Annotated in this window: 71 protein-coding genes, 1 tRNA gene and 3 pseudogenes; 44 read left to right on the top strand and 31 right to left on the bottom strand. The window is 74.0% G+C overall.

All coding sequences use genetic code 11. The features are described from left to right. Positions 1 to 868 (bottom strand): Wzz/FepE/Etk N-terminal domain-containing protein (locus ACYVGT_RS16210; RefSeq protein WP_460859054.1); only part of this gene is annotated, 868 nt, incomplete at its 3' end. Between the two features lie 341 nt (positions 869 to 1,209). Beyond that, entirely contained in the window at positions 1,210 to 4,815 is a 3,606-nt protein-coding gene (mfd, locus tag ACYVGT_RS16205) for a transcription-repair coupling factor (RefSeq protein ID WP_460859052.1), read from the bottom strand. A gap of 503 nt (positions 4,816 to 5,318) precedes the next feature. On the opposite strand from mfd, the gene cysC reads away from it, so the two are divergent. Together cysC and mazG are read left to right on the top strand one after the other, a co-directional pair. Further along, positions 5,319 to 6,929: an adenylyl-sulfate kinase gene (gene cysC, locus ACYVGT_RS16200; RefSeq protein ID WP_460859049.1), complete on the top strand. Its 1,611-nt coding sequence runs from the start codon at positions 5,319 to 5,321 to the stop codon at positions 6,927 to 6,929. 65 nt (positions 6,930 to 6,994) lie between these two features. Continuing rightward, complete coding sequence (gene mazG, locus ACYVGT_RS16195) at positions 6,995 to 7,753, top strand: nucleoside triphosphate pyrophosphohydrolase (protein WP_460859047.1); 759 nt, start codon at positions 6,995 to 6,997, stop codon at positions 7,751 to 7,753. Between the two features lie 221 nt (positions 7,754 to 7,974). Here mazG and ACYVGT_RS16190 read toward each other — a convergent pair. The 3 genes and pseudogenes from ACYVGT_RS16190 to ACYVGT_RS16180 form a co-directional block, all read right to left on the bottom strand. Next, positions 7,975 to 8,181, bottom strand: a pseudogene (locus ACYVGT_RS16190) (IS982 family transposase); the annotation flags it as partial. A gap of 175 nt (positions 8,182 to 8,356) precedes the next feature. Beyond that, entirely contained in the window at positions 8,357 to 9,967 is a 1,611-nt protein-coding gene (locus ACYVGT_RS16185; RefSeq protein WP_460859045.1) for an FtsW/RodA/SpoVE family cell cycle protein, read from the bottom strand. A 273-nt stretch (positions 9,968 to 10,240) separates the two neighbouring features. Further along, positions 10,241 to 10,999, bottom strand: coding sequence for a FadR/GntR family transcriptional regulator (locus ACYVGT_RS16180; RefSeq protein ID WP_460859043.1), 759 nt, complete (start codon positions 10,997 to 10,999; stop codon positions 10,241 to 10,243). Between the two features lie 208 nt (positions 11,000 to 11,207). Between ACYVGT_RS16180 and ACYVGT_RS16175 the strand changes: the two genes are divergently transcribed. Both ACYVGT_RS16175 and nhaC read left to right on the top strand, forming a co-directional pair. Then, on the top strand, positions 11,208 to 12,428 hold the full coding sequence (locus ACYVGT_RS16175; RefSeq protein WP_460859039.1) for a trans-sulfuration enzyme family protein: 1,221 nt from the start codon (positions 11,208 to 11,210) through the stop codon (positions 12,426 to 12,428). Between the two features lie 29 nt (positions 12,429 to 12,457). Then, positions 12,458 to 13,909: a Na+/H+ antiporter NhaC gene (gene nhaC / locus ACYVGT_RS16170; RefSeq protein WP_460859038.1), complete on the top strand. Its 1,452-nt coding sequence runs from the start codon at positions 12,458 to 12,460 to the stop codon at positions 13,907 to 13,909. Between the two features lie 17 nt (positions 13,910 to 13,926). Here the strand turns inward: nhaC and ACYVGT_RS16165 are convergent, their stop codons facing one another. Continuing rightward, positions 13,927 to 15,234, bottom strand: a complete 1,308-nt coding sequence (locus tag ACYVGT_RS16165) for an FAD-dependent monooxygenase (protein ID WP_460859034.1) — start codon at positions 15,232 to 15,234, stop codon at positions 13,927 to 13,929. Positions 15,235 to 15,523: 289 nt separating this feature from the next. Between ACYVGT_RS16165 and ACYVGT_RS16160 the strand changes: the two genes are divergently transcribed. The 5 genes from ACYVGT_RS16160 to ACYVGT_RS16140 all read left to right on the top strand — a co-directional run bounded on the left by ACYVGT_RS16160 (position 15,524) and on the right by ACYVGT_RS16140 (position 19,950). Continuing rightward, complete coding sequence (locus ACYVGT_RS16160; RefSeq protein WP_460859032.1) at positions 15,524 to 16,069, top strand: TetR/AcrR family transcriptional regulator; 546 nt, start codon at positions 15,524 to 15,526, stop codon at positions 16,067 to 16,069. 149 nt (positions 16,070 to 16,218) lie between these two features. Further along, positions 16,219 to 17,502 (top strand): phosphopyruvate hydratase, encoded by a 1,284-nt coding sequence (eno, locus tag ACYVGT_RS16155; RefSeq protein ID WP_460859030.1) that lies wholly within the window; start codon positions 16,219 to 16,221, stop codon positions 17,500 to 17,502. Between the two features lie 2 nt (positions 17,503 to 17,504). Next, the gene (locus ACYVGT_RS16150) at positions 17,505 to 18,308 is read left to right on the top strand and encodes an FtsB family cell division protein (RefSeq protein WP_460859028.1); all 804 of its coding nucleotides are present in this window, start codon (positions 17,505 to 17,507) and stop codon (positions 18,306 to 18,308) included. A 155-nt stretch (positions 18,309 to 18,463) separates the two neighbouring features. After that, a complete protein-coding gene (locus tag ACYVGT_RS16145; RefSeq protein WP_460859060.1) occupies positions 18,464 to 18,952 on the top strand; it encodes a DUF501 domain-containing protein in 489 nt (162 codons plus the stop codon). Next, entirely contained in the window at positions 18,949 to 19,950 is a 1,002-nt protein-coding gene (locus tag ACYVGT_RS16140; protein ID WP_460859026.1) for a Ppx/GppA phosphatase family protein, read from the top strand. Before ACYVGT_RS16145 ends, ACYVGT_RS16140 begins: the two co-directional genes overlap by 4 nt. Before the next feature lie 8 nt (positions 19,951 to 19,958). On the opposite strand, the gene ACYVGT_RS16135 is transcribed toward ACYVGT_RS16140, so the two are convergent. Both ACYVGT_RS16135 and ACYVGT_RS16130 read right to left on the bottom strand, forming a co-directional pair. Beyond that, entirely contained in the window at positions 19,959 to 20,228 is a 270-nt protein-coding gene (locus ACYVGT_RS16135; RefSeq protein ID WP_460859024.1) for a type II toxin-antitoxin system RelE family toxin, read from the bottom strand. Next, entirely contained in the window at positions 20,225 to 20,497 is a 273-nt protein-coding gene (locus ACYVGT_RS16130) for a type II toxin-antitoxin system Phd/YefM family antitoxin (protein WP_460859021.1), read from the bottom strand. The genes ACYVGT_RS16135 and ACYVGT_RS16130 overlap by 4 nt, the downstream gene beginning before the upstream one ends. Before the next feature lie 364 nt (positions 20,498 to 20,861). Here ACYVGT_RS16130 and ACYVGT_RS16125 point away from each other — a divergent pair, with 364 nt between their 5' ends. After that, positions 20,862 to 22,247, top strand: coding sequence for an NAD(P)/FAD-dependent oxidoreductase (locus tag ACYVGT_RS16125; RefSeq protein WP_460859019.1), 1,386 nt, complete (start codon positions 20,862 to 20,864; stop codon positions 22,245 to 22,247). A 245-nt stretch (positions 22,248 to 22,492) separates the two neighbouring features. On the opposite strand, the gene ACYVGT_RS16120 is transcribed toward ACYVGT_RS16125, so the two are convergent. Further along, entirely contained in the window at positions 22,493 to 23,494 is a 1,002-nt protein-coding gene (locus ACYVGT_RS16120; protein WP_460859016.1) for an SDR family NAD(P)-dependent oxidoreductase, read from the bottom strand. Between the two features lie 129 nt (positions 23,495 to 23,623). Between ACYVGT_RS16120 and ACYVGT_RS16115 the strand changes: the two genes are divergently transcribed. Next, positions 23,624 to 24,337 (top strand): TetR/AcrR family transcriptional regulator, encoded by a 714-nt coding sequence (locus ACYVGT_RS16115; protein WP_460859014.1) that lies wholly within the window; start codon positions 23,624 to 23,626, stop codon positions 24,335 to 24,337. A gap of 21 nt (positions 24,338 to 24,358) precedes the next feature. Here ACYVGT_RS16115 and ACYVGT_RS16110 read toward each other — a convergent pair whose 3' ends face one another. Next, positions 24,359 to 24,985, bottom strand: coding sequence for a DUF998 domain-containing protein (locus ACYVGT_RS16110; protein WP_460859012.1), 627 nt, complete (start codon positions 24,983 to 24,985; stop codon positions 24,359 to 24,361). Positions 24,986 to 25,119: 134 nt separating this feature from the next. On the opposite strand from ACYVGT_RS16110, the gene ACYVGT_RS16105 reads away from it, so the two are divergent. Together ACYVGT_RS16105 and ACYVGT_RS16100 are read left to right on the top strand one after the other, a co-directional pair. Continuing rightward, positions 25,120 to 25,193: transfer RNA gene (locus ACYVGT_RS16105), tRNA-Leu, on the top strand. 736 nt (positions 25,194 to 25,929) lie between these two features. Further along, positions 25,930 to 27,288 (top strand): amino acid permease, encoded by a 1,359-nt coding sequence (locus tag ACYVGT_RS16100; RefSeq protein ID WP_460859011.1) that lies wholly within the window; start codon positions 25,930 to 25,932, stop codon positions 27,286 to 27,288. 105 nt (positions 27,289 to 27,393) lie between these two features. On the opposite strand, the gene ACYVGT_RS16095 is transcribed toward ACYVGT_RS16100, so the two are convergent. After that, on the bottom strand, positions 27,394 to 28,254 hold the full coding sequence (locus ACYVGT_RS16095) for an LLM class F420-dependent oxidoreductase (protein WP_460859008.1): 861 nt from the start codon (positions 28,252 to 28,254) through the stop codon (positions 27,394 to 27,396). A gap of 409 nt (positions 28,255 to 28,663) precedes the next feature. Next, positions 28,664 to 30,373, bottom strand: a complete 1,710-nt coding sequence (locus ACYVGT_RS16090; RefSeq protein ID WP_460859006.1) for a PucR family transcriptional regulator — start codon at positions 30,371 to 30,373, stop codon at positions 28,664 to 28,666. Between the two features lie 137 nt (positions 30,374 to 30,510). On the opposite strand from ACYVGT_RS16090, the gene pruA reads away from it, so the two are divergent. Further along, on the top strand, positions 30,511 to 32,139 hold the full coding sequence (gene pruA, locus ACYVGT_RS16085) for an L-glutamate gamma-semialdehyde dehydrogenase (RefSeq protein ID WP_460859058.1): 1,629 nt from the start codon (positions 30,511 to 30,513) through the stop codon (positions 32,137 to 32,139). Positions 32,140 to 32,239: 100 nt separating this feature from the next. Beyond that, positions 32,240 to 33,166 carry a proline dehydrogenase family protein gene (locus ACYVGT_RS16080; RefSeq protein ID WP_460859004.1) on the top strand — a complete coding sequence of 309 codons (927 nt, stop codon included), beginning with the start codon at positions 32,240 to 32,242 and terminating at the stop codon, positions 33,164 to 33,166. A gap of 239 nt (positions 33,167 to 33,405) precedes the next feature. Here ACYVGT_RS16080 and ACYVGT_RS16075 read toward each other — a convergent pair whose 3' ends face one another. Next, a complete protein-coding gene (locus ACYVGT_RS16075) occupies positions 33,406 to 34,374 on the bottom strand; it encodes a TauD/TfdA dioxygenase family protein (protein ID WP_460859002.1) in 969 nt (322 codons plus the stop codon). Between the two features lie 838 nt (positions 34,375 to 35,212). Here ACYVGT_RS16075 and ACYVGT_RS16070 point away from each other — a divergent pair. Next, on the top strand, positions 35,213 to 36,136 hold the full coding sequence (locus ACYVGT_RS16070) for a Bax inhibitor-1/YccA family protein (protein ID WP_460859000.1): 924 nt from the start codon (positions 35,213 to 35,215) through the stop codon (positions 36,134 to 36,136). Positions 36,137 to 36,251: 115 nt separating this feature from the next. On the opposite strand, the gene ACYVGT_RS16065 is transcribed toward ACYVGT_RS16070, so the two are convergent. From ACYVGT_RS16065 to ACYVGT_RS16055, 3 genes are all read right to left on the bottom strand, one after another. Beyond that, positions 36,252 to 36,494, bottom strand: a complete 243-nt coding sequence (locus ACYVGT_RS16065) for a DUF4287 domain-containing protein (protein WP_460858998.1) — start codon at positions 36,492 to 36,494, stop codon at positions 36,252 to 36,254. Positions 36,495 to 36,779: 285 nt separating this feature from the next. After that, positions 36,780 to 38,003: an acetyl-CoA C-acetyltransferase gene (locus ACYVGT_RS16060; protein WP_460858996.1), complete on the bottom strand. Its 1,224-nt coding sequence runs from the start codon at positions 38,001 to 38,003 to the stop codon at positions 36,780 to 36,782. 67 nt (positions 38,004 to 38,070) lie between these two features. Beyond that, positions 38,071 to 39,207, bottom strand: coding sequence for an SGNH/GDSL hydrolase family protein (locus ACYVGT_RS16055; RefSeq protein ID WP_460858994.1), 1,137 nt, complete (start codon positions 39,205 to 39,207; stop codon positions 38,071 to 38,073). 223 nt (positions 39,208 to 39,430) lie between these two features. Between ACYVGT_RS16055 and ACYVGT_RS16050 the strand changes: the two genes are divergently transcribed. From ACYVGT_RS16050 to ACYVGT_RS16040, 3 genes are all read left to right on the top strand, one after another. Further along, positions 39,431 to 40,798, top strand: a complete 1,368-nt coding sequence (locus ACYVGT_RS16050; protein WP_460858991.1) for a cystathionine beta-synthase — start codon at positions 39,431 to 39,433, stop codon at positions 40,796 to 40,798. Between the two features lie 709 nt (positions 40,799 to 41,507). After that, complete coding sequence (locus tag ACYVGT_RS16045) at positions 41,508 to 42,206, top strand: acyltransferase (RefSeq protein WP_460858988.1); 699 nt, start codon at positions 41,508 to 41,510, stop codon at positions 42,204 to 42,206. 112 nt (positions 42,207 to 42,318) lie between these two features. Further along, positions 42,319 to 43,482, top strand: a complete 1,164-nt coding sequence (locus ACYVGT_RS16040; protein WP_460858986.1) for a cystathionine gamma-synthase — start codon at positions 42,319 to 42,321, stop codon at positions 43,480 to 43,482. 244 nt (positions 43,483 to 43,726) lie between these two features. Here ACYVGT_RS16040 and ACYVGT_RS16035 read toward each other — a convergent pair whose 3' ends face one another. Further along, positions 43,727 to 44,017: a hypothetical protein gene (locus ACYVGT_RS16035; protein WP_460858984.1), complete on the bottom strand. Its 291-nt coding sequence runs from the start codon at positions 44,015 to 44,017 to the stop codon at positions 43,727 to 43,729. Between the two features lie 430 nt (positions 44,018 to 44,447). Here ACYVGT_RS16035 and ACYVGT_RS16030 point away from each other — a divergent pair, with 430 nt between their 5' ends. After that, positions 44,448 to 45,242, top strand: a complete 795-nt coding sequence (locus tag ACYVGT_RS16030) for a GntR family transcriptional regulator (protein ID WP_460858981.1) — start codon at positions 44,448 to 44,450, stop codon at positions 45,240 to 45,242. Between the two features lie 36 nt (positions 45,243 to 45,278). Here the strand turns inward: ACYVGT_RS16030 and ACYVGT_RS16025 are convergent, their stop codons facing one another. Beyond that, positions 45,279 to 45,521 carry a hypothetical protein gene (locus ACYVGT_RS16025; protein WP_460858979.1) on the bottom strand — a complete coding sequence of 81 codons (243 nt, stop codon included), beginning with the start codon at positions 45,519 to 45,521 and terminating at the stop codon, positions 45,279 to 45,281. A gap of 167 nt (positions 45,522 to 45,688) precedes the next feature. Here ACYVGT_RS16025 and ACYVGT_RS16020 point away from each other — a divergent pair, with 167 nt between their 5' ends. Then, on the top strand, positions 45,689 to 46,429 hold the full coding sequence (locus tag ACYVGT_RS16020; protein ID WP_460858977.1) for a GntR family transcriptional regulator: 741 nt from the start codon (positions 45,689 to 45,691) through the stop codon (positions 46,427 to 46,429). A gap of 473 nt (positions 46,430 to 46,902) precedes the next feature. On the opposite strand, the gene ACYVGT_RS16015 is transcribed toward ACYVGT_RS16020, so the two are convergent. Next, positions 46,903 to 48,606, bottom strand: coding sequence for a vWA domain-containing protein (locus ACYVGT_RS16015; protein WP_460858975.1), 1,704 nt, complete (start codon positions 48,604 to 48,606; stop codon positions 46,903 to 46,905). Positions 48,607 to 50,335: 1,729 nt separating this feature from the next. Next, a complete protein-coding gene (locus ACYVGT_RS16010) occupies positions 50,336 to 51,808 on the bottom strand; it encodes an AAA family ATPase (RefSeq protein ID WP_460858972.1) in 1,473 nt (490 codons plus the stop codon). 280 nt (positions 51,809 to 52,088) lie between these two features. On the opposite strand from ACYVGT_RS16010, the gene ACYVGT_RS16005 reads away from it, so the two are divergent. Together ACYVGT_RS16005 and ACYVGT_RS16000 are read left to right on the top strand one after the other, a co-directional pair. After that, on the top strand, positions 52,089 to 53,252 hold the full coding sequence (locus tag ACYVGT_RS16005; RefSeq protein ID WP_460858970.1) for an FIST signal transduction protein: 1,164 nt from the start codon (positions 52,089 to 52,091) through the stop codon (positions 53,250 to 53,252). Positions 53,253 to 53,637: 385 nt separating this feature from the next. After that, on the top strand, positions 53,638 to 54,894 hold the full coding sequence (locus ACYVGT_RS16000) for a hypothetical protein (protein WP_460858968.1): 1,257 nt from the start codon (positions 53,638 to 53,640) through the stop codon (positions 54,892 to 54,894). Positions 54,895 to 55,021: 127 nt separating this feature from the next. Here ACYVGT_RS16000 and greA read toward each other — a convergent pair whose 3' ends face one another. After that, positions 55,022 to 55,519, bottom strand: coding sequence for a transcription elongation factor GreA (gene greA / locus ACYVGT_RS15995; protein ID WP_460858966.1), 498 nt, complete (start codon positions 55,517 to 55,519; stop codon positions 55,022 to 55,024). 494 nt (positions 55,520 to 56,013) lie between these two features. After that, positions 56,014 to 56,463 (bottom strand): DUF4307 domain-containing protein, encoded by a 450-nt coding sequence (locus ACYVGT_RS15990; RefSeq protein ID WP_460858964.1) that lies wholly within the window; start codon positions 56,461 to 56,463, stop codon positions 56,014 to 56,016. 188 nt (positions 56,464 to 56,651) lie between these two features. Here ACYVGT_RS15990 and mca point away from each other — a divergent pair, with 188 nt between their 5' ends. The 4 genes and pseudogenes from mca (at position 56,652) to ACYVGT_RS15970 (ending at position 60,081) form a co-directional block, all read left to right on the top strand. Then, a complete protein-coding gene (gene mca / locus ACYVGT_RS15985) occupies positions 56,652 to 57,530 on the top strand; it encodes a mycothiol conjugate amidase Mca (protein ID WP_460858962.1) in 879 nt (292 codons plus the stop codon). 5 nt (positions 57,531 to 57,535) lie between these two features. Then, the gene (locus tag ACYVGT_RS15980) at positions 57,536 to 57,751 is read left to right on the top strand and encodes a hypothetical protein (RefSeq protein ID WP_460858960.1); all 216 of its coding nucleotides are present in this window, start codon (positions 57,536 to 57,538) and stop codon (positions 57,749 to 57,751) included. A gap of 174 nt (positions 57,752 to 57,925) precedes the next feature. Next, on the top strand, positions 57,926 to 58,948 hold the full coding sequence (locus ACYVGT_RS15975) for a helix-turn-helix domain-containing protein (protein WP_460858958.1): 1,023 nt from the start codon (positions 57,926 to 57,928) through the stop codon (positions 58,946 to 58,948). Positions 58,949 to 59,083: 135 nt separating this feature from the next. Then, positions 59,084 to 60,081: pseudogene (locus ACYVGT_RS15970) on the top strand (alpha/beta hydrolase). Between the two features lie 127 nt (positions 60,082 to 60,208). On the opposite strand, the gene ACYVGT_RS15965 reads toward ACYVGT_RS15970, so the two are convergent. After that, positions 60,209 to 61,000, bottom strand: coding sequence for an SDR family NAD(P)-dependent oxidoreductase (locus tag ACYVGT_RS15965; RefSeq protein ID WP_460858956.1), 792 nt, complete (start codon positions 60,998 to 61,000; stop codon positions 60,209 to 60,211). Positions 61,001 to 61,172: 172 nt separating this feature from the next. On the opposite strand from ACYVGT_RS15965, the gene ACYVGT_RS15960 reads away from it, so the two are divergent. The 6 genes from ACYVGT_RS15960 to ACYVGT_RS15935 all read left to right on the top strand — a co-directional run bounded on the left by ACYVGT_RS15960 (position 61,173) and on the right by ACYVGT_RS15935 (position 68,124). Beyond that, a complete protein-coding gene (locus tag ACYVGT_RS15960) occupies positions 61,173 to 62,033 on the top strand; it encodes a helix-turn-helix transcriptional regulator (RefSeq protein WP_460858953.1) in 861 nt (286 codons plus the stop codon). Positions 62,034 to 62,317: 284 nt separating this feature from the next. Next, positions 62,318 to 62,890, top strand: a complete 573-nt coding sequence (locus ACYVGT_RS15955) for a (2Fe-2S)-binding protein (protein ID WP_460858951.1) — start codon at positions 62,318 to 62,320, stop codon at positions 62,888 to 62,890. Beyond that, complete coding sequence (locus ACYVGT_RS15950) at positions 62,887 to 63,906, top strand: FAD binding domain-containing protein (protein WP_460858948.1); 1,020 nt, start codon at positions 62,887 to 62,889, stop codon at positions 63,904 to 63,906. Before ACYVGT_RS15955 ends, ACYVGT_RS15950 begins: the two co-directional genes overlap by 4 nt. After that, positions 63,903 to 66,029, top strand: coding sequence for a xanthine dehydrogenase family protein molybdopterin-binding subunit (locus ACYVGT_RS15945; RefSeq protein WP_460858946.1), 2,127 nt, complete (start codon positions 63,903 to 63,905; stop codon positions 66,027 to 66,029). The genes ACYVGT_RS15950 and ACYVGT_RS15945 overlap by 4 nt, the downstream gene beginning before the upstream one ends. Before the next feature lie 239 nt (positions 66,030 to 66,268). Next, positions 66,269 to 67,390 carry a ferric reductase-like transmembrane domain-containing protein gene (locus ACYVGT_RS15940; RefSeq protein WP_460858943.1) on the top strand — a complete coding sequence of 374 codons (1,122 nt, stop codon included), beginning with the start codon at positions 66,269 to 66,271 and terminating at the stop codon, positions 67,388 to 67,390. A 161-nt stretch (positions 67,391 to 67,551) separates the two neighbouring features. Continuing rightward, positions 67,552 to 68,124 (top strand): dihydrofolate reductase family protein, encoded by a 573-nt coding sequence (locus ACYVGT_RS15935; protein WP_460858941.1) that lies wholly within the window; start codon positions 67,552 to 67,554, stop codon positions 68,122 to 68,124. A 29-nt stretch (positions 68,125 to 68,153) separates the two neighbouring features. Here the strand turns inward: ACYVGT_RS15935 and ACYVGT_RS15930 are convergent, their stop codons facing one another. The 3 genes from ACYVGT_RS15930 to ACYVGT_RS15920 all read right to left on the bottom strand — a co-directional run bounded on the left by ACYVGT_RS15930 (position 68,154) and on the right by ACYVGT_RS15920 (position 69,480). Further along, the gene (locus tag ACYVGT_RS15930) at positions 68,154 to 68,561 is read right to left on the bottom strand and encodes a PIN domain-containing protein (RefSeq protein WP_460858940.1); all 408 of its coding nucleotides are present in this window, start codon (positions 68,559 to 68,561) and stop codon (positions 68,154 to 68,156) included. Beyond that, complete coding sequence (locus ACYVGT_RS15925; RefSeq protein ID WP_460858938.1) at positions 68,561 to 68,782, bottom strand: type II toxin-antitoxin system VapB family antitoxin; 222 nt, start codon at positions 68,780 to 68,782, stop codon at positions 68,561 to 68,563. Before ACYVGT_RS15925 ends, ACYVGT_RS15930 begins: the two co-directional genes overlap by 1 nt. Positions 68,783 to 68,892: 110 nt before the next feature. Beyond that, on the bottom strand, positions 68,893 to 69,480 hold the full coding sequence (locus tag ACYVGT_RS15920; protein ID WP_460858936.1) for a TetR/AcrR family transcriptional regulator: 588 nt from the start codon (positions 69,478 to 69,480) through the stop codon (positions 68,893 to 68,895). A 121-nt stretch (positions 69,481 to 69,601) separates the two neighbouring features. Between ACYVGT_RS15920 and ACYVGT_RS15915 the strand changes: the two genes are divergently transcribed. After that, entirely contained in the window at positions 69,602 to 71,200 is a 1,599-nt protein-coding gene (locus ACYVGT_RS15915; protein ID WP_460858934.1) for an FAD-dependent oxidoreductase, read from the top strand. A gap of 24 nt (positions 71,201 to 71,224) precedes the next feature. Here ACYVGT_RS15915 and ACYVGT_RS15910 read toward each other — a convergent pair whose 3' ends face one another. Continuing rightward, positions 71,225 to 71,791 carry a Uma2 family endonuclease gene (locus ACYVGT_RS15910; RefSeq protein WP_460858932.1) on the bottom strand — a complete coding sequence of 189 codons (567 nt, stop codon included), beginning with the start codon at positions 71,789 to 71,791 and terminating at the stop codon, positions 71,225 to 71,227. 240 nt (positions 71,792 to 72,031) lie between these two features. On the opposite strand from ACYVGT_RS15910, the gene sigJ reads away from it, so the two are divergent. From sigJ to ACYVGT_RS15890, 4 genes are all read left to right on the top strand, one after another. After that, a complete protein-coding gene (sigJ, locus tag ACYVGT_RS15905; RefSeq protein WP_460858928.1) occupies positions 72,032 to 72,907 on the top strand; it encodes an RNA polymerase sigma factor SigJ in 876 nt (291 codons plus the stop codon). A gap of 137 nt (positions 72,908 to 73,044) precedes the next feature. Continuing rightward, positions 73,045 to 73,491 carry a carboxymuconolactone decarboxylase family protein gene (locus tag ACYVGT_RS15900; RefSeq protein WP_460858927.1) on the top strand — a complete coding sequence of 149 codons (447 nt, stop codon included), beginning with the start codon at positions 73,045 to 73,047 and terminating at the stop codon, positions 73,489 to 73,491. A 236-nt stretch (positions 73,492 to 73,727) separates the two neighbouring features. Continuing rightward, positions 73,728 to 75,827 carry a thioredoxin domain-containing protein gene (locus ACYVGT_RS15895; protein WP_460858924.1) on the top strand — a complete coding sequence of 700 codons (2,100 nt, stop codon included), beginning with the start codon at positions 73,728 to 73,730 and terminating at the stop codon, positions 75,825 to 75,827. Positions 75,828 to 76,057: 230 nt separating this feature from the next. Further along, entirely contained in the window at positions 76,058 to 76,726 is a 669-nt protein-coding gene (locus ACYVGT_RS15890; RefSeq protein WP_460858921.1) for a hypothetical protein, read from the top strand. A gap of 87 nt (positions 76,727 to 76,813) precedes the next feature. On the opposite strand, the gene ACYVGT_RS15885 is transcribed toward ACYVGT_RS15890, so the two are convergent. After that, positions 76,814 to 78,211: a serine/threonine-protein kinase gene (locus tag ACYVGT_RS15885; RefSeq protein WP_460858919.1), complete on the bottom strand. Its 1,398-nt coding sequence runs from the start codon at positions 78,209 to 78,211 to the stop codon at positions 76,814 to 76,816. A 205-nt stretch (positions 78,212 to 78,416) separates the two neighbouring features. Here ACYVGT_RS15885 and ACYVGT_RS15880 point away from each other — a divergent pair, with 205 nt between their 5' ends. From ACYVGT_RS15880 to ACYVGT_RS15855, 6 genes are all read left to right on the top strand, one after another. Next, the gene (locus tag ACYVGT_RS15880) at positions 78,417 to 79,010 is read left to right on the top strand and encodes an RNA polymerase sigma factor (RefSeq protein ID WP_460858917.1); all 594 of its coding nucleotides are present in this window, start codon (positions 78,417 to 78,419) and stop codon (positions 79,008 to 79,010) included. A 155-nt stretch (positions 79,011 to 79,165) separates the two neighbouring features. Beyond that, positions 79,166 to 79,921 (top strand): isoprenyl transferase, encoded by a 756-nt coding sequence (locus ACYVGT_RS15875; RefSeq protein WP_460858915.1) that lies wholly within the window; start codon positions 79,166 to 79,168, stop codon positions 79,919 to 79,921. A gap of 600 nt (positions 79,922 to 80,521) precedes the next feature. Continuing rightward, on the top strand, positions 80,522 to 81,955 hold the full coding sequence (locus ACYVGT_RS15870) for a PhoH family protein (protein WP_460859056.1): 1,434 nt from the start codon (positions 80,522 to 80,524) through the stop codon (positions 81,953 to 81,955). A 463-nt stretch (positions 81,956 to 82,418) separates the two neighbouring features. Next, the gene (locus ACYVGT_RS15865; protein ID WP_460858912.1) at positions 82,419 to 84,002 is read left to right on the top strand and encodes an alkaline phosphatase D family protein; all 1,584 of its coding nucleotides are present in this window, start codon (positions 82,419 to 82,421) and stop codon (positions 84,000 to 84,002) included. A gap of 395 nt (positions 84,003 to 84,397) precedes the next feature. Further along, on the top strand, positions 84,398 to 85,003 hold the full coding sequence (locus ACYVGT_RS15860; RefSeq protein WP_460858910.1) for a transglycosylase family protein: 606 nt from the start codon (positions 84,398 to 84,400) through the stop codon (positions 85,001 to 85,003). Positions 85,004 to 86,231: 1,228 nt separating this feature from the next. Continuing rightward, on the top strand, positions 86,232 to 86,882 hold the full coding sequence (locus ACYVGT_RS15855; RefSeq protein ID WP_460858908.1) for an aggregation-promoting factor C-terminal-like domain-containing protein: 651 nt from the start codon (positions 86,232 to 86,234) through the stop codon (positions 86,880 to 86,882). A 108-nt stretch (positions 86,883 to 86,990) separates the two neighbouring features. On the opposite strand, the gene ACYVGT_RS15850 is transcribed toward ACYVGT_RS15855, so the two are convergent. From ACYVGT_RS15850 to ACYVGT_RS15840, 3 genes and pseudogenes are all read right to left on the bottom strand, one after another. After that, positions 86,991 to 88,880 (bottom strand): serine/threonine-protein kinase, encoded by a 1,890-nt coding sequence (locus ACYVGT_RS15850; RefSeq protein WP_460858907.1) that lies wholly within the window; start codon positions 88,878 to 88,880, stop codon positions 86,991 to 86,993. Between the two features lie 206 nt (positions 88,881 to 89,086). Next, complete coding sequence (locus ACYVGT_RS15845) at positions 89,087 to 91,078, bottom strand: protein kinase domain-containing protein (RefSeq protein ID WP_460858905.1); 1,992 nt, start codon at positions 91,076 to 91,078, stop codon at positions 89,087 to 89,089. 563 nt (positions 91,079 to 91,641) lie between these two features. Next, positions 91,642 to 92,586: pseudogene (locus ACYVGT_RS15840) on the bottom strand (serine/threonine-protein kinase); the annotation flags it as partial.

The following is a 92,586-nucleotide window of genomic DNA, read 5'->3' as shown; positions in this document are numbered from 1 at the left end:
CGAGCAGCACCGGCAGCGGGGTGGCGCGGCGTAGGTCGCGCACGGTGCGCAGGGTGCGGTCGCGCCGGTCGGCGGCGAGCGCCGCGGCGGCGCCGGCGGCCAGTCCGAGCAGGCCGCCGGCGGCCGGCCACAGCAGCCCGCGCGGCGATTCCGGTGCCTCCGGGGCGACTGCCGGGGTGATCACGCGGCCCGGATCGAGCGCGTCCCGGGCTGCGCTGAGCGGTGTCATCGCCGCGGTGAGCTCGGTGATCTCGTTCTGCAGGGCCTCCGCGCGGCCGGCGCCGCGCGTCGGGGAGGCGGTTCCGGGTGCCTCGGCGCCGCTGCGGGTGAGTCCGGCGAGTTCGCCCTCGCGGTCGTCGAGCTGGCCGCGCAGCGCGTCGAGGCGGTCGTCGATCCGGGTGCGTGCCCGGTCGGCCCGGTCGGCGAGGTAGGCGTCGGCGAACGCGGCCGCGCCGCGGCGGGCCGCCTGCGGGCTGCCCGCGGTGTAGGCGATGTCGAGGACGCTGCTGCTGGGCGGTGCCTCGACTGCGACGCGCTCGCGCAGCGCGGCCGGAGCCTCGGCGGTGCCGAGCAGGTCGGCGGCTTCGGCCGCGACCTCGGTGGAGCGCACGATCTGCGCCTCGGTCGCGACGTCGACTCCGCCGCTGGCGGAGCCGGGCGGGGCACCGGCGGTGGCGGCGTCGCCGGCCGGCTCGACCTGCACGGATGCCTGTGCGGTGTAGGCGGCCGGTACCGCGGCCAGCGCGATCCCCGCGGCGAGCAGGCCGGCGGCGAGCCCGCCGAGCACGAGGACCCGGTGCCGGCGCAGCGCGGCGGCGCAGTCCCGGAGTCCGGGGTGGCGCGGCTCCGGGCTTTCGACGGTCTCCATGCGCGGGTCGGTCCTCCCTGCTGCGCGCCGGGCGCACGGCGGCACGCTGGCGACTGATCGTGTCTTTACTGACACCAAGAGTAGTCGTTCAGTGCCGTTGGGGTGCCGACCTTGACGGGTGATTCCTGACGGTCCGAAAGCCGGTCGGCGGCCGCGGCCGCCGACCCGCATGCCGCGGCGCAGCCGTCCCCGCCGCGGTGCCGGCTGATCGGAGGGGCGGGCAGGGCTTCCGCCCGCGGGCAAAGGCGGGGGTCCGGATCGATCGGCGCCGCCGGCGGAGTGGGCCGCCCCGGGCGCAGCCGCGCCCCGGCAGCCCACCGGGCTGCCGGGACGCGCCGGCGCTACTGCGCGCTGGACCCGCTCGGCTGGGCGGGTTTGGGCTGGAGCACGGACTCCACCAGCTCGGTGCACCAGGCCAGCAGTGCGAGGTCGCGGAGCGGCTTGCCGCCCAGTCCGCCCGACTTGGGGACCGGCACCAGCAGCGTTCCGGACGCCTCCTTGAAGACCGCCTTGGGGTGCAGTCGGCGGAGCCGCAGCATCTGCGACTCGCGCAGCTCGACCGGTGTGAAGCGGATCTGCGCGCCCTGCAGCACCACGTCGGTCAGGCCGGCCGATTTGGCCAGCACCCGGAACCGCGCGACCTGCAGCAGGTTGTCCACCGGCTCCGGGACGGGGCCGTACCGGTCGACGAGCTCCTCGCGGGCCGCGGCGATGTCCTGCTCGCCGGCGACGCCCGCGATCCGCCGGTACGCCTGCAGCCGGAGCCGCTCGCCCGGCACGTAGTCGTGCGGGATGTGCGCGTCGATCGGAAGCTCGACCCGCGTCTCGGCCTCCTCGGCGGCGGTGCCGTCGCCCTTGAGCTCGCGCACCGCCTCGCCGACCATCCGCACGTACAGGTCGAAGCCGACGCCCGCGATGCTCCCGGACTGCTCCGCGCCGAGGATGTTGCCCGCGCCGCGGATCTCCAGGTCCTTCATCGCGACGTACATGCCGGCGCCGGTCTCGGTGTGCTGCGCCACCGTGGACAGCCGCTCGTAGGCGGTCTCGCTCAGCGGCCGCTCCGGCGGGTACAGGAAGTAGGCGTAGGCCCGCTCCCGGCCGCGGCCCACGCGCCCCCGCAGCTGGTGCAGCTGGGACAGGCCGTAGGTGTCGGCGCGGTCGACGATGAGGGTGTTGGCGTTGGGCACGTCCAGGCCGGACTCGACGATGGTGGTGGACACCAGGACGTCGTAGTTCTTCTCCCAGAAGTCGACCATGACCCGCTCGAGCTGCTGCTCGTTCATCTGGCCGTGCGCGTAGGCGACCCGCGCTTCGGGCACCAGCTCGCTCAGCGACGCCGCGACCTTCTCGATCGACGCCACCCGGTTGTGCACGAAGAAGACCTGCCCCTCGCGCATCAGCTCGCGCCGGATGGCCGCCGCGATCTGCTTGTCCTCGTAGGGGCCCACGAAGGTGAGTACCGGGTGCCGCTCCTCCGGCGGGGTGAGGATGGTCGTCATCTCGCGGATGCCGGTCAGCCCCATCTCCAGGGTGCGCGGGATCGGCGTCGCCGACATCGCCAGCACGTCGACCTGCGTGCGCAGCCGCTTCAGCGCCTCCTTGTGCTCGACGCCGAACCGCTGCTCCTCGTCGATGATGATGAGCCCGAGGTCCTTGAACCGCGTTTCGTCGGAGAGCAGCCGGTGGGTGCCGATCACCACGTCGATCTCGCCGCTGCGCAGCCCCGCGCGCGTGGTCTCGACCTCCGCCTCGGACTGGAACCGGGACAGCGGCTTCACCGTGACCGGGAACGACGCGTAGCGCTCGGAGAAGGTGGACAGGTGCTGCTGCACCAGCAGGGTGGTGGGCACCAGCAGCGCCACCTGCTTGCCGTCCTGCACCGCCTTGAACGCCGCCCGGACCGCCACCTCGGTCTTGCCGTAGCCGACGTCGCCGCAGATCAGCCGGTCCATCGGTACCGACTTCTCCATGTCGGCCTTGACCTCTTCGATGGCCGCCAGCTGGTCCGGCGTCTCCGCATACGGGAAGGCGTCCTCCAGCTCGCGCTGCCACGGCGTGTCCGGGCCGAAGGCGTGGCCCGGCGACGCCTGCCGCGCCGAGTAGAGCCGGATCAGGTCTCCGGCGATCTCCCGCACGACCTTGCGCGCCCGGCTCTTGGTCTTGGACCAGTCCGAGCCGCCCATCTTGGACAGCGTGGGCGCTTCGCCGCCGACGTACCGGGTGACTTCGTCCAGCTGGTCGGTGGGCACGAACAGCCGGTCGCCCGGCTGGCCCCGCTTGGAGGCCGCGTACTCGATGACCAGGTAGTCCCGGGTGGCGCCCTGGATGGTGCGGCTCACCATCTCGATGTAGCGGCCCACACCGTGCTGCTCGTGCACGACGTGGTCGCCCGCCTTGAGCTGCAGCGGGTCGACGGCGCCGCGCCGCCGGCTGGGCATCTTGCGCATGTCCCGCGTCGACGCGCGCTGCCCGACCAGGTCGGTCTCGGTGAGCACCGCGGTCCGCACGCCGCTCCACACGAACCCCTGGTGCAGCAGGCCGGTGGTGACGGTGGCGACCGACGGGGCGGGTGCTTCAGTGAGATCGGGGGAGAGCCGGGCGCCGAGCCCGGCGCCGCGCAGCATCGCGTCCAGCCGCTCGGCGGATCCGTGCCCCTGGGTGACCAGGACGACGCGCCAGCCGTCGTGCAGCCACCGCTTCACATCGGCCAGGGCGCGCTCGGTGTCGCCCCGGTAGGCGTCGGCCTCGGACGCGCCGAGCGTGCGGGGCGCGCCGCCGGAGTACCCGGCGTCTTCGGTGCCGGGGTCGCCGGCTTCGAACGGGGCGATCGTCCACCAGGGCAGGCCCCGCTCGGCGGCCTTCGCGCGCACCTCGCTGATCGAGGAGTAGGACGCGCCGCCGAGGTCGACCGGCGCGGCGCCGCCGGCGGCCGCGTTGATCCACGACGCGTCCAGGAACTCCTTGCTGGTCGCCTCCAGCTCCAGCGCGCGGGCGCGGACCCGCTCGGGGTCGCAGGCGAGGATGTGGGCGCCGGAGGGGAGGTAGTCGAAGAACGGCTGCATCCGCTCGGCGAGGACCGGCGCGAACGCCTCCATGCCCTCCACCGCGATGCCTTCGGCGATCTTGCCGAGGACTTCGGCGAGGGACGGGTGCTCGGCGGCGAGCTCCGCGGCGCGCTCCCGCACTGCCGGGGTGAGCAGCAGTTCCCGGCACGGCGGCGCGAACAGGCCGGACGCGGCGTCGGTGGCGCCGGACTCGGGCAGCGACCGCTGGTCGGCCACCTGGAAGTAGCGGATCTCCTCGACCGTGTCGCCCCAGAACTCCAGCCGCAGCGGGTGCTCCTCGGTGGGCGGGAAGACGTCGAGGATGCCGCCGCGCACGGCGACGTCGCCGCGCTTCTCCACCAGGTCGACCCGGGCGTAGCCGGCGTCGGTGAGGCCCTGGACGACGTCGTCCAGAGCGACCTCGTCGCCAGGGCGCACCCGTACCGGGGTGAGGTCGCCGAGGCCGCCGACGAGCGGCTGCAGGACGCTGCGCACCGGGGCGACGACGGCCTTGAGCGGCGCGGCCAGCGGGTCGGCGGGGTCGGGGTGGGCGAGCCGGCGCAGCACTGCGAGCCGCTGGCCGACCGTGTCGGAGCGCGGCGAGAGCCGCTCGTGCGGCAGGGTCTCCCAGGCGGGGAACAGCGCCACCGAGTCCGGCGGGAGCAGCGACTCCAGCGACTCGGCCAGGTCGGCCGCCTCGCGCTCGGTCGCCGTGATGCAGAGCACGGTGCGGCCGGCGCCGACCGGTGCCTCGGCGGCGATGGCGCCCGCGATGAGCGGCCGCACCGCTGCGGGCGCGACCAGGTCGAGCTGCGGATCGCTGCTGTGCTGCCGGGCGGTCTCGACGGTCTGCCGGAGTGCCGGGTCGTCGACGACCGCGGGGAGAAGTCCGAAGAGGCTCATATCACCATTCAGGGCGTGAGACGTGGTGGAGTCCGCGCGGCGCGACGCGGCGCCCTGCGGGGTCCGTCGGAGACCGGCCCGTGGAGCGGGCGGTTGCGGTGGCCGGTGCGGAGTCGGTGGAGTGCGCCGGGGAGCCTGCTCCGGGCGCGCCGCGGGGACTGCGGCCGTGCGGGCGTCCGGGCGGGGTGCGGACACACGTCTGCCGCGCACCGGTCCGGACCTGGCGGCTCCCCTGCCGGTCCAGACTACTGCGGCGCAGTGCCGCCGGCATCCCGACCGGGCAGCTCGGACGCCCCCGCGGGGACGCGCTCCCGGCGCTGCCGCCGTCTCGCTGCCTTCAATCTCGCTCGTTTGCGTCTGACGTGCGTTCCAACACCTGGAGCAGCCCGGGTGTTCCCGCCGCCGGCCGCGCACGGGCCCCGCCCTCAGTCCGCCCGCCGCGGCCGCAGCGCCGCCCTCTACGCTGGTCCGCGGCGGGCGCGGCCCGGCCGCGGCGCGCACGGATGCGCGCCGGCCGGGCGGGAGGCTCCGCCGGGACCGAGCGAGCGGAGGTCGGATTGCACACGGGGCCGGACGACGAGAGGGGCGTGCCCGCATTCGCCCCTGACCCGGTGAGCCTGGGCCATCTGGAGCTGATCCTCAGCGGGGGGTACCCGATGGCGGGGTTCATGGGCGAGCGGGAGGCGCACGCCGTGGCCGAGTCCGGCCGCCGCCTCGACGGAACACCCTGGCCGGTGCCGGTCACCCTCCCGGTACCCGCGGAGCACGCCGGGGCCGACCGGCTGCTGCTGACCGACCCCGAGGGCGCGCCGCTCGCCGAGCTGGCCGTCGCCGAGCGGTGGACCGTTTCCGAAGGCGCCGCCGCACCGGACGGCCGCCCGCCCGGGCCGAGACTGGCCGGCGAAGTGGTGATCGCCGGGCTGCCGGCCTACGGCGCGCTGCGGTCGCTGCGGCTGGCGCCCGCCCAGATGCGGGCCCGCCGCGAGGCCGAGGGCGGGTCCGGCCCGCTGCTGGCGGTGGCCGTCCGCGGCCCGCTGCACCACCGCGCGCTGGCCCGGGTCCGCGCCGCGGCCGACGCAGTGGGCCGGCACGGCCCGGCCGAGGTCCTCGTCCTGTTCGACCTGCCCCTGGAGCGCGAAGGGGCTGCGACCGCCGTCCTCGCGGCCGAACCGCTGCTTCCGCCGCGCACCTGGTTCGCCGGCGTCCCGCTGCCGCCGGGCAGGGACGGAGACCTCCTCGCGCCCTACGTGGCCCGCTCCTACGGCGCCACCCACCTTCTCGCCGACGGCCCGCTGCCCGCGGAGCCGGGTGCGGAGCCGGAACCCGGGCAGGGCACGGCCCGGTGGACCGCCCGCGGCGGCTGGGAGGTCGTCGACCCGGGGGAGTGGCGCTACGACGCGGCGCACGGCAGCTGGCGCCCCGCGGCGGCCGTCGACCCGGCCGCTGCGGTGGACGAGCCCTCGCCGGCCGAGGTGGAGTCCATGCTGGCGCGCGGCCGCTCGCTGCCGGCCTGGTTCACGCCGTCCCGGGTCGCGGCCGAACTGGCCCGCATCCGCCCGGCCCGTACCGACCGCGGCCTCACCGTGCTGTTCACCGGGCTGTCCGGATCGGGCAAGTCGACGGTGGCGCGCGGCGTCGCCGACGGCGTGCGCCGCGCCGGGCGCACGGTCACCCTCCTGGACGGCGACGTGGTGCGGCGGATGCTCTCGGCCGGCCTCACGTTCTCCCGCGAGGACCGGGACCTCAACGTGCGGCGCATCGGCTACGTCGCCAGTGAGATCACCCGGCACGGCGGGGTGGCGGTGTGCGCGCCGATCGCGCCGTATGCGGCCACCCGCGCCGAGGTGCGGACCATGGTGGAGGAGCACGGCGACCTGTACCTGGTCCACGTGGCGACCCCGCTGGCCGAGTGCGAGGCGCGCGACCGCAAGGGGCTGTACGCGAAGGCGCGGGCCGGGGAGATCCCGGCGTTCACCGGCATCTCCGACCCCTACGAGGAGCCCGGCGACGCCGACCTGGTGATCGACACGACGGGTACCGCGCCCGAGGATTCGGTGGCCGAAGTGCTGTCGGCGCTGCGCGCGGGCGGGTGGCTGGCCGGGGGCGCGGACTGAGCGGCCCGGGCGCCCGCGTTCCGGGTGCGCGGCGGCACGGACGAAGCGATACGGAAGGGGTGCCCATGGGCACGGAATCGGCGGACACCGGCGGCGGTGCGGCGGCGCAGGGCGGGCAGCGGCCCGCCGGCGGCGTGCAGCGGCTCACTGACGTGATGGACGCCCTGCGGCGCACCTGCCCGTGGGACGCCGAGCAGACGCACGAGTCCCTCGCCAAGTACCTGGTCGAAGAGGCGTACGAGGCGGTCGAGGCTATCGAGCAGGGCGATCCGGAGGCGCTGCGCGAGGAGCTCGGCGACGTCCTGCTCCAGGTCGCCTTCCACGCCCGGGTCTCCCAGGAGCGTCCGGACGGCGGCTTCACCGTCGATGACGTGGCGGACGCGATCACCGCGAAGATGGTCCGCCGCCACCCGCACGTCTTCGCCGGCACCGAGGTCTCCGGTGCCGATGATGTGCGCGGCAACTGGGAGGCGATCAAGGCGGCGGAGCGCGCCGGCCAGGACGGCGGTCCGTCCTCGGTGCTGGACGGGGTGCCGTTCGCGCAGCCGGCCGTGCTGCTCGCCTATGAGCTGCAGAAGCGCGCCGCACGCAACGGCGTGCCCGAGGAGCTCATCGCGGCCGCCGGGGCCGACGGCGGGGACGGCGCCGGCCTGTTCGCCGCGGTCAGCGCGGAGCGCCGGAGCGGCGGCGACCCGGAGATGGACCTCCGCGCCGCCGCCCGCCGCTTCGACACCCGCCTCCGCGCCGCTGAAGCCCGCGCCCGCGAGGCGGGGCGCGACCCCCGCTCCCTGTCCGCCGATGAGTGGTCCGCCTACTGGGGCTGACCCGCGGAAGCGCTCCGCGCCGTTCAGCGGTGCGGGCCTCGGGAAGCCCCCGCTGCGCCGGTGCCGGCGGTGCACCCGCCGCCCGGCCGGCGAGGGGGTCGGGGCGGGCCAGCTCGCCCTCCTCGCCTCCCCGGCCGGGGAGAACGCCGCGAGGGCGAGCCGGGGCGGCAACAGCAGGAGGGCGGTCCGCCGACCTCGCCCCAGAAAGCGTGTCCTGGCCAGTGCTCGTCAGTGCTCAGCGACGGCTTCACCGGGGCACCCACCAACCGGTTGTGCCGGATCGCCGCGTTCAGGGCGAGGATGCGCTGACCCACCCTGGCCAACAGCCCCTCTGCGGTGCGGGCGCCATGGCGCTCCAGGCCGAGCTGGTTCTCCAAGATCCCGATGATCGCCTCCACCCGCTGGCGCAGCCGTCTCGGGAACGTGCGGGCCGGCGCTAGGGCGTGTGTGGTGGGTGGCGTTCACCGCGATCGGTGCCGGCGGTGCACCCGCCGCACGGCCGACGAGGGAGTCGGGGCGGGGTTTTCCGGCCGAGAAGAGGAGAACGCCGCGAGGGACGTGCCAGGGCGCCGGGCAGCAGGGCAGGTGTCCACCGAACCCGCCTTAGGGCTCCCGGCCGGGGGCGCCCTCCGGGGCGGCTGCTTCCGGGCCCCCGCCGGCATCGGCGTCCGGCAGGTCCGGCCCCTCGCCCGGGGCGGGTGCGCTGCCGGCCGGGCGGCCGGCAGCGGCGGCCGCGTCCTCCCGCTGCTCTCCGCCGGGCCCCGCCGCGCCCCGCGCCTCCGCGGGCGGGCCGCCGGCGCGCCGCAGGCCGGGCAGGCCCGCGATGAGCTCGGTGGACTGGCCCGCGGCGGTGTCCGCCGGCGCGTCGGACGCGCGGTAGCGGGCGTCGGAGATGCGCAGCCACAGGCCGACGACGAGCCAGCTCGCCACCAGTGACGACCCGCCGGCGGCGAGGAACGGCGTCGTCATGCCGGTCAGCGGGATCAGCCGGGTGGTGCCGCCCAGCACGGTGAAGACCTGGAACGCGAAGAGGAACGCGAAACCGCTGGCCAGCAGGGTGAGGAACACGTCGCGGGCCTCCAGCGCGATCCGGAACCCCCGCTCCACCAGGAGGAGGAGCAGCATCAGCACCGCCGACAGCCCGGTGAAGCCGTACACCTCGCCGATCGTCACCAGGATCAGGTCGCTGTCGGAGGCGAAGATGCCGGCCGAGCGGGCGCCGGCGAAGCCCGTCCCGGTCAGCCCGCCGTCGGCCAGCGCGAACAGCCCCTGCACGAGCTGCCGGCTCCCGCCCGCCTCTGCGGTGTACAGGGCCGGGTCGAACGGGTCCAGCCAGATCGCCACCCGCTGCTGCACGTGCCAGAACATCGCCCACGCCGCCGTCGCCGCCACCGCGAACAGCAGCAGCCCGATGCCGACCCACGACTTGCGCGCGGTCGCCGTGTACAGCATCGCCAGGAACACCGCGAAGAGCAGCAGGGACGTCCCGAGGTCCTTGGTGGAGACCAGCACCAGGATGGCGAACCCCCACGCGACCGCCATCGGGCCGAGCACCCGCATCCGCGGCATGCTGAAGACCTTCACGCCGCGCACCCGCACCGGGGGGCCCGCCACCGACAGGATGTCGCGCTTCAGCCCCAGGTAGCCGGCGAGGAAGACGATCAGCGGCAGCTTCGCGAACTCCGACGGCTGCACCGTGTAGGAGCCGACCGACAGCCAGCGGCGCGCCCCGTACAGCTCCAGGCCGATGCCGGGCAGTACCGGCAGGAGCAGCAGGACCAGCCCGCCCGCCGCCAGCAGGTACGGGTAGCGCTGCAGCCGGCGCGGATGGCGCACGGCGAGCACGGCCGCGGTGCAGCCGGCCGCGGCTGCGCCGGTCCACAGCAGCTGCCGCCACGCCTCCGCATGCCCGGCGCTGCCGCCGAGCCCGTAGATGGCGGCCAGCCCGACTCCGTTGAGCAGCAGCGCCAGCGGCAGCAGGACCGGATCGGCGTGCGGCGCGGCGAAGCGCACGGTGAGGTGGAGTACCGCCGCGCAGGCCGCGAGGGCGGCCGCGAACGCGCCGAGTTCCGGCGGCAGGGCCCCGTCCAGCTGCAGCCCGGCCAGAGCGATCCCGCCCACGGAGGCGGCCCAGGCCGCGAAGAGCAGCCACGCCTCGAACGTGCGGGCGCGCTTGCGGCGCCGCTGGCGTGCCTCGCCGTCGTCTCTCCCCATCCCGCCCGCCGTCCACCGGGTCCCCCGACCCTAGACGCCGCACCTGCGCGCCGCCCTTTCCACCCGGGGCGTGTCGCCCGGAGCCCCGGCGGCAGGCGGTCAGGCGGCATCGGGTCCCGCGGCCGCCGGCTCGCGGGGATACGGGTGCTGTGCCCGCGGTGCTGGATCCGGCTCGCCGGCGGGGGCGGCCAGCGCAGGCGCTCTCCCGCCGATCGGGGCGCTGCGCGGCCGTATCGCCTGCCGCGCCGGTGCTCCGCAGCTCGAACCGGCCCGTCAGGGAGCCGGGTCGGGCCGGGTGCGGATCTCCTGCAGGGTGACCTGGAGGTGGTCCTCCATGGCGGCGACGGCGCGGGCGGGATCGCCGGAGGAGACCGCGCCGAGGAGCTCCTCGTGCTCATCGGCGGAGGAGGCCGGGTCGGCGGCGTGGGCGAGGAACCGCCGGTGGCTCTGCTCGCGGCTGCCAGCCAGCGACTGCTCCAGCGCTTCCAGCATCCGCACCAGGCTGAGGTTTCCCGACGCGGCCGCGACCGCCAGGTGGAAATCGCGGTCGGTCGCCAGCCGGTTCGCCATGTCCAGCGGCGCGGCGCGCATCCGGCCGATGGTGGCACGGGCCCGCTCCAGCGCGCCGCGGGCCTCTTCCGCCTCGCCGGTGCCCAGCCGCTGCGCCGCGAGCCGCGCGCCGTGCACCTCCAGGGCCTTGCGGATCTCGGTGAACTCCATCAGCGCCCGCCGGTCGCGCAGCACCGAGACCGCGATGAAGTCCTGCACCGGAAGCGCGTTCGGCGAGGCGATGACCGCCGGGCGCCCCTGGCGGCGGTGCACGAGCCCCTTGGCTTCGAGCGTCTTCAGCGCCTCGCGGACCACCACGCGGCTCACGCCGAAGCGCTCTGCCAGCTCCTTCTCCGACGGCAGGCGCTGGCCGGGTGCCGCGCCGGGGCCGACGCAGAGCTCCTCGACGAACTCGGCGACCTGGGAGGCGAGGGAGTGCGGCCGGGCGCGGCGCGTGCCGTCCGCTGCTTCGCTCGCGGTCATCGCCCCTCGCCTCGCTGCTGTGCGCGCGGACTGCGCCGCGCGGCCGTGCCGGTTCCGCCGCTCCCGCAGGTCCTGCACGGCGGCGGCACCACCCTATCGACGCCGCAGGACGGCGCACCGCCCCATTGACCACTTAGCAGCTTGTCCTACAAGATGTCCGACACGTTCGGGCGGTGCGGAGCGTCCGCGCCGGGGTGGAAGGAGCGCGGTGGGCACGGAGGACACGGCCGAGGGCGGGCCCGGGCAGCAGAACGTGCCGGAATGGGGCGTGAGCAGCGAAGACCGGGAGATCTGCGCCGCCGCGTGGACCGGCCCCGGTGCGGAGGCGGGCGCCGTCGCCCCGCCCGTCTTCCAGACGAGCCTGTTCACCAAGCCCGATTTCGCGACGTTCGCGCGCGAGCAGGCCGCCGAGCACGAGAACTTCGTCTACAGCCGCGGCACCAACCCGACGGTGGCGTTCCTCGAAGAGCGGCTGGCCCTGCTGGAGGGCGGCGAGGCCGCGAAGTGCTTCGGCTCCGGCATGGGCGCGATCAGCGCCGTCCTCCTGGGGCTGCTGCGCAGCGGCGACCACGTCCTGTTCGCCAACGACGTCTACGGGCCGACACTCCAGCTGGCCGAGCGCCTCCGCGACTTCGGCATCGAGCACTCGGTGGTGCGCGACCCCTCCGCCGGGATCGGGCCGCACCTGCGCGACAACACCGCGCTGGTCTACCTGGAGAGCCCCGGAACGCTGCGGATGCGCCTGCTCGACCTGCCCGCGGCCACCGCCCTCGCCCGCGAGCGCGGCATCCCGACGGTGGTGGACAACACCTGGGCCACCCCGCTGCTGCAGAAGCCCCTCGCGCTCGGCGCCGACATCGCCGTGCACTCCTGCACCAAGTACATCGGCGGCCACAGCGACGCGGTCGGCGGTGCGGTGATCGGCCCGCGAGACACCCTCGAGCAGATCTTCCGCCGGGGCTACCTGCTGCTCGGCTCGGTCATGTCGGCCATGGAGGCGGCGCTGTTCCTGCGCGGCCTGCGCACCCTGCCGTCGCGGATGGAGGAGCACTGGCGCAACGCCCGGCAGGTCCTCGACTACCTCGCCGCCCACCCCCGGGTGGCGGCGGTCCACCACCCCTACACCGCGCACGGCGCCGCCGACCCGCTGGTGCGGCAGCAGTTCCGCGGCTTCTCCGGGCTGCTCTCCTTCGAACTGGACGGTGCCGGCTTCGACGAGGTGGCCCGCTTCATCGACGGCCTGCGGCTGTTCCGCACCGGGGTGAGCTGGGGCGGCTACGAGAGCCTCGCGACCGCTCCGGTGCGGCCGGGGAGCGAGGCGGCGATGCGCGCCGCCGGGCTGGCGCCCGGCCTGGTCCGCCTCTCCGTGGGCCTCGAAGGCGCCGACCTGCAGCTGGCCGACCTGGACCGCGCGTTCAGCCGGTTCTGACGCACGACCCCCCACCAGAAAGGCTCCCGATGGCGACCCCCCGACCGGAGTCCCCGCCCGCACAACCGCGCCCCGCAGTGGCGCTCCTCCCGGTGGCCGCCGCCCTCCTCCTGCTCGGCGGCGGCATCGGCGTGGCGCAGTTCCCCGCCGAACTCATGGTGATCACCGCGGGCGCCGTCTTCGCGCTGTTCGCCTGGTGGTACGGCGCGCCCCTGTCCGACGTCGTCGCCGCGATGGGCGCCAAGATCGAGCGCGCCCTGCCGGCGATCCTCATCCTGCTCAGCATCGGCCTGCTCATCGGCACCTGGATGGTGTCCGGGACGATCCCGCTGATGATCCACTACGGGCTGTCGCTGATCGACCCGGGCGCGATGTACGTGCTGTCCTTCGTGGTCACCGCTGTCGTGGCGACCTTCACCGGCACCTCGTGGGGCGCCGGCGGCACGGTCGGGGTGGCGCTCATCGGCGTCGCCCAGACGATGGACCTCTCGCTCGCGATCACGGCGGGCGCGGTCGTCTCCGGCGCCTACTTCGGCGACAAGCTCAGCCCGCTGTCCGACACCACCAACATGGCCGCGCTCGCCGCGGGAGCCGACCTGTACGAGCACATCAAGCACCTGCTCTACACGGCCGTGCCCTCCTCGCTGCTGGCAGCCGCGGTGTTCATCGCGGCCGGCACCACGATCGACGCGGACGGCGCATCGGCGGGCGCGGTCACCGCCACCCTGGCCGAGCTGGACAGCGCCTTCTACCTGGGGCCGGTGCTGCTGCTGCCGGCCGCGGTGGTCCTGATCGGCTCGGTCCTGCGGTTCCCGCCGCTGCTGGTGCTCTCCGCCTCGTCGGTGACGGCGCTCGCCATCGCCGCGCTGGCCCAGGACTTCCCGGTGGCCGACCTGCTCGCCTCGGCCGTCTCCGGCTTCACCACGTCGATGCTGTCCGGGCCGCCCGTCTCGGACACCCTCGCCGAACTGCTGGAGCGCGGCGGGCTGCACTCCATGTACGAGCCCACGTTCTTCGTCTTCTGCGCCTTCTTCCTCGCCGCGGCCATGGAGAAGTCGGGTGCGCTGCACGTGCTGCTGAACGGGGCCATCGAGCGGCTGCGCAGCACCGGCGGCCTCGTCGCCGCCACGCTGCTGTCGGGGTTCGCCATCATCAACGCGACCTCCAACGCCCTGGTCACCTTCTTCCTGGTGCGCGACCTCTACGGCGGCGCCTACGCCAGGCGCGGGCTGCACCAGGTCAACCTGTCGCGCAGCATGGAGGACTCGGTGACCATCACCGAGGTCCTGATGCCGTGGACGGTCTCCGGCGTCTTCTTCGCCACCACGCTGGGCGTCGCCAACTTCGACTTCCTGCCCTGGGCGGTGTTCTGCTGGAGCGGCTTCGCCTTCTCGCTCCTCATCGCGGTCCTCGCGCCGCTCACCCGCGGCTTCGGCGTCCGGTCCGCGGTGCCGGAGAAGAGCGAAGCCACCGCGGCCTGACCCGCCCCGGGGGCCGCTCACTTCCGGGCGGCCTCCAGGGGGCGGTGGTCGGGCAGCGCGACGGCGTTGGCGGCGCGGGCGATGCGGTGGTCGAGGCGGACCAGGAGCCCGTGCAGCCCGAGCCGCCGGGCCGGGCCGAGCATCACGCGCAGGCCGGCGTTGCGGGCGGCCAGGGCGGTCCGGCTGGCGGGCAGCAGGAAGCCCAGTCCGGTGTCGGCCACCGCCTGGTTGCGGTGGACGAACGTGCGCATGGCCCGCTCATAGGCGGGGAAGGCGGCGCGGTGGTCGCCGCCGGCCGCCGCCAGTTCGGCGGCGAGCACGTAGGCGCCCACCAGCGCGAGGCTGGAGCCCTGGCCGGAAGCGGGCGACGGGCAGTACCCGGCGTCGCCGAGCAGCACCACGCGCCCCTTCGACCAGGTGTCCATGTGGATGCGGCTGATCGTGTCGAAGTAGAAGTCCGGGGCGCCGGCCGCCGCAGCGGCGAGTTCCTCGGTGCGCCAGCCGGCCCCCGCGAAGGCCTCGGCCAGCAGCGCCTGCTGGCCCGCGGTGTCGCGGTAGTGGATCCGGGGCTCCTGCGGCGCACGGGCCCCCAGTACGGCGATGGGCGGGGTGTCGGCGTCGATCCCGTAGAGGGCGGCGACGATTCCGGGCCGGTTGTACAGCAGCGCGCGGTGGTCGAACCGGGTGCCGTCGTGCAGGGTGAAGAAGGAGATGACGGCGCCGGCGTAGCGGCGGAACCGCTCCTCGGGGCCGAAGGCGGCTGCGCGGACGGCGGAGTGCAGGCCGTCGGCGCCCACCACGAGGTCGAAGTCGCGGTCCGGCGCGCCGTCGAAGGAGACCCGGACCCGGTCGCCGCGGTCGTCCACGCCGCGCACCGCGGCGCCGAAGAGGTACTCCACCCCGTCCTGTGCCGCGTCGTAGAGGATCCGGCTGAGATCGGTGCGCAGCAGCTCCACTTCGTCGCCGCCGCCGGAGGCGAAGACCTCGGAGCCGGCCGAGATCCGGGCGCGGCCCTGCGCGTCGACGATCTCCAGGGAGTCCAGGTCGACGTCTGCCGCGCGGGCGGCCTCCAGGACGCCGGTGCGGGCGGCCACCTCGACGGCGGCGCCGCGCAGGTCGACGGCGTAGCCGCCGGTGCGCAGCTCCGGCGTGCGCTCGGCGACGGTCGGCGCGAAGCCGTACCGGGCCAGCCAGTGCGCCAGGGCGGGGCCGGCGACGCTGCATCCGGCGATGAGCACGGTGCGGGCGCGGCCCCGGCGGGAGCGGCCGGGGGCCGGCGCGGTGGGGGAGGTCTGCGGCGGGTCGGGCTTCCGGGTTGCGGACATGGCGTGTTCCCCGTATCCGGGCGCGCACTGGCGCGGGGCCCGCGCCGTCGGAAGGGCGCCCGGTCCCGACGGTAATCGACTTACCTGCCGCACGGCAAGTAACTAACCGTGCGGCAAGTAGATAGGGTTCTCTCACCGCAGTGTCCTGCGGTCGGCGCCGGACAGCGGCGCTGACCGGCGCTGACCGGCGCTGACCGGCACCAAGCGGCCGCGGGCAGCAGTGGGCCCCGCGCAGCAGCTTCCGCACACGCGAGTCCCGGTGTGCGGGGGACGACAGAGAGGGGCAGCCGTGCCAAGGCGCCAGACCGACACCCGGGCGGAGATCCGCGCGACCGCGCTCGGCCTCTTCGCGCAGCACGGTTTCGCGGGGACGAGCCTCCGCCAGATCGCGGAGCAGCTGGGCATCACCAAAGCCGCGCTCTACTACCACTTCCCGTCCAAGGATGCCCTGCTCGCCGAGATCATCGACCCGATGATCGCGGCGGGCGAGTCCTACCTCGCCGAGGCCGAGGCGGCCGCCGCGCAGGGCCGCCCCGACCGGGCCGCGGTCATCGGCGGCTACTACGACTTCATCCGGAACCACCGCAGGGTGATGGAGCTGCTCCTCCACGACCTCGGGTCGGTGGCGCGGGTGGGGACCATCGTCGACGCCGTGCTCAGCTGGCGGGAGCGGCTGTCCGCGGTCCTCTTCGGGCCGGAGCCGGCCGCCGCGCAGCGGGCCATGGCGGTCGTCGCCTTCGGCGGGGTGATGGACGCCGCCGCCTTCGACCGGGACGGGGACCCCGCCTTCAAGGAGGCGGTTGTGGGCGCCGCGCTGCGTGCCCTCAGCGGGTAGCAGTGGTCAGCCTGCGAGGATGAGGCGTGCGGAGCCGGGTGGGGGCGCGCGGGGAGGGCCGGGATCGCTAGGCTCGGAGCCGTCGTGCGCCGGCGGGGCGGACCCGGGTGCGCGGCGCCGGCAAGCTACAGGCGTAAGGAGAAGCTACGGTGTCGTCGATCGAGGCAGTACAGGCACGGGAGATCCTCGACTCCCGCGGCAACCCGACGGTCGAGGTCGAGGTCCTGCTCGACGACGGGACGACGGCGCGCGCCGCGGTCCCCAGCGGCGCGTCCACCGGCAAGTTCGAGGCGGTGGAGCTGCGCGACGGCGGCGACCGCTACGGCGGCAAGGGCGTGGAGAAGGCCGTTGCCGCCGTCGACGACGAGATCGCCGACGAGCTGCTCGGCTTCGCCCCCGAGGAGCAGCGCCTCATCGACCGGGCGCTGATCGACCTGGACGGTACCGCCAACAAGTCGCGGATCGGTGCCAACGCCATCCTCGGCTGCTCGCTGGCGGTCGCCCAGGCAGCGGCGGAGACCTCCGGCCTGCCCCTCTTCCGGTACCTGGGCGGCCCCAACGCCCACCTGCTGCCGGTGCCGATGATGAACATCCTCAACGGCGGTGCGCACGCCGACACCAACGTCGACGTGCAGGAGTTCATGATCGCGCCGATCGGCGCGCCGAGCTTCCGCGAGGCGGTCCGCTGGGGCGCCGAGGTCTACCACGCGCTCAAGGGCGTGCTCAAGCAGCACGGGCTGGGCACCGGCGTCGGCGACGAGGGCGGCTTCGCGCCGAACCTGGAGAGCAACCGCGCCGCGCTCGACCTCATCGTCGAGGCGATCCGCGCCGCCGGCTACACCCCGGGCACCGACATCGCGCTGGCGCTGGACGTCGCCGCGAGCGAGTTCTACTCCGAGGGCGCCTACACCTTCGAGGGCGCCTCCCGCACTGCGGCGCAGATGGCCGACTACTACGCCGAGCTCGTCGACGCCTACCCGCTGGTCTCCATCGAAGACCCGCTCGACGAGGAGGACTGGGACGGCTGGAAGGCCCTCACCGAGCAGCTCGGCGCCAAGGTGCAGCTCGTCGGCGACGACCTCTTCGTCACCAACCCCGAGCGGCTCCAGCGCGGTATCGAGGAGGGCGCCGGCAACTCGCTGCTGGTGAAGGTCAACCAGATCGGCAGCCTCACCGAGACCCTCGACGCGGTCTCCCTCGCGCAGCGCAGCCGGTTCACCGCGATGATCTCGCACCGCTCCGGCGAGACCGAGGACACCGTCATCGCCGACCTGGCGGTCGCCGTCAACGCCGGCCAGATCAAGACCGGTGCGCCGGCCCGCAGCGAGCGGGTGGCCAAGTACAACCAGCTGCTCCGCATCGAGGAGGAGCTCGACGACGCGGCGGTCTACGCCGGCGCCGGCGCGTTCCCCCGCTTCCGGGCGCAGGGCTAGCAGTGCCGGAGGAGCCGGACGAGCGCTCCCGCCCCCGCCGGACCCGGTCGCCGCGCGGCGGGGCCGGCGGGGCGCGCTCCGCTGCCGGCGGGTCCGCCCGCGGTGCCGCCCCCGGCGGCCCGCGGGCCGGCCGCTCCGCCGCCGGCGGTGCGAAGTCCGCCGGCGGCACGTCCGCCGACAGCGCTGCGGGCGCCCGGAAGGGCTCCGGGGCGAAGGCTCCGGGAACCAAGCAGCAGCCCGGCGGCTCCGCCGGTGCGAAGTCCGCCGGTGCCAAGAAGGCGGCGAAGGGCGCGAAGACCGGGCCCGCGGCGGCGCGCAGTACCGGCACCGGGCCCAAGGCCAAGCAGGGCGGCAGCGGTGCCGCCGCGGCCGCTGCCGGTGCGGGCCGGGTGCTGAAGCCCGCGCTGACCAGTCGTGCCGCCATCCTGGCGCTGGTCGTGTGCGCCATCGCGCTGAGCCTCGCCTACCCGCTGCGCGAGTACATCGCCCAGCGCTCCGAGATCGCCCGGCTCCAGGACGAGCTGGCCCAGCGACAGGACTCGGTCGACACGCTCACCGAGCGGCGCGAGGAGCTGGGTGATGCCGACTACATCGAGCGCGAGGCGCGCACCCGGCTGCACTACCAGTATCCCGGCGAGCGGGCCTACGTCGTGGTCGACGGCGACGAGGAGCAGCACGCCGAGGAGGCCGCCGACGCCCCCGAGGACCCCTGGTACACGCTGCTCTGGAAGTCGGTCCAGGCGGCCGACGATCCGGACGCCGCCGGCCGCGGCGGCGCCGGCGGGCAGGACGCGCCGGAGCGGTAGTGCGCTGCGGCTACGCTGAGACCGCAATGGACAGCGCACACCTCTCCGACGACCCGCACCCGGCCGGCCCCGCCCCCGGCACCGCTGCCGCCCGCCGGGAGGCCCCGGCGGCGCCTCCGGCCGATCATCCGGTCTCCGCGGCCGACGCCGCCGCGATGGAGGCCCAGCTCGGCCGCGCACCGCGCGGCCTGCGCGCGGTGGCGCACCGCTGCCCGTGCGGCCTGCCCGACGTGGTGCGCACGGCGCCGCGGCTCGAAGACGGCACGCCGTTCCCCACGCTGTACTACCTGACCTGCCCGCGCGCCGCGTCGGCGATCGGCACCCTCGAAGCCGGCGGCGCCATGCGCGCCATGCAGGACCGGCTCGCCGGCGACCCCGAGCTGAAGGCCGCCTACACCCGGGCCCACGAGTCCTACCGCGCCGAGCGCGACGCCCAGGCCGCCGCCGACGGCCAGCCGCCGCTGCCGGACGGCATGCAGACCGCCGGCGGCATGCCGGAGCGCGTCAAGTGCCTGCACGCCCTGGTCGCGCACGAACTCGCCGAGCCGGGCAGCAACCCGTTCGGCGCCGAAGCCCTGGAAGAGCTGCCCCGATGGTGGGCGAAGGGGCCGTGCGTCTGCACGGACTCTGAGGAGGCGAAGTGAGTACGGTTGCGGCCATCGACTGCGGGACCAATTCCGTCCGCCTGCTGATCACCACGCTGGTGGAGGAGACCGGCGCGGACGGCAGCGAGGCGAGCCTGGTCGACCTGGAGCGGCGGATGGAGATCGTCCGCCTGGGCCAGGGCGTGGACCGCACGGGTTCCTTCGCCCCGGAAGCTTTGGAGCGGACCTTCACCGCGCTGCGCGGCTACGCCGAGCTGATGCACGAGCACGGTGTGCCGTTCGACGCCGAGCACGTCCGGATGGCGGCCACCAGTGCCACCCGGGACGCCGCCAACCGGCAGGAGTTCATCGACGGCGTGCGCGAGATCCTCGGCGTCGAGCCGGAGGTCGTCACCGGCGAGGAGGAGGCCGAGCTCTCCTTCATCGGCGCCACCGCCGAGCTGGAGGCCGACCCGGAGGCGGGCCGCCGCCCGTTCCTGGTGGTCGACATCGGCGGCGGCTCCACCGAGTTCGTGCTCGGCTACACCGGCGCCGATGCGGCGGAGGCGGCCGACAGCGCCGTGCGGGCCGCGGTCTCGGTGGACATCGGCTGCGTGCGGATGACCGAGCGGCATCTGGCCGACGACCCGCCCTCGGCCGAGCAGATCGCGGCCGCCGAGCGCGACATCGACGCCGCCCTGGACGCCGCGGAGGCCCAGGTGCCGCTGCGCGAGGCCGGCACGGTGGTCTGCGTCGCCGGCACGGCCACCACGGTCGCCGGCATGTCCCTCGGGCTGCCTGCCTACGACTCCGAAGCGATCCACCTGACCCGCGTCGGCGCGGACCGGGCCGACCGGATCGCCCGGGACCTGCTGGCCATGCCGCACGCCGAGCGCGCGGAGATCGGCGTCATGCACCCCGGGCGGGTGGACGTGATCGGCGCCGGCGCCCTGGTGCTGGACCGGGTGCTGGCCCGGACCGGTGCGGACGCCTTCATCGCCGGCGAGCACGACATCCTCGACGGCCTCGCCTGGAGCCTCATCCTCGGTGCGGAGTGAGGAGGGCTTCAGAGCTTGCGGTAGACCTCGCGCCGGTTGCCGACCGTGACGACGAGGATGATGAGTTCGTCGTTGTGGACCTGGTAGGCGACCCGGTAGCTGCCGACCCGGAGCCGGAACAGCCCCGATTGCCCGGCGAGTTTCTTGACGTCGGCGGTTGACTGGTAGGGGTCGTCTCCCAAGGCTGTGAGAGCGGCGAGGATGCGCATCGCCGTCGGCCTGTCGATGGCGCGGAGCTGGCGCTGCGCTGCCGGTGTGAACCGGAAGGCGTATTTCACGCTGCGCCATCAGAGCGCTCGGAGAAGAGATCGGCCAGCAGCTCAGCCATGCTCACGGTCGGCCCGCCCTCCCGGAGGACCGCCTCCGCCTCTCGGGCGAGCAGTACATCGGCCGCCTCTTCGAGGGCGTCGAAGTCTCCGATCGGGACCACCGCGGCGACCGGGTTGCCGTTGCGGGTGATGACCGTAGGAGTTCCTTCCTCGGCTTGGTTGATGTGGTCCGCGAGGTGGGCGCGGGCTTCGCGCACCGAGACGCTGTTCTCAGACATGACGCAAGTGTACGCGAATATGTGTACACGGAAGCGGTGGAGCGTCATTCCGTTGGCGGGCCCGTGAGACGCATCACCCGGGCGCGGGCATGTGAAAGCCTTAACATCCGGCCTGACCTGGTCTGATGTGCCGCGGCAAGGTTTTATGATGGTCTAAACCTCTCCTGGTCGTCCCTTTTGTGTCGGAGAGGGCTTGTGAAAGAATGCACAAGCGTCGGGCCGGTTGGCGAGCCGATCCGGCGCAAGCGGAGATGCCATCTTTTCGTCGGACGCGACAGAAGAGAGACATGCACGTCAACGGTGACTTACCGATCTCACCTGCCCCGGCAGGGGCCGGGGAACGGGATTTGAGGGCGGATTTGCGATGACCACGGAGCACAGGAACTACCGGCTGGTGCACGGCGGCGGCGATGAGGCGGAGATCCCGCACGTACTCGTCGTCGGCGGCGGCTACCTCGGTATGTACACGGCGCGGCGTCTGGAGCAGAAGCTTGGGGCGGGCGAAGCCCGGATCACGGTCGTCGACCCCAACTCCTATATGACCTACCAGCCCTTCCTGCCGGAGGCGGCGGCGGGCAGCATCGCTCCGCGCAACGTTGTCGTGCCGCTGCGCCAGGTCCTCAACCGCACCCGGGTGCTCACCGGGCGCGTGGTGCGGATCGACCACGCCGGCCGCACGGTGAGCTTCGAGCCTGAGGTGGGCGAGGCGCGCGAGATCGCCTATGACTACCTGGTGATGGCTGCCGGCGCGGTCTCCCGCACGCTGCCCATCCCCGGCCTGGCCGAGTGGGGCATCGGCATCAAGACGGTCGAAGAGGCCGCCTTCCTGCGCAACCACGTCCTCGAGCAGCTCAACATCGCCGACTCCACGGACGACCCCGAGGTGCGCGCCAAGGCGCTCAACTTCGTCTTCGTCGGCGGCGGCTTCGCCGGTGCGGAGGCCATCGCGGAGCTGGAGGACATGGTCCGCGACGCCACCCGCATCTACCCGTCGATCAGCATCGACGACCTGCGCTTCTACCTCATCGAGGCGGCCGACAAGATCCTGCCGGAGGTCGGCCCGGAGGTCGGCGGGAAGGCGCTGAACCAGCTCCGCCGCCGCGGTATCGACGTGCGGCTGAAGACCTTCCTGGAGTCCGCCGAGGACCAGGTCATCCGGCTCAGCGACGGCGCGGAGTTCGCGGCCGGCACGCTGGTGTGGACCGCGGGTGTGAAGCCGAACCCGGTGGTTTCGGCGAGCGACCTGCCGCTGGGCCCCAAGGGCCACGTCGACACCAGCGAGTACCTGACCGTGAACGGTGTGGAGAACGCCTTCGCCGGCGGCGACAACGCCCAGGTGCCGGACGGCAAGGGCGGCTTCTACCCGCCCAACGCCCAGAACGCCGTCCGCCAGGCCCCGGTGCTGGCCGACAACGTCATCGCCACTGTGCGCGGCAGCAAGCTGACCGCCTACCGCCACGACAACCTCGGCGCGGTGGCCGGCCTCGGCCTGCACAAGGGTGCCGCCCAGCTGTTCGGCAAGATCAAGCTGACCGGCCGGATGGCGTGGTACGCCCACCGCGCCTACCACCTGATGGCGGTGCCGACCTTCAACCGCAAGTTCCGGGTGCTGACCGACTGGACCCTCGGCCTCTTCCTCCGCCGCGACTACGCCGGCCTTCCCGACATGGACGAGCCGCGCCAGGCGTTCGCCGACGCCGCGGAGCCCCAGCCGGTGGAGAACGGCCGCCTGCTGCGCCGCGTGAGCTGACCCAGCGGCCCTCCGCAGCGGCCGGCTGCCCCTCGGGGCGGCCGGCCGCTGCCGTGTCCGGGGGCAGGCTGAGGGCCGGGAGGGAGCGCCGCCGGGGCTGCCGGCCCGCCGGCACAGGCGGAGGTCCGCGGCCCGCCCGGCGCGACGGGCGCCGGGCTGCTGCCGGACGGGGTTCCGGTGGGACGCCCGTGCCGAGCCGGTCCCGCGTCCCTACCGCTTCACCCCGGTCGAGCGCCGCTGGACCGCTACACCAGGGCCGCCGCCGCAGCGCGCAGTGACGCCGGGTCGTCCAGCATCCGCAGGAGGGCGGCCCGCGCCGTCTCCGGGGCGTCGAGCAGGTCCAGCGCACCGAGCAGGGTCTGCACCGGGTCGGTGAAGGCATCCGCGCTGCCGGCCAGCGCCGCGGCGACCGAATCCGGTGTCCACGGGCGGTGGCTGGAGACCTCCCGGGCCGGGGTCCACCCGCGGCCGATCTGCACCGTGCGGTCCCAGACGCGGAAGAGCTGCCCGGTGACGGCGCAGTCGGCGCTGCACAGGTGGGCCGCCAGTGGCGAGGACTTGTCCGGCGCGTACGGGTCGCGGCCCTCCTCCGCGCCCGGGGCGGGCGCTGCCACCCCGGGGATGTTCCGGGTCAGCCGCGTGCGGTGCGCGGACGGGGCGACCGCGTTGACCCGCACGCCGTAGGCGCGCAGTTCGAGTGCGGCCACCGTGGTGAGCGCGGCGACGCCGGCCTTGGCCGCGGCGTAGTTGGCCTGGGTGGGCAGCGGGTTGAACGTGCCGCCGCCCGAGGACGTGGTGACGGCTCGGCGGTCACTGCGGTAGGGCTGAGTGCTCCAGTACCGCGCCGCAGCGCGCAGCACCGTGAACGTCCCGGTGAGGTGCACCGCCAGGACCGCGGCGAAGTCGTCGTCGCCCATGTCGACCAGCGGCGCGTTGCGGAGGATGCCCGCGTTGGCCACCACCGCGTCCAGGCCGCCGAACGCCTCCACGGCCGTTGCGGTCATCCGCTCGGCGCCGTCCGGATCGGTGACGCTGTCGGTACTGGCCACCGCGCGCCCGCCCGCTGCGCGGATGGCCTGTGCGACGGACTCGGCCACCGCGGAGTCCCCGCCGCTGCCGTCGGCCGCGGCGCCGGTGTCGTTGACGACGACCGCGGCGCCCACGCGGGCGAAGTACAGCGCATGCTCGCGTCCGATGCCGCTGCCCGCGCCGGTGATGACGGCGACGCGCCCGTCCAGGCTTCCCATGCCGGTCTCCTCTCGAAACGGGCGCTGTCGCGCGCCCTCCCGCACAGGGAAGCGCAGCGCGGACAAAAATGCAATGGGTGCATTTTTGCGCCAGGTGTCGATCTGCAGTGGATGCGGTAATCTCCCGGCATGCCAGAGCAGAAGGAGCCGGAGCGGCGCGACGCCCCTGCGGAGACGGAGGACGGCCGGGGCGGACGCCGGTCCGAACAGGGGTGGCGGGAGCGGAAGAAGGCCTTGACCCGGAGCGCGCTCGTTGCGGCCGGCCTGCGCCTGTTCGCCGAGCAGGGGTACGCGGAGACGAGCATCGCGCGCATCGCGGCCGAGGCGCAGATCGCGCCGCGCACGTTCTTCTCCTACTTCGCCGGCAAGGAGGAGCTCGTCTTCGCCGACACCTCCGACCGGATGGCCGCGGCCCTCCGCGCGGTCGAGCGGCGCGGTCCCGGCGACACGCCGGCGGACGCCCTCGCGCGCATCGCGCCGGCCACCTTCGGCGGTGCCGGGGCCGAAGGCGTGCCGGACATCGAGCTCCTCGGGTTCACCCCGCTGCGCATGCGCCTGCTGGCGGAGAACCCGGCACTGCGCGCCGCGGCCCTCGACCGCGTCTGGGCGACCGGGCAAGGGCTGGCCGAAGCGCTCGCGCGGAGCTTCCCTGAGCTCGGCGAGGACGCCGCAGCGGCGCTGGTCGGATCGGCCGCGGGTGCGTTCATGGGTGCCGCAGCAGCGGTCCTGCGCCGCGGCGGCCCGCCGGAGGAGGTGCGCCGCACGGCGGAGGCCGCCCTCGCCTACGCGATCACCGCGGCCCGTACGGTCCCGCCGCCGGGCCCCGTGCACGGAGTCGGCTGAGGCGCGCCTGCGGGCCCGCCCTCAGGCGCGCACGTGCAGGAAGAGCGCGGCCAGCCAGGCGCAGGCGGTGCAGAGGAAGGCGCGCTGGATCAGGCCGGTCCTGGGGGAGTCGGCCTCCCACGCGGTCGCGAACCTCGCGGCGAGGACCGCCAGCACCGCAGCGGTGGCGGCCGAGAAGATCCGCCACGGCAGCGGGCCGACCGCGAAGGCGGCGAGGGCGGCGGCGATCGGCAGGCCGCCGAACACGACGGTGCCCGCACTGTCGTGCAGCCGGTGCCGCGGAGTCACCTCGTTCGGAGTGCCCTCCGGCGCCCCCGGCGGGTAGCCGCGCATCGGATCCATCGGGAACAGGCCCGAGGCGATCAGCGCCAGCCCGATCGCCGCGACCGCCACCGGCAGCAGCGTGCTGCCGCCGCCCGACAGCAGCAGCCCGGCTGCTCCGGCCGCGGTCAGCACGCCGAACACCAGGAAGTTGGCGGTCTGCAGCGGCCCGCGGGGGCCCAGCGCCAGTGCGCTCACCGGGTGCCGGCGCGGTTCGTAGCCGCGGCGGGTGGCGCCGTCGACGGTGAAGACCAGAACGAACAGCACCGCGCCTGCCGCGCCTGCGGCCAGCGCCGCGCCGGTCGGCGAGGGATCGGAGGGGGTCATGGAGAGGTCCGCTCGGCTGGGGGAGGAGGGGCGGAGAGCGGGCGGGGGGACGGTGCGGCGTGCCGCGGACCCGGCGGCGTGCCGTATATCGCGGCGGATCCTGCCGATTCGCCCGTCGCCGCTATGATGGTCGCGCCCTCGTAGCCCAATGGTAGAGGCAGGCCCCCTAAAAGGGTCACGAGTGTCGGTTCGAGTCCGACCGGGGGCACGTAGCGCGGTCCTGTCCGCCAGGGCCGCCCGCTGTCCTTCTCCGGATCATCTCCCGGCCCCGGCGCGCGCACCGTCCCGGCCGCCTGTGCGAGCCCGCACCGCATCGCCGGTTCCGGGCCCGCTGCCCGGGGCCATCCCGGCAGGTGCGGGTGTCGGTGCCCGGCAGCGCGATACCGCCCCGATCGCCGGCGGGGCCCCGAAGGCCCACGCCGGCGCTGCGCGGAGCGATGCGGTCTCCGTTCCGATGACCCCCGTGCCGCCGGAGCCGCGAGGGGACCGGCGGGTGGTCCGTCCAGCGCGGCCGTCCTTCGCGGAGGGGCGCCCACCGGACCGTCCGTGACGGCGCCGTGACCGCACCGATTCCGAAACTGTGCCGGATCCCGCGGCTGATCGCGGGGCCCGCCTCGTTCGCACGGCCGAACCGGGCTCTGTGTTGGTGCAGGCCAAAGCCGCAATTCGAGTGATCCACGCCATACTTTTCATCCGATCGGCCAAAGCCGCCGTTGCAGCGTCGTCGCTCCGGACATCCACCGCCGAAGCCGCCGGGCGTACCGTCCACCCCTGTTACGCCCGACGAGACGGGGGTCGAGCGGGCTCTTACTGCTTCGAGAAGAACTGGATGCGACGATGGCAACCACAGGTAAGGCAGGCCCGGCCACGGGCGTGTTCCGCCGCAAACCGATCGACACGATCGAGGAGACGGACAGCGGGGGCCTGAAGCGGACCCTGGGCATGTGGCAGCTGACGGCGATCGGCGTCGGCGCGATCATCGGGCCGGCATCTTCTCCCTCGCCGGCGAAGTCGCCCACGGCATGGCGGGCCCGGGCGTGCTCTTCTCCTTCCTCATCGCCGGTATCGCCAGCGCGGCCGCGGCGTTCTCCTACGCCGAGTTCGCCGGCCTCATCCCGCGGGCCGGATCGGCCTACACCTACGGCTACGTCGTGCTCGGCGAGATCGTCGGCTGGTTCATCGGCTGGGACCTGCTGCTGGAGTACGTGGCGATCGTCGCGGTGGTCGCGATCGGGATCTCCGGCTACTTCAACTTCTTCCTCGGCGCGGTCGGCCTGGAGATGCCCCTGTGGATGATGGGGGCGCCCGGGACGGAGCCGGCCGGAGTTCCGGACGGCTCCTACAAGGTCAACCTGTTCGCGATGGTGCTCTGCCTGCTCATCGCCTACCTGCTCACCCGCGGCGTGAAGAGCGCCGTGCGCTTCGAGACCTTCTTCGTGGCCCTCAAGGTCGCCATCGTCCTGGTCATCATCTTCGTCGGCGTGTTCTTCATCGACACCGCCAACTACGATCCGTTCCTGCCCTACGGCACGACCGGCGTGCTCTCCGGGGCGGCGATCGTCTTCTTCGCGGTGTTCGGCTACGACGCGATGAGCACTGCGGCCGAGGAGTCCAAGGACGCCGAGCGGCACATGCCGAAGGCGATCATCCTGTCCCTGGTCATCTCGATGGTGCTGTACGCGCTGGCCTGCCTCGTGCTCACCGGCATGCAGAACTACGCCGACATCGACCCGACCGCGGGCTTCGCCGCCGCGTTCGAGGCCAACGGCCTGGGCTGGCTGGCCAACCTGATCGCGATCGGCGCGGTCGTGTCGATCCTGACGGTGATGTTCACCTTCCTCCTCGGGGCCACCCGCGTCTGGTTCGCGATGAGCCGCGACGGGCTGCTGCCGAAGTGGTTCGCCAAGACCAACCCGAAGACCAACGTCCCGACCCGCGTCACCTGGATCGCCGGGGTGGTCTCCGCCGTCATGGCGGGCCTGCTCCCGATCGGGCAGGCCGCCGAACTCACCAACATCGGCATCCTGTCCGCGTTCGTGGTGGTCTGCATCGCGGTCATCGTGCTGCGCTACCGCCGCCCGGACCTGCCCCGCTCCTTCAAGACCCCGGGCATGCCGGTGGTGCCGATCCTCGGCGTCGTCTTCTCGCTGTGGCTCATCAGCCAGCTCGCCGCCGACACCTTCCTCCGGTTCGTCGGATGGCTGGTCATCGGCCTGATCATCTACGCCCTCTACTCCTACCGGAAGTCCAACCTCAACCAGGCGCCGGCCGGCGAGGCGGAGCCCGCCGCTCCGCAGGAGTAGCCGCGCGGCAGTACCCGTGCGGCGCGGCGGCCGGAGCGGCGCCGTGTGGGGCACGCAGCAGCGGGGGCCGGGGCGCTTGCGCCCCGGCCCCTTTGCGCGGCGCGGTCAGGTGCGGACGCGGAGCCCCAGCGCGGGGGCGAGTTCGCGCAGGGCGGGGAGGATGCCCTCCGGGTCGGGGAGGGCTTGGACGGCGACGTGGTCGGCGCCGGCGTGGGCGTGTGCGCGGAGCCGCATCGCCGCGTCCTCGGCCGTGCCCTGGGCGACCAGGGCGTCGATGGCCGAGTCCGCACCGTCGCCGGACAGCTCGTCGTCGGTGAAGCCGAGCCTGAGCAGGTTGGCACGGTAGTTCTGGATTCCCAGGTAGAAGCCCATGCCGGCGCGGGCGGTGGCCCGCGTCTCCTCCGGTTCGGCGCCGAGCACCACCTTCTGCTCGGGCGCCAGCAGCGGTCCGGGCCCCAGCTCGGCCCGCGCGAGGCGGGTGTGCTCCGGCGTGGCGAGGTAGGGGTGGGCACCTGCTGCGCGCTCCGCCGACAGCCGCAGCACCCGCGGGCCGAGTGCGGCGAGCACCCGCCGGTCGGCGGGCACACCGTTCTCGTCGAGGGCGTCGAGGTAGTCCTCCAGCGCCCGGAACGGCGTGACGGCTGCCGCTCCGTCGGTCTCCCGGTGGCCGGCGCCGATCCCCAGCAGGAACCGGCCCGGATAGCGCTCCTCCAGCCGCGCGTACGACGCCGCGACCTCGTGCGGCGGTGCCGCCCAGATGTTGACGATCCCGGTGGCCACACCGATCTGCTCGGTCGCGGCGAGTACCTCCTCGGCCGCCCCGAGATCGGCGGCGGGCGAGCCGCCCACCCAGATCGCGCCGTAGCCGAGGCGCTCGATCTCCGCCGCATCAGGACCGGTCAGCGCCCCGTTCCGGGCCCACACCCCGTACCCGCCGAGCTCGACCGGTGTCGCTACCGCACTCATCTCTGCCCCTTCGCCCGCCGCTCCGGCCGCGGCGCCGGCTCCTAGTGTTTTTCCGGTTCCCGGTTTCCCCTTCCCCACTGCGGCGGCGCCACGCGGGTGCCCGCCAAGGCAGCCGCAGGCGAACGGGGACCGCGCAGGAGCCATCGCCCGGAGGCACAGCCAGCCAAAAGCAACCGCAGGCAGGAGGGGGTTGCGGGGGGTGCGGGGGGTCGCAACCCCGCCCGGGGACGCAGGCGGGGGGTCGTCACCCCGCCCGGATCCACTGTCCGCCGAGAGCAACGGCAGGCAGGAGCGGGTTGCGGGGGGCGCGGGGGGTCGTCACCCCGCCCGGAGGCAGGGCGCGGGGGGTCGTCACCCCGCCCGGAGGCAGGGCGCGGGGGGTCGTCACCCCGCCCGGAGGCAGGAACCGCTACGCCGAGCCCTCCATCAACAGCTGCAGGTGTGTGAAGAGCCGCTGGTCGGGCTGGGAAAGGTCGAGGCCGCTCACTGCCTCGGCGCGCCGCACCCGGTAGCGCAGGGTGTTGGGGTGGATGTGCAGGCGCTCGGCTGCGGTGCGCACTTCGCCGAACGCCTCCAGGTAGGCGAGCAGGGACGGCACCAGTTCGGCGCCGCCCCGCGCGTCGTGCCGCACCAGCTCCGCCACCCGCGGGTCGCGCAGCGACGGCGTCCGCCGCAGATGCGCCAGCGTCTCGCCGACCAGCACTCGGGAGCGGACGTCGGCGATGGTGGCGACGTCGAGCTCGACGTCGCGGCCGAGCGCGTCCAGCACCCGGTCGGCCTCGCTGCGCGAGCGGGTGATGTCCGCGGACGCGGCCACCGGCGAACCCACCGCACCGTGCACCGCCACCCCGAGGAGGGTGCGCGCGGCCTCCACCGCCTTGCGGGACAGCGCCAGTACCGCGGCCTCCGCGGAGCCGGACCGGTCGGCAGCGTGCGGCTGCCCGGGCAGGTCGGGAAGCAGCACGTACACCCGGGTGCCGAGCGCGGTGACCAGTGCGCTGCGCCGGTAGGCCGCAGTGTGCACCGCCACCAGGTCGATCATCCGCCGCCGCATCAGCTCCAGGCCGGAGCGGTTCGGCTCGTCGCTGCGGCCCGGCGCGAGCGCGAACGCCGCCACCAGCGCCGGCCGGTCCGGGCCGACCGCGACGGCGTCGCCGAGCGCCGCCGGCTCGATCCGGCCTTCCAGGAGCCCGGCGAGAAGGTCCTCGCGCAGCCGCTGGCCGGCGGTGGCCGCGGTGCGCTGGCGCAGCAGGTGCAGGGCGGTCAGCCGTGCGGCACCGAGCATGGCCTCTTCGGCGCCGTCCGCGAACGGCCCGGTGCCCTCCTGTACCCAGATGGCCCCGAGAGGCTGGTCGCCGGCCCGGATCCCCACCGCGATCCGGCGCCGGATCCCCAGCTCGGGGTGCTCGTCGATGTGCACCACCTCGTCGCCGGAGCGCAGCCGCGCGAACACGCCCCACTCGCGCAGCAGCGCCAGGTAGGCGGGCGGGCCCTGCCGCCCCAGCACGGAGAGCCGGCGCAGCTCGTCGACTTCGTCGCCGCTGGAGTAGGCGAGCACCCGGCTCGCCGAGTCCTCGATCGAGACCAGGCCGCCGGTGAGCGCGGCGATGGTCTGCGCCAGCGAGAACAGGTCGCCGGCTGCGTCGCCGAGATCGGCACCGCCGGCGAAGCGGGCGTCGTCGACCACGCTGCGGCACAGCGCCTGCAGCTGGTCCCAGCGCACTGCGGGCCGCACGCCGAGCAGGGCGATGCCGGCCTCGCTGGCCGCGGCGCGCAGCGCCGCCGTGTCCGGTCCGGACGCTGCACCGGCCTTCACCGCCACGGCCGCCGCGCCCTGGTGCGCAGCGGTGCGCACCAGGCGGCGGGCCTCGCCGCCGCGGGCGCCGATGAGGAGCGCCAGGTCGCCGGGGTCGGCGCCCACGTCGTCCTCGGGGTCGACCAGGGCGATGTTGTCCACCCGGACATCAAGTCCGGCGGGGGCCGCGAGCACCTCCATCAGTGGATCGCCCACCGCGAGCAGGATCTGCTGCAGGGGAACGCCAGCTCGCAGAGTGGATTCCGGTGCTGCTCCGGGAAGCGGGCCGGCGTCGTCGGAAGGGTCGGATGGAGATTCGGTCATTGTCGCGCCACGTCCAGGTATGTCGGATCGGACAAGTATGCCCGAAGAAGAGTGGCCTGCTCAACAACGCTCTGAGACGTCTGTTTCATTAGCGTTTGACCGATAAGCCCCGTCGACAGGAAGAGGTGCCAGTGTCTCTGGACGCCGTGACGAACGTACCCGTGCCGGCCAACGAGCCCGTGCTGACCTATGCGCCGGGCAGTCCTGAACGCGCCGAGCTCCAGGCGGAGCTGGACCGCCGCAACGGCGCCGACCCCGTCGACCTGCCCATGGTCATCGGCGGCGAGCGGCGGATGGGCGGGGGCGAGCGGATCGACGTCGTCCAGCCGCACCGCCACGCGGCCGTCCTCGGCACCCTCGCCAACGCCACCGGCGACGACGCGGCCGCCGCCGTGGCCGCCGCGAAGGCCGCAGCTCCGGCGTGGAGCGCGATGCCCTTCGACGAGCGCGCCGCCATCATCCTCCGCGCCGCCGACCTGCTGGCCGGCCCGTGGCGCGCCGCCGTCAACGCCGCCACCATGCTCGGCCAGTCGAAGACCGCGATCCAGGCCGAGATCGACGCGGCCTGCGAGCTCATCGACTTCTGGCGGTTCAACGTCGCCTTCGCCCGCCAGCTGCAGGAGACGCAGCCCTACAGCCCGGCCGGCACCTGGAACCGCCTGGAGCAGCGGCCGCTCGAAGGCTTCGTCTACGCGGTGACCCCGTTCAACTTCACCGCGATCGCCGGCAACCTGCCGACCGCGCCCGCGCTGATGGGGAACACGGTGGTGTGGAAGCCGTCGCCCACCCAGCAGTACGCCGCCGACCTCACCATGCGCCTGCTGGAGGCCGCCGGGATGCCGCCCGGCGTGATCAACATGGTCACCGGCGACGGCCTCGCGGTGTCCGACGTCGTCATGGAGGACCGGGACCTGGCCGGCGTCCACTTCACCGGTTCCACCCGCACCTTCCAGCACCTGTGGAAGCGCGTCGGCGACAACATCGGCAGCTACCGCTCCTACCCGCGGGTGGTCGGCGAGACCGGCGGCAAGGACTTCATCGTCGCCCACTCCTCGGCAGACCCGGCGGTGGTGCGCACCGCGATCGTGCGCGGCGCCTTCGAATTCCAGGGGCAGAAGTGCTCCGCGGCCTCGCGCGCGTTCATCGCCCGCTCCGTCTGGGAGCAGCTCCGCGACGACCTGGTCGCCGAGGTCGAGGCGCTGCCGATGGGCGACCCGACCGACTTCGGCAACTTCCTCGGCGCGGTCATCGACCGCCGCTCCTTCGACCGGCTCTCCGCGGCGCTGGACCGGGCCAAGAACGACCCGACGCTGACCGTGCTCGCCGGCGGCACCGCCGACGACTCCGTCGGCTACTTCGTGCGGCCCACCGTGATCGAGGGCACCGACCCCGCCAACGAGGTCTTCAGCACCGAGTACTTCGGCCCGATCATCGCCGTCCACGTCTATGAGGACAGCGAGTACGAGCGCATCCTCGACGTGGTCGACTCGGGCTCGGACTACGCGCTGACCGGCGCGGTGATCGCCGACGACCGCGCCGCCGTGCAGCAGGCGCTGGAGAAGCTGCGCTTCGCCGCCGGCAACTTCTACGTCAACGACAAGCCCACCGGCTCCGTCGTCGGCCAGCAGCCGTTCGGCGGCGGCCGCTCCTCGGGCACCAACGACAAGGCTGGCTCCGCCCAGAACCTGGCGCGCTGGTCCAGCCCGCGGTCCATCAAGGAGAACTTCGTCCCGCCGACCGAGTCCTCCCACCCCCACCAGGGGTAAGTCCCTACCAGAGACGCGGCGGCCCGGACCGGGCCGCCGCGCCCACCGCAGCGACGGGCCCCTCGCCGGGCCGGCCGCCGGACCCACTGCGAGGTCGCCCATGCTTCGTACGCCCATGCTGGCCGCGGCGCGCTCGGCGCGCGTCCGCCGCCTCGTCGAGCGCACCCCCATGACCCGGGCGCTCGTCGACCGCTTCGTCGCCGGCGCCGACCTCGGCGCCGCGCTGCCGCGGATCGCCGAGCTCGCCCGGGACCGCTACGTCACCCTCGACCACCTCGGCGAGGACACCACCGACGCCTCCCAGGCTGCGGCCACGGTGGAGGCCTACACCCGGCTGCTCACCGAGCTCGACCGCGCGGGCCTGGCCGATCGCGCCGAGGTGTCGGTGAAGCTCTCGGCCGTGGGCCAGTTCCTGCCCGCCGACGGCGAGAAGATCGCGCTGGAGAACGCCCGCGAGATCTGCTCCGTCGCCGCCGCGGCCGGCACCACGGTCACCCTCGACATGGAGGACCACACCACGATCGACTCCACCCTGGGGATCCTGCGCGAGCTGCGCACCGACTTCCCCTGGGTGGGCGCGGTCCTCCAGGCCTACCTGTTCCGCACCGAGCAGGACTGCCGCGACCTCGCGGGCGAGGGCTCCCGCGTGCGGCTGTGCAAGGGCGCCTACGACGAGCCCGCCTCGGTCGCCTTCCAGGACAAGGCCGACGTCGACCGCTCCTACGTGCGGTGCCTGCGCATCCTCATGGAGGGCGACGGCTATCCGATGGTCGCCTCGCACGATCCCCGGATGATCGCGATCGCGCAGAAGCTGGCCGCGGACACCGGCCGCGCGGACGACCAGTGGGAGCACCAGATGCTCTACGGCATCCGCGACGAGGAGCAGCGCCGGCTCGCCGCCGAGGGCCGGCGGATGCGCGTCTACGTGCCGTACGGCACCGAGTGGTACGGCTACTACATGCGCCGGCTCGCGGAGCGTCCGGCGAACATGCTGTTCTTCGCCCGCTCGCTGGTCACCCGGTCATAGCCGGAGCCTCCGGAGCCCCGACGCGGCGGGCCCGCCGCGTCGGCCGACGAGCGGTGGGTGCGGGGGTCGTCCCCGCCCCGGAGGCTGGGCCCGAGGGCTGCGGCAGATGAGTGCGGGTTGCGGGGGTGCGGGGGTCGTCCCCCGCCCCGGAGGCTGAGCCCGGACGGACCGTCCACCGGTCCGGGCCCGGCGAGGAAGGGCCCCTCCCCGCGGGGAGGGGCCCTTCCCTTTAGTACGGGTTAGTACGGGCGGTCGCCGACGATGGCGACGCGCTCGGCGACGCGGCGGTGCGGGAAGTAGTCGTTCACCGCGTAGTGCTGTGTGGCGCGGTTGTCCCAGAAGGCGATCGAGTCCTTCTCCCAGTGGAAGCGGACCTGGTACTCGGGCACGTGCGCCTGCTGGAAGAGGTACCGGAGCAGGGCGTCGCTCTCCTCCTTGGCCATCCCGAGGATCCGGGTGGTGAAGGAGACGTTGACGAACAGGGTCTTGCGGCCCGTCTCCGGGTGGGTGCGGACGACCGGGTGGTGCACCGGCGGGAACCGGTCCTGCCACTCGCGCAGCTTCTCCTCGCCGAGGAAGCGCGCGAAGCCGGGGATGACGTCGTGCTCGGCGACCGCGCCGTCGATCGCAGCCTTCACGTCGTCGGGCAGGTTGTCGTAGGCCGCCGCCATGTCCGCCCACATGGTGTCGCCGCCCTGCGGCGGCACCTCCACCAGGCGCAGGACCGCGCCGAGCGCCGGTTCGGCGCGCCAGGTGACGTCGGTGTGCCACACGTTCTCGTAGCTCGGCGGCATGTCGCCCTTGGCGAAGCGGGCGATGTGGGCGTCCTCGCCCTGCTCGATGAAGGGGTTGGTCTCCAGCGGGCCCCACATGCGGGCGATCTCCTGCTGGCGCTGCGAGGTGATCGGCTGGTCGCGGAAGAACACGACCTTGAACTCCAGCAGCGCGCGGTGGATCTCGTCGCGCAGCTCAGGGGAGATCTCCGCGCGCAGGTCGACGCCGTGGATCTCGGCGCCGATCAGCGGACCCAGCGGGCGCACCTCGAACAGGCGGTACGGCGCCGGCTCGGCGGCGCTGCCGGTGCGGCTCAGCTGGCGCGGGCCTTCGACGACGGCGCTGTCGACGCAGGCGGCTTCGCGCAGCGGTGCCGTTTCCGCGGCGGGCTCTGCAGGGGCTGCCGCTGCGGGGGCATCGGTGGTGGCGGTCATTTTCCAACCTTTCCCGTTGGTTATACCGACAATGCGGATGGTCGAATCAGGGGGGCGCCGGTCCAGCACGGCGCCCGGCCGTAGGAGGGCGGAGAACGAGGTCGGAGCGGACGGGCGCCGGGGAACGCAGCGCGAGTCCCGGAGAATGCCCCCGGGGCGTGTGTGGTGAGTGGCGTTGGTCGCGAGCGGTGTCGGCGGTGCACCCGTCGCACGGCCGGCGAAGGAGTCAGGGCGGGGTTTTTCCTCCTCGATTGAGGAGAACGCGGCGAGGGGCGTGCCAGGGCGCCGCGCAGCAGGGCAGTGGTCCACCCAACACGCCCTAGGCGGAGATCGGTCTCAGGACTGGATCAGAGTGCTGGCGGCAGCGCGGATCAGGTTCCGCCGCAGAGCCCGGCCGCATGCGGTCGCGGCTCCGGAGCGGCGTCGGCGGCGCTAGCGCAGACAGGCGGCGGGCGCGGGGAAGGGGGGCGAGCCCAGACGGCCGCGTCGCAGGATGATCCCCGCGGAACCGCGCCGCGCCCCATAGCCGAGTTCGCTCCGGCGCAGGGCCGGCAGAGGGCGAAGTCGAGGGCTCATGGCGCTGAGCATGCGGGTCGCCCCGGCCGCCTGTCAACCCCGCACTGCCCGACGCACGGCCCCCGGAGCACGGTGAGCGCAGGTCGGCGGAGGAGGGAACCGCGCGGCGGCGCAGCGGGTCCAACAGCAGCTGATCCGGTCTTCTCCCCGGGTCCGCCGCAGGGCCCGTGCGGCCCTACCCCGTACTGCGGGAACCCCGGAGAAGGGCCGTGCGTTACTTTGAGAGCAGAAGTCCCACGGCCCTGGAAAGGCTTGCAAAGACATGAGGATGCGGAGCTCCAATCCCGTCCTGAAGCGGGCGATGCAGCCCACTCAGGGCGGCTACGGGCAGCCCCAGTACGGCGCCTACCAGCAGCCGTACGGACAGCAGGGCTACGCCCAGCCCGGCTACCCCCAGCCCGGCTACGGCCAGCAGCCCGGCTACGCCCAGGGCTACGGCCAGCAGCCCGGCGCGCCCACCGGCCGCGCCGTCACCATGGACGACGTCGTCCTGCGCACCGGGATGACGATCGGCACCGTCGCGATCGTCGCCATCGCCCTGTACTTCCTCGGGATGTCCGGAGCCCAGGCCACCGGCGAGCTTCCCGGCTTCGTCATCGGCGCCACGCTGATCGGCGCCATCGGCGGCCTGATCCTCGGCTTGATCGCCGGGTTCAAGGGCTCCACCAACCCGGTGCTGATCCTCTCCTACGCGGCGCTCGAGGGCCTGCTCGTCGGCGGCTTCAGCCTCATCCTCGAGTTCCAGCTGATGGCCTCCACCGGCGCTGCCGCCGGATCGCTCGTCGTGCCCGCCGTGTTCGGCACGATCTTCGTGGCCGGCGCCATGCTGGCCCTGTACAAGTTCAAGGTCATCCGGGTCACCAACACCTTCATGAAGGTGGTCGGTGCCGCCACGCTGGGCCTGCTCGCCCTGCTGCTGGTGAACCTCGTGCTGTCCTTCTTCATCCCCGGCGGCCTCGGCCTGCGCGCCGCGAGCCCGCTCGGCCTGATCATCAGCATCGTGGCGATCGTGCTCGCCGCCGCCGTGCTCGCGATCGACTTCAAGCAGACCGAGGACGCGGTCCAGATGGGCCTGCCGGAGAAGTACTCCTGGCAGCTCGCCTTCGGCCTCACCGCCACCCTGGTCTGGCTCTACATCGAGATCCTGCGCCTCATCTGGATCCTCAAGACGATGTTCGCCGAATAGCGGCGCCAGTCCGCCGGCGCTGCGCCGGCGGGCCGTTCGGCCGTGCGCAGTGAGAAGGGCGCCGCACCCCTGCCGGGTGCGGCGCCCTTCTGCTGCGCCGGGACGCGGACCTCCGTCAGCGCTGCCGGGGGACGGGGGTGCGGCTGCGGCGCCGCCGAAGGTACTCCTGCACGATGGCCTGCGCGTAGCCGTCGCTGATCCGGTATTCGTCGGCCAGCCACGCGCTGCGCTCGGAGCAGCGGCTGAGCCCGGGCCCCTTGTCGAGGGCATCGAACCACTCGGGGAGTTCTCGGCCGGTCACGGAAGGGATGCGGTCGAGGAGTCGTGCGTGCATCTCCGGCGAGTGGGTCAGCGTCATGGGCGAACCTCCGAACGTGAGCGGCACTTACCTGCGACACTGCAACAGGATTACGGTTCGGACAAGACCTGGTGACCTGGTTTTCCGAAGCGATCGCCCGACTTTTGCAGCGCCGCCGGCCGGGCCGGCCCGGCCGGCGGCGCTGCACAGCCCTCGTCTGTCCCACTCGCCCCCGAACCCCTATCGCCGAAGGCAACGGCAGATAAGAGGGGGTTGCGGGGGTGTGGGGGTCGTCTCCCGCTCCGGAGGCGGCGCGGGGGGCCGTCCCCCACACCGGAGGCGCTGTCAGCTGAGGCGCTCGAAGACGGCCGCCATGCCCTGGCCGCCGCCCACGCACATCGTCTCCAGGCCGAACGTCTTGTCGTGGAACTGGAGCCCGTTGAGGAGCGTGCCGGTGATGCGGGCACCGGTCATCCCGAACGGGTGGCCCACGGCGATCGCGCCGCCGTTCACGTTGAGCTGGGAGTCGATGTCGATGCCCAGGTCGTCGGCAGAGGGCAGCACCTGCGCCGCGAACGCCTCGTTGATCTCGACCAGGTCGATGTCGGAGATCGTCATGTTGGCGCGCGCCAGCGCCTGCCGGGACGCCTCGACCGGGCCGAGCCCCATGATCTCCGGGGACAGGCCGGTGACGCCGGTGGACACGATGCGCGCGAGCGGCGTGATGCCGAGCTGCTCGGCCTTGGCGTCGCTCATGATGACGACCGCCGCGGCGCCGTCGTTGAGCGGGCAGCAGTTGCCGGCGGTCACCGTGCCGTCGGGGCGGAAGACCGGCTTGAGCTGTGAGACCTTCTCGTAGGAGGTGCCCGGCCGCGGGCCGTCGTCGGTGCTGGCCACGGTGCCGTCGGGCAGCGTCACCGGGGTGATCTCGCGCTCCCAGAACCCGTTGTTGATCGCCTTCTCGGCCAGGTTCTGCGAGCGGACGCCGAACTCGTCCTGGCGCTGCCGGGACAGGCCGCGCATCTGCACGACGTTCTCTGCGGTCTGGCCCATGGAGATGTAGACGTCGGGGACCTCGCCGCCGGCGCGCGGGTCGGTCCACTCCGGCGCACCCCCTTCGGCGCGCTTCGCGGTGCGCTCCTCGGCGCTGGCGAACAGCGGGTTCTTCGTGTCCGGCAGCGAATCGCTGTTGCCCTTGGTGAAGCGGCTGACCATCTCCACGCCGGCGGAGACGAACACGTCGCCCTCGCCGGCCTTGATGGCGTGGTAGGCCATCCGGGTGGTCTGGAGGCTGGAGGAGCAGTAGCGCGTGATGGTGGCGCCGGGAACGGTGTCCAGACCGAGCTGGACGGCGATCACCCGGGCCAGGTTGTTGCCCTGCTCGCCGCCGGGCAGACCGCAGCCCAGGAGCAGGTCGTCGATGCTGGACGGGTCGAGCTGCGGCACCTTGGCCAGTGCGGCGGAGATGATCTGCGCGGAGAGGTCGTCGGCCCGCAGGTCCTTCAGCGAGCCCTTGAATGCGCGCCCGATGGGCGAGCGCGCGGTCGCGACGATGACGGCTTCTGGCATGCTCGCGGCCCTTCTGGTGGGTGCCCGGCCGGCGCCCGGCACGGCGGTACACGGAGTTACCCGCACGTTAACCTGTCGGCTCGGAGTGTCCGGACTCCGGGGTGTGCCCGGCCGCGCGTGCCGCCGCGCCGGCTCCCCCTCCGCCGCCTGCGGCCGCGCCGGCCGCGGGCACGGCCGGCCCGCCGGCCACCGCGCCGGCCGGTGCCTCTTCAGCACCGGGTGCCCCGGTGTCCCCCTCCGCCGCGGGCACCGGCTCGGGGCGGCGCCGGAGCAGCGTGGCCCACCGGCCGCGGATCCCCTGCTCGCGGCCGGCCACCTCGGCTCCGCTGACCTCGGTGCCCGGCGTGTCGGCCGCCTCGGCGGCGGCCCGGTGCACCGGCAGCACCTCCTCGGGCTCGCGCACCTCCTCCAGCTCCGGCAGCAGCCCGAGCGCGACGCAGGCGGAGGGCAGCACCACCGACGCCGCGTGCGCGTAGCCCCGCGCCGACGGGTGGAACCGGTCCGGCCCGAACATCTCGTCCGGGTGGGAGCGGAACTCGTCGGCGAGCAGGTCGGTCAGCGACACGGTGCGCCCGCCCTCTTCCACCGCGGCCACCGTCTGCGCAGCGGCCAGCTGGCGCGACGCCCGCCGCACGATGAACCGCAGCGGCTGCCCGATCGGCTGGATGCTGCCGAGGTCGGGGCAGGTGGCCACGACGACCTCGGTGCCGTTCGCGCGCAGCCGCCGCACCGCGCGGCGCAGCGCTGCCACCGACTCGGCCGGCCGCAGCCGGTGGATGATGTCGTTGGCCCCGATGAAGATTACGGCCAGGTCGAGGCGCGCGCCGCCGAGCCGGTCGATCTGGCCGTCCAGCGCGGCCGAGGTGGCGCCGACGACGGCGGTGTTGCGCAGCCGCACCGGCCGCTCGGCCACTGCGGCGATGCCCGCCGCCAGCCGCACCCCCGGTGTCAGCCGCGCCTCGGTGAGCGCGAAGCCTGCCGCGGTCGAGTCGCCCAGCATCGCCATCGAGATCCGCGGGCCCGTCCCGGACCCCACGATGCGCGGCGCGCGCGGCCGCCGCCACTCGGTGAACCCGATCGCCTGGTAGGCCAGTTTCGCCTGCAGATAGAGCAGCCCGACCGTGCCGGCCCCGAGCACGGTGAGCCCGCCCCCGCCGACTGCGGTGGCGGCCGCGATCCTCCGCGCCTTTGCAGCTCGCAGCATGTCCCGCCTCCTGCCCCGAACATCCGCGGCGGGCGCGTGCCAGCAGTGGCCGGCAGCGCGCCGCGCCTGTGGAGAGGGTGCCCCGTCCGCACTCCCGCTACGCCCCGCGGCCGGTCGCGGCCGCCCGCGCTGGCACGCCGCGCCCGGTAGGGTCGCTCCGACGGGGACGGCGCCCTCGACCAGGGTGTTCTCCCGGAACCAGGCGTTGGAAAGGGAATCCCTCATGCGGGTGCACGGGTCGCTGATCGAGCTGGTGGGCAACACCCCGCTACTGCGGCTGAACACGGTGACCGAAGGCTTGGCCCCCACGGTGCTCGCGAAGGTCGAGTACTTCAACCCCGGCGGTTCGGTGAAGGACCGGATCGCCCTGCGCATGGTCGAGGCCGCCGAGAAGGAGGGCCTGATCGGTCCGGGCGGCACCATCGTCGAGCCCACCTCCGGCAACACCGGGGTCGGCCTGGCGATCGTGGCGGCGCAGCGCGGCTACCGCTGCGTCTTCGTCTGCCCGGACAAGGTGGGCGCCGACAAGCTCTCGGTGCTGCGCGCCTACGGCGCCGAAGTGGTGGTCTGCCCGACCACGGTGGCGCCCGACCACCCGGACTCCTACTACTCGGTGTCCGACCGGCTCGCCGCGTCGATCCCCGGAGCGTGGAAGCCGAACCAGTACGTCAACCAGAACAACCCGGAGTCGCACTACCACTCCACCGGCCCCGAGATCTGGGAGCAGACCGACGGCCGGATCACCCATTTCGTGGCCGGAATCGGCACCGGCGGCACCATCACCGGCACCGGCCGCTACCTGAAAGAGGCCTCCGGCGGTGCGGTCAAGGTGATCGGCGCCGACCCGGAGGGCTCCGTCTACTCCGGCGGCTCCGGGCGGCCCTACCTGGTCGAGGGCGTCGGCGAGGACATCTGGCCGGAGACCTACGACCCGTCGGTCTGCGACGAGGTCGTGGCCGTCAGCGACAAGGACTCCTTCCTGATGACGCGCCGCCTGGCCAAGGAGGAGACGCTGCTCGTCGGCGGTTCCTGCGGGCTCGCCGTGGAGGCCGCGCTGCGCGTCGCCGCGACGGCGGGTCCGGACGACGTCATCGTCGTGCTGCTGCCCGACGGCGGCCGCGGCTACCTGGGCAAGATCTTCAACGACGAGTGGATGGCCGACTACGGCTTCCTCCGCCCGGACTCGGAGGAGCCCACTGCGGCCGACGTCCTCGCCGCCAAGACCGGGGTTCTGCCGGAGTTCGTCCACATCCACCCGCACGAGACGGTCGGCACCGCCGTGGAGATCCTCCGCGAGTACGGCGTCAGCCAGCTGCCGGTGATGAAGGAGGAGCCGCCGGTCATGGCCGCCGAGGTGGTCGGCTCGATCGCCGAGCGCGACGTCCTCGACGCGCTGTTCAGCTCGCGCGCGAGCCTCCAGGACGCCGTGTCCGAGCACATGAGCGCCCCGCTGCCGGTGGTCGGCGGCGGCGAGCCGGTCAGCGAGTGCGTCCGCCTGCTCCAGGGCGCCGGCGCCGTCGTCGTCCTGCGCGACGGCAAGCCCGCGGGCGTCCTCACCCGCCAGGACGTCCTCGCCCACCTGTCCGCCTGACGCCCGGGCTGCCCCTCCCGCACGGGGGACGGGCAGCCCGCCGGCGGTGCCCCGCAGCCGCCGTCTGCGCGAGGGCTCCCGCTGCCCGGGGCGGTGCGCCCGGCGCGGTCCGCGACCGCTGCCGGCCGAGGCAGCGGCGCTGCGGATGCGCACGCGGCCGGCCGGGTGCCCTCCGCCGCCCGCGGAAGCATCCGGCCGACCGGATGCTCGCGCTGCCGCAGGCCGGGATGCCCGTTTCCCGCTGCCGACGGGGCAGGGGGCCGCCGTCCCGTTCCGGCGATCCCGTGGCTGGGACGCGCTGCCGTGCTGCCCGCGGATCCGCACTCGCGATGCGCGTTCCCCGGGGAACGGCGGAGGCCCGGGAGGTTAGGGCACGCCCTTCGGCAGTGTCCGGTCTCGGCCAAGAGCGGGAGCTGCCGGGAATCCCTCGGCCGGGGCGTACTGCCGTGCTGCCCGCTGAACACCGCGAGGCGGTGCGCGCGGCCGGCTGCGGCCGGTGCCGTCCGCCCGCCTGCGGAGCACCGGCCCGCCCTCCGGCGGAGAACGGGCTCCGTGCGCCCCCGCCCGTTCCGCGCTGCCTGCCTCGCCTGCGCAGCCCCTGATCCTGCGGCCGCGCACCGAGCGCCGTTCGGCCGGACCGGGGGCGGCGCAAGGGCCGGTCGGGCGGGCTATTACAGTTCACCCCGGGATACTGAACGGTAGGTGCAAGGTGCGAGGGTTGCTCTCCTGGGTGGCGCGCAGCGCGTGGTCGTGGGCGCGCAGCAACGCCGAGATCCGCACCGGCACGCGCGCCGCGCGGCGGTTCGCCGCCTACGGCCCGGGCACGTCGATCGCCTTCCCCACCGCCACCGTCTTCGGCGAGCCGTGGATCGAGATCGGCTCGCACACCCTCATCGGCGCCGACATCACCCTGTCCGCCGGCATGCTCCCCGGGCTCGAACTCGGCCCTGCCACGGTGCTGCGGATCGGCGACGGCTGCATGATCGGCCGCGGCACCCACGTCGTCGCGCACACCCGCATCGACATCGGCGACGAGGTCTACACCGGGCCCTACGTCTACATCACCGACCAGAGCCACGTGTACGCCGATCCGGACATCTCCGTCGGCCGCCAGTGGCCCGTGGACCACCCCGTCGTTATCGGCTCCGGCAGCTGGATCGGCGCCAACGCCGTCGTGCTCCCGGGGGCCCGGCTCGGCCGCAACTCCGTCGTCGCGGCCGGGGCGGTGGTGCGCGCCGGCGACTACCCCGACCACAGCGTCATCGCCGGGACGCCCGGCCGCGTGGTGCGCCGCTACGACCCCGCAGCGGGCTGGATCCCGCCGCTGCCGGAGGCCGGCGAGGGCGGTCCGCGCCCCACCCGCACCGCCGTCGGGTGGCCGCACCTCGTGCCGCCGCCGGAGGGCTGACCCGCGCAGGCCGCAGCGGTCGCGGCAGCCTCGGGAGCGCGGCGCCGGCGATGCCCCGGCCGGTCCGGAACGGCGCGCCGCGGGCGTGCCGCACGCGCACTACTGTGGCCCCATGACGTTCGACGGGTTTGAGACGCTGGCGATTCACGCCGGGCAGGAGGCCGACGCCGAAACCGGCGCGGTGGTGGTGCCGATCTATCAGACGAGCACGTATGCCCAGGACGGGGTCGGCGGGCTGCGCGGCGGCTTCGAGTACTCGCGTACCGCCAACCCCACGCGCACTGCGCTGGAGGAGTGCCTGGCGGCGCTGGAATCCGGCGCGCGCGGGCTCGCGTTCGCCTCCGGTATGGCCGCCGAGGACACCCTGGTGCGGACCATCGCCCGCCCCGGCGACCACGTCATCATCCCCGGCGACGCCTACGGCGGCACGTTCCGCCTCTTCTCCACGGTCCTGACCCGCTGGGGCATCGAGTGGGACGCCGTCGACCAGACCGATCCCGGCGCCGTGCGCCGCGCCCTGCGCCCGAGCACCGTCGCGGTGTGGACGGAGACGCCCACCAACCCGCTGCTCAACATCACCGACATCGAGGCCGTCGCCGAGGTCGCCCACGACGGCGGTGCGCTGCTGGTCGTCGACAACACCTTCGCCTCGCCCTACCTGCAGCGGCCGCTGGAGCTCGGCGCCGACGTCGTCGTGCACTCCACCACCAAGTACGTCGGCGGCCACTCCGACGTGGTCGGCGGGGCCCTGGTCGTGGCCGACCCCGAACTGGGCGAGCGGCTGGCCTTCCACCAGAACACGATGGGTGCGGTCGCCGGCCCCTTCGACTCCTGGCTCACGCTGCGCGGGATCAAGACGCTGGGTGTACGCATGGACCGGCACTGCTCCAACGCCGAACGGATCGCCGGCGAGCTGAGCCGGCACCCGGCCGTGTCCTCGGTCCTCTACCCGGGGCTGGACGACCACCCGGGCCACAAGACCGCCGAGCGGCAGATGCAGGCGTTCGGCGGCATGGTGTCGTTCCGGCTCCGCGGCGGCGAGCAGGCGGCGCTGGCCGTGTGCGACCAGACGCGCCTGTTCACGCTGGGCGAGTCGCTCGGCGGCGTCGAGTCCCTCATCGAGCACCCCGCCCGCATGACCCACGCCTCCACCGCCGGCTCGGCGCTGGAGGTGCCCGGTGACCTCGTGCGCCTCTCGGTGGGCATCGAGTCCGCGGACGACCTCGTCGGCGACCTCCTCGGCGCACTGGAGACGGCGAATTCGACGGAGTCCTGAGCAGATCCGGGCGCCGAAGCCGCGAGCGCGCACGGCCGCGCCGGTCCAGCGGACCGGCGCGGCCGCTGCCGTCGGAGACCGGTCCGGCCGCCCGAGCGCGCCGGCGGCCCGCCTCCTGAGGGCAGGGGAGGCGGGCCGCGTGCGGCCGGGCAGCGCGTGCCCGGCGGGTCCGTCCGGAACCGGTGCCGCGCGCAGCCGGCGTAGGGGTGTGCGGTGGGCAGCTGTTCCGCGGGCCACATACGCCCTAGCGCGCCGCGGTCAGCCGGTCGCGGCTTTCGCTGCCATCGCCGGGCACAGCGCGCAGCCGCGCTCCGGAGGAGCCCGACTCCCCGGTGCCCGGGCGCTCGGGGAACCGGAGGCCGGAGAGGGTGCGGCCGGCGTTGGAGAAGGAGCCGGTCCCGCCGCCGTGGCGCAGTGCGCCGTAGTGCCCGCTGTCGCTGCGCCTGATGCCGATCGATGCGGCGAGGAGCAGGCCGAGGAGCGTGCTGAAGACGACCACCAGGACGAGAACCACGATCCCGCCAACGATGTCCATGAGTGCCTCCTTAGCGTCCGGGGCGCCGTGCGGCGGGTGCCGCGGGACAGGGGTCGGGCCCCGGTACAGGAACGCCTCCATGAGCCGGAGCTTCCGCGCCGGTGCGGCGCCGGCTTCCGTTAATGATCGGCTTCATAGGATTCATTCCTATGATTCTTACGATGGCGCAGTGGGGTCGGTGCGTCAAGCCCCACTCGGAGGGGCACTCTGAGAAGGCGACAGTTGGTGCTATTGGTGATAAATCGCCCGGAGGGGATGGAAGCTCGCAGTCAAGCCCAGTCGAGTCGAGCCAAGCCGAGTCGAGCTGAGTCAAGCCGAGTCGAGCCGAGCCAAGCCCGCGGCGCCGGGCCGGGGGCAACATCGCGCAGGAGCGTGGTAAAAATGATTAGCACGAATTCTGCGCACCAGAGAGAGTGGAACGAGCAGAACGATGGATCCACGGCACCTCGAGATTGCCCACGATCTGATGGACGACATCGACGAGGGGCGCTATGCGCCTGGGGTCCGCCTTCCCACTGAAGACCACTTGATGGAGTACTACTCCACCTCGCGCAACACCGTGCGCCGCGCCCTCCAGGAACTCAGCAGCCGCGGCCGCATCGACATCAAGCAGGGCAGCGGCAGTACGGTGCGCGAATACCGGCCGGTCGCCCGGTTGCTCGCCGACCCGTCCGGGACCGACCCTGCGGAGGCGCTGGCCGATGAGCTGTCCGGGCGCCAAGGAGCGCAGCCCGCGCCGCAGCGCAGTCTGCTGGTGGAGGAGGCGGGGCCGGCGGTCGCCCGCGCACTCGACCTCGGTGAAGGCGAGCGCAGCGTGGTCGTGCGCGTCTGGGACGGGAGTATCGGCGGGCGGCTCTGGGAGCGGAGCCAGGTCTATCTTCCGCTGTCGCTCACTGCGGACTCGCCGCACCGGGGCGAACTCGTCGACCCCGGGCACGCCGAGCGCGACACGAAGGAGATCCTCGCTGCCGTCGGATTCCCGGAGACGTCCGCGGCGCAGGTGGTGGGTGCGCGCATGCCGTCGCTGAAGGAGTCGGGCTTGTTCGCGCTCGGCCCGGGGGTGCCGCTCCTCGTCCACGAGAAGGTGTCCTTCTCCGGCGAGCGGCCGGTGGCGTTCACGTCGACGCTGATGCCGGCCGACCGGTACCAGCTGCTCTCGCTCGGCGGCGAAGTCGGCCCGGGGGTGCTCGGAGCGGCTCTCGGCATCAACATCCACGAACGCTGACCTGCGCCCTGGGCGGCGGCGCGGGCCGGGGGGACCTCAGAGGGTTTCAAGGGTGCGCGCGGTCTTCGCGGCGGTCGCGAGCGCGGGGTCGGCGTCGCGGAATCCGAGGCCGCAGACGCGCTGGCCGGACAGTGCCAGGCGGCCGGTGTCGGAGTCGTCGCGCAGGGAGCGGTAGCCGCCGCGGCGGTCGCTGCGGCGGATGCCGATCGACACGGCGAGCAGGAAGCCGAAGGCGAGTCCGGCGAGGACGAGCGCGGCGGTGAGAACGAAGATCAGCATCGGGTCTCCTTCCGGGCGGACCGCCCTGTGGGGCGGATTGGTGTGCTGCGCCGGGGTGCTGGCGATCCCGGGAATCGGTCCACTCGGGTAATCTGGTAGAGCCAGTGGACCGGTGCCGGTTGGTGGACTTGTTGGTATGAGTCACATACCCCGATGAGGAAGCGAATATGCGCGAAGAGAGCCGCTATCGCCAGATTGCCCGTACTCTGCGGGCCGAGATCGAGGGCGGCGAGCTGGACCCGGGGGAGCGCGTCGCATCCGAGAAGGAGCTGGAAGAGCGGTTCGAGGCCTCCCGGAACACGGTGCGCCTCGCCCTGGGCATGCTGCGCAACCAGGGGCTTGTCGCCAGCCACCCGGGCAAGGGCCACTTCGTGCAGGAGATCCTGCCGATCACCTACTACGCCAACCGCGAGCGCGGCCGCTCGGGCAGCGGAATCGAGTTCGACGCGTTCGCGCTGAGCGCCAAGGTGTCGGAGCTGCTGATCGCCGCAGCCACGGCCGAGATCGGCAGCCGCTTGCGCATCAGCGAGGGCGAGCGGGTCGTGGTGCGCCGGACCTACGGCTACGTGGAGGAGCGCTGCACGATGCGGCGCACCTCCTACTACCCGATGGACATCGCCCAGGGCACCCAGCTGATGCACCCGGCCGACCTGCCCGATGGCGCCGTCGCGGCCCTCACCGCCCTGGGCCACCGCCAGGTGGGCCACGTCGACGAACTGGCCACCCGCATGCCTTCCCCGGAAGAAGCCGACGACCTCCGGCTCGGCCAGGGCGTCCCCGTCCTCGAGCTCTACCGGACCGCTTTCTCCGCCGACCGCCCCATCGCCGTCGAGTGGGTCGTCTTCGCCGGGAACAGCACCCGCTTCCAGTACGAGATCGGCGACGTCACCGCCTACCGCCGCGACTAGGTCGGGCCCGCCTTGCCTGCTCGCCTCCTCGGTTGGAGGCGCCGCGAGGGGATGTGCCGGGGCGGTGCGCGGCAGGGCAGCGGCCCACCGGGCGCCCTCACTGCGGGAAGCCGCAGCGGGCGGCGCCGTCGCAGACCACGGGACGGACGTACCGCTCAGTCGGCGACCGAGCGGCTCCGCCGGCCCCTGGTGCCTTCCGCCGCCGCTTCAGGCCGGTGTGCGGCAGCGGCGGGCCCAGTGCCGCCGCCGCTGCCCTGCCGCTTCTGCGGCACTCTGGCCGCCCCCGGCCACCCGGTCGGGCTGGGGCCGCCAGGCTTCTCAGCGGCTCTGCCGCCCCCGTGGAGGGGAGTGAGGGGCCAGCGCTGCACCGGGGTGGAACAGCGCCCGCTCCGCGGCAGGTTCCGGCCTCGGGACCGGGGCGCGCCTGAATCCGGCAGCTGATCCGGGCCGGGGCCGCAGCGGGCGAGCGGCGGTCAGAGCGCTCCCGGGAAAGCGGCGCGGAGGACCCCGTGCGGAGTGAGTCCGCCGGAATGGACCGTGCCTCCGCGGGAGACGAAGGCGTCTGCCAGAGGTCCGGGAGGGGCCGGGGACACCAGGATCAGCCGGGCGCGGCGGGCCGCGAGCGAGTCGAGGGCGGACGCCGTCGCTGCGGCCGTCTCCGGAACCGGCGGCCAGGCGAAGATGCCGGAGCCGTCGGGTCCCGGATGGGCGGTCGGTTCCCCGTCAGTCACCGCGACGACCGCCGGCGCCAACCCGGGGTGCCGCGCGAAATGGCGCGCGGCCAGCTGGAACGCGTGTGCCGCGTTGCTGCCCTGCACGCGCCGCGGCGGCGCGAGGAGGTCGGCGGCCGACTGGACGCGCGCCTCCCGGTCGAAGCCGATCACGGCGACGGAGTCCCGCCGTCCGCGGGCGCCGGCCAGCGCGTAGAGCGCGAGCGCGGCCTCGCGTGCGGGCGCGAGGAGCCCGCTCTGCACCATCGAGTGGGACTGGTCGACGAGCAGGCAGACCGCTGCGGCACGCTCGCCCTCGGCGTCTGTGCCGCGCAGGTCGGCGGGCAGGATCTGCAGCGGAGCCGGCCCCGGAGCGCAGCCGTGCGGCAGGGTCTCCGATACCGACATGCGCGCCGCGTTCGCCGCCCGGTCGCGCAGCAGGGCCGCGCGCACCGTGGCGGCCGCGTCGATCGGTACACCGGGGTGCCACGGTGCGTCTCCTCCCGCCGGGTCGCCGGCCCCGGAGGCCCGCGGTGACCGGTGTCCGCCGGGCGGGCCAGCCTCGGGTGCGAGTGACCGCAGCACATCGTTGCCGATCCGCTGAGCCGCGGCCGCGGTAAGCCGCGGGGCGCGCGGCGGCCCGGTGACCAGGCCACTGGACCGCAGTGCGCCGTCGACGTCGTCCTCGGGCAGTGCGCCTCCGCCGGGCGCTGCCGTGCCCGAACCGCCCTGGGCTCCGAGTCCGGGACCGGAGCCGTGCCCGCCGCCCTGCGCCCAGGCGGCGTCGGGCCGGTGCAGCTGCACGGCGCGGGCCAGGCGCTGCAGGGCGGGCGCGAGCCCGGGATGGGCGGCGCGCAGCAGGTCGTCCCACGCGTCCGGATCCGCGCTGCCGCCATTGCCGGGGGGAGGGGGTGTTTGAACGCCGGCGGCCATGCGCTCGGCGAGTACGTCCGCGAGGTCGCGGGCGCTCGGCCGGTCGCCGAGGCCGGGCAGCGGGCCGGCCGCCGCGCGGATCGCGTCCGGATCGACGTCTTCGCCGCGCGCGGCAGCTTCGAGGAGCGCGGCCAGGGTTGCGGCGCGCCGCGCCGCGGTCTCCGCCCCGGCCGCCGCGACAAGCTGGTCGACGGCGGCCCGTGCCTGCTCCGACCGCCAGGGATAGGGCTCGGCAAGCAGCTCGCGGATCGCTGCCGCGGGGTCGTCGGGCAGAGACGCGAGCTGGCTCTCGCGCAGCCGCGCGTCGTCGGAGGGGTCGTCGGCGAGGGCGCTCCGTTCGGCCTTCAGCGCCGCGTCGAGCACGGCACGCACGGCGCGCTCCCGTGCTGCGCGCCGCCGCTGCGCCAGGGCGCCGGCGACACTGCCGCCGGCGAACACCGTCCGCCCGACCGCGGCCAACTCGCGCGCGAGGTCCACTGGCGGCGCCAGCGGATCGCCCCCCACCGCCCCCGCCGCGTAGCGAAATCGCTCCATCGCGCGATGGTCCCGCGCCCCAGTCGCGGAGTCCAGCCCCGCAGAGGCCGGCCGGTGGACGGCCGCTGCGGGGGACACGTGGAAGGTGGCGATGGCGGGGCCCGCCAACCAGCACACGGGCGGCTTCGCCGGCAGGCTTGGCCTCCTGTGCCGCTGCTTCGGAGCGGTGTGCGGACAGGGACCTGCTGGTCGCCGGGGAGGGTCCACGGCATCAAGACAAGGACGGCCTCGCCGACGGATTCCTCGCTCTGTTCCGCCGCATCGGACACGGCGTGCAACCAGAGTGCTGCTGGCCCCGGGGCTGGGGCGGATCAGGCCAAAGGCTCCCGCACCCCTGCAGTCGGCTATCTGATGGTCATTGCGTCGGACAAGCGGAGAAGCGGCGGCGACGGCAAGGGGGGCGGGGCCGCGGGTTGGCGGCCGGGCGTCGCGTGGTCAGGGGGCGGGTGTGAGTGCAGGGGCGGGGGAGGTTGCCTGGCTCCCGCGCCTCTGCAGTCGGCTGGCGGATGATCATTGCGTCGGACAAGCGGAGAAGCGGCAGCGACGGCGAGGATGGGCGGGGGCGTGGGCTGGCCGGCCGGGGGCGGGCTGGTCGCGTGGCGGGCACAGGGGGCAAATGCCATGAAAACGGACACAGCAACGGGGTCCCTGCAAACCCGCACCTAGCACGAGGGGTCCTCCCCCTGCAGGCCCCGCACGCAAAGCCCGATATCGCGCCACGCTGACCTGCGCAAACGCGAAGTCACGCAGCGTCGCGGTGCCTAATTCCCGCGCACCCACCTTTTTCGCGGCCCGATCGGCGAAAAGGCGCGAGTCGCGGCGTCGGATTGGCCGCTTTGGGCGGTTTGAGGCAGGAGTGACCTCTCGGCCCGCGGAAAATGAACGCGCCGCGCTCCTGCGCGTAAGCCCCCTAAACCGGACGCCCATGCCCCCTCGGTGGCCGGCGCCAGGTTTGCCCCATATGTCGCCACGCAGAGTGAAAATGGCCCGGCGAATGGGCAGCGGAACGGCCACACCTCCCGGGTTTTCCGCGCATCTGGCCTTGAAAAGGTGGGAGTCGTGGCCCCGGTGAGGTGTTACCAGCGGTTCGCGAACCGCCCGCCCGCGCCGGGTCCGACTGCCGCCGACCCTGCAACCCCTGCAGCCCCGCTATTCACACCAGTCACACCCGTCCCCCTGTGCGCCGACCAGCGCCGCGGCCGAGCCCTCGAGCCAGCCCGCGCCCGGCGGCCGACCCGGACTTCCGGCCCCGCTGCCGTTGCTGCTGCATTTCCCGTTGCGACGCACTGACCAACCGCCGTCCGGCCGCCGACCCGAGGCCCCCTCCGGCCCTCGCCGTCGCTGCCGCTTTTCCGCTGGTCCGACGCAATGAACATCAGATCGCCGGCTGCAGGGGCGCGGGAGCCTACGGTCTCAACCGGCCCAGCCCTGTGATCACCAGCACCACTGGCCGCGCATGGATTCCAAAGCGGTGGGACAGAGCGGAAAGACCGCCGGCAAAGCCGACAGCAGGGATGCGGGAGCCTTCGGTCTGCTCTGCCCCGGCCCCGCGAACAGCGGAAACCCTGGTCGCACACCCTCCCCGCAGCGGCGGGGAGGGTGTGGGAGACCGCCGGCGCAACCGTCCGCGCCGCAGTGCCGTGAGCCCCGCCCCGCGGCCATCCGGCACCCGACCACCCCGCGTCCAGCAAGGCCGGCAGGGACGGGCGAGAACGTGCGGCAGCCGGCCTCAGGTCTGGTAGGCCGCCGTGTCCTCGGCGCCGGGCACGGGCGACTTGGAGAGGCGGCGGGTGAGGTAGAGGCCCTCCAGTGCGAGAGCGGCCGCCGCGGCGGCCGCGCCGTCGGAACCGGCGCTCTGGGCTGCACCGAGGGGCGGGGCTCCGGCATCGGCAGCGAGCGGGAGAGCAGGGAGCGGTCCCAGGACGTCGGCCGCAGTGGCGTCGGCGCCGGCCAGCGCCGTACCGCCGGCGGCGAAGTGGCGGACCAGCGGATCCAGGTCGGCCGTGTCGAGGCGGGCGCGGAAGGTCTCGGCCACCGCTCGGCGCAGCAGGTGCTCCAGGTGCTCGGCCGCGCGGTCCTCCTCGCCGTGCGCGAACTCCACCTTGCCGGCCAGCGCGTGCACGGCGCCGGCCAGGTCGCAGACGCGCGCCGTGGGCGCCTTCTCGCCCGCCAGCGCCGCCCTCCGCTCCGCCGACGCCGCAGCGGTCCGCACCGCGCCGATCCCGAACCGGGCCGAAACCCCCGAGCGGGCGTCCACCGCGTCGGCGCCGCGCACCAGGCGGGTGAAGCGGGCGGCCGCCTCCACCACGTGTGCCGGAACGCACGCCTCGCCGAGGTCACCCGCCTCCTGTCTGATCAGGGCGATCTCGTCGTCCAGATCCACCGGGTAGTGCGTGCGCAGCTCCGCGCCGAACCGGTCCTTCAGCGGCGTGACGATCCGCCCGCGATCGGTGTAGTCCACCGGGTTGGCCGTGGCGACTACGAGCAGGTCCAGCGGCATCCGCAGCGCATGCCCGCGCACCTGCAGCTCCCGCTCCTCCAGTACGCCGAACAGCGCCACCTGGGTGCGCGCCGGCAGGTCGGGGAGCTCGTTCAGAGCGGCGACACCCCGGTTCGCGCGGGCCAGCAGCCCGTAGTGCACCGACTCCGGGTCGCCCAGCGAGCGCCCCTCGGCCAACCGGGCCGGATCGATGTCGCCGATGAGGTCGCCGACCGACGTGTCCGGTGTCGCGGTCTTCTCCCGGTACCGCTCGCCGCGGTGCAGCCAGTCCACCGGAAGCGCGTCGCCCTGCTCCGCGGCGGCACGCCGGCAGGCCGGGCAGACCGGGGCATACGGGTGGTCGTTCAGCGGGCAGCCCCGGACCACCGGCGTCCACGCGTCGAGCAGTCCGCCGACCGCGCGCAGCAGCCGGCTCTTCCCCTGCCCCCGCTCGCCCAGCAGCACCACGTCCTGGCGGGCCAGCAGCGCGCGCTCCAGCCGCGGCAGCACCGTCGCGTCGAACCCCACCATGCCCGGGAACCGCGCCGCCCCCGAACGCATCCGGGCGAGAAGCGCGGCTCGGACCTCGTCCTTGACCCCGGCGCGGACGTGGCCGGATGCGCGCAGGTCGGCCAGCGTGCGCGGCAGCGCCTCGGGAGGCTCCGCCGCCGCGGCCGCTGCGGACGATGCTGTCGCTGGCACTGCAGGGGGTTCGGCATGCACGCCGCAGAGTCTAGGGGCGCGGCGGTGCCGCGGTCCGCGGTTCGGCGGTACCGTCCGCTGGCGGCCGCGGGGCGCGTAACCGCGCCGATCGGGGGAACGGCGGGAGCGGGCTGCCGGTGCAGTGCGACCGCGGCAGCTCCCGCTGCCCCGCGCCGGTCCACCGGTGCGGCCAGGCGGAAATAGCGCGGCCGGCGCACCGGTTGCACGTCAGGGACTGGGATCATGAAGGCAGGCGCCGCGTGCCGCAGCGCGGGCCGTTCAGCAATGTGGGGAGCGATCAGTGGCCAGGTTCGGCGATGCACTGGCATCCGGCGCTGACCTCGTAAGCGCGGCCGAGCGTGCTGCGCGGCACGCGATGGATGCTCTCGACGGCCCCGCCGACCTGGTCTTCTTCTCGGTGTGCGGGCTCGACGCGGACGAGGCGGAGCTCGCCGGCCACCGGGTGATGGACATGGCGACCGGGTCGGTCAGCATCGGCTGCACGTCCGCCGGCGTCATCGGCGGCGGCCGCGGAGTCGAAGGCCGCGGTGCGGTCAGCGTGTGGGCGGCCCGGCTGCCCGACGTCACCCTCACCCCCTTCCAGCTGGACATCGTCCCCGAGGGCGACCACCTCGCCGTGATCGGAATGCACGAGCCCGGCCCCGGCGACCAGGCCGCGCTGCTCCTCGCCGACCCCTACCGGTTCCCGGCGCAGTCCTTCGTGGAGCGCTCGACCGACGCCCTCGGCGGCCTGCCGGTCGTCGGCGGTCTCGCCGACGGCATGGGCGGCGAGGACTCGGTGCGGCTGTTCTTCGAGGGCGAGGTGGTCGAGGCCGGCGCGATCGGCCTGATGCTCGGCGGCGAGGGAATCGTCGGCACCGTCGTCAGCCAGGGCTGCCGCCCGATCGGGCCGTCGATGGCGATCACCGGCGCCGACGGCAACGTGGTGACCGGCTTGGCCGGCGCGCCCGCCTACGAGCGACTGGAGACCCTGGTCAACTCCCTGTCGCCGGAGGACCAGGAGCTTGCGGCCAACGGCGGCCTGCACATCGGCATCGCGATGGACGAATATGCCGACCGGCACGAGCGCGGCGACTTCCTCGTGCGCTCGGTGGTCGCCGCCGATCCGGACGGCGGCAGCATCAGCATCGGCGACTCGGTCCAGGTCGGCCAGACCGTCCGGTTCCAGGTGCGCGACCGCGACACCGCGGAGACCGACCTGAGCGAGCGGCTCGGCGTGTTCGGCGAAGACACCGGGGGCCGGTCCGGAGGCGTACTCCTGTTCTCCTGCAACGGCCGCGGGGCAGCCATGTTCGACTCCGCCGACCACGACGTGCGGGCCGTGCGCCGCACCCTCGGCGTGGAGGCCGTCACCGGCTTCTTCGCGGCGGGCGAGGTCGGCCCCGTCGCCGGACGCAACCACGTGCACAGCTTCACCGCCTGCCTCCTCGCGTTCGCATCCTGACCGCTCTGGCAGCGGGCGGCGGGCGCCCACCCTCGGCGCTTCGGCTGGGCCACACGCCCCGGCGGCGGTCCAGCCTGCCCGCGTGGCGCACCCTGCCCGTGCAGTGACCACCGCATGACGCACCCCCAGGCCCGGCATAGGCCGCAAACCACTGCGTAACGCCCCGAAGTGCCCGCTACGCCGCCGATCCGCACGACCGGATCATCGCGCCCGCGGCGCGGCGTGCTTGTCACCGCTTGTGACCGATTGCTTACTGTTATTGGCGCTCTGTGAGAGGCGTCCGCATCCGCGCGTTCCCCGGAGGGGGCACGGGCGGACGCGGCGGCCGGAACCGGCGCAGCGGCGCTGACGGCCGCGGCAGGGCGGGACGAGGGAAAGGGCGACCATGCAGCGCACCTGGCTGCGCACCGGCGCGATCGCCGCCGCGGGCGTATTCGCACTCGCCACGGCGGCTCCCGCAGCGGCGACGCACCCCGCCGCCCAGGGCTGGATCGAGCAGGACCCGGCGCAGGCCGACACCACCGGCGCGGTGGCCGGCGGCGGCGGACTGCGCGCCCTCCCCGGCACCGAGCCCACCGCGTCCCTGCACGAGGCCGGCGGCACCCCCGCCGCGCAGGCGGTCTTCCCGCCCCGCGACCTGGGCCGGCCCGCCGACGCCGTCGAGGTGGAGGTCGGTGTGGAGGGATCCGGTGACGTTCTCGTGGAGGCGCGCGGCGCCCCCGCCGGCGGGGCATGGGGGGAGTGGCGCGCGGCCGGCGCCGGTGACGGCCGGGTCCGCGTCGAACTGGCGCAGACCGCCGAGCGCGTGCAGCTGCGCGTCGGCCTCGGCTCGGACACCGCCGAGGACGGCGCGGTCCTCACCAGCGCTCGGCTGCGTCCGGTTGGCGAGCCCTCGCCCGGCGGCCGCACCGGCCCCGAGCGGCCCTACTCGGCGCGGCTCTTCGCGACCCGCATCGGCCTGGTGGGCGCCGGCACCGCCAACGGCCACACCGTCCGCCCCGACGACCACTTCGTGGCGCTGCCCTCCCGCCGCGGCCTTGCCGAGAAGGACGGCGGCGAGTACTCCGTCCGCGTCTGCACCGAGGGCGAGGACCGCCGCTGCGCCTACGCGCCCGTCTGGGACGTCGGCCCCTGGAACATCAGGGACGACCACTGGAACGCCGACCGCGAAGAGTGGGGCGATCTCCCGCAGGGCACCCCGCAGGCGCAGGCCGCCTTCAACGGCGGGCACAACGGCGGCCGGGACGGATTCGGCCGCACCGTGGCCAACCCGGCCGGCATCGACCTGGCCGACGGCACCTTCAACGACGCCCTCGCCCTGGAGACCAACGCCTGGGTCCGGGTCGACTACCTGTGGACCGGCAGGCCCGATCCGCGTGCCCGGGTCACCACCGCCACCGCGGCCGACCCGGTGCGCGTGCGCTCCGGACCCGGCATCGAGTACCCCGAGACCGGGCTGGCCGCCCACGCCGCCGAAGTCCCGGTTGCCTGCTCCGCGGCGGGCGATGCGGTCTCCGGCCCCGGCGGCAGCTCCGACCGCTGGTACCGCATCGGGAACGGCGACTACATACCCGCCGCCTTCACCGGTGCGGGCGGCGAGGCGGAAGCCGCCCCCGACTGCGACGCGCCCCCGCTGCCCTGATGCCGCCCCGGCGCCCCCGGACGTCCAGGGGCCCGGCAGCGGGGCGGCAGCGCCGCGGGCAAGAACCCCTGTAACGCGGAAGGGGCGGCTGGTCGCCGCCCCCTTCCGCGTGTGTGCGGTGTGAGGGCTAGGCCCCGTACGGGACTGCGTCGATGATCTCTACCGAGAGGCTCTTGCCGTTCGGGAGTGTGTAGCTCACCGTGTCCCCGATCTTCTTCCCGTTGATCGCGCTCCCTAGCGGCGACTTGGGGGAGTAGACGTCGATGGGCGCGCCACTCTCCTCCCGGGAGGCGAGGAGGAAGGTGACCTCCTCGTCGTCGCCTTCGAACTTGATGGTGACGGTCATGCCGGGGCCGACCTCACCCTCCTTGCGCGGCGCCTTGCCGACGCGGGCGTTGCGCAGGATGTTCTGGAGCTGGAGGATGCGGGCCTCGTTCTTGCCCTGCTCCTCCTTTGCCGCGTGGTAACCGCCGTTCTCCTTGAGGTCGCCCTCCTCGCGGGCGGCTTCGATGCGGTCCGCGATCTCGATGCGACCAGGCCCCGAAAGCTGTTCCAGCTCCGCCTTGAGCCGGTCATACGCCTCCTGCGTCAGCCAGGTGACGTTGTCATCGCGGGTCTCGGTCACGGGAACTCCCTAGTGCGTCTGACCGCTGCGGCCATCCGTTCGGCCGCAGCTGAACTTACGAGATTATCACCGCGTGTTCTGCGCGGAAGGGCTGTGCGGACGGCCTTCCCGGCCCTCCGCGGCTGGTCGGAAGGCGGTGCAGCGGGGGTGGCAGACGCCTCGGGGGCGCGGCCGCGGCGGTGACGGTCTCGGTGCTGTCTCAGCGGACGGTGTACCCGCTTCCGCTGCTCCGCTCACCGGACCGGGCGCTGTCGGCCGCCGCCGCGCTGGTCCCCGTGTTGCAGCGGAGCCGATTCGGCGGCGCTGCCGGACCGCATGGCCCGATCGCGGGTGGACGGCGCCCGCCCGGGGTAGGCAGCGGAGCCCGCAGGCCGCCGCTCTGCCCTCCCGCGCAGCCGGAGCGGCAGGGGGGCGGGCTGCGGTTCAGCCGGGCCGGCCGTGCGGCGGGCGCCCGGGCGCCCGCGGGGAATCGGGTCGGCAGGTCGGCGGGGCCGCTACTGGCCGGAGAGCTCCTGGCAGGACGCGACCTCCACCATGACGGCCGCGCGGACCGTCTCGATCGTCGCCGTCACGCTGCGGGTGCCCGGTTCCAGCTCCACCTCGGTCTGGCCGACCTCGACGTGCTGCTCGTCGTAGGCGCGGACCAGGCAGCTCACCTGAGTGTCCGAGCTCACCTCGAAGGTGATGGAGGCTTCGGACTCAGAGGTGATGTCCCAGGCGATGGTCTGCTGCGCGACGCCGCCGGTCTCGCCGTAGCTCACCAGCGCGGTGCCCCAGCCGAACGTGAAGACGGCGGCCGCGAGCAGGGCCAGGAAGAAGAAGACCGGCTTGCTGCCGTGCCGGCGCCACAGCGGCTGCCGCGCCCCGGCCGCGGCAGTGTCGGCGGCCGCTCCGCTGCGGCGCGCAGCGCCGTCGGAGCTGAGGTCAGCGGGGCTCTCGGGCATGCGGGAATCTCCGAACGTGGGGTCGTCGTTGTCTAAGATAGCCCCGCCCGATGGGGCTTCCGTTCCACCCCCGCTCCAGCGCACCCCCGTGTCGGGGCAAGGGCGGGTGCAGGTGCCCGGCAGAGTCCCGGGCAGAGTCTTTCCTCCAGGTCCTCCGACCGACCCGAGTCCACCGAGGGGTAACTGCAGTGTCCGAGCGTCTGCGGCTCATGGCCGTCCATGCCCACCCCGACGACGAGTCCAGCAAGGGTGCGGCCACCATGGTCCACTACGTCTCCCAAGGCGCCGACGTGCTGGTCGTCACGCTGACCGGAGGTGAGCGGGGCTCCATCCTCAACCCGGCCATGGACCGGCCGGAGATCACCGCCGACATCGCCGGCGTCCGCCGCCGCGAGATGGACGAGGCGCGCCGCATCCTCGGCGTCCGCCAGGAGTTCAGCGGCTTCATCGACTCCGGCCTGCCCGAGGGCGACCCGCTGCCGCCGCTGCCCGAGGGCTGCTTCGCACTCCAGCCGCTGGAGGTGGCGAGCGAGCCCCTGGTCCGCTCCATCCGCAGGTTCCGCCCGCATGTCGTCCTCACCTACGACGACAACGGCGGCTACCCGCACCCCGACCACATCATGACCAACCGCGTCTCGGTCGAGGCGTTCGACGCGGCCGGCGACCCCGACCGCTACCCCGACGCGGGCGAGCCCTGGCAGCCCCTCAAGCTCTACTACCACGTCTCCTTCACCCGCGAGCGCTTCGAGGCCATCTCCGCCCTGCTCAAGGAGCGCGGCCTGGAAGACCCCTACGAGGAGTGGCTCAAGCGCGCCGAGGGCCGCGACTGGCCCGTGTGGGACATCACCACCCGCATCGACTGCGGTGAGCACTTCGAGACGCGTGATCTCGCCCTCAAGGCCCACGCCACCCAGGTCGACCCGAACGGCTTCTGGTTCGCCGTTCCCCTGGAGGCGCAGCGCGCGGCGTGGCCGACCGAGGACTACCACCTCGCCCGCTCCCTGGTCGACACCGAACTCCCCGAGACGGACCTGTTCGCAGGCGTCGAAGCAGCGGTGAGAGCATGAGTGGCATGGAATCCGCAGCCGCCCTGGCCCAAGTCCAGATCAACTCCGACACCGTCACACCCGGTGTCCTGGGCTTCATCGTCATCGCCGCCATCGCCGCGGTCCTCTACTTCCTGATGAAGAGCATGCGCACCAAGCTCGCCACCGTCCGCGCAACCGACTACGGCGACGGCCCCCAGACCGCCCCGGCCACGGCCGACCCGGACGGCGCCGCCAAGTAACCCCACCGCCCGGCCGCTCCCCCTCGCGGGCAGCGGCCGGGCGGAGCGCTGTCCGCGGTACGCAGAAGAGCTGGGACCAGGACGCGCAGCAGGGCAGTTGTCCACCCAACACGCCCTAGGCACCGCCCAGCCGGCGTGGTACTCCCAGAGGTGCAGCGGACCTGGGAGGCTGGCGTGCGCGAATTGATCGTCAAGCTGGGCGTGGTCGACGGCGAAGCGGCGGGGGCGCTGCGGGTCATCGACATGTTCGACCGCCTCGTCGAGGAGCGGGCCACTGCGGCGGCGGTCGTCCGCGCGGCGGCGCAGCTCGCCGGGGCGGCCGCGGGGCTGCACGATGCGGGGCGCGGCATCACCTGCCGCTTCGACACCGAGGGGCGCCAGATCCCCGGGGCTGCCTCCGCGGTGGGGCCGCGCGCTGACGTCAGGGGGCAGCCGGGTTCCTTCGTCTGGCTGGAGCGGAGCGCTCAGCGCGGGCCGCTGGACGCGCTCATCCTGGAGCGGGCCGCCCGCGCGGTACAAGCGCTCACCCGGAGTCCTGCGCACCGCTCGGCCGATGAAGCACTGCGCATCGCCTGCGACCCCAGTGCCTCCGCCGAGGAGCGGCGCGACGCCGCCGCCCGGCTCGGGCTGTCCGGTCCGGTGACCGTGGTGGTCAGCGATGCGCCCACGCTGCCGGCTCCGCACGTCACGCGACTCGGGCCGCACTGCGTGGCCGTGCTGCGCGGCCCCGTGGATCTCCCCGGCGATGTGCGGCTCGGCTCGGCCGCCGCGGAGGACGCGGAAGGCCTCCCACGCGCTCTCGAACAAGCCCGGACCGCGCTGAGCCTCGCTGACCGCGTCGGCGGTGCCGGACCGTCCCAGGTGGACGATGCCGTTCTCGGCGCGCTCGCCGCCGTCGCCGAGCAGGTACCCCCGCACGCGGCAATGGACGTCGGGGACGTGCGGCGGCTCGATGCGGCGATGTCCAAGAGGCCGTGGGCGATCGACACGCTCCAGGCGGTCCTCGACCGACCCAGCCTGCGGCAGGCAGCGGCCTGCCTGCACATCCACCATTCGACCCTGCAGGAACGCCTGGCGTGGCTGGCCGCCCAGCTCGGCTTCGGCCTCGCCCGGCCCGGTGGGCGCCAGCGCGCGTCTGCCGCGGTCCTCCTCTGGCGCATCGGGCAGAGCGGAGCCGGGACGGCCGGAGCCTCCTGACCCGCGCCGGCGGTGCTGCCCTGCACACCGCCCCCGCCACATGGCGGGCGGCGGGCGCGAAAGCCCTCCCGATTGCGGGTGGCCTCCGCGCTGCCGCTCACGCAGGGTGGGGGGAACCTGTTCAAGGAGGGGCATATGCCGGACACCGACGCCGAACCGGTCTTCACCGACACCCCGATCCGCCCCCCGTTCGACGCCGAGCTCGTTCCGGTGCTGGAGGCGGCGCTGAAGAACTATGCGCGCTTCACACCGGAGAGCCTGCACATCATCCGGCAGTCGCCGAAGGCATTCGGGATGGCCGAACCCGACCTGACCGCGGGCGGCTCCGTCACCCTGGAGGAGCGGCAGGTGCCCGGGCCGGCCGGCGAGCCGGACGTCACCGTACTGATCCTGCGGCCGCGGAACGCCGCCGCACCGCTGCCCGGGATCTACCACACCCACGGCGGCGGCATGGTGATCGGCGACCGCACCACGGGAGTGGACAAGGTTCTGCCCTACGTGGCCGAAGGCAAGGCGGTCGCGGTGTCGGTCGAGTACCGCCTTGCACCCGAACACCCCGACCCGGCGCCCGTCGAGGACTGCTACGCCGGCCTGGTGTGGACCGCCGGCAACGCCTCCGAACTGGGTATCGATCCGGACCGCCTGATTATCGCCGGCGGGAGCGCCGGCGGCGGCCTGGCCGCAGGCACGGCGCTGCTCGCCCGGGACCGGGGGTGCCGGCCCTGAGCCACCAGGTCCTGATGTGCCCGATGCTCGACGACCGCCTGCAGACCCACAGCAGCCGCATGCTCGACAACGAGGGCACCTGGGACCGCAACGACAACCTCTTCGGCTGGACCGCGCTGCTGGGTGACCGCCGCGGCGGCCCGGACGTCTCGCCGTACGCCGCACCGGCGCGTGCCGACGACCTCGCGGGGCTGCCCCGGACCTACATCGACTGCGGCGCGACGGAGTCGTTCCGCGACGAGGCCACCCTCTACGCCACGCGGCTGTCGCAGGCCGGCGTTCCCGTCGATTTCCATCTGTGGGGCGGCGGCTTCCACGGCTTCGAGTCGGCGGGCGCCCATGCGCCGGTCGCGCGTGCGTCGATCGCGGTGCGGGACGAGTTCTTCCGGCGCGCGATCGAGCCGTGACCCGCGCCGCCCCGCGGGGGCCGGCGGCCCGGCTTGCCGGCGGTTCCACGCGGGACCGGTGATGTGCACGGTGCGGGCCCCCGCCGGCTCACCCGGCGGGGCGCCCGCACCGTTCCGGGAAGGCCGGTCAGAGGCGGAAGCCGCCGCTGGCTTCGATGCGCTGGCCGGTGATCCAGCCGGTGCCGCCGGCCACCAGGGCGGCCACGGCGGGGCCGATGTCGTCGGCGTCCGCCATCCGGCCCAGTGCGGTCATGCCCGCCATCGAGGCCTGGATGTCGGCGCTGTCGCGGATGTAGCCGCCCGCGAAGTCGGTGGGCACCGGCCCCGGCGCCACGGTGTTCACCGTGATGCCGCGCGGCCCCAGCTCGGCCGCCCAGTAGCGGGTGAGCACCTCCACTGCGCCCTTCATCGCCGCGTAGGCCGCGTTGGGCGGCGTGACGAAGCGCGCCAGCCCCGAGGAGAGGTTGACGATGCGCCCGCCGTCGGCCAGCAGCGGAGCGGCCCCCTCGGGCGCGGTGGCCAGCGCCTGGGTCAGCAGGTAGACGCCTTTGACGTGTACCGCGTAGAGCCGGTCGAGCTGGTCGCCGGCGGTACCGCCCAGCGGGGTGCGCTCGGCGAACCCGGCGTTGTTCACCAGCACGTCGAAGGAGGTCCGGCCGCAGCGCTCCGACAGCGCGGTCCGGAGCCGCTCGGTGAACTCGGGGAAGCCGCCGGTGGCGGTGGTGTCCAGGTGCAGGGCGGCGGCAGAGCGTCCGCGCTCCTCGACCGCCCGGACCACTTCTGCGGCCTCGTCTGGGTGGGTGCGGTAGGTGATGGCGATGTCGGTGCCGGCGTCGGCCAATGACTCCGCGATCGACCGGCCCAGTCCGCGGTTGCCGCCGGTGATGAGCGCGGTGCGCGCGGGTTCGGTGCTGTGCATGGTCCCTCCAAGGACGGGCGGGCCGGTCCCGGACCGGGCGCGGTGTGCAGGTCAGGGGGCAGGTGCGCCCCTCTGCCAGATCCCGACGCTAAGCCCGCCTCCCGCTGCCGGAGCAGAGGCAGCGGACCCTGGGGATGCCGCCCCCTGGGTAGCGCCGCGCCGAAGGGGAAGCATGGGCGGCATGGACCTCGCCGAACTCGGAGCCTTCCTGCGCACCCGCCGCGACCGCATCCGCCCCGCCGACGTCGGCCTGCCCGCGGGCCCGCGCCGCCGGGTCGCGGGGCTGCGGCGCGACGAGGTGGCCCAGCTCGCCGGGGCCTCGGTGGAGTACTACACCGAGGTCGAGCAGGGCGCGGGCTCCCAGCCCTCGGAGCAGATGTTGGCGGCATTTGCGCGGGCGCTGCGGCTCACCGGCGACGAGCGCAGCCACCTGTACCGGCTGGCCGGGCGCGCGGTTCCGCCGCCGGGCACCGCCGCCGACCACGTGCACCCCGGCATGCTCGACCTCCTGGAGCGCCTCGACTGCACCCCGGCGATGGTCATCACCGACCTGCACGCCGTCCTGGTGCAGAACGAGCTCGCCCGCGCCCTGGTGGGCGAGTCGGCGGGGCACTCCGGCCGGCGGGCCAGCCTGGTCTACCGGTGGTTCACCGAGCCGTCGGCGCGGCGCATGTACCCCGAGGACGAACACGCCCACCACTCCGCAGTGATGGTCGCCGACCTGCGCGCCGCCCAGGCGCGCCGGGGCGGCCGGGATTCCGAGGTCGCCGGGCTCGTCCGCGCACTGCAGGCGGCGTCAGCCGAGTTCGCCGAGCTCTGGGCGCTCGGCGATGTCGCCGTGCGGCGCTGGGACCGCAAGCGGATCGTGCACGCGTCGCTGGGCGTTATCGAGACCGACTGCCTTTCCCTGCTGAGCGAGGACGGCTTCCAGCGGCTGCTCTGGTTCACCCCCGCACCGGGCACCGACGCCGCGGAGCAGTTCGTGCTGCTCGGCGTGGTCGGCACCCAGGACCTCGGGACCCTGAGCCCCTGACCGCGCTCCCGCGGCGGACGCCGCCCTGAACAGGCCGGACCGGTGTCCGGGCGGCGGCAGCGTGTAATGGGCGGTTCGCGGGGGAATGGCCCTGGCGCCCCCCTCGGCGTATTGTCCGCCGGACCGGACGCCGTGCGCCGGACCGGATCCCGGGCCGGCCGCGCAGAGTGCCTCCCGCAGCGAGCCGAAAGCACCACCGACCACCCTGTCCCGCCGGTGCCCCGCCGCACGCACCGGCTCCGTGTCAAGGAACCGCGCACCACAATCCGCGAAAGAGGCCGCATTTGCACACCGGATCCTCCTCCCCGGAATCCAGAGAGGCCACACTGCACGTCAACGGCGAGAAGCACACGCTTCCCGTCGACAACCGCACCACCCTGCTCGACGCACTGCGGGAGCGCCTCGACCTGACCGGCACCAAGAAGGGCTGCGACCAGGGCCAGTGCGGCGCCTGTACCGTCCTGGTCGACGGCCGGCGGACGCTGGCCTGCCTCCAGTTCGCCGTGGCCGCAGAGGGCCGCGAGGTCACCACGGTGGAAGGGCTCGCCTCGGACGGCGGGCTCCACCCCGTCCAGCAGGCGTTCCTCGACCTCGACGGCTTCCAGTGCGGGTACTGCACGCCCGGGCAGATCTGCTCGGCCGTCGCCGTGCTGGAGGAGCACGCCGAGGGCTGGCCCAGCGCCGCAACCGCCGACGTGCGCCCCGAGGCAGGCCCCCCGCCGCTGGACGCCGCGGAGATCCGCGAGCGCATGAGCGGCAACCTGTGCCGCTGCGGCGCCTACGTGTCCATCGTCGACGCCGTCGCCCGTGCCGCCGGGCAGTCCGCCACCGCCGAGTCCGAGGAGACCGTGGCATGAAGGAGTTCTCCTACGAGCGGGCCGGAGACGTGGACCGCGCTGTCGCGCTGCTCGACGCCGACCCGGCCGCCCGCTACCTCGGCGGCGGCACCAACCTCGTCGACCTGATGAAGGCCGGGGTCGAGCGTCCCGACCGCCTCGTCGACGTCCGCGGACTGCCGCTCGACCGCATCGAGGCCACCCCCGCGGGCGGGCTCTCGATCGGTGCCACGGTCACCAACAGCGACCTGGCCGCCCACCCCGAGGTCCGCCGCCGCTACCCGGCGCTCGCCCAAGCGGTGCTGGCCGGCGCCTCCGGGCAGCTCCGGAACATGGCCACGGTCGGCGGCAACCTGCTGCAGCGCGTCCGCTGCGGCTACTTCACCGACACCAGCAGCCCCTGCAACAAGCGGGAGCCCGGCAGCGGCTGCCCCGCAATCGAGGGGGAGCACCACAATCACGCCATCCTCGGTGCCAGCGACCACTGCGTCGCGGTCCACCCCTCGGACATGGGCGTGGCGCTGGCCGCCTTCGACGCGACCGTCACCTACGCCACCGCCGACGGGCCCGGCTCGATCGCCTACGCCGACCTCTACCCGCCGGTGGGGGACACCCCGCACGTCGAGACCGCCCTGCCGGACGGGGCGCTGATCACCGGCGTCACGCTGCCTCCGGCTCCGGTGGCCGCGTACTCCCGCTACCGCAAGGTGCGCGAGCGCGCCTCCTACGCCTTCGCGATCGGCTCCATCGCCGGCGCGCTGGAGGTGCGCGGCGGCACCGTCGCCGACGTGCGGATCGCCTACGGCGCAGTGGCGTCGCGCCCGTGGCGCGCCCGCGCCGCCGAGGAGGCCCTGCGGGGTGCGCCCGTCGGCGCCGAGGCGTTCGCCGCGGCCGCCGACGCCGAACTCGCGGCCGCCCGCCCGCTGCCGCACAACGCCTGGAAGACCACGCTGATGCGCAACCTCACGGTGGCCCTGCTGTCCGAACTCGCAGAGGCCCCCGCTGACGCCGGCACGACCGGAGGGGACACCGAATGACCACGACCTCCCCGATTCAGCCCGACCGGACCCGCGCGGACGCGGTCGGCACCGCCCACACCCGGCTGGAGGGCTACGACAAGGTCACCGGCGCGGCCCGCTACTCCGCCGAGATCCCGTTCGACGAGCTCGCGCACGGCTGGCTCGCCGTGTCCGACATCGCGCGCGGCCGCATCACCGGCATCGGCACGGAGGCCGTGCTGGCCATGCCCGGGGTGATCGACGTCCTGCACCACGGAAACGCCCGGCGGCTGGAGACCGGCTACACCACCATGCTGGGCGCGCCCGACCCGACCACCGCCGTCTTCCAGAACGACCGCGTGCCGCACCGGGGCTGGCCGGTGGCGCTGGTCGTGGCCGAGACCTCCGAACAGGCGCGGGAGGCGGCCGAGGCGCTGTCGGTCACCTACGAGCGGGAGCCGCACGACACCGTGTTCGCCCGCGCAGGCTCCGAGGCCGGTCCCGAGGCCGCCGGGGGCGGTTCGGCCGAAGGCAAGGGCGATCCCGGGGCCGAACGGGCGGCGTCGGCCGTCCTCGTCGACGAGCGCTACTCCACGCCGGAGGAGCACCACCATCCGATGGAGCCGCACGCCGCGACCGCGCGGTGGGACGGCGACCGCCTGGAGATGGTCGATTCCAACCAGGGGACCCTGATGGTCGCCGGTGAGCTGGCCAACCTGTTCGCGCTGGACCCCTCGGCCGTCCGGGTGCGCTCCGAGCACGTGGGCGGCGGCTTCGGCAGCAAGCTGTGCCGCGCCCACCAGGTGGCGGCGGCGATGGCCGCCTCTCGGATCGGGCGGCCCGTCCGCGTGGTCCAGACCCGCAGCCAGACGTTCAGCCTCGGCGGGCACCGCGCGCCGACCTCCCAGCAGGTCCGGCTCGGGGCCGATGCCGACGGGCGCCTGCGCCTGCTGGAGCACTACTCGGTGAACCCGACGGCGACCGGCTACACCTGGGTGGAGCCGGCGGCGGCGCCGGCGCAGACGATGTACGACGCGCCGGCGCACCGCACCGGCCACGGCACCGTCGCGCGCGACATCCCCAGCCCCACGGCGATGCGCGCCCCGGGCGAGGCGCCCGGGTCGTTCGGCCTGGAGTGCGCGATGGATGAACTGGCCGAGCGCACCGGGATCGACCCGATCGAGCTGCGGCTGCGCAACGAGCCGGAGACCGCCCCCGGGTCCGGCAAGCCCTTCGCCACCCGCAACCTGCCCGCGTGCCTGCGCGAGGGGGCGCGCCGCTTCGGCTGGGCCGAGCGCGACCCCCGGCCCGGACTGCGCCGCGAGGGCGGCCTGCTGTTGGGAACCGGGGTGGCGGCGGCGTCGTTCCACGCGGGGGCGCTGCCCTCCACAGCTGCGGCCACCGCCGAGGCCGACGGGACGTTCACGGTGCGGGTCAACGCCGCCGACATCGGTACCGGCGCCCGGACCGCGATCGCGCTCGTCGCGGCCGACGCGCTCGGGGCCGCCCCCGAGCAGGTGCGCGTACGGCTCGGCGACAGCGAGCTCGGGCCGGCCGGGCTCGCCGGCGGCTCGATGGGCACCCGCACCTGGGCGTGGTCGGTGGGCGTTGCGGCGCGCGAGCTGCGCCAGCACCTCGACCTGGGGGGCGACATCCCGCCGGAGGGCATCACCGTGCGCAGCGACACCACCGAGGCGCTGGGCCGGCTGTCCGACACCGAGCGCCACTCCTTCGGCGCCCAGTTCGCCGAGGTGGCCGTCGACCCGGCCACCGGTGAGGTCCGGGTGCGGCGCATGCTCGGCATGTTCGCCGCCGGGACGATCGTCAACCCGCTCACCGCCCGCAACCAGCTTGCCGGCGGCCTCGTCTGGGGCATCTCGATGGCCCTGCACGAGGAGTCGGTGCGCGATCACGCCTCCGGCGGCTACTACAGCCCCGACCTCGCCGGCTACCACGTGGCGGCCAACGCCGACGTGCCCCGCCTGGAGGTCGATTGGGTCGAGGACATCGACCCCGATGACCCGGTCGGGATCAAGGGCATCGGGGAGGTCGGCATCGTCGGAGCCGCGGCCGCGATCGCCAACGCGGTCTGGCACGCCACCGGTGTCCGCCAGCGCCACCTGCCGATCCGCCCGGACCGCATCCTGGCGGGCGGAGCCTGACCGGACGCCTCCGGCGTCCCGAAAACGGAGGCCGATAGCGCGGCGCGCACCGGAGCCACCGGTGCGCGCCGCGCGCTGCGTTGGGGAACCTCTGCTTGTGGAGTGCACTGCGCAACAACGCGGAGGCACACTGTGCGCGGCGGGGCGGCCTGGCTACGCTTCGGGGCGATCCGGAGGCGGCCGTACCCCCCTGAACCCGCGGCCGCGCCCCTGCACCGCTCCGGAGCGGAGGAGGCCCCATGACCCCGACGCCCCCGCAGGACCCGGCCCGGTCCAGGCCGCACGCGCCGCGTCTCGACCGCCGCACGCTCCGCGGCGACCTGCGCCGCCTGGCCGCCGACACCACTGCCGGGCTCCTCGTCACCGGGGTGTTCTTCGCCCTGCTCTACCGCAATGTGGCGTCGGGGGCGTCGCCGACGCTGGAGGTCATGCCGCACCTCGCGGACGCGCCGGGGTACTGGCTCTACTGGCTGTGCCAGGCGTTCGGCTGGTCGGCGCTGCTCTGGTCCTGGGTCAGCGTGCTGCTGGGGCTGGCCCGGGCCATGCGTCCGCTGCGGGTGGTGCCGGTCTCGCACGCCCGCCTGGAGGTCTGGCACCGGGTCACCGGCATCACCGCCATCGCCCTGATGTTCGGGCACATCGCCGCCTTCTTCGCGGAGCTGGTCCGCGCGAACGAGGACGGGCTCGCGCCCGCGGCGAACGCCGCCAGTGCCGCGGTGGACACCTTCGTCCCGGGCGGCTATGCCACCGGCACCGGCCAGACCGCAATCCTGCTCGGTCTGATCGCGTTCTACCTCGCGATCCCGCTGGGGCTCTCCTTCTACCTGCGCTCCTGGACCGGCACGCGCCTGTGGCGCGTCCTGCACCGGTTCGTCATCGCGGTGTATGTGCTGAGCGTCTGGCACACCCTGCTCTACGGGACGAACGTCTGGTTCGAGGGATGGTTCCGCACCGCGGTCTGGGCGACCCAGCTGCCGGTGGCGCTGCTGCTCCTGGCCCGGCTGCTGGCGCCGCTGCGCACCGCGGAGCACCTCGCGCGCACGGACCTTGGCCGGGGAGCCCGGCCGAGCGCGCTGTTCCGCGGGTCGGGCCGCCTGCTGGCCGCTCTGGGGGTGCTGGCCCTGCTGTTCGTCACGGTGTCGGGGCTGGACGGGGGCCGGGCCCGGGGCGCGGACGCCGGCGAGCTGCTGGTGACCGAGCCGATGATCTGGGGCGGGCTGGCCGTGCTGCTGACCGTGATGGCAGCAGTGGCCCTCGCCGTGCGCACCGAACGGGAGGAGCGGTCCGGCGCCGCACCGGAGCCCGGCACCGGCGCGGGCGCCGCGGGAGACCCGCCTCCGCGCGGCAGTCGGAGGCGGTGAGGCAGGCCGTGCGGGCCGCCGGGCGCTCGCGGACGGCGCTGAGGCGGGCCGCCGCTGTCGGCGCGGCGTGGCAGTCTGCACTCGATCGATGAGTCCTGCGCTGCCGCCCGGTCAGATACGCGAGGCGGCCGCGCCGGCGGCCTGACGAGAGAGGAGAAGCCATGCGCACACTGATCAGCACGGCGTTCGTGTCCGTGGACGGGGTTATGGAGGCGCCGGGCGGAGAGCCCGGCTACCGGAACTCCGGGTGGACGGTGAAGGGCTTCGACGTCCTGCCCGAGGTGTACGAGATCAAGGACCGCGAGCAGCGCGAAGCCGGTGCCATGCTGCTCGGCCGCACCAGCTACGAGGCGTTCAGCCCGGTGTGGCCGTCAATGGAGGAGTTCGCCCGGTATCGGGAGCTGCCCAAGTACGTGGTCTCCACCCGCCTCGGCGAGGACGACCTGGTCGACGGCTGGGGCCCCACGACGCTGCTGCGCTCGCTCGACGGTGTCGCCGCGCTCAAGCAGACCGACGGCGGCCCGATCATCGTGCACGGCAGCGCCGCACTCAACCGCGGTCTCGCCGACGCCGGCCTCATCGACCGCTACCACCTGCTGGTCTTCCCGCTCCTCCTCGGCGCCGGCAAGCGCCTGTTCAGTGACACCGACAAGGACGCCCAGCGCCTCGCCCTCGTCGAGCACGAGACCTATGCGAACGGCATCCAGAAGAACGTCTTCGACGTGGTCCGCTGACCGGACATTCCGCGAGTGCTGGCCATGCTTCACGCGGTGTCATGGATGTTCTGCTCGCTGAGGTCAGCGGCGTGGCGGGCGACGGTGCGGTAGTCGGCATCGTCGTGGAGCACCGTAAGGCCATGGTGGGCCGCGGTGGCGGCGATGATCAGGTCGACGGCCGAGGCGCTGCGGTGCTCGCCGGCGAGAGCCATTCGGTACTGGACAGCGCTGACCCAGCGGCCAGCGCTCTTGGGTACTGACACGTCGGGGTAGAGATCGTGGAACATCTCCGAGACCTCGTTGAACTCCCGGCTGCTCCGGGCGCTGTAGAGGAATTCCGTGCGCTGCGGGTAGCAGGAGGAGATGGCGCCGACTTCGAGCGCGTCATACCAGGCCGCCTGCAGCTTGGGCTCGCGAAGCAGCCGCACCAGGCCAGAGGTGTCGAGGAGATACATCACCGCTCGTGCTTCTCTGCTTGGTGAAGGCGCTCGGCGTCATCGAGGGCGCCCCAATCCTGTGCACGCTCGAAGTGCCGGCCAATGCGTGCCGCTCGCTCCTGCTGCTCAGCGTAGAAGCGGAGGGCGATGTTGACCGCTTCGCGCTTCGTTCTGGCCCGGGACAGAGCCATGGCGCGCTGCAGGGCATCGTCGTCGAGGTTGATCTGGGTAACCGACATGAGCGCCCCCCAAAGACAATCATCATGTACAAACGATCATACATGACCAACATTCTTGTCCTCGGCGTCGTCCACGGACACCGCGCCCATCTGCCGCAATCCGCGGCCGCTCACCCCCGGCCGCGCGGCAGACCGTGCTCGAGGAGGTCGAAGACCGTGTCCAGGGCGGCGCGAGGCGCGGGCTCATCGGCGACGAGCTGCGGGATTTCGAGGACGTAGCGAGCCGCGGCGCGGGCGGTGACGCCGCTCGGGTCGCCGCCGATCTCGGCGGCGATGGCCGCGGCGAGCGGGGCCTCGCACCGGATCCACAGCGTGCGGGTGTAATCGCGCAGCGCGGGGGTCGCCATGATCAGTTCGGTGGTCCGGCGGTGCTCGGGGCCGGCGTCGGCGGCGAACGGCCCGCGGCCGGCGAAGAAGGCGCGCAGGGCGGCCATCACCGTCTGGCCCTTTGGCCGGTCGTGCACGGCGGCGAGGAGGCTCTCCCTGCGCTCGGTGCCGTCGTCGAAGATCAGCGCCTGCTTGCCGTCGGGGACGTGCTTGAACACCGTTGGCGTGGAGATGTCGACGGCTTCGGCGACATCTCTGACCGTCACCTGGTCGTAGCCGTGCTCCAGGAACAGCTGCAGCGCGGCCTGGGCCAGGGCGCGGCGGGTTGCGGCGTTCTTGCGCTCGCGGCGCCCGGGGGTGGCGGTGCTCATGGCGGCATCCTAGCAGAGGATGCTTACTGGTTAAAATAGTTAACTCGATTGCTTTTTTGTCTCGGTTGTGTTTTTGTGGAGTGCGGGAGGTTCCCGCAGCACACCAGGGAGGGTGATCGGAATGACGGACAAGCAGCCGGGGGCCGATGAATCGGCGCCGGTACTGGTCGTCGGAGGCAGTCTCGTCGGCCTGTCGGCCGCGGTGTTCCTGGCGTGGCAGGGGACACCGGTGGTCGTGGTCGACAAGCACCACGGCAGCTCGCCGCACCCGCGGGCCATCGGGTTCACCACGCGCACTATGGAGCACTTCCGCCAGGTCGGGGTCGAGGTTCCCCCGTCGCAGCAGGGGATGAAGCCCCCGCGGCGCGCCCGGGTGGAGAGCTTGGCCGGACGCTGGCTCGAGGAGTACCCCTGGTCGCCCGGCAGCCGGGGCTCCTACGGCGCCGACGCATCGCCGGTCAATGCCGTCGCCATCACCCAGGATCGGCTCGAACCCCTCCTGCGCGACCGCGCTCAGGAACTCGGCGCCCAACTGCGGCTGGGGACTGAACTGGTCGGTTTCAGGCAGGATGCCGGCGGTGTGACCGCCGCCCTGCGGCGCCGCGACGACGGCCGCGAGTACCGGCTGCGGGCCGACTACCTGGTGGCTGCGGACGGCGCGGAGAGCCCGGTGCGCGAGGAGCTGGGCATCGGCCGCCACGGGCAGGGCCGGCTGTCCGTCCAGCGCAGCATCCTGTTCAGAGCCCCCCTCGACGAGTACCTGCAGCACGGCGTGGTGCAATTCGAGATCGAGCAGCCGGACTTCACCGCCTTCCTGACCACCTATTCCGACGGCCGGTGGGTGCTGATGCTCTCCGACGACGTCGACCTCGACGAGGCCGGGCAGATCCGCGCGGTCCAGCAGGCGGTCGGGCGGAGCGATATCCCGATCGACCTGATCGCCACCGGGCGCTGGGAGCTGGCCGGCTTGATCGCCGACCGCTTCTCCTCGGGCCGGGTCCTCCTCGCCGGCGATGCCGCCCACCAGCTCCCGCCGAACCGCGGCGGCTTCGGCGCGAACACGGGTATCGACGACGTCCACAACCTCGCCTGGAAGCTCGACGCGGTCATCGCCGGGCGCAGTGCGCCGGAGCTGCTGGAGACCTACGACGCGGAGCGGCGCCCGATCGCCGACCTGCGCCACGACCAGCTGTTCGCCCGCGCCGACTTCAAGGCGTACCTGGCGGCGCCCAAGTCGGACGTGCCGGTCCTCGATGACGCCGCCATCGAGCTCGGGCAGCTCTACCGCTCATCGTCGGTCCTCGGCGCAGACGCGTCCCTGCCGCCCGCCCAATTGCCCGAGCAGTGGGGTGGCCAGCCCGGTACCCGCGCGCCCCACCTCTGGGTCGCCGTCGAGGGGGCGGAGTGCTCAACGCTGGATCTGTTCGGTCCGGGGTGGACACTCCTCTCCGAGGACGACCGCTGGCGCGACGCGGCCACCGCTGCCGGACGGCTTGCCCCGATCAGCTTCGTCCGTATCGGCGGTGACGCCGCACCGACCGACCCGGGCGCATTCCCAACCGCCTACGGCATCAAGCCCGACGGCGCCGTGCTCGTCCGCCCCGACGGCTACATCGCCTGGCGCACCGCCTCAGCCCCGGCCGATCCCGCCGCCGCCCTGGCCACCGCACTCGAATCCGCCGCCAAGCCGGCCCACTCCACCGAACGCAGCGGTGAGTGACCACGCCGGCGACGGCGGGATTCCTCAAACCGCCCCGAGGTCGACCGTGACGGCGAACGGCGCCGCGGCCTTCACCGCTCCGGTGAAGACCTCCCCGTCGCGGTAGCTGCGGCTGGCCGGATCGAGGACATAGGTGTAGACGATCGGCAGGCCGGTGGCAGCCTGCTCCACGCGCCAATAGAAGGGGATACCGGCCTTCGCGTATTGGTCGACCTTGACCACGCGGTCGGTGGTCTCGGACCCCGGCGACACCACCTCGGCAACGAGCAGCACATGCTCTGGCCGCGTGGGGGCGTGGTCGATGGTGTCCGCCCGGTAGACAATGACGTCGGGGCGCCGGTTGGTGAGCGGCACATCCTGCAGGCGGACGTCGAAATCCGTGTCGGCATTCCACTCCGGGCCTGCCGCGGCCTCCAGGGCATTGGCCAGGATTCGAGCCAGCCGGTTGTGCCGCTTGGACGCGCTCGGGCTCACGACAACCATTCCGTCCACAACCTCGATACCGGCGCACTGATCCGCAGACCATGAGTCGTACTGCTCGGCGCTGATCTGCGTGTGCATCCACTCGGGGGTGGCCATTCCTGCGCTCATGGCGTTCCTCCTTCGAGGATGTCCGTCAGCTCCGGCACTGGGCTACCTCCGGCGCTTCCGGCCAGCCTATTGTGCTGCACTGCCGACGATGGCTGCGAAACAATCGGCGTTTTCGCCCGCGCAGCTTCCACTCCGCCCCGCCGGGGGAGCGGTCTGCGCGGTGTCGCGCGGGGCCTGCGTGCTCAGCTGCGGCAGAGTGGGGCGCGGTGGACCGGGGCGCGTGGTCAGAAAGCTGGTGCGGTGGCCGTGGAGGGAATGCCGGGCGCGGAGTGGGAGGGGCACCGCGCAGCCGTCTTCGGCGTTGCTTACCGGCTGCTGGGCAGCGTGGCGGACGCCGAGGACGTGGTCCAGGACGTGTGGCTGCGCACCACCGGCGGCCGGATGGACGGGGTGCAGGATCCGCGGGCATGGCTGGTGACGGTCGCCGCGCGGCGGGCCTACGACATTCTGCGGTCGGCGCGGGTGCGCCGCGAGGACTACGTCGGTCCCTGGTTGCCGGAGCCGTTGATGACCGGCCCGGATGCCGCACAACAGGTGCTCGTGGACGAGTCGGTCGGCTCGGCCATGCTGCTGGTGATGGAGGAACTGAGCCCGCCGGAGCGCGTCGCCTTCGTGCTGCGGGATGTGTTCGGCCTCCCAGCGGCCCGCATCGCCGAGGTGCTGGACCGGACCCCGGCTGCCGCCCGCCAGCTCGCCTCCCGTGCCCGCCGCAGGGTCGCCGAGGCCGGCGGTACGGACAGAGCGGGCCCCGCGGCGTCGCGCACCGAGTGCGAGCGGGTGGTGCGCACCTTCCGCGCCGCCTATGAAACCGGTGACCTGGAAGGGCTGGTCCGGCTTCTCGATCCGGACGCGGTCTATGTCACCGATGGCGGCGGCGAGGTGTTCGCGGCCCGCAAGCCGATCGTCGGGGGCCGGCGCGTGGCAGAAGTGCTGCTCCGCATGGCCGGACCGCAGCGGGCGAGCCGGGTGGAGCTGGTCGAGGTCGGTGGCGAAGCAGCGCTGCTGACGCGCCGCGCGGACGGTTCGGTCCACTCCGTCGACACCGTGCGCGTGCGCAACGGGCGGATCGCCGCGTATAGGCGCCAGCTGGCTCCTTCCAAACTCGCGCACCTGTGAGGCCCTGCAGAGATCGGCAGAGAATCCGGCCGGCCGCCCGTCACATTCGTAGGGGGTGTGCCGTCTCCCTGGCGAGAACGCGGCGTCGTGCGGACATGCACTGCGCCCAGCAGCAGGCAACCGGCCGAGGAGAAGCGATGGCACGCATGGATCTGGGCGCTGCGGCTCCCGAGCCCTACAAGTTCCTTCGACAGGCGCAGGCGGCGATCGACAAGGGGCCCTTGGACACGGCAGTGCGCGAGCTGGTGAAGCTCCGGATCTCGCAGCTCAACGGCTGCGTGTTCTGCGTGGACCAGCACACCAGGGAGGCGCGTCGGCTGGGTGAGCGCCAGGACCGGCTGGACCAGCTGCCGGTGTGGGAGGAGTCCGAGCTGTTCACCGAACGGGAGCGGACCGCGCTCGCCTACGCGGAGGCGGTCACCCGCGATGTCCGCGTGGACGAGGACCTGTGGAAGCGGGTGGGCAAGCACTTTCCCGACGAGTCCGAGCGCGGACACCTCGTCCTCCAGGGCTCCGTGATCAACGGCCTTAACCGGCTGGCAGTCCCCCTGGAGATGAAGCCCGCCCGCCGCACGCACGCGTGAGGGGCCGTTAGGGCCTGTTCGTCAGCGCGCAGCGGGGCTCACCGGTGGGCCGCCGGCGAAACTCCGCTGCGCGTGCCGGCCGCTCCCGGCAGCGGTGCGCGGTCGCTGGCCGGCGGGGGCCGCTGCACCACTCTGCTGCAGCACGATGCATCGCTCGGAGAGTGCTCCCGGCCGGAGGGGCGCGGCCCGGCCCGGCCGGGCTTGGGGGCTGCGGGAGACTCTGCGACGATGCCCCTATGAACCGCCTGGCTCGCTCCCAGTCGCCCTATCTCCTGCAGCACGCTGACAACCCGGTCGAGTGGTGGCCGTGGGGGGAGGCGGCGTTTGCGGAAGCGCGGCGGCGGGATGTGCCCGTCCTGCTGAGCGTCGGATACGCGGCGTGCCACTGGTGCCATGTGATGGCGCACGAGTCGTTCGAGGACCCGGCGACCGCGGAGCGGATGAACGCGTCGTTCGTCAACGTCAAGGTCGACCGCGAGGAGCGGCCCGATGTCGACGCCGTCTACATGGAGGCGCTGCAGGCCATGACGGGCCAGGGCGGTTGGCCGATGACGGCGTTCCTCACGCCCGACGGCGCCCCCTTCTACTGCGGGACCTACTTCCCGACGGTCCAGTTCCACCGGGTGCTGGAGGCCGTCGAGCGGGCCTGGCGCACCGACCGGGCCGGCATCACCGACCAGGGCGCTCGCGTCGTCGAGGCCCTCGCGGGGCCGCGCACCATCAGCGGGGCGCGGGTGCCCGGCGCTGCGGAGTGCGCCGCCGCCGTCGAGTCGCTGGCCCGGGACTACGACGCCGCGAACGGAGGGTACGGCGGCGCGCCCAAGTTCCCCCCGTCCATGCTGCTCTCCTTCCTGCTGGCCCACCACCGCAGGACCGGATCCCCGGACGCGCTCGACATGGCCCGCGGCACCGCGCACGCCATGGCCCAGGGCGGCATCCACGACCAGCTCGGCGGTGGCTTCGCCCGCTACTCTGTCGACGCGGCGTGGACCGTGCCGCACTTCGAGAAGATGCTGTACGACAACGCGCTCCTGCTGCGCGCCTACACGAGGCTGCACCGCGAGACCGGCGACGAACTCGCCCGCCGCACCGCCCTCGGCACGGCCGACTGGCTGGTCTCCGGACTGGGCACGCCCGAGGGCGGGTTCGCCTCGGCGCTGGATGCCGACAGCGAGGGCGAAGAGGGCCGCTACTACGTGTGGACGCCCGACCAGCTGACCGAAGTCCTCGGCGCCGACGACGGCGCCTGGGCGGCCGAGCTGTTCGGCGTCACCGCTGAGGGCACCTTCGAGCACGGCGCCTCCGTCCTGCGGTTGGACGCCCACCCCGGCCTCGATCCCGACACGCCCGCCGCCGCTCGCTTCGAGCGGGTGCGCGCCACGCTGCTGGAGGCGCGCGCCCGCCGCGTCCCGCCGGAGCGCGACGACAAGGTGGTCGCCGCCTGGAACGGCCTCGCCATCGCCGGCCTCGCCGAAACCGGAGCCCTCCTGGACCGCCCCGACCTCGTCGATCGGGCGCGTACCGCCGCCGAGCTCCTGGAGCGGGTCCACATCGACGGCGGGCGCATCCGCCGCGCCTCCCGCAACGGCGAGGCCGGCCCGGCCGACGGCGTCTTGGAGGACTACGGCGACACCGCCGAAGGCTTCCTGGCGCTGGCCGCGGTGACCGGCGAGGACCGCTGGGTGCACCTGGCCGGGCGGCTGCTCGGCACCGTGCTCGACCACTTCGCCGAAGAGGGCGACGGGACCCCCGGAACCGCCGTCTTCTACGACACCGCCGACGACGCCGAGCAGCTCTTCAACCGCCCCCAGGACCCCACCGACAACGCCGTCCCCTCCGGCCGCTCCGCCGCCGCGGGCGCGCTGCTCACCTACGCCGGGCTCACCGGCGACGCCCGGTACCGCGCCGCCGCAGAGCGCGCGCTGGAGCCGTTCGGAGTGCTCGCCCACCGGGCGCCGCGCTTCGCCGGCTGGGGGCTGGCGGTGGCCGAGACGCTGCTGTCCGGCCCGCTGGAGGCGGCCGTCGTCGGCCCGCCGGCCGACCCCGCAACCGCCCGGCTGCACGCCGAGGTATTGCGCACCGCCCCGTTCGGCACCGCCGTGGCGGTCGGCGACGGCACCCCCGCGCAGGCCGCTGGCTCCGGCATCCCACTGCTGGCCGACCGGCCGCTGCCCGGTGGGCGGCCCGGCGTCTACGTCTGCCGCAGCTTCGCCTGCAGCCTGCCCGCCACCACCCCCGCCGAGCTGCGCGCGCAGCTGCGCGCCGGCGACGCCGGCCCCCGCGGCGGCGGAGGCGCGGGAGGCGCCGGGGACGCGGGAGGTTCCGCGGCACCGTGACCGCACCCGGACGCGCGGTGAGCGGTGCGGTCCGGGCCGGCCGGGCAGGAGCAGGGGGACTACGGCACGCAGGGCCGCTGGGAACCGCTGCCACGGTTCAGTAGGGTCGGCCGTTCCGCCCGATGCCGCCGTGCCGGAGCAGGGTCCCCGCACCGCCGGCGGCGCGGCAGGGCACCCGTGCGGCGGGCACTGCAGCACGGGATCGCGGAGCCGCGGAGAGGAGGGGTGCAATGGCAGTGCCGGGCGCCGCCCCCGTGCTCAGGTGCGCCCTGCGGGCCGCCGGCCTGCTGGCGGCGGGCCTCGCCGCGGGATGCACCCCCGCCGTCGAACTGCCTCCCGGCCCCGCTCACCCGGCGGCGTCCGCCGATGACTCCTTCCCGCTGCGCGACGGAGAGGTGCTGCACACCGTCAACGACGTGAACGTGGTGCTGCCCCAGGGCTGGGAGCCGGTCGGTTCCGACGGCTGCCTTGCCCCGCCGCCGAAGGGCGGGCACGAGGACCCGCCGCCGCCCGACCCCGACGGCGCCTGCCCGCCGACCGCGCTGCGCATCGCCACGTCGGCCGCAGAGGAGGGCGCCATCGACCCGGACGGCGCGGCGCTCAGCCGCCCGGACGGCTGGTTGCGGCCGTGGGTCGACTGCCCCGGCGCGGTGGCCGGCGGCCCAGCCCCGGAACTGGTGGAGCACCGGGCGCACGACGGGTTCGAACTGGTCAGCGGCGAGCGCGTGGCTACCGCTTCGTGGCGGCTGGACTGTTCCGGCAGCGTGCCCTTCACCGTCCGCATCTGGTACGTCCCAGAGGCCGACCTGGAGCTCGGCGCGGTCGTCGGCGAGAAGGCCGCCGCAGCCGACTACGAGCGCATCGTCCGCTCCATGGACCTCTCCCGCCACGCCGGCTGAACCGCTCCCCGCCGCTGCCGCGCCGCACGGCCTGCGCCCGGCACAGCCGACCGCGCCGGCCGGCCCCGGCGCAGCCCTCCCTGCCGGTCAGGGCGTCTGCAGGCGGGTTCCGGAGATCACCCGGTCGACCAGGTCGGGACGCGGCCAGGGGGAGCGGATCTCCAGATAGACGGTGGTGCCGCCGGCGTGCGGCCGCACGGCCGCCGCGGCGAAGGCGGAGCTTCCCGGGCAGGTGTCCCACTGCCAGACTTCGCCGCCCCAGTAGGCGTCGCTGTAGTGCCTCCGCTCGGGCGCGCCGGCACACGGCGCACCGTCGATGATCTCGGCGAGCCGCGGCCCCGCCCCCGACCGGCCGAGCAGCCCCGCGAACACGCCCGCCGCCGCCGGAGCCGCGGGGTCGCGCCACCGGTCGACGTTGGTGGCCGCGAGCAGGCCCGCCTCGTGTCCGCCGACCAGCCCCAGCTCCCGCGGCGACCAGCCGTTGGTCTGCACCTGGCGCGCCCAGGCCCGCGGCACCGGCACACTGAGCGCGTCGGTCGCGTCCACCACTTCGGACTCCGACGGCATCGGCCGCCCCTCCGAGCCCGGCACCAGCGCCAGCAGCACCACCGCCGCCAGCGCCGCCAGCGCCGTCGCCCCCGCGCGCAGCCCCGTCCTGCGGAGCCGCAGCAGCCACGGCACCCCCGCCGGGATATCCGGCTCCATCCGGATCGCGCGCACCCGGTCGGTGAACTCCTTCGCGCTGCCGGGTCGGGCCGTCCGGTCCTCGGCCAGTGCCGACATGATCAGCTCGTCCAGCGCCCGCGGCAGCCCCGGCCGCAGCCGCCGCGGCGGCACCCGCACCGGTGCTCCCGGCGGCCGCTTGCCGGTGACCAGCTCGTAGGCGACCGCGCCGAGCGCGTACACGTCGGCGCGCACATCGATGTCGCCGCCGGACGCCGCCTGCTCCGGCGCCATGTAGCCGGGCGTGCCGGCCGCCGCGGTGAACCCCGAGGCGTGCTCGATGCTCTTGGCGAAGCCCAGGTCGGCGACGAGCACCCGCTGCCCCACCGGCGACGACTGCAGCAGTACGTTGGACGGCTTGATGTCCCGGTGGATCGTGCCGTGCCGGTGCAGTACCGTCACGCCCTGGCCGATCTCCGTCAGCAGCCGCAGCGCCTCGGCGAGGGGGAGCGGCCCGTCGGCGACCGCGTCGGCGACCGACCCCTGGTCGGCGTAGGTCATGACCATGAACGGGCGGTCGTCGGGCAGCACGTCGAGGTCGTGCACCCGCACCAGCCATGCGGAGTCGGTGCGGCGGAGGATGCGCGCCTCCTCCAGGAAGCGCTCCTGGACGTCCAGCTGGTGCGACCAGTTCTCCGCGAGTACTTTCACCGCGACGGGGGCGTCGAGCAGGTCGTCGTGGGCCAGCCACACGGTCGCGAACGAGCCGGATCCCAGGCGGCGGACGACGCGGTACCGCCCGAAGTTGTCCGGTTGTGCCACAACCAACCCCCTTGCCGGTGCTGCTTCGGGCGAAACGCGAAAGAGCCGACCGGCTTCGGCCGGAGCGGGCCGGGGCACCTAAGCGTCAGAATGCGATGTGAACCTTGCACGAGGGGCTGCGCGTGACACTGGTATGAGGACGACGGCAGGGAGGGCACGGCACGGGACCGTGGCCGCCTCTCGCGACATCAAGGAGCTATCAGCCGTGTCAGACAACGACAAGGTGCCCGGTCCGCGGCGGACTGCGGCAAAGGTCGACGATGTTCTGGAGGACCTGGCCCGGCGCGCCCGGGACGGCGACGAGGCGGCGCTCGAAGACCTCCTCCGCCGGATCCAGCCCGAAGTGCTGCGCCGCTGCGCCCGCTTCCTGCCCTACCGGCAGGACGCCGAGGAGGCGTGCCAGGACGCGCTGCTCCGCGTCGCGCGCAAGATCGGCAGCTTCAAGGGCGAGTCCCTCTTCACCACCTGGCTCTACACCGTCGTCTCCAACTCCGCCCGGCAGACCTACCGCTCGATGAAGCGGCGCTCCAACGAGATGCCGACCGAGGCCGACCGCATCCCGCACCAGCGCGACCCCCGCACCACCAGCGTCATCGCCGGATCGCGGATCGACCTGCTGGAGGCGCTCGACCAGCTGGAGCGGGACCGCCCCAACCTGGTCGCCCCGCTCGTGCTGCGCGACCTGTGCCAGATGGACTACAACGAGATCGCCGGCGAGCTCGACATCGCGCTGGGCACGGTGAAATCCCGGATCCACGAGGGCCGCAAGCACGTCCGCCGCTCGCTGGCCGTCACGTGAGCACCTGATCCGCTCTACTCTGGGAGGCAACGACCCTCCTTGCGCCGGCCGGCCCGTGCGCCCCGCGCGGCGGGGAGGGCGGGTCGGCGCAGGGCCGCCGCCAGCGCGGTGCCGCGGCCAGCCGACACCTCCGACGCGGCGAAAGGTGACGTCCGATGGGGCTGCGCGATCCCCTCTACTGGCTCTACGAGCGGCGGCTGGAACGCAAGCTCGGCGATGACGACACCCCCAAGCACGTCGGGGTCATCCTGGACGGCAACCGCCGCTGGGCCAGGATCAGCGGGCTGGGCGACGTCAACCGCGGCCACCAGGCCGGCGCCGACAAGATCTTCGAGCTGCTGGGCTGGTGCAGCGAGCGCGGTGTGCAGGTCGTCACGCTGTGGCTGCTGTCCACCGACAACCTCACCCGCGCCCGCGAAGAGCTCGACCCGCTGCTGCGCATCATCGAGAACACGGTCCGCCGCCTGCGTGAAGAGGGCTGGAACGTCAACCCGATGGGCGCGCTCGACCTGCTGCCCGACGACACGGCGCGGGTGATGAAGGAGGCCGCCACCTCCGACCGCCCCGGCCCCATCGTCAACGTCGCCGTGGGCTACGGCGGCCGCCGCGAGATCGCCGACGCCGTCCGGTCGCTGCTCAGCGCGGAGGCGGCGAAGGGCACCCCGATGGCCGAGCTGGCCGAGCGGGTCGACATGGAGGACATCTCCCAGCACCTCTACACCCGCGGCCAGCCAGACCCCGACCTGCTCATCCGCACCTCCGGCGAGCAGCGGCTCTCCGGCTTCCTGCTCTGGCAGAGCGCCCACTCGGAGTTCTACTTCTGCGAGGTGTTCTGGCCGGCGTTCCGCCGCGTCGACTTCCTGCGCGCGCTCCGCGCCTTCGGAGCCCGCAACCGCCGCTTCGGCGGCTGACCCGGCGGCTGCCCGGCGGCCGGCCAGCAGCGCCGCACCCCCCCCGCGCGTCAGACAGGCCCGGCGTCCGCTCGGCCCATCCCCCTCTCCGGGTGCGCCGCACACCCGCATTCCGCCCGACCGCAACCGGGCCCCGTCCGGCGGATTCCGCACGGCGGCCGGCCGGTCCGGCCGCGCCGCGGCGCCCCGCTCCACCCGCCCCGTGCGCCGCTGAAGAGCCGTGCGCCCCTGCTGCTCCTCTGCTGCGCTGCGTCCCGCCTTGTCCTGCTTCACCAGGTGTGCACATGCCGTGCACCCCGAGGGCCTTGCTCTTTGGCCTCAGCCGGGTACCGTCGGAACCGGTGGGCGGTGCGCATCCGCCCTCCTCGGGAGGCCCCTGCTGTCCGAGGTGCTGCTCCTCCGCGGAGCTCACGCCGACCAGGGCCGGTCCCGGCCCTGCGCAGGGGTCGGTCCCGGTCCCAGGTATCCCGTGAGAGAAGGGCGCCTTCGCGGTGCCCAAGGGGAGAACGAGTGGCTAAGTCCTCGACCTACCGCCGCGGCCTCCACACCTCCGCCACCAGCGGCCCCGTGGCCGTATCCGGCGGACAGCGGCGAACCTACGTGCTCGACACCAGCGTCCTGCTGGCAGACCCGGCGGCCATCACGCGGTTCGCTGAGCACGAGGTGGTCCTGCCGATCGTGGTGATCACCGAGCTGGAGAGCAAGCGTCACCACCCCGAGCTGGGCTACTTCGCCCGGGAGGCCCTCCGCCGCCTGGACGACCTGCGGGTCGCCCACGGCTCGCTGGACACCGACGTCCCCGTCAACGAGTTCGGCGGCACGCTCCGCGTCGAGCTCAACCACAGCGACCCCGCGGTCCTTCCGGTCGGGTTCCGGCTCGGCGACAACGACACCCGGATCCTGACGGTCGCACGCAACCTGCAGCGCGAGGCAGACGAGGCGGCCGGGACGGCACCGGAGGCGCTGTCGGACCAGGGGACCCGGGAGGACCGGGCGGCACCGTCCGCAGCGGCCGCCGCTGCGGCGGCCGCCGGCGGGCTCCCCGGGGACGCTCCGCACGGCGGGGCTGCCGGGGCAGGGCTTCCCGGCGAGGCCGCCCCCGGAGGGGTCGTGCTCGTCAGCAAGGACCTGCCGATGCGCATCAAGGCGTCGTCGATCGGACTCGAGGCCGACGAGTACCGCGCCGAGCTCGCCATCGAGCACGGCTGGACCGGCATGGCCGAGCTCGAAGTCCCCGCACACGAGGTCGCGGGCCTCTTCGAGGGCGGCAGCGGCGACGTCGAGGCGGCGCGGGACCTGCCCTGCCACACGGGACTCGTGCTCGTCTCCGAGCGCGGCAAGGCACTGGGCCGGGTCCGCCCGGACAAGTCGGTGAAGGTCGTCAAGGGCGACCGGGACGTGTTCGGCCTGCACGGCCGCAGCGCCGAGCAGCGCATCGCCCTGGACCTGCTCACCGACCCCGAGGTCGGCATCGTGTCGCTGGGCGGCCGGGCCGGCACCGGCAAGTCCGCGCTCGCCCTCTGCGCCGGCCTGGAGGCGGTGCTCGAACGCGGGCACCACCGCAAGGTGATGGTCTTCCGCCCGGTCTACCCGGTCGGCGGCCAGGAGCTCGGCTACCTGCCCGGCACCGAGAACGACAAGATGAACCCGTGGTCGCAGGCCGTGCACGACACGCTGTCGGCCGTCACCACGTCCGACGTCATCGAGGAGGTCGTGGACCGCGGCATGCTCGAGGTGCTGCCGCTGACCCACGTGCGCGGCCGCTCGCTGCACGACGCGTTCGTCATCGTCGACGAGGCCCAGTCGCTGGAGCGCGGCGTGCTCCTCACCGTCCTCTCCCGCCTGGGGGAGAACTCCCGCGTGGTCCTCACCCACGACATCGCCCAGCGCGACAACCTCCGGGTCGGCCGCTACGACGGCGTCGTGGCCGTGATCGAGAAGCTCAAGGGCCACCCGCTGTTCGCGCACATCACGCTGTCGCGCTCGGAGCGGTCGCCGATCGCCGCTCTCGTCACCGAGATGCTGGAAGGGTAGGGCGTGTTCGGCGGAGGGCCGCCGTAGCCAGCGGCGCCCCGGCAGCGCCGGGCAGGAGCCGGGCGGTTTCCCTCCTCCGCTGAGGAGAACGCAGCGGCGGGCGTGCCGGGGCGCCTCGCCACCGGCGCGCTCCCGGCCGGGCGGGCCGGTGCGCAGCCCCGCGGCTGCCACTGCGGGGCCCTTCACCGTTGGGGCGGGCAGGGATATGCTCCCTGCCCGCCCCACGTGTCGCGCCCGACCCCGCCGCCCCCGCCGAAGCCTCCGCCCCGCCGAACCCGCCCGCGGCGCAGCAGCCGCCCGCACCTCCCCGGGAACGCGTCCCGGGGACACACCGGTGTCCGCTGCCGCCGCGTTCGCCCCCGGCGTCCCATTTCTCCCTCGCGTCGACGCGTGTTCCGGTGCCGTTCGGTCCTGGACTGTAGACCCCTGAGTGCCCCCGCGATCGACGATGAGGAGCCGCACGATGGAGCCCGCGCACCCTTCCCCCCACCCGAGCGACACCGGATCAGCACGCCGCGGCACCCCCGGTGCCGGGCGGTTCTCCCGCCGGGCCGTGCTGGGCGCCGGGGCTGCCGGCCTCGGCGCGGCCGCACTCGGCGCCGGCGCGCCCGCCTTCGCCCAGGGCCGCAACCGGCCCGTCCTCACCCACGGCATCCAGCTCGGCGACCCCCGCGCCGACGGGGCCGTGGTGTGGGCGCGCACCGACCGCCCCGCGCGGATGATCGTGGAGGTCGCCGCCAAAGCCGACTTCTCCGACGCGCGCACCGTGCGCGGGCCGATGCTGACCCCGGACTCCGACGGCACCGGCCGGGTCCGCATCACCGGCCTGGACGCCGGCGAATACCACGTGCGGGTCAGCGCCGAATCGGGCCGCTACACCAGCGAGCCCGTCGCGGGCTCCTTCCGCACCGCGGGCCTGGACGGCCCCGTCCGCTTCCAGTGGTCCGGCGACGTCGCCGGCCAGGGCTGGGGCATCAACCCCGAGATCGGCGGCATGCCGCTGTTCTCCGTGATGGCCGACCGCAACCCCGACTTCTTCCTGCACAGCGGCGACGTGGTCTACGCCGACAATCCGCTGGAGGAATCCGTCGAACTGCCCGACGGGCGGATCTGGCGCAACGTCGTCACCGAGGAGACGGCGAAGGTCGCCGAGACGCTGAAGGAGTTCCGCGGCCAGTACTCCTACAACCTCACCGACGAGGCCCTCCGCGGCTTCTCGAGCCGCGTCCCGCAGATCGTGCAGTGGGACGACCACGAAGTGCTCAACAACTGGTTCCCCGGCGAGATCCACGACGACGACCGCTACACCGAGCGCGACGTCGACGTCCTCGCGGCCCGGGCGCACCGCGCCTTCCACGAGTGGCAGCCGGTGGTGCCCGCGGAGGCCGTCGACGGCCGGATGTACCGCCGCATCCCCTACGGGCCGCACCTGGACGTGTTCGTCCTCGACATGCGGCTGTACCGGGACGCCAACTCGCCGGGCACCGCCGAGCACGAGGCGATCCTCGGCCGGAAGCAGGCCGACTGGCTCGTGCGCGCAATGTCCCGCTCCACCGCGACGTGGAAGGTGGTCGCCTCCGACATGCCGCTCGGGCTGGTGGTCCCGGACGGGGACGACATCGAGGCGGTCGCCAACGGCCGGCCCGGCGCTCCGCGCGGCCGGGAGGCGGAGATCGACGACGTCCTGCACCGGCTGCACCGCAACGGCGTGCGCAACGCGGTCTGGCTGACCGCGGACGTGCACTACACCGCCGCCCACCACTACTCGCCGGACCGGGCAAGCGCGTCGGAGTTCACCCCGTTCTGGGAGTTCGTCTCCGGGCCGCTGCACGCCGGCACCTTCGGCCCCAACGAGCTCGACCCGACGTTCGGCCCGGAGGAGGTGTACGTCCGCGCGCCGGAGCGGGACAACATGTCGCCGATGGAGGGCTTCCAGAACTTCGGCGAGGTGGAGATCGCGCCGGACGGCAGTACGTTCAGCGTCCACCTGCGCGACGAGAACGGGGATTCGCTCTGGTCCACCGACCTGGAGGACGGCGCGCCCTGACCGCGGCGGCACGCAGCCCGGCGCGGAGCGGATGACCGGAACCCGGTGCGCAGCGCACCGGAGCCGGCGTGGGAGGAGGCTGAAGCGGACCGAGCCGACGCGGGGTGTGCGGCGCCCTCACCGCACGGCGGCACCCGTACGCGGACGCGCCGGACCCGGGTCCCCCTGCGGGGACGGAGTTCCGGTAGCGTACGGGCGCGGCGCGGACCGCCCCGATCCCGCCACCGCAGTGACGGTATTGTGACCCGCCACACCGCGAAACCGTTCATCCGGGCGCCGGGCATTCGGCAAGGTGGGGCCGGTAGGAGAACCCCCGGCCCCCTGTTTCGGACAGGCCCGATACCGCGTCCCGCGCCGGGCGGCGTGCACTCCCGATGGAAGGCCCAATCGTGCTTGTGAACCGCATTTCCCCGCGCCTCGCGGCCGGCCTCGGCGCCGCGGGCCTGACCGCCGCCACCCTCTTCGGAGCGACGGCCTACTTCAGCGGCGGCGACCCGGGCAAGGCCGCGAGCGCGGCCGGCGTCCCGGAGCCCCAGCCGGCGGCGGACGGCGAGGAGTTTTTCGCCGGGGTCGACGGCGTCTCCGACGACAAGCGGGCCGCCGACCGCGAGGAGACCCAGGAGCGCCGCGAGCAGGTCGCCGGCGCGAGCGCCGCCTCGGGGACGACCACCCCCGAGAAGGAGGAAGAGGAAGAAGAGGAGGAGTCGGAGTCCGGCGGCGGCACTCCGCCCACCGACGGCAGCGCCGACGCCAACTCGCTCAACTGGGGCGGCCTCGCCGACTGCGAGTCCGGCGGCGATCCGACCGCGGTCAACTCCGCCGGCGGCTACTACGGCCTCTACCAGTTCTCCATGGCGACCTGGGAGTCCGTCGGCGGCAGCGGCTCGCCCGCCGAAGCCTCGCCCGACGAGCAGACCTCCCGCGCCAAGATGCTCTACGACGCCGTCGGCGGCAACTGGCAGAGCCAGTGGCCCGAGTGCGGCGTCCACCTCTTCGACTGACCCGCCCAGCCGGTCCGCGGCCCTCGCCGCCCGCGGGGCGGTCGGGGCCGGGCCGCACCGCGCTCCGCGCAGGCGCGGCGGAAGCCGCCGCCCGCGGCGGCCGGGCCGCTGCGCGGTGCGCCCAGGTCCTGGCCAGTACGGGCGGTCGCCCTCGGGCACTCCAGCTGCAGTCCTCCGCCTGTGAAGGCGGCGCTGGCTCGGCCGTCCCGCCTCTGCGTGCTGCAGCCGTCCAAACCGCCGTCTCCGGCGCAGCGCCGTAGAGGCGCGCTGTGCGCGTCTCCGACCGCAATCCCGCGCCCGGCTGGGCGGTTCACCGGGTGCCGGGTGCGGCGCGCGCACCCGGCCCGGCACGCGCAGCCGCCGCCCGGCCCAGTTCCCCCGGGCGCTCCCTCCGGGGGTTGCGCCGCGCGTGCTGCGCAGGCCTGGCTTCCTTCCGCAGCATGCGTCCCGGAGCCGCCGCCTCGGCCGCCGCGGGCGGCGGCAGCGGGCGCTGCGGACTTCGCCCCGGCGGTGCCGCCAGCCCCGGCCGCCGTCCCCGATCGGCTCGTGCTGCCTCCCCGGCCGGGCGGACCTGCACTCCGCGCCCTCCTGTTCCGCGGGTGATCCACTGCCGCGGCGGGCGGCTGGTGCGCCGCCCGCCGCCGGCGCCGCAGGAGCGTGGGATCGGTCATGCCGCCGGGGGAGCAGCGGAGTTCCGCCCGATTGCGGTGGATCGGCGGTGAGCACGGCGGATCGGGGCCGAACGGGGGGTTCGTGCGGAGCGCGGGAGCGGGTTTCGGACGGGACATCGTTCGCACCGCTCACTGCCGGGTGACCGGGTGGCCGGGCTGCGTGCGGGATCCCCCGCGGATCCGCAGAAACTTCCGTAGTGGCGCGTCCCACCGAGCCCTGTCACCCTCACCAGCGCCGACGCTTCGGGGGCGGAGCGGAGCGTTTGATCGTCTTCCGGTTGGCCGTTTCGTGGGGCTGGACTTGCGTCCAATTGGTGTTATGGTGCCGTGATGAAGCGGAGGGCCGTCCGGCCCCCGTCCCGAGTAAGCGCCTCCGTGAGCTCTCGGGCCGCACACCGCACTCCCCCCGAGTGCACCCCCGTAACACCGGCACGGCAGGACCGCGTGCCACAGTGCGGCCCCGTGGCGAGAGCGGCGTCCACCGCCGCCCCCACGTGAGTCCGGGGCACGAGTCGATCGCGCGCACTGGGTGCGTGCGACTGGCGAAAGGGCGATTCTTGCTGACCAACCGGATCTCGCTGCGCGCCGCCGCGGCGGTCGGATGTGCGACCGTCGTCGCCGGCACGGCCTTCGGGGTCTCCGCCCTGGCGGACACCGGCCTGACCCCCGAAAAGGCGAGCTCGGCGGCCATGCCGCAGGCGCCCGAGCCCGCTGAGGGCGGCGAGGAGTTCTTCGCCGGCGTCGAGGAGGTCTCCGACGACCAGCGCGCCTCGGAGCGCCAGGAGACCCAGGAGCGCCAGGAGGCCGCGACCGGCGCCACCAGCGCCTCCGGCACCACCAAGGAGGAGAAGGAGGAAGAGGAGCCCGAAGAGGACGACTCTTCCGGCGGCGGCTCGGTCCCCTCCGGCGACCCCAAGGCCACCGCCAAGGCGATGCTCGGCGACTTCGGGTGGGGTGAGGACCAGTTCTCCGGCTGCCTCGAGCCGCTCTGGGAGAAGGAGAGCGGCTGGGACCCGCAGGCGGAGAACCCGAGCTCGGGCGCCTATGGCATCCCGCAGTCCCTGCCCGGCTCCAAGATGGCCTCGGCCGGCTCCGACTGGCAGTCCAACCCCGCCACCCAGATCAAGTGGGGCCTCGGCTACATCGATGACCGCTACGGCTCCCCGTGCGAGGCGTGGGCCCACTCCCAGGCCAACGGCTGGTACTAGGCCCTCCTGAGCACTCCACCGCCGCCCCTTCCAGCGTCCTTCGGGCCGCTGGGAGGGGCGGCGCTGCTGTGTCGGGATGCGGGCTGGCCCTGCCGCTGCGGCCGGTCCCTAGCCGGGGGCGAACGACGCCAGCACCGCGTCGAACACCGGCCGGTGCTCATCGAGTGTCCCCGCCGGAACGTTCAGGGACAGCGTGCTCACTTCCCCGCCGGCGAGCGCTGCCCACTCGGTGTAGGCGCGCTCCGGCGTCGGCCAGCTGCCGTTGGTGAGCCGCAGTTCGGTCACTGACGCCTCGTCGACGTCCCACCCCGCCGGGAGCTCCTCCTCCGGGACCCGGGCCAGCCGTTCGACGTCCGGGTCCCCGTCGGCTTTGATGCGCCCGTTGCTGCGTTCGAGTACCGCCAGGCTGCTCGTGTCCTCCTCCTCGCCCCAGGCGCTGACCCAGATCCCGTGGTCCTCCGACGGCGACGCGAAGAACACCCGGCCCGTGCCGTCTTCGTCTATCTCGCCGTCATAGACCGACCAGCCCTCCGGGTAGCCCACCGTGAATGCGCCGGTGCGGAACTCCGCCAATTCGACCTCCGCGGGCGTCGCACTGCCATCCGGTGAGGATGCGGAGGCCGGCGCCGCCGGCTGGCCGGCCCCGCGGTCCCACCACGCCGCCAGTCCGCCCGCGGCGAGCAGCAGCAGTGCCGCGGCGGCCGCGCACACCGCGGCAAGCGTCCGGCGCGACGGCAGGCGCCGCGGCGCACGGCCCGCAGCCGCAGGCTCCGGAGATCCCTGCTGGGGCCGGTCGGCGCTGCGAGCGTCCGCCGCCTCGGGAGCGGCCTCCTGCGGACGGGACGCCGGTTCTGGCGGCTCCTCCGCGGCCGGCGCCGGCCGCGGAGCCTCGCGCGGCCCCAGCGGCGGTTCCGGCCCCGGACCAACCGGCTCCCGCAGCCGGTATCCCGGCGCCCCGGCCCCTGGAGCGCGGCTCTCGCGCTGTCCGGCGCCGCCGGATGGATCCGGCCGCGCATCGGGCGCCGCGGGCGCTCCAGCGGTCGCTTCAGCGGCTCCTGGCCGACGGGCGGGCCGCGGCGGCTCGCCCATCGGCGTCAGCCGCCCAGCCGGCCCGGCCGGCTCGGCCGGGGCTGTACTGCCGGCAGCGGGCGGCGCGAGCGGCACCCCGACCGTCCGCGGCAGGGGATCGTCCGGAGCGGCAGTGAGCATGCGCAGCGCCGTATCGGCCGTCGGGCGCTCATCCGGGTCGCGCTGCAGCAGGGCGGCGAGGGCGCGCCCCAGCGGCCCGCCCTGCGGCAGCGGCGGGATCGGGCCGTCCGCCACAGCACGGATCACGGCGGCCATCGCGGGCCGCCGGAACGGCGACTGGCCGGCCGCCGCCGCGTACAGCGTGACGCCGGCGCTCCACAGGTCCGCCGCCGGAGTGGCCGGCAGCGACATGAGCCGTTCGGGCGCGATGAACTCCGGCGAACCGAACACGGCGCCGCCCCGGGTGACCGTCGCGGCTCCGTCGAAGGTCGCGATGCCGAAGTCGGTGATGACGACGCGGTCGTCGCCGTCCACCATCACGTTGGCGGGCTTGATGTCGCGGTGCACCACCCCGGCGCCGTGCGCGGCGCGCAACCCGGCGAGGAGCTCGGCGCCGATCCGGGCGACCCGGTCCGCGGGGAGGGCCCCGCCGGCGATCAGCTCCGACAGCGGGTGGCCCGGGATGAGCTCCATGACCACCCACGGCACGCCTCCGTCGTCGAACACGTCGTGCACGGTGACGACCGCCCGGTGCGCGATCCGCACGGCGCTCTTCGCCTCGCGCAGCACGCGCGCCCGCGTCTGCGGCCGGTCGCCCTCGGCGCCGTCCGGAAGCAGCACCTGCTTGAGGGCGACGTGGCGTTCCAGCGCGGTGTCCCACGCGCGCCACACCCGCCCCATGCCGCCGCGGCCCAGCTCACCCGTCAGCCGGTACCGTCCGGCGAGGAGGCGGGGGCCGTTGGTGGACATGGGCGGACCTCTCAAGGGGCGGCGCATCCGGGGAGGAGTCCCTGCCCGGGTGGTACCCGCCGGCACCCCGCCCGCCCCGCACCCGGACCAATGCGGCCACCTGCACGTCCGCTACCGGTCACCGCCGTCCGCACCTGCATGCGCCACCCGCTGCGTGGCGGGGGCGCTGCGGCTGGGCGGGGGCGCGGTTCTGCCGGCCCCGGGGGTCACGGCCACAGCACCATGGAGTGCAGGGAGTACTCCAGCTGTTCGGTGTACTCCTCCTTCTCCTCGACGGGGACGTTCAGTTCGATCGCGTAGCCGGTGCCGTCGACGATGACGTTGTACTCCTCGACGTAGCGGCCCGGGTGCTCCCACAACCCCTCGTCGGTGTAGGTCCTGGTGAAGACCGCGACGTCATAGCTGCCCCAGCCGTCCGGCAGGTGGTCCGCCTCGACCTCCTCCAGTTCGTGGGTCTCGAAGTCCTGGAAGCCGCCGTGGGAGACGTCGTCCTCCTCGTCGCTCTCCAGCTGCGTCAGGCTCCCGGGACCGGTGGCGGCGTCGTAGGTGTTGACGGACATCTCGCGTTCGGCCTCGGCGTCGCTGAAGTACACGGTGCCCATCTCGAAGAAGTCCAGTTCCCCGTCGTCGGCATCCCAGGACGAAGGGTGCTCGAACTCCAACCAGATGTTGCTGTACCGGGCCTGGGATCCGACCGGTTGGCCTGCCGTTCCCTCCTCCGAAGGCTCCACCGGCGTTGTTGAGCCGGGGCCGCCGCCGTCCATGAAGAGGGCGCCGATGCCCAGGACCGCGATCAGTGCGAGGACCAGGCCGCACCCGCCCACGCCCAGAACGACCGGAAGCGCGCGGTTCTTCTTGCGCGGCGCCTGCTGGTGCGGCACGGGAGGCGGAGCACCCGGCCCGGAGAGCGGCGCCTGGCCCGGCCATCCGGGAGGCGGACCGTGCACAGGACCGGGAAAGCCGGGGGGCTGCGGCCCCGGGAGAGGGTTCTGCGGGCCCCACGAAGGTGTCGGGCCGTGCGGTCCTTCCGGCGGCCCGCCGTGCGTCGGCGCCCCGGCGGGGCCGCCGAACGGCGCGGGCCCTCCGTGCGCCGGGGTGCTCTCCGGGGGGCCGCTGAACGGTGTCGGCGCGCCGTGTGCGGGGGTGCCGCCGGTCGGGCCGAAGGGCGGCGGTGCGGCGCCGTGTGCGGGGGTGCTGCCCGCGGGCTGGACGCCGGCTGCGGAGGCCGCGTCGGGACCGCCGGCGCGGGTGTCGCCGGCAGGACTGCCCTCCGCCGGCGTGCGGACTCCGGTCAGGCCGGCTCCCGCGGTCCCGATCGCAGCGGCTCCGGCAGCGCCCGGGCCGTCCTCTGCCGCCTCGACCGGTTCCGCCTGGGCGGAGATCGGCGGCAGGCCGTCCAGGATCCGCAGCGCAGATGCGGCGTCGGCGCGCTCGTCCGGGTTGCGCTCCAGCAGCCGTGCGAGCAGCTCCTCCAGCGGCCCGGCCTGGGGCAGCGGTGCGATCGGCCCCGAGATGACGGCGGCGATTGTGCTGGTCAGCGTCGTGCGCCGGAACGGGGATGTGCCGGCCAGCGCGGCGTAGAGGGTGACGCCGACGCTCCACAGGTCGCCCGCGGGGGTGGCCGGCTGGGATTCGAGGCGCTCCGGCGGCATGTACTCCGGCGAGCCGACCAGCGCGCCGGTGCCCGTGATCGTGGTGTCGCCTTCGGCGGTGGCGATACCGAAGTCGGTGATGGCGACCCGGCCGCCTTCGTCGATCATGATGTTGCCGGGCTTGATGTCCCGGTGGACCACACCGCGCGCGTGCGCCTCGCGCAGCCCGTCCAGGAGCGGGCGGGCCATGGCCGCCACGTCGGCGGCCGGCATCGGCCCTTCGGCGAGGATGTCGTCGAGGGCCCGGCCGGGGAGGATCTCCATCACCACCCACGGGTTGTCTTCGAAGTCGAAGACGTCGTGCATGGTGACGACCGCGGGGTGCGGGACGCGGGCCGCGGTGCGCGCCTCCCGGAAGACGCGGGCGCGCGCCTCGGCGCGCTCCCGGTCGCTCATCCGGTGCGGAAGGAAGATCTCCTTCAGTGCGACGGCGCGCTGGAGCTGGGTGTCCCATGCCCTCCAGACGGTGCCCATTCCGCCGCGCCCGAGTTCTCCGTCCAACCGGTAGCGCTCGGCGACGATGCGGGTTCCGTTGTCGGTCGGCATAGGGGCCTTTCGGGGGGTCGACACGCTGGCAGCTGGCTGCTGCGGCGGCAGCCGCGGCACCGGGGATGCGCTGCGGGCCGCTGCGTCCGGCTGGTTGGGACGCGGCCCGCCCGGCAGAAGGTTCCCCGGCGGCGCCCATCATTGCGCACAGATCGGACGCCCTGCGACCCCGGTGTCACGCGCTGCCGCCCCGGAGAGCCGGACATCCGGCCCGTGCCTGCCCGCCCGCGTTGCACGGTGCAGCGGCTGCCGGGATCCCCGCGGCGAAGGGCGCCGCCCGGTGAGCAGCAGGTACGGCCCGGCCGGGGGAGCGCGGCGCTCTCCGACCTGCTGCTGCTCCGGGGCGTCCCGCACGGCCCGGATGGTGCAGCGCCACGCGGTCAGCTGCCGCCCCTCGCTTCCGGAACGGGCGGCCGCAGCGCAGGGAAGCGCGCCGAAAAAGGCGGGTACCGGCTCTCCCGTCCGCGCCGCTCCGCCGCCGCGGCACGGGCCGGAGCACAGCGCCGCCGGGCGCGGACGGAATGGCCTTCCGCGCTCGGCGGCACCGCTGCGCAACTGCCCGGCTACTTCAGCACCCAGCTGTTCAGGGAGTGCTCCAGCTCGGGGGTGTAGTCGGCCTCTTCGTCCTCGGGGACGTTGAGGGCGAGCGCGTAGCCCGTGTTGCCGACGACGACGTTGTACTCGGCGACGTAGCGCTCCTGGTTCTCCCAGGAGTCGTCGCCGTAGGTGTTGACCACGGTCGCGACGTCGTGGTCCGACCCCCACCCCTGGGGGAGTTCGGAGGCCCCGACGCTTTCCAGCGCGAGGGTCTCGTAGTCCTCGTAGTCGCCGGAGGAGGCGGCGTCCTCGTCGTCGGCCGTCAGCTGGCGGAGGCTGCCGTAGCCGTCGGTGTTGTCCCAGGACATGACGGAGAGGCGGCGCTCGGTCGAGGGGTCGTAGAACGACACCATGCCGGTATCGTCCGCCTCCAGGTTGTCCTCGTAGACCTCCCAGTCCGCCGGGTATTCGACGTCGTACCAGTCGTTGGAGTAGGTGGAGTGCGGGCCGGCCGCCGCGCCGTCGGAGCCGTCCTCCTCCCCGCTCTCGCCCTCGTCCTCGCCGCCTTCGCCGTTCTCCCCTTCGCCCTCGGCAGACTCCGCGGGCGGGAGCGGTTCCGCCGGCGGACCGCCGTCGTTGGCGATCATCGCGATCAGGCCGAAGGCGGCGAGCAGCACGAACACCAGGCCGCAGCCGCCGACTCCCAGCGCGATCGGCAGGGCACGGCTCTTCTTGCGCGGCGCCTGCTGCGGCGGCGGAGGCGCCCCCGCAGCGGAGAACGCCTGATCCGGGGGTCCGGGCGGGCCCCACGGCGGGAGTGGCGGGCCGGGCGGCGGCCCCTGCGGCGGTCCGGGCGGGCCCCACGGAGGCGGAGCCTGGCCGTGCGGCGGCTCCGCCGGTGCACCGTGCGCGGGGGTGCCGCCGGTCGGGCCGAAGGGCGGCGGTGCGGCGCCGTGTGCGGGGGTGCCGCC

It is taken from the genome of Nocardiopsis coralliicola (assembly GCF_054779695.1).
This window is presented reverse-complemented; position numbering and strand designations above follow the sequence as displayed.

What these genes read in the sequence shown, in the direction of transcription:
- nhaC (WP_460859038.1), top strand. Translation starts at nt 12,458, where the DNA reads ATGGCGACCCCCCGACCGGAGTCCCCGCCCGCACAACCGCGCCCCGCA.
- ACYVGT_RS15925 (WP_460858938.1), bottom strand. Translation starts at nt 68,782, where the DNA reads ATGTCGGTTACCCAGATCAACCTCGACGACGATGCCCTGCAGCGCGCC.
- ACYVGT_RS16055 (WP_460858994.1), bottom strand. Translation starts at nt 39,207, where the DNA reads ATGCTGCGAGCTGCAAAGGCGCGGAGGATCGCGGCCGCCACCGCAGTC.
- ACYVGT_RS16070 (WP_460859000.1), top strand. Translation starts at nt 35,213, where the DNA reads ATGAGGATGCGGAGCTCCAATCCCGTCCTGAAGCGGGCGATGCAGCCC.
- ACYVGT_RS15890 (WP_460858921.1), top strand. Translation starts at nt 76,058, where the DNA reads ATGGCAGTGCCGGGCGCCGCCCCCGTGCTCAGGTGCGCCCTGCGGGCC.
- ACYVGT_RS15960 (WP_460858953.1), top strand. Translation starts at nt 61,173, where the DNA reads ATGGGCGGCATGGACCTCGCCGAACTCGGAGCCTTCCTGCGCACCCGC.
- ACYVGT_RS16180 (WP_460859043.1), bottom strand. Translation starts at nt 10,999, where the DNA reads ATGACCGCGAGCGAAGCAGCGGACGGCACGCGCCGCGCCCGGCCGCAC.
- ACYVGT_RS15990 (WP_460858964.1), bottom strand. Translation starts at nt 56,463, where the DNA reads ATGCCCGAGAGCCCCGCTGACCTCAGCTCCGACGGCGCTGCGCGCCGC.
- ACYVGT_RS16025 (WP_460858979.1), bottom strand. Translation starts at nt 45,521, where the DNA reads ATGCTGATCTTCGTTCTCACCGCCGCGCTCGTCCTCGCCGGACTCGCC.
- ACYVGT_RS16000 (WP_460858968.1), top strand. Translation starts at nt 53,638, where the DNA reads ATGCAGCGCACCTGGCTGCGCACCGGCGCGATCGCCGCCGCGGGCGTA.
- ACYVGT_RS15845 (WP_460858905.1), bottom strand. Translation starts at nt 91,078, where the DNA reads ATGCCGACCGACAACGGAACCCGCATCGTCGCCGAGCGCTACCGGTTG.
- ACYVGT_RS16095 (WP_460859008.1), bottom strand. Translation starts at nt 28,254, where the DNA reads ATGAGTGCGGTAGCGACACCGGTCGAGCTCGGCGGGTACGGGGTGTGG.
- ACYVGT_RS16090 (WP_460859006.1), bottom strand. Translation starts at nt 30,373, where the DNA reads ATGACCGAATCTCCATCCGACCCTTCCGACGACGCCGGCCCGCTTCCC.
- ACYVGT_RS16030 (WP_460858981.1), top strand. Translation starts at nt 44,448, where the DNA reads ATGGATCCACGGCACCTCGAGATTGCCCACGATCTGATGGACGACATC.
- ACYVGT_RS16110 (WP_460859012.1), bottom strand. Translation starts at nt 24,985, where the DNA reads ATGACCCCCTCCGATCCCTCGCCGACCGGCGCGGCGCTGGCCGCAGGC.
- ACYVGT_RS15920 (WP_460858936.1), bottom strand. Translation starts at nt 69,480, where the DNA reads ATGAGCACCGCCACCCCCGGGCGCCGCGAGCGCAAGAACGCCGCAACC.
- ACYVGT_RS15980 (WP_460858960.1), top strand. Translation starts at nt 57,536, where the DNA reads ATGGAATCCGCAGCCGCCCTGGCCCAAGTCCAGATCAACTCCGACACC.
- ACYVGT_RS15940 (WP_460858943.1), top strand. Translation starts at nt 66,269, where the DNA reads ATGACCCCGACGCCCCCGCAGGACCCGGCCCGGTCCAGGCCGCACGCG.
- ACYVGT_RS16115 (WP_460859014.1), top strand. Translation starts at nt 23,624, where the DNA reads ATGCCAGAGCAGAAGGAGCCGGAGCGGCGCGACGCCCCTGCGGAGACG.
- ACYVGT_RS15875 (WP_460858915.1), top strand. Translation starts at nt 79,166, where the DNA reads ATGGGGCTGCGCGATCCCCTCTACTGGCTCTACGAGCGGCGGCTGGAA.
- ACYVGT_RS15850 (WP_460858907.1), bottom strand. Translation starts at nt 88,880, where the DNA reads ATGTCCACCAACGGCCCCCGCCTCCTCGCCGGACGGTACCGGCTGACG.
- ACYVGT_RS16130 (WP_460859021.1), bottom strand. Translation starts at nt 20,497, where the DNA reads ATGTCTGAGAACAGCGTCTCGGTGCGCGAAGCCCGCGCCCACCTCGCG.
- ACYVGT_RS15945 (WP_460858946.1), top strand. Translation starts at nt 63,903, where the DNA reads ATGACCACGACCTCCCCGATTCAGCCCGACCGGACCCGCGCGGACGCG.
- ACYVGT_RS16165 (WP_460859034.1), bottom strand. Translation starts at nt 15,234, where the DNA reads ATGTCCGCAACCCGGAAGCCCGACCCGCCGCAGACCTCCCCCACCGCG.
- ACYVGT_RS16125 (WP_460859019.1), top strand. Translation starts at nt 20,862, where the DNA reads ATGACCACGGAGCACAGGAACTACCGGCTGGTGCACGGCGGCGGCGAT.
- ACYVGT_RS16120 (WP_460859016.1), bottom strand. Translation starts at nt 23,494, where the DNA reads ATGGGAAGCCTGGACGGGCGCGTCGCCGTCATCACCGGCGCGGGCAGC.
- ACYVGT_RS15950 (WP_460858948.1), top strand. Translation starts at nt 62,887, where the DNA reads ATGAAGGAGTTCTCCTACGAGCGGGCCGGAGACGTGGACCGCGCTGTC.
- ACYVGT_RS16040 (WP_460858986.1), top strand. Translation starts at nt 42,319, where the DNA reads ATGACGTTCGACGGGTTTGAGACGCTGGCGATTCACGCCGGGCAGGAG.
- ACYVGT_RS15895 (WP_460858924.1), top strand. Translation starts at nt 73,728, where the DNA reads ATGAACCGCCTGGCTCGCTCCCAGTCGCCCTATCTCCTGCAGCACGCT.
- ACYVGT_RS15965 (WP_460858956.1), bottom strand. Translation starts at nt 61,000, where the DNA reads ATGCACAGCACCGAACCCGCGCGCACCGCGCTCATCACCGGCGGCAAC.
- ACYVGT_RS16035 (WP_460858984.1), bottom strand. Translation starts at nt 44,017, where the DNA reads ATGGACATCGTTGGCGGGATCGTGGTTCTCGTCCTGGTGGTCGTCTTC.
- ACYVGT_RS16050 (WP_460858991.1), top strand. Translation starts at nt 39,431, where the DNA reads ATGCGGGTGCACGGGTCGCTGATCGAGCTGGTGGGCAACACCCCGCTA.
- ACYVGT_RS15915 (WP_460858934.1), top strand. Translation starts at nt 69,602, where the DNA reads ATGACGGACAAGCAGCCGGGGGCCGATGAATCGGCGCCGGTACTGGTC.
- ACYVGT_RS16015 (WP_460858975.1), bottom strand. Translation starts at nt 48,606, where the DNA reads ATGGAGCGATTTCGCTACGCGGCGGGGGCGGTGGGGGGCGATCCGCTG.
- mfd (WP_460859052.1), bottom strand. Translation starts at nt 4,815, where the DNA reads ATGAGCCTCTTCGGACTTCTCCCCGCGGTCGTCGACGACCCGGCACTC.
- ACYVGT_RS16075 (WP_460859002.1), bottom strand. Translation starts at nt 34,374, where the DNA reads ATGACCGCCACCACCGATGCCCCCGCAGCGGCAGCCCCTGCAGAGCCC.
- ACYVGT_RS15865 (WP_460858912.1), top strand. Translation starts at nt 82,419, where the DNA reads ATGGAGCCCGCGCACCCTTCCCCCCACCCGAGCGACACCGGATCAGCA.
- ACYVGT_RS15910 (WP_460858932.1), bottom strand. Translation starts at nt 71,791, where the DNA reads ATGAGCGCAGGAATGGCCACCCCCGAGTGGATGCACACGCAGATCAGC.
- ACYVGT_RS15900 (WP_460858927.1), top strand. Translation starts at nt 73,045, where the DNA reads ATGGCACGCATGGATCTGGGCGCTGCGGCTCCCGAGCCCTACAAGTTC.
- ACYVGT_RS16065 (WP_460858998.1), bottom strand. Translation starts at nt 36,494, where the DNA reads ATGACGCTGACCCACTCGCCGGAGATGCACGCACGACTCCTCGACCGC.
- ACYVGT_RS16060 (WP_460858996.1), bottom strand. Translation starts at nt 38,003, where the DNA reads ATGCCAGAAGCCGTCATCGTCGCGACCGCGCGCTCGCCCATCGGGCGC.
- ACYVGT_RS15930 (WP_460858940.1), bottom strand. Translation starts at nt 68,561, where the DNA reads ATGTATCTCCTCGACACCTCTGGCCTGGTGCGGCTGCTTCGCGAGCCC.
- ACYVGT_RS16185 (WP_460859045.1), bottom strand. Translation starts at nt 9,967, where the DNA reads ATGGGGAGAGACGACGGCGAGGCACGCCAGCGGCGCCGCAAGCGCGCC.
- ACYVGT_RS16020 (WP_460858977.1), top strand. Translation starts at nt 45,689, where the DNA reads ATGCGCGAAGAGAGCCGCTATCGCCAGATTGCCCGTACTCTGCGGGCC.
- mazG (WP_460859047.1), top strand. Translation starts at nt 6,995, where the DNA reads ATGGGCACGGAATCGGCGGACACCGGCGGCGGTGCGGCGGCGCAGGGC.
- ACYVGT_RS15935 (WP_460858941.1), top strand. Translation starts at nt 67,552, where the DNA reads ATGCGCACACTGATCAGCACGGCGTTCGTGTCCGTGGACGGGGTTATG.
- ACYVGT_RS16080 (WP_460859004.1), top strand. Translation starts at nt 32,240, where the DNA reads ATGCTTCGTACGCCCATGCTGGCCGCGGCGCGCTCGGCGCGCGTCCGC.
- ACYVGT_RS16145 (WP_460859060.1), top strand. Translation starts at nt 18,464, where the DNA reads ATGGAGGCCCAGCTCGGCCGCGCACCGCGCGGCCTGCGCGCGGTGGCG.
- cysC (WP_460859049.1), top strand. Translation starts at nt 5,319, where the DNA reads ATGCGCGCCGGCCGGGCGGGAGGCTCCGCCGGGACCGAGCGAGCGGAG.